Origin of the sequence: Mitsuaria chitosanitabida ATCC BAA-476 = NBRC 102408, from assembly GCF_001598255.1 — a bacterium.
GTDB classification, from domain to species: Bacteria; Pseudomonadota; Gammaproteobacteria; order Burkholderiales; family Burkholderiaceae_C; genus Roseateles; species Roseateles chitosanitabidus.
The window spans coordinates 57168-170428 of the sequence record NZ_BCYP01000026.1 but is presented as its reverse complement, the minus strand read 5'-3'; the positions used below and the strand labels follow the sequence as shown (position 1 = coordinate 170428).

Here is a 113261-nt window from a genome sequence, read left to right as displayed (position 1 = left end):
GAGCTGATCGCCGGCCCGGGCGAGGCGCCGCCCGACTTCGCCTTCGGCACGCTGTACCGCATGACGCGCTGGGTCGACGGCGCGCCGGTGGGCGATCTGCCCGCCGCGCAGTTCCCCGCGGACGTGCCGCTGGACACGGGCAAGTTGATCGGCGGCTGATCGCTCCCGCACCGGTGCGCCGCGGGCCGGCGCTCCGTCCGGTCCGTCCGGCCGTCGGCGGCGGCTTGCCGCTCGGATCCCGATCGGCTCGCGGCCAGAACGCCAGCTCATCCCCGCCCTCGCATTCGGCATACGTGCCACAGCCGCGCCGCGCACGCATCGGCGCGGCGCGGGCCTATGCTTCGCGCTTCCTTCCGAGACACCGTCCCCAGCCATGAGCGACTCCGCCGCCACCGCCCACCCCACCCATCTGCGCATCCACCAGTTCGCCGGCCTGAAGCCGGGTCCGCGCCTGCTGGTGTCGGCGGCCGTGCACGGCAACGAGGTGGCCGGCGTCGGCGCGATCCAGCGCGTGATGGCGATGCTGGACGACGGGTCGCTCACGCTGCTCAAGGGCACGCTGACGATGATCCCCATCGTCAATCCGCTGGCCCACCGCCTGCAGCGCCGCGAGGGCGAGCGCAACCTCAACCGCAACCTGCGCGTGAACCCGATTCCGCAGGACTTCGAGGACCGCATCGCCAACCAGCTCTGCCGCTGGATCGCCCAGAACGACGTGATGCTGGACCTGCACAGCTTCAACAATCCCGGTCCCGCCTTCGCGATGCTGGGACCGCGCGACAACGATGGAGATCTCGAGCCCTTCCGCCACCAGGCCGCCGAGAGCGCCCTGGCCCTGGCCGTGGGCACGGGCCGCATCGTCGAAGGCTGGCTGTCGACCTACGCGCTGGGCCTGAAGCGCCGCGCGGAGAAGGCCGGCGACGGCTCGCGCAAGATGGCGCTGCAGCAGGACCCGCACTACGGCGTCGGCACGACCGAATACATGCGCAGCACCGGCGGCTACTGCATCACCCTGGAATGCGGCCAGCACGCCGACCCGCAAGGCCCGGAGGTCGCCTTCAAGGCGATCCTGCGCACGCTGGTGCTGCTGGGCATGGTCGCGCCGGCCAGCGTCGACCTGGCCGATCCGAAGCGTCCGGTCGAGCTGCTGCAGCTCTACGAGGTCATCGATCGCGAGAGCCCGGACGACCGGTTCGAGCGCGCCTGGGCCAGCTTCGACGCCGTCGCCGAGGGCGAACGCATCGGCACGCGCGCCGACGGCACGCCGGTGCTGGCGCCCTTCGGCGGCCGCATCGTCTTCCCCAACAACAACGCCGAGCCCGGTCACGAGTGGTTCTACCTGGCAAAGCCCAGCGACCGCGTGTTGACTTGAGCGGACGGCTAGAGTCGCGGGCATGAACGACACCACGCCCGCTTCCTCCGCCGCCTCGGCGCCCACCACCGGCAAGCTCGAGCCGCTGCGCATCGATTTCGTGTCCGACGTCGCCTGCCCCTGGTGCGCGGTGGGCCTGAAGTCGCTGGAGACGGCGCTGGCCCGCGTGCCCGAGGTCCAGGCCGAGCTGCACTTCCAGCCCTTCGAGCTGAACCCGCAGATGGCGCCCGAGGGCGAGGACATCGACGAGCACCTGACCCGCAAGTACCGCTCCACGCCGGAGCAGCGCACCCAGATCCGCGGCCACCTGCGCGAGCGCGGGGCGGCGGTGGGCTTCACCTTCACCGAGGGCGCCCGCAGCCGGATCTGGAACACTTTCGACGCGCACCGCCTGTTGCACTGGGCCGGCCTGCAGTCGGCGAAGGCGCAGCACGACCTGAAGCTGGCGCTGCTGACGGCGTATCACACGAACGGAAAGAACCCGGGCGACCGCGAGGTGCTGCTGGAGACCGTCGGCGCGATCGGCCTGGACAAGGCCGAGGCCGCCCGCGTCTTCGACAGCGGCGAGTTCGCCGAGGACGTCCGCGAGGCCGAGTCCTTCTGGCTGGGCCAGGGCATCAGCTCGGTCCCGTCGGTGGTGATCAACGAGCGCTACCTGATCTCGGGCGGCCAGCCGCCGGAGGCCTTCGAGCAGGCGCTGCGGCAGATCGCCGCCGAGCAGCAGCAAGCGCAATCCTGAACGCAACGGGGATGACCCGTTGCCGTGACGGTCGCCAGACCTGAGACAATCCGCCCATCGTTTTGAACGGGGCCCGCGTCGTCCGCGTGGCCCCGTTGTCTTTCTGTCGTCGGAAGTCGTTTCGAGATGTTCAAGAACCTGATCGTTTACCGCCTGGCCAATGATTGGCAGCCCAATGCCGAGAAGCTCGAGGACGCGCTGGAGCAGGAGCGCTTCAAGCCCTGCGGCGCCACCGAGGCGCTGTCGGCCGGCTGGGTCCCGCCGCGCGGCGAGCCCGGCGCCCGTCTGCTCGAGGAGATCGACGGTCACTGGCTGCTGAGCCTGCGCATGGAAAAGCGCGTGCTGCCCGGCTCGGTGGTGCGCGAGCATGTCGAGGAGATGATGGAGAAGATCGAGCTGGAGACGGGTCGCCGTCCCGGCAAGAAGCAGCAGCGCGATCTGAAGGAACAGGCCACGCACGAGCTGCTGCCGCGCGCCTTCACGCTGCAGTCGCATCTGCGGGTGTGGATCTCTCCGAAGCAGGGCTTCCTGATGGTGGACGCGGGCTCGATCGGCAAGGCCGACGAGCTGATCACGCTGCTGGTCAAGGCCGATTCGTCGATCAACCTGCACCTGCTGCAGAGCGCGGAATCTCCCGCGGCGTGCATGGCGGCGTGGCTGATGGATGGCGTCCCGCCGAAGGACTTCGTGATCGACCGCGATTGCGAGCTGAAGGCCGCGGACGAGATGAAGGCGGCGGTGCGCTATGCCCGCCACAACCTGGACACCGACGAGGTGAAGGCCCATCTGACCAGCGGCAAGATGCCGACGCGTCTGGCCATGACCTGGAAGGAGCGGGTGTCGTTCACGCTGACGGACACGATGCAGATCAAGGGCATCAAGTTCCTGGACGTGGTGTTCGACGGCCGCGACAAGCCGGCGAAGGACGAGGCGTTCGACGTCGACGCGGCGCTGGCCACGGGCGAGCTGTCGCAGCTGATCCCCGATCTGATCGAGGGCCTGGGCGGCGAGCTGGACTTCATCGGCCAGTCGGCCAAGATCGCGGCGGAACACGCGCCCGGCGGCGCGAGCGCCCCGAAGGCGGCATCGCCGGCGAAGGATGAGGATCTGGCGACGGAAGCTGCGCCCTGGGATTGAGGCGAGGGGCTGCAAAGACCCTCACCCCCGCCCTCTCCCGCAAGCGGGAGAGGGAGAGAGAAGGCACCGAGTTCATCGGACATCTGAAGCCAGCGAGCACATCGACTCCCTCGCCCGCTCGCGGGAGAGGGAGTGAGTCCGGGCAGCGACCGAGGCTGTCGGCAACGACGCTCGGTGCGGCATGACTCCCTCGCCCGCTTGCGGGAGAGGGCTGGGGTGAGGGTCTTCGGGCGACCCGCAGGCCCCTGACCCCTCAGAACAGATCCTGCTGTTCCCCCGCCTGCTGCCCCGTGGCGCGCGCCTCGATCGCGAGGATCTTCAGCTTCGTCGCCACCCCGCCGGCCGCCGAGAACCCCGTGAGATTCGCCGCCTTCCCGGCGCTCGGCGCACCCATCACGCGATGGCAGGGCACGATCGGCGCGAACGGGTTGTGCCCCTCGGCCCGCCCGACGGCACGCGCGGCGCCCGGCTGGCCGACGCGGGTCGCGACCTCCCCGTAGGTCAGCGTCTGCCCCACCGGAATCCGGCGCGTGAGCGCCAGCACCTCCCGGTCGAACGGCGCGAGCCCGCTGTCATCGAGCTCGATCTCCAGCAGATCCCGTGGCTCGCCCTCCAGCAGCGCCCGCACACCCGTGCAGGCATTGCGCACCGCCCCGGGCAATTCTTCGAACACGGTCACCTCCCGCCCCGCCGGGAACCTCACCCGCATGCGATCCCGCGTCGCGGAGGCGCTCTCCTCCGGCAATTGCGAGCCCACGATGCCGCGCTCGGTCCACGCGATGCCGCAATGGCCGAGCACCGTCGGATAGCAATGGAAGAAGACCTGCGGTGCCATGGCCCGATGCTGATCCGCGCGGCGGTCAGTCCGTGACAGGAGCCTGGAAGGCGGGATGCTGGCTGGCGATGTCGGCGGCCTCGGTGCGCGCCGCGGTGGCGAGCCGGTGGACTTCACGCGGCGACAGGTGCTTGAGCTTGTGGTCCGACCACACCTGACGCCAGCGGCGCGCGCCCGGCAAGCCGTTCCAGAGCCCCAGCGCATGGCGCATCGCCTGCGCCCAGGGGCGGCCCGCGGCGACCACCCGGTCCAGGTAATCGAGCCAAAGATCTTCCAGCGCCTCACGACTGCCCACCGGCGACGCGCTCGCGCCGAAGAAGCGCTGGTCCCAGCGCGCCATCTGCCAAGGCTCGTGATACGCCTGCCGGCCGATCATCACGCCGTCGACGTGCTCCAGCTGCGCGGCGATCTCGTCATCGGTCTTGAGCCCGCCGTTGATCGCGATCGTCAGCGACGGGAACTCCTGCTTGAGCCGATGGACCAGCTCGTAGCGCAGCGGCGGGATGTCGCGGTTCTCCTTCGGAGACAGGCCTTGCAGCCACGCGTTGCGGGCATGGACGATGAAGACCTCGCACCCCGCCTCGGCGACCTGGCCGACGAAGTCGCGCACGAAGTCGTAGCTCTCGATCTTGTCGATGCCGATGCGGTGCTTGACGGTGACCGGGATGGCCACCGCGTCCCGCATGGCCTTGACGCCATCGGCGACGAGCGCGGGCTCGGCCATCAGACAGGCGCCGAAAGCGCCGCGCTGGACGCGCTCGCTGGGGCAGCCGCAATTGAGGTTGACCTCGTCGTAGCCCCACTGCTCGGCCAGCTTGGCGCAGGCCGCGAGGTCCGCCGGCTCCGAACCGCCGAGCTGAAGCGCGACCGGGTGTTCCTCGGCGTTGAAGTCGAGATGGCGCGGCTTGTCGCCATGCAGGATCGCGCCGGTCGTCACCATCTCGGTGTAGAGCAGCGTGTGGCGGGTCAGCAGGCGGTGCAGGTAACGGCAGTCGGCCGTCGTCCAGTCGAGCATGGGCGCGACCGACAGGCGCCAGGGGGAGAACGTCGCAGACATAAGGGCGCGATTATCCCGCGCCCGTCCTCAACCCTGGGGATCCCCTGCCCCGCCTGACGTATCGCCGTCATGAAGCGCTGTCTATAACTGCTGGGTTTGCTTCAGGAGACCCCCATGCGCTTCCGCAAGACCGACCATGGCCTGACCGTCACCGTCGTCGCCGGCACCTACGTGGTGACCCTGGGCATGGACATGGCCCAGGCCGACACCACCGGCCTGCTGGGCTTCGCCATCCGCCGCACCGACCCGGCGGAGGACGAGTCCTACTGGCTCACCGGCATGCGCACCTTCGAGGCCTCCTACCCCAATCCGCCCGACGGCGCCCTGGTCTCCACGCAGGAGCACCCCATCCAGGACTTCCTCTGGAGCGACTTCACCACCAAGCCGGGGCGCGACTACCTCTACGAGATCATCCCCGTCACCGGGAAGCCGAAGAACCTCCGCTACGGCGACGGCGTGCGCATCGAGATCGCGACCGAGCCCGAGGAACTGCCCGCCGGTCACGCCGCCGGCCCGGCGCATGCGATCTACTTCAACCGCGGCGTGATCGGCAGCCAGGCCTATGCCCGCAAGTGGCAGGTCGCGCCCAACCAGCTCAAGGGCGAGGCGCGCGACGACGCGATGGCCTGGCTCTCCCGCGGCCTGGACGAGGCCATCCTGCGCTACATCGGCCAGGCCGACAGCGCGCGCTTCTCGCTGCGCGCCGCGGTCTACGAGTTCGACTACGAGCCCGTCATCGCCGCCTTCCAGAAGGCCCGGCAGTTGGGCGCCGACGTGCGCATCGTCTACGACGCGCGCGTCGCGCTCAGCCGCCAGGGCGTGCCCGACAAGGAGCAGAAGGCCCGCGTGGCCCGGGTCGACGCGCTGCTCGGCGAGTATGGTCTGAGCGACGTGGCCATCCCCCGCCGCAGCGATCCCTCCTACATCGCCCACAACAAGTTCATCGTGCTGCTGGACCAGGGGCACCCTGTGGCCGTCTGGACGGGCTCCACCAACTTCACCGAGTCCGGCATCTACGGCCAGTCCAACGTCGGTCACCTGGTGCGCGACCCGGCCCTCGCGCAGCAGTACCTGGCCTACTGGACCGAGCTGTCCGGCGATCCGGACAACGTGCCGCTGAAGGCCTCGAACGCCGAGGCCACGCCCACGCTGGTCGACGTGCCGCCGCCGGGCGGCGTGACGCCGATCTTCAGCCCGCGCGGCGGCCTGGCCCAGTTGCGCTGGTATGGCTCGGCGCTGGACAGCGCCGAGCTGATGACCTGCTTCACCGGCGCCTTCGGCATCAACCAGGTCTTCCTGGACGTGTTCAAGCAGGACAAGGACTACCTGCGCTACGTCTTCCTCGAGAAATGGGGCGTCAACGCCAAGACCGCCGAGGCCACCGAGCAGGCGCTGGGCCGGGACCACGACATCCAGGTCGCCGTGGGCACCACGCTGCCGGCCGACGCGCTCTACCACTGGCTCGGCGAGCAGGCCAACACCCTCAGCAGGAACGTCAAGTACACCCACACCAAGTTCATGCTGGTCGACCCGTTGGGCCAGGATCCACTGGTCATCACCGGCTCGGCCAACTTCAGTGACGCCTCGACGACCGACAACGACGAGAACATGCTGGTGATCCGTGGCGACCGACGCGTGGCGGACATCTACACCGGCGAGTTCATGCGGCTCTGGCGCCACTACAACTTCCGCTACATCGTCACCACGGTGGACGCCAAGAGCGGCGAGCCGCGCCACAACTATCTGGCGCCCGATGCCAGCTGGGTCGCCGGCTTCTACAAGCCGGACGGGATCAAGACCAAGCGCCGGCTGGCCTTCGGCGCCCAGGTGGCGGTGGACTGACGCCGTACGGCGGGCACGGACCGATCGATTCGGGGAAAACACCGGTGGGGGGAGGCACCCCGAATGCCCCTCACCGGCCATGCGCTCCTCCCTCTTCAGGCCGATTCGCGGCGCGGGGAATGCGCGGACAGTGATCCCATCCCGATCGCCACTCCGTGAGGTGCCCGATGCCCGCGTATCCGCTCCGCGACGACCACGTCCGCCCCGGCACCGCCGCGTCCGGCCGGCATGAGTCCGCCCTGCCCGCCCGGCCTGATCTGCCCGATCCGACCGGTCTGCGGGCGCGGTTCGACGGGCATGGGTCGGCCGACGCCGCCAACGCGCCCGCCGTCACCACCGGATGGCCCGCGATCGGCCCGCTGAAGGACGCGCAGTTCGACTGGATGCGGGTGGCGTTCTCGCCACGCGGCGGGCTGCTGCACAGCGAGGAATGCCAGCGCCGCCTGCGCCAGCAGACGGATCAGCCGGTCTCCCGCCTGGCGCGGGCCATCGTCTCGCGCGCGCTGCTGAGCCTGAGCTGGGACGGCGACACCTGGATCCCCGCCTTCCAGTTCGCCGAGGACGGCCTCAGCGTGCGCCCCTGCTGCGCCCAGGTCTTCGAGGAGCTCGGCCCCCTCTTCGACGACTGGGAACTGGCCTGGTGGTTCGCCGTCCCCAACGCCTGGCTGGGCGGCGCGGCGCCGGTGGACCGGCTCGACGACCCGGCCCTGCTGCTGCACGCCGCGCGCGCCGACCGCTTCATCGCGCGCGGCTGACACGACCTGACCCCAGCCCGCGGTCCCCGCGACGCGTCGGGCGCTCAGATCCGGGCCGCTGCCCCGACCATGCGGGCGCTGTGCGCCGCTTCCGGGCGCAATCCCCGTCATCGATCCGTTCAGCCGCGTGCGACGCGACCGGCTAGACCATTTCCTCATCGCGATCCGGCATATCGATACGCCAAAAGGTTTCTCCGCGGCCGACGCCGCCTTCCCTAGAGTGAAACCCTGATGGCGATCCACCACAGGCCCTCCGGCGCACGCCCCGCGCGCCGCACGGCGATCGCCCGGTCCACCTCCACACGCAAAGAAGAATGCATCCGCGTCTGAAAGCCGTCTCCTTCGCCGTCGCCACGCTGCTGGCCGGCGCCGCCTCCGCCCAATCCGCCACGCACATCGCCGTCACCGACGCGCCGGATGCCCAGAGCGCCACCGCCGACGCGCCCGCCAGCACCGCGCTGTCGCGGGTCACCGTGCAGGGCGCGCGCGTGCGCGAGCTGCCCATCAGCAGCGGCGCGCTGGGCGCCCGCACCGATCTGGAGACGCCCTTCTCCACCCGCCAGGTCACGGCCGAGGACCTGGACGCGCGCCAGGTGAAGTCGCTGGGCAAGATCTTCGCGAACGACGCGTCGGTGATGTCGCTGGGCGACACCTTCTCGTTCAACGCCTACTCGATCAATGTGCGCGGCATCCCGCTCGACGACTACAACGGCTACAAGATCAACGGCCTGCCGTTCTTCATGACCACCGTCGAGCTGCCGGTCGAGAGCTTCGAATCGGTACAGCTGCTCAAGGGCTCCTCCGGCTTCATGTACGGCTTCGGCGCGCCCGGCGGCATCATCAATTTCGTCACCAAGAAGCCGACCGACAAGACGCTGTTCAGCGCCGACCTGGGCTACCGCTCCGACGGTGTCTTCAGCGAGCACATCGATGCCGGCGGCCGCGTCGGCGACGACCGCCGCTTCGGTTACCGCCTCAACCTGACCCATGAGCAGGGCGACACGTACAACGGCGCGAACGTGCAGCGCAACTCGGGCTCGCTCGGCCTCGACGCCAGGCTGACGTCCGCGCTGACCTGGACCGCCGACGCGATCTACCAGTCGCGCCGCGTCAAGGGCGGCGTCCAGGACTTCTTCCTGGACGACTTCAACGGCGACACCTTGCCCAAGGCCCCGAGCGGCCGCAAGAACCTGGGCGCGGCCTACGACAACACCTTCTTCAACTCCAACGTGTTCTTCGTCTCCAGCGGCCTGCGCTGGCAGATCGACCCGAACTGGAGCGCCAAGGTCGACGTCAGCCGCAGCCAGGACCGCCGTCGCTACTCGGGCCAGTGGATGGGCCTGCTGAACGGGGCCGGCGACTACACCGTCTACCTCAACAAGGCCCAGGGCGCCGCGACCTACGAGCAGGCGCAGGCGCTGGTCGAGGGCGAGTTCACCGCCGCCGGCCTGCGTCACCAGGTCACGCTGGGCCTGGCCTGGCAGGGGCTGAACAAGCAGACCGTGCCCAAGTCGCTCTACACGCCGATCGGGCAGGAGAACCTCTACGCGCCCATCACCCCGCTGAGCTGGAACGGCAGCTACGACGACTCGCTGCAGTATCACAACTACCACTCGGCGCAGAAGGCGGTCTTCGCCAGCGACACGGTGCAGTTCAGCGAGCAGTGGTCGGCGCTGCTGGGCCTGCGCTACTCGGACTACGACCAGACCTCGTTCAACACCGCGGGCACGGTCACGAACCAGTACCACAAGACCCCGGTGACGCCGACCGTGGCGCTGATGTTCCGGGCGCGTCCGGACACGCTGCTGTACGCGAGCTACGTCGAGTCGCTGGAGCAAGGCAGCACCGTCGGCCAGACCTACGTGAACAAGGACGAGGTGCTGGCGCCGCTCAAGAGCCGCCAGTACGAGATCGGCGCCAAGCACGAGGGCCGCGACTGGGGCGCCACCGCCGCGCTGTTCGAGATCGATCGCGGCGCGGAGTACGCCAACGCGCAGAACGTCTACGTGTCCAACGGCCAGATCCGGCTGCGGGGCGCGGAGCTCAACGGCTACTGGAACCTGCCGGCCGGCCTGCGCCTGACGGGGAGCGCCGCCTGGACCGCCGGCAAGTACCGCGAGACGGATGCGGAGCTGGTCGGCCATCGCCTGGAAGGCATCCCGAAGTGGCAGGGCTCGATCGGCGCGAGCCAGAAGATCCCGGGCGTGGAAGGTCTGTCGGCCAACGCGGAGCTGCACTACTACGCGCGCTTCGACGCGGACTCGGCCAACAAGTACAAGCTGCCGGGCTACTCGACGGTCAACCTGGGCGTGAGCTACGAGACGCAGATCGCCGCGCATCCGGTGACGCTGCGCGCGGGCGTGGACAACGTGTTCAACCGCAACTACTGGGGCTTCCTGCAGTCGGGCTACACCTTCGTCGGCGCGCCGCGCACGCTGGGCGTGAACGCGAAGATCGAGCTGTGAGGCCCGCGGCGCGGTCGCTCCCCGACCGCGACCGCGCCCCCGGCGGCGATCGCCGCCACGGCCCGTCCTGAACGGGCCCCACGGATGTCGAACGGGCATCGACAGGCGCCGACCCGGTGCCTGTCGAGCAGGGGCCGTCGCCGATCGCGACGGCCTCGCCCCCTTTCGGCTTCAGGCTTCAGGCTTCAGGCTTCAGGCTTCAGGCGCCCGGCGTCAGGTCTCAGGCCTCAGGCGGCCGGCAAGGCCTCGGGCGGCAGACCGGCGACGGCTCGCGCCCACATGCGCCGATAGAGCGCCTCCAGATCACGCGCGAACGCGGGCGAATCCACCCAGGGGCGCACGACCGGCCGGCCCTGCGGCCACGGCCCTTGCGCGAGCTCGACGGCCTTGGCGAGGTAGTCCCGCGGCGTGTCGAGGACCAGTTCGGCCAATCCGGCCGCCTCCAGGAGGCTTTGCGCGACGCGGCCGGCGAAGCCTTCCCCGCGCACCGTCAGCACCGGCACGCCCGCCGCGAGCGCGTCGCTGGTGGTCGTGTGACCGTTGCAGGGCCAGGTGTCGAGCGCCAGGTCCGCGGCGCCCAGCCGTCGCCAGTGGTCGGCCATCGGCACCGGCGGCATGAAGACGAGACGGCCGGGATCGACACCGCGCCGGGCCGCTTCCTGCCGCAGCTGCTCATCCGCCTGATCGCCGCCGCCCAGTTGCCACAGCAACGCGCGCGGGACCTGATGCAGGATGCCCATCCACGCGTCGAAAACGCTGGGCGTGATCTTGTAGACCGGGTTGGCGCCCAGCAGCACGAAGGCGTCCTCGGGCAAGCCGAGCGCCGCGCGGGAGGGCGCCGTGGATCCGTGCATCGCGGTCTCCGGCATCGAGCGGTCTTTCGTCAAGCCCGCGCGCGTCGAATCCCCCGGCTGGTAGCAGCGCGGCAGTTGCGCGATCCGCTCGCTGTAGGCCGGCGCGTCGGCGAGCGGCGTCACGACGCGGTCGCCGACGATGTAGTCGATGAAGTCGGCGCCGCAGGTGCCGGGGAAGCCCAGCCACGAGACCTGCACCGGCGCGGGTCGGCAGGCCAGCGCCGCGAAGCGGGTGCCGGCCGTGTGGCCCTTGAGGTCGACCGCGATGTCCACCCCCTCCGCCCGCATGCGCGCGGCGATGCCGGCGGGGTCGAGCTCGGTCACGTCGATGAAGCGGTCGCAGGCGGCGCGGATGCGCCGTTGCAGCACCGAGCCGTCGTCCGGCCCATGCGAGAACAGCAGCACCTCGAAGCCATCGCGGTCGCGCGCTTCCAGGGTCTCGACCAGCAGCGCGGCCGTCGCATGCGCGTGGAAGTCGCCCGAGAGATAGCCGATGCGCAGCCGCTCGCCCGGCGCCTTCGCTTGCGCGCGCCCCGCGGGCAGCGGCTTCAGACCGCGGCTCAGGAAGCGCGCGCTCATGCGGCCGACCTTCAGCAGATCGGCGGGCGCGTGCGGCAGTCCGACCAGCGTGAAGGGGACGCCGAACTCGTCGGCCGCGTCCTCGGGCTTGGCGCGGATGGCGGCCTCGAGCGCGCGCAGATTGGCGTCGAAATCCTGCCAGCGCGCGCATTGCTGGTCACCGTGCGCCTGATAGGACTGGGCCATCACGCTGTCGGGCTGCAGCGCGGCCACGGTGCGGAAGCACTCGGCGGCCTCGGCCTTCATCTGGAGCGATTCGAGCGCGAAGGCGAGTTGCAGGTAGGCATCGACATCGTCGATCTTCAGCGCGAGCGCCTGCATCAGCGGCGCCACCGCGTCCTGCGGCCGGCCGCTGCGACGCAGCGATTCGCCGTAATGGCGCTGGAGCTCGTTGGACGGGAGGTGGGCGAATGGGGCGAGCAGCTCGACGGCCTGCGCGTAGCGCTGCCGCCCCATCTCCGCCAGCGCGGCCTGCAGCAGGTCCTGCAGCGAGTTCATGCCCGGACCTGCCCGGCGGGCACGGCGCGCATGACCTGCCGTACGCCATGAACGCGAAGAGCTGAACGCGGATGGATCCTCATGACTCGCTTCCCTGAAATGGCGCGCCGCCTCGAGCGGGCGGCGCGGGGGGATTGTCGGCGAACTCCGTCGCCACGAGGTCATCCGCGGCGCCGCCGCGTCCGGGTCGAGGCCGGCGGATGGGCCAGGCCATCGCAGTAGTCGAAGACCTCCTGAGTGAGTCGCATCTGCTCCGTCCCCAACGGTCCCGTCACCGTCGCCGTCATCTCGTAGTCGGAGAGCTCACGCAGCTCGCGCTGACGCAGCAGCAGCTTCGCCAACTCCCTGGACTTCTCGCGCTGCGACTTCGAGCATTGCCCGCTGGGATTCTCCAGTCGATCGATCAGCTGCTGATGCGCCCCGCCCCGGATCCTCGAAGGGGCCCCTGGTGCCGGCAAGGACTGCTCCCATTGCAGACATCGCTGATAGCTTGCGTAGTACGCACGGCTGGTGGTGGTCCGGACCCGCGCCTCCGGATAGGACCTCATCAGACTCCACGCGTCCCGAAACATGTCGTGGCTTCTCACTGGCATGAGCCCTCTCCTTCCTGCTCCGGCACCTCGTACGACGCGTCGCCGTTCGCACCGGTGAACCAGAAGCGCAATCCCCCTCGGGAGATATCCCGTCGCACGAGTCGGCCGATCAGCGCCATGTTGAGGTCATGTGCCGTCTCCGCGTCCGCGTCGATCTGCAACCCATAGGCCACACCCGGGTCCATGCCGTGCACCTCGTCCCGGACGATCGAGAGCTGCGCCGGATTGCCACGCAGGATCCGATGCCCGGATTCCTGCAGCAGTTGGGCCGCGACCTGCAGCATCTCGAGCACGACGGAGCAACGCGAGTACGCCGCCGTCGTGCCCATGTACAGGCCATCGAGCACATCGTCCCAGTCGGGACGGTGCAGGTGTGGATCGATCGCCACCGATTCGTCGCAGGGGTCGCCGAACAGGACACTCGGCTCTCGCAGCAACAGCACCAGATCGCGGAAGTCCACGTTCGCCTTCGGCGCCAAGGGCGGCACCGAGGCCATCAGGGCCTTGGCCTCTTCCAGAAAGACATTCACCGACATCACGACTCCTCTCGACGGCAGGTCCACGACCCGAAGGGCAGCCAGTGTCGAGCGGAACGCGCGCTTGTCGATTCCCCTCGAAGAGCGATCCCGATGGGGGAATTGATTCGTGCAGGTCAGTCCGCCTGCACAAACTCATCGAGGTCAGGGACCCAACGATTGCAGGGCCTCGGCCGCCTCCGGTCGCGCGGGCTGGGCCTCCTTCAGGGCGAGAAGCACCCGCCGCGCGGCGGCGGGATCGCGTGGGGCGAGCGCCAGGGCCATGCGCAGGAGGGGGTCATAGGCGGGACGGAAATCGGCGCTGGTCCGGGCCGCGTCCAGCAAGGGCGCGCCGACCTGGGCCAGCATCTCGCCCGGGTCCGCCACCGGACGCACCTCGCGGCCCGCCTCGAGGAAGCGGTCCCGCGCGCGCCAGTACGCCTGCAAGCGTCGCGCGTCCTCGGGTGACCGGTCGGCGCGAGCGCCGAGCACCTCCTCGGGGCGGGCGCTCACGCGATGGAGCAGCTCGAAGAGCCGATCCTTGGGCGTCGACTCCGGCGCGTAGAGCAGACGCGGCGCCAGGTAGGCGACCACCGGCCGGTCGTCCGTGTTCATGGGCGCCTCGCGGGCGAAGTCCGCCAGCGCGGACGGGCCCGCCACGACGCTGCCGAGGACGGCGAACTCGTCCTCCAGGCCGAAGTCCGCGAGCGAGCGCCCGTCGCGACGCGCGGGGGCGCGCAGCAGGCGGTCGTGCCATTGGGCAAGACCTGTCCCCGTGAGGTGATCGGGATCGCGGTGGCCGACCAGGCCCACCACCGGCGTCTCCAGGCTGTTGCTGGCGAGCACGGCCATCCCGTCCGGATAGGCGGCCAGGAAGGCCCGCACCACGCTGCGCAGGCTGTCCAGGTCCAGCTGGTGCAGCGGCAGCCATTGGCAGAAGAGACCACCCGGCGCCAGGCGTTCCCGCACGGCCTCGAAGTGCTCGCGGGTGTAGAGCGCGCCGGAGCCGCTGCGCGCCGGATGGAAGTTGTCCGAGACGATGACGTCATAGGTCGACGGCGCCGCGCGGACGTAGCGGCGTGCGTCGGCGGCGACCAGACGCGGGGTCGCGCCGTCGAGGCCCAGCGCCGAGGTGAAGCGCGGCGAGGCGGCGATGACCTCGGGCAACAGTTCGACGGCGTCCACGCGGAGCGATGGATCCTGCGCCGCCGTCGACGAGGTCGCGCCCGTTCCCAGTCCCAGGAAGAGCACGCGTCGCGGCGACGGGTGCAGCAGCACCGGCAGCAAGGCCTGGCGGCCGTCGACGAACAGGCTGGCGCTGCTGCCCTCCTGCTGGCGGTTGTTGATGCGGAGTCGGGTCACGCCCTGCCCGTCCTCGACGACGCTCACCGCCGCCGTCGCGCCCTCGGCATAGCTGACGATGCGCGCGCCGGGCGGCACGTCGACGAAGGCGAGCGGCGCGCCGACGAGGCCGAGCAGGCCCAGCGCCGCGGCCGGTGCCCAGACCAGCGGACGGCGCCAGCCCGGTGCCGCCGCGCCGCCGGCCGAGGCCGCGAGCAGCAGGTAGCCGGCGGCGATGACCAGCAAGGCGGCCTTCGGTCCGAGCCAGGGCGCGAGGACGACGCCGAACAGCGGCGCCGCCGCGGCCGCGCCGAGCGTGTTCACCGCGAGGGCGTGGCCGAAGCCGATGCCTCGCGACATGGCGCGCGTGGCCAGGTGACTGAACCATGCGCCCATGACCAGCGTCGGCAGGGCGAAGGCCGCGAGCGCGAGCAGGGTCTCCACGCCGAGCGCCGCGCCGAAGCCCGGGCCGACGAGGGCGAACGCACCGTCCTTCAGCGAGGGCGCGGACCAGAGCGCCAGCAGGCCCAGCAGGCAGGCGATGGCGAGCAGCGCGGGGAGACGGAGGTCGAGCGCGCGGATCGCGCGTGCGTGGGTGGCCGACGGGTTCGCTGGAGGCGGGGAAGCGCGCTCGCCGCCGCGCGACGACAGCCAGCGCTGGTACAGGGCCGCGCCGGTCGAGGTTCCCACGAGATAGACCGCCAGCAGCAGCGCGAAGGTGTAGACCGTGTCCTCGTTGAGCTGGCTCAGCACGCGGACCACCATCACCTCGTAGCCGATGCCGAGCAGGCCGCTGAGGGCGAGCGGGAGGAACAGAAGACCCTCACCCCCGCCCTCTCCCGCAAGCGGGAGAGGGAGCAAGCCGCTCGCCTCGCGCGCCCGCTGCGGAGGAGATCGCCCGTCCCCTTCTCTCCCTCGCAACAGGTGCCGCATCTCGTCTCGCCTCTCCTCGTGCGCTCCCTCCTGCCTCTTCCCGTGCGCCCCTTCTTGCCTCTTCTCCTGCATCTCCTCTTGCCTCTTCTCGTGCGTCCCTTCTTGCCTCTTCTCGTGCGTCCCCTCTTGCCTCTTCTCGGGCGTCCCCTCTTGCCCCCTCTCCCGCGGGGCGGGAGAGGGTCGGGGTGAGGGTGGGAGCCCCCGCCAAGCGCCGACGACGCACAGCGCGTTCAGACCGGCGCAGACCATCGCGGTGCTCGCCAGCCCGATCCCCGGCACCAGCCAGAAGGTCACCAGCAGCACGCCCAGCACCGCGCCCGCCGTGTTCGCCGCGTACAGCCCCGCGATCGACCGGCGCCCGGCCCCGCGCGCCAGGCGCTCGATCGCCGGCAGCGTCGCGCCCATCGCGGCGGTCGCCGGCAGCAGCAGGACAAAGCTGGCGCCGAAACTCACCGCCCATTGCCACAGCGCCGTCGGCTCCGCGCCGATCCAGCGCTGCACGGCGTCGCCCGCCGGCCGCATCAGCACCACCAGCGCCAGCCCCCACAGACCGATCGCCGCTTCGCACGCCAGGTACCAGCGCCGCGGCTCGGCGGAGCGCTCGATGCGTCCGCCCAGCAGCAAGGCCCCCAGCGCCAGGCCGCCGAAGAACGCGGTCACCACGGCCAGCACCGCCGCCGCCTCGAAGCCCAGCCAGAGCGCGCATTGCTGCGTCCACACCATCTGGTAGCCCAGGCCCGCGAACCCCGAGACGGCCATCAGCGCGAGCGCGACCCGCGGCGTCACACGATCAGCGGGCGATGCCGACATCGGGAGGGCCGCTTCGGCGCCATGGTCCGGGCCGTCAGCGGCCTGCGCATGACCCAAGGCCGCCGCGCCGTCACGGGCGGCCGCGCCTTCACCGGCCACCGTGCTCATCCGCTGAACCCGACGGTGTAGCCCCACGAGTTCAACCGCGCCGGGATCGCGTTGAACGCCAGGCTGATGCGGCGCGGGCCCTCGTTCGGCGGGACCGCGTGCATCAGGTAGCTCGGGAAGAGCACCAGGTCGCCGGACGACGGCGCGGGGCTCACCCATTTCTCGGCGTTGAACGGCCCGGTCACCATGTCCGGGTGATCGTTCTTGAAGCTGAAATCGGTCCCGCCCGGCGACTTCATGAACACGGTCCGCGCCGAGTCGTCCGTCTCCGTCAGGTAGACCACGCCCGAGGCGAAGCTGTTGGCGTGGTTGTGCATCGCCTGGTGACCGCCGGTCTCCATCACGTTGACCCACATCTCCTTGACCGCCCAGGCCATGCGCTCGCCGAAGAGCAGCGCGCCGAACTCGGACAGCGGCCCGGCCAGCAGCGCCGCCACGTCGACCAGCAGCGGGCTGTCGCCCGGCTTGAGCATGCGCGTGTGCACCAGCTTCGCGGAGCTGTTGTTGTCCTGCCGCGCCTGCGCGCTGAAGTGCTCGACCAGCCCCCGCGCCAGCGCCGTCGGCAGCGCGCCCGCCAGCCGCATCACGGGAATCGGGAACAGCCCGTGCACCTCGGCCTTGCCCGGCGCCGCCGCGGTCGGCGTCGTCCCCGGGCCGGCCGTTCCCATGACGGCCTGGCCGCCGTTCTTCATCAGCAGGTTCATGCCCGTCCCCTCAGGCCAGGATCGCCGCCACGCGCGCCCACGACCAGTAGGCCGCCGCCGCGCCGATCGCGTACAGCAGCCCCGTGCGCAGCCGCGCCGCCGCCGGCCAGCGCCGCGCGACCCACCACAACCCCCAGCACAGGCCGACCGTGAGCAACTGGCCGATCTCGACGCCGACGTTGAAGCTCAGCAGCGCCACCATCAGGTGCTGCTGCGGCAGGCCGATCTCGCGCAGCGCGCCGGCGAAGCCCAGCCCGTGCACCAGCCCGAACAGGAAGGCCACCAGCGCCGGCCAGCGGCGCGCCAGGGTCTGGCGCTGGTGCAGCGCCTCGCCCGCCACCAGCACGATGGACAGCGCGATCGTGGCCTCCACCGGCGGCGGACGCAGCGCCAGCCAGCCCAGCGCGCTCATGCCCAGGGTCAGGCTGTGCGCCGCCGTGAACGCGGTGATGGTCCACAGCAGCCGCCGCCGGAAGCCGACCAGGAACAGCAGCCCGATCACGAACATCAGGTGGTCCACGCCGGCCAGGATGTGCTCGACCCCCAGCACCGTGTAGGCGCGCGCGATCTCGCCCCAGCCGCGCTGGTCCTCCGCCGAGCCGAACAGCTGCACCGAGGGCTGCCCCGCCGTCAGCGTGTACACGCGCGACTGCCCGTCCAGCCAGAACACCTTCACCAGCGCCGCCGAATACTGCTTGCCCACCCCCTCCATCGCGAAGCTGCCCCGCAACCCCTCCTTGCCGCAATGCAGGTTGAGCCCCTCGGCCTTGCAGCCCTCGGGCCACTGCGGCGTCAGCACCTCGTCGGCGGCCCGCTTCTCGCTGGCGGTCCATTGCCAGATGAACTCGCCCGGCGCGGTCTCGCGGACCTGCATCTCGGCCATGCTCATCTCGTGCGCATGGGCCGCGCGCGGCAGCAGCGCCATCAACGCGGCCATCGCCATCAGGCCGGCCAGCACCAGGCGCAAGGCGCCCTTCAGACCGAAGGAGAAGCCCGTCGCCGGCGGCCGCGAGGCCGGGGCCCGGCGCTCGATCCCGTCATCCCGCGCGGCGCTCATTGCTCACCGTCCTTGCCGGCGGTCCTGGCGCCGCCGGCCGGGGCCGGCGCCCCCTCGGCGTCGAAGCGGATCCTGTACTTGCCGCCCAGCGCGCGCACGGCGGCGCTGCGCTGCTCCGACAGCGTCGCGTCGGTCCAGTCCTGCAGCACCACGCCGCGCAGCACGGCGAAATCACCCGGTCGCGCCGGCGTGGCCGCCGCCAGACGCATCGCGCGCCAGCCGGGATGGCCGCCCTCCATTGTCCTGAAGACGCGCCACTCGCCGATCGGCGATCCCTCCAGCGCCTTGGCGAAGTCGCCGCCGTAGCTCTGGACCAGGTTGGCATGCGGCCGGCCCTTGAAGACGCGCAGGCCGGCGCCCGCGTCGCCGGACGCGCCACCGTTGAGCTTGGCGACGAAGGCGCGCAGCGCGGCCTCGTCCGCGTCGCCGGGCAGCACGGCCTCCTCGAAGTCGAAGCGCGCCGGATCGTCGTACTTGTCGCGATGCGCGTCGAACCAGGTCTTCAGGTGGGCGTCGTCGGCCGGCGGCAGCTTCACGCCCGCGTCGATCACGCTGAGGGACTTGAAGATCACGCGTTCCCGAATCGCCACGTCGCCCTTGTCCAGCTGCAGGGCCAGGCCCTCGCGGTACAGGATCTCGTTGTCCAGCCACACCTGACGCAGGGCCTGCAGTTCCTTGGCGTCCGGCTCGCGGCCGCGCGAGGCGGCGAAGACCTGCCGGGCCTCGGCGTCGACCTCGGGGCCGACGACGATCTGCATCGGGTCGTCCGCGCGGCGGGTCAACAGCTGATCGATGCCGAACAGCAGGCCGCCCAGCACCAGGAAGTGCAGCAGCGGCTCGCGCAGCCAGGCCGGCGCGCCGCGCCGGGCTCGCCCGGGGCCGGACGGGGCGTCGGAGGTCTTGGAGGAAGCGGTCGCGGGCGTGGTGCCGGGCATCGTCATGGACATGGTGTCGTGCGTCGAAGCGAAGAGATCGGGAGCTGCCGAAATGCGAATGCGCCGCGCGTTGCCGCGCGGCGCTGGAGCGTCGATGGACACGGCGCCGGCCGGATCGACTCGCGGCGATCGCGTCCCGTCGCCGGGAGGCGCGACCGCGCGCGAGGTCGGCCACGCCGGGCCGTGTCCATCGGGTCTGCCGGGTCAGGACGTCACTTGACGCCGGCCACCGTGGTGGAGCCGCTGACCTCGATGTAGACCGGGTTGCTGTAGAACCACAGGTCCGACCAGGCCGCCACGTCGTAGGCCACGTACTTCTGGCCGCCGACCACCGGCAGGTGGGCCGGGCAGCCGTCGATGGCGTTGCCGGTGTAGGTCGTGCCGTTGACCGGCACGTTGCTGCCCACCGTCGTGCAGGGGATGCGCAGCTTGGACGTGTCGTTGGCGTTGGTGTACAGGTCGGCGAGCGGATTGCCGCTGGCGTCGGTCTCGTAGGGCACCGAGGCCGGCATGTTGGTGCCGCGCAGGCGCACGTACTGGGAGGCCGTCACCGCGGGGATGCGGTAGCTCATCTTCAGGAAGCCGGTGTTGTCGACGCCCGAGCTGACCTTGACCCACGGGGACGCGCCCGCGCCGTTGAAGGTGCGGATGACCGCGGCCGTCGTGTTCTTGGCCGCGGCCGGCACGTTGGCCAGGCCGGTGGTCGTGCCGTCGGTGCGCAGCCAGTCGGTGTTGCGCGGCCATTCGCCGGCGTAGTCGGCCGCGCCGGGCTGGCGGTAGCCGCTGACCAGGCCGCGGATCAGGTCCACGTGGTCCAGCACCGGCTGGTTGATCGGCTGGTTGATGCCGACCTGCAGCAGCGACGGATTCGGGAACGCGTACGGCGAGTAGTTCGTGCCCGCCGGATCGCGCAGCGCGACCGCGACGACCAGTTCCGCGCCCGGACGCACGACCAGCTTCTCGCCCATCGTGGCGCAGCCGGCGATGTCGGTGTCGGTGTTGCCGGTGGCGGCGTTCAGAGCCAGGGCCTCGACCGAGGCGCTGCTGCGCGCGGCCGGGCCGGGGTAGGACGCGCACACGACCAGCGCCAGGCGGTCGATCAGCTGACCGGTGGTCGACCAGGCGTTGCCCGAGCGCAGGCCGTTGACGATGGTCTGCGGACGCAGCTTGTCGGCGGCGTTGCGGACCATCACGTAGGTGCGCTGGTACTCGCCCGGATAGAAGTCCTGGGTCGAGCGGCGGTCGTCCGGACCGAAGCTGCCCCGGTTGTGCCAGTCGGAGCTCGCGAAGAACCAGAAGTTGCGGCCTTCACCCAGCAGCGAATCCCACACGCCGCCGACGATGCCGGCGTACACGCCGGTGCCGCCGAAGGTCGTGCCGCCGACCGAGTCCACCTTCTGCGTGCCGAAGGTGTTGCGGTTGACCTGGTACTCGCCGCGGTTGCTCGAGGCGCCGTGACCCGGCTGCGACTCGAAGCCGAAGGCGACGCCCGGCGCGGTGTTGTTGAAGTTGCGCAGATGCTCGACGTTGAAGCCCTGGTTGCCGTCGGCGTAGAACGGGCCGGCGCGCTCCAGGTGGGCGGGCACGTAGTAGCTGGTGTCGGGGTGGTACTGGGCCATCCACTTCAGCGCTTCCAGCGTCTTGAGGTGGCCGCGCGTGCCGACGCCGGCGCCGCTGGCCGGCAGCAGCTTCTGGGCCTGCGCGTTCCAGCTGACGTCGGCCGTGCTGTTGCTGCCCGGGACCGCGCAGTTCCAGTTGTTGCCCACGGCCGAGCCGGTCACGTTGCCGCGGCTCTTGTCGGTGTCGCCACGGTCGAAGCAGTAGGACCATTGGGCCAGCGCGTTGGCGTTGCCCAGCGCCGCGTAGCTGCCCGACGCGGGCAGCGTGGCGTTGTCCAGCGCCATCGGCATCTGGCCGGTCACGATGGACATGGAGGTGTGCTCATGGCCGGCCACCACCGATTCCATGCCGATGAACAGCGGCTGGTTGCGCAGCGCGGCCAGGTACTCCAGCACCGGGTACTGGTACTCCTGGATGGACTGCCAGCGCCACATGTTGCCGTTGCCGCCCACGCCACCGTTGTCGCCCTTGATGGCGGCCGCGCCGATGCTGGCCGTCCAGGTCGTGTCCGGGCCCTTGCCGGCGACGTAGGGGTAGGCCGGCGTGGACAGCGAGGCGTCCTCGACCAGCGTGCAGTTGCGGTTGCCGTTGCCGCCGTGGCCGGCTTGCACGAACCAGTCCAGGCCCCAGGGGGTGTCCTGCTTGTCGGTGGCCTTCTTCACCAGCTTCTGCATCGAGATCGAGCCGTCCGAGCAGGTGGTGTGGTTGTGGAAGTCGCCGCTGACGTAGCGGCCGGGGGTCTTGCCGGCGGCCGACACCGAGGCCGGGGCGAGCGTCAGGCTGGTCGAGCCCAGGGCGGCGAGGGCCGCGATGGCGACGTCACGCCGCGCGAAAGGGAAACGCATGATTTCTTCTCCAGGTTATTCCAAGGACCACGTGCGAAAAATCACGCGCAGCGTAGGCAGGGGCCTTGACCGAGCCGTGACAGATCGGTGGCGTTTGCTCTGGAGGAGTCACCTGAAATGAGGGACGCGGGAAACCCTCGGACTGTGCGTTCCGTCACGCAACTGCCTTCATGGAATTCGAGACTGCGACCTCCCGATCACATGGGTCGAGACCTGACCCCAGCTGGAGCCATTCCATGAAGCGTGTTGTCCTTTCCGCGCTCGCGGCCGTTGCCGCGCTGAGCGCCCTCCCCGCCTCGGCCAACGTCGTCACCATCGACTTCGACGGCCCGACGAGCTTCGGCCCGGTCGCCGACTACTACGCGTCCAAGGGCGTGGTGTTCAGCGAGGGCGCGCTGGCCCTGAGCAACGACGGCATGGCCGACACGCCCAGCGGCAACTACTACAGCAACGCCCCGACGATGGGCGGCGTGATGTTCACCTTCGACGTGCCGGCCTACCTGAATTTCGCGCAGGGCTTCGCGGGCGAGGTGTCGCTGTTCTACTCGGCGGCCGCGGCGCTGGCGGGCGGCATCTCCGTCTACAGTGGCCTGAACGGCACGGGCTCGCTGCTGGGCAGCTTCGATTTCTCGGCCAACGCCAACGCGGGTTGCGCCGACTCGACCTTCTGCCACTGGGACCGGATCGCGCTGGCCTTCGCGGGCACGGGTCATTCGATCGCCTTCAGCAACGGCACCTCCGTCGCCTTCGACAACGTGTCGCTGAACGCCGTGCCGGAACCCGAGTCCTACGCGCTGATGCTCGCCGGCCTGGCCGCGCTGGGCGTGGTGGCGCGTCGCCAGCGCAAGCCCTGATCGCCCTGCTCCGCGAGGCGTGAACCACCAGGCCGATGCGCGCGGGCGCATCGGCCTGGTTCAGCTGGCGCAGACGCGGAAGACCTGCCGGACGTCTTCCATTTGTTCCTCAAGCTCCTCAGCCCTGACAGACGATGGAAGTCGGTAATCCGCCTTCACTCGACGTTCCTTCTGCTTTCGCAGAAGGTTCCCGAGCTCCTTGGAACGTGCCTGTTGATTCAATGAGCATGCCCCATCCGGGCTTCCAAGTCGTTCGATCAGGCGTTGGTGGACGCCGAAAGTGCTTTTGCCCGATTTCCCCTTTCGAGGGAGGCGGCGCTCCCACTCCGCGCAAAAATGAAAGGACGCGTAGTAGGCCCGAGAAATGGCGGATCGACGCCACGCCTCTCCGCGTTGCCGGGACTGCGTTTCAGCCAGCGCGTGCAGTTGTTCAGGCTTGACGGCCATGCTCAATCTCCGATATCGAGCCCCAGCGCCCGATGCCGCTCGAGCTCTCGTTCCAGCGAGGCTTCGACCTCCGCCTCGGCGCCCTCACCGACCGTGAAGTAGAAGCTGAAGCCCCGATGCGGAATGTCGAGGAAGAGCGCCATGCTGCAGAGCTCCCGGTTCATCTCGCTGATCGTCTCGCACGGGGCGTCGATGCTCAGATCGACGATGACGGTCATCGTGTCGTCCTCCCACATGAAGTCGATCGAGGGGTCACCGCGGCAGATCCTCGCGCCATGCCGACGCACGATGTTGGCCGCGACTTCGATCAGCAGCATCGCCGCGCCGCACCCCGTATCCCAGTACTCCAGGTAGCGTCTAATCTCATGAGGCACCTGATCCCAATCGATGACCTCGTCGGGTTCGCGAGCCTCGCGCTCCGACGCCTCGCCGAAGACGAATTCGGGATAGCGGAGCATCCGCGTCAGGGCCAGCAACCCGGGCATCCGGTCATGCCACTCCTCGCCCGAGATCCCCTCGTCGAACGGGTACTTGATGAACGGCTCCGCCGTCCCGTTGTCCATCACCATCATCTCGCCACTCCTTCCGCTGCGCGCTCGGCAACGGCGCCGAGGCGTCCAAAGTTTCGGAGCGGTCGGCCTCCGGGCGATATCCACCAAGATGCGGAGCCGATGGGGGAACTGATTCGAGTAGGTCAGTGCCCTCCCGCGAACACGGGAGGGCGGCGCCACTTGCGCCTCAGAAGCTGCGGCGCAGCGTCACGCGGACCGTGCGCGGCTCGGCGGGATGCACGTGGCGATCCGCCACTGGCGCGGCCTCGCCGGGCAGGCGCGATTCGTAGAAGTACTCGATGTCGTTGACCTTGCGGTCGAGGAGATTGAAGACGTCCAGCGTCAGCGCCGTCTTCGCGCCGAAGCGCCGGCTCACCCGCAGGTTGGTCGTCAGCGAGGGCCGCGAGCGGACGCTGTCGTCCTCGATCAGCGCCGCGCTGCCCAGGTAACGCCATTGCAGGCTGGCCGACCACGGCCCCAGCTCCCGCACTGTCACCCCCACCGACGCGACCCGGTCCACCGCATTGGGGATGCGATCCCCCGCCGGATCCGCATCCGAGAAGCGCGCATGGGTCCACGCCAGGTCCGCGTCGATCAGCAGCCAGGGCAGCGGCACGTAGCGGTTGTTCCACTCGATCCCGCGCCGCCGGCTCGGCCGGTTGGCCTCGGTCGCGCCGGCATCGCCGACGTAGACCAGCTCCGAATCGAAGTCCAGCTTCCACAACGCCAGCGAGCTCTGCAGCCCCGGCAGCCATTCCGTCCGCAGGCCGAGCTCCATCCCCCGCGCCTTGACAAGACCTGGCACCGGATCGACGGGATCCCCGCTGCGCGGGTCGACCCGCGCCGTCACGCCGCGCGCGTCGTTGCTGTGGAAGCCCCGACCCGCGTCGACGAAGAACTCGGTCTTCGCCCAGGGGCCGAGCACCAGCGAGAACTTCGGCGACACCAGCGTCGCCCGCGCCGAGCCGGAGTTCTCCAGCTTGCCCAGGCTGTCCACGCGGAAGCGCGCCTGATCCGCGCGCACGCCGATCACCGTGCGCGCCCAGGGCGTCAGCTCCACGCTGGTCTGGCCGTGGATCCCGACCAGCGTCTCCCGCACGCGATCGTCGCGCGTGGTGCCGATCACCGCGCGGGCCTCGGTGTCGAACAGGCCGACCCGTGCGCGGTCCTGTCGCAGCTGCACCCCGAGCTCGCTGCGCGCCGGCAATCCGCCCAGCGTGTGGTCGACCGCGTGGCTGGCGCTGGCACCGTAGACCTTGCGGTCGTCCTGCTGCGCGAACTGGTCGCCGGTGTCCGGCCGCTCCATCGCGTAGGTGAAATTCGAGTACAGCGACAGCTGGTAGCTCATCGCATAGGCGGCGACGCGGGTGCTGGCGCCCTCGGCGTCGCGCGACCATTCGCCCGACAGGCTGCCGCGGCGCGTGCGGCCGCCGTCGGTGGGATCGATGGCGTCGAAGCGCCCGAAGGGTCGGCCCTCGAAGCGGCCCGCGTCGATCAGGCGTTGCGGCACCTGGTCCGTCGAGGTCCAGTCCGCGCGGTAGTCCATCAGCCCCACGCGCCAGCGGTCCTCGCCCGTGCCGCCGGACAGGCTCAGCACCAGGTTGCGCCGGTTCAGGGCCTCGGGGAGCTGCCAGGGGCCGTCGTTGCCCATCGCCTCGACGGCGCCGAGCAGCTGCATCCCCGCGCCCACCTCGGTCGAACCGGCCGCCAGTGCGCGGCGGTAGCGCCCCTCGCCGAGGGTGAGGCTCGCGAACGGCGCGTCCAGGCGTCGCTGGTACTGGATGTCCGCCGAGCCCGCCGCCGCGAAGTCCCCGTTGCGCGCGAAGTACGGCCCCTTGCGGTAGTCGATGCGCTCGACCAGTTCCGGAATCAGGAAGTTCAGGTCCGCGTAACCCTGGCCGTGCGCGTGCGTCGGCATGTTGACCGGCAGCCCCATCACCGTGGTGGCGAAGTCGGTCCCATGGTCCAGGTTGAAGCCGCGCAGGAAGTACTGGTTGGCCTTCCCGTCGCCGCTGTGCTGCGTGACGATCAGGCCGGGGACGAACTCGAGCACCTCGCCCGGCCGCAACGCGGGACGGCTCTTGAGCAGTTCCGCCCGGATGGCGCCCTGCGACGCGGCATCGGCGCTGCCCAGCCCGTTGTCGTAGTGCCGGCCGCTGAGCTCCACCCGCTCCAGCGGCACGGGGCCGGCGCTGGCCAGGGGCGAGGACTCGGTCACGGCCGGCTTGCGCGCGGGCTCCGCCTCGCCCTGCCCGGCCCAGGCCGCGGGGAGCGCGGCGCCGCAACCCAGGACACAGGCCCAGGCCACGCGGCCCAGCGGCGCGCGCGCCGTCTTCTTCTTCATTCGTCCCCCTCCGGATCCAGCCATCGACGAGTGCCGGGACGCCTGCGCGCCATGGCCCGAAAGGCGCACGTTAAGGAGGAGTGATGACGCTTTTCCTAAGGACAGGGCCCGTATTCGCGGGGGGACGGGCACCGGGGCCCCCCCGGCATGCGGAGCGCCCCGATGACGGGGCGCTGGGGGGAGCAATCGACGGGCCGGTCGGCGCGGTCCGCGCCGTCGCCTCAGTTCAGGCCGCGCAGCGGGTGGGCGGCCGCGGTCCAGGGGCTCTGGAAGAAGGCCTCGACCTGGGCGCGGGTCACGTCCTCGACCCGGGCCGGGTTCCAGCGGGGCTGATGATCCTTGTCGACCGCCAGCGCGCGGATGCCCTCGACGGTCTCGCTCGCGGCGCCCGGGCGCAGGTGGAAGCTGCGGTGCACCAGGTCGCGCTCCATGCGCAGGTCGTCGGCCAGCGACAGGCCGCGGGCGCGGCGGATCTGTTCCAGCGTCACCGCCATCATCAGCGGGGAGCGCTTGCGCAGCGTCTCCAGGGTGTGCGCGGCCCAGGGGTCGCTGTCGGCGGCCAGCGACGCGAACAGCGCCGGCACCGAGTCCGCCTGGAAGTGGCGGTTGATCAGCGCGCGGGCTTCCCAGTGCTCGGCCATCGGCGCGAGGTCGGCGCGCTCCATGACGGTGGCGACCACGTGCTCGGCGCTGTCCTGCGCGCCAGACCGGAAGGCCTCGACGATGGCCGGCAGCTCGGCGCTCTTGACGAAGACGTCGCCCAGGCCCAGCTCGATCGCGTCGCCCGCGCCGATGACCTGGCCGGTCAGCGCCAGCCACTCGCCGCTGTGGCCGGGGCAGCGCGACAGGAAGTAGCCGCCGCCCACGTCGGGGAACAGGCCGATGTTGGTCTCGGGCATGGCCAGCTTGGAATGCTCGGTCAGCACGCGCAGCTTGGCGCCCTGGCTGATGCCCATGCCGCCGCCCATCACCACGCCGTCCATCAGCGCGATGTAGGGCTTGGGGAACTGGTGGATCAGGTGATTGAGCGCGTATTCCTCGGTGAAGAAGGCTTCCAGCGCCTCGTCGCCGGCCAGCGCCGCCTGATGGAAGAAGCGGATGTCGCCACCGGCGCAGAAGGCCGCGGGCTTGCCCTCGCGGCCGGCGCCCAGCACCGCCACGGCCTCGATGCGCGGATCCGCGGCCCAGGCGCGCAGCAGCGCCGTCATGTCGCGGATCATGGCCAGCGACAGCGCGTTCAGCGCCTGCGGACGGTTCAGCGTGATCAGGCCCAGGCAGCCATTGACCTCGGCCAGGACCAGCCCCTCGGATTGCAGCGACGGAATCACAGCGACATCTCTCCCCTCTTGCGAGCCCCCGGGCGGCGCTCCGCGCCCGGCTGCTCGTCGTCAATCAAACTCAAATGCGGCCCGCACCATAACACCCCCGGACGACGGGCGCGGGAGCCTGAAGTCATGCCGCGCCCCGGGGGCCGCCACGGCTGTCCGCGACGCGCCCACCGGCACCGGCGGTCCGCCGCCGCTCATTCGTCCTTGTAGATGCCCACCGCCGGCGTGCCGCCCGCCTCGACCCAGCCGCGATACATGCCCTCGGTGTTGAAGCCGAGCCAGACACCGCCCTGGTCGTCGACCGCGATCAGGCCGCCCTCCCCGCCGACGACGGGGAGCTCCTCGAAGACCACGCGCCGGCAGGCCGCCTCCAGGGGCTGTCCGGCCAGGCGCATCAGCGCGCTGATCTCGTGCGCGGCGGCCAGGCGCATGAAGGCCTCGCCGGTGCCGGTGCAGGAGACCGCCACCCGCGCGTCCGCGTAGCAGCCCGCGCCCAGGATGGGCGAGTCGCCGACCCGGCCCGAGCGCTTGTTGGTCATGCCGCCGGTCGAGGTCGCCGCCGCCAGTCGCCCCTGGGCGTCGCGCACCACCGCGCCGACGGTGCCGAACTTGGTGCGCTCGTCCAGCGGCGCCTCGGGCGTCGCGGCCGCGGCGGCCAGGGTCTGGCCGTCGTGGTCCAGCACCTGACCCGACGCGCTCGCCTGAGCCACGCGCAGCTGCGCCAGCCGTTGCGGGGTCCCGAACCAGCCGGGCTCGACCCGCTCGAGCTGCTGCTCGAAGGCGAAGGTGTCGGCCGCCGGGCCGATCAGCATCACGTGACCGCTGTGCTCCATGACCGCCCGCGCCGCGAGCACCGGATTGCGCACCCGCGTCACGCCCGCCACCGCGCCGGCCCGGCGCGTGGGGCCGTCCATCACGCTGGCGTCGAGCTCATGGCGCTCGTCGGCGGTGTAGACCGCGCCCTTGCCGGCGTTGAAAAGCTCGCACTCCTCCAGCCGCCGCACCGCCTCGATCGCCACGTCCAGCGCCGCGTCGCCGCGCGCCAGCTGACGCTCGCCGTCGGCCAGGATCTTCGCCAGCTCGGCGCGGTAGGCCGCCTCCATCACGCCAGACATCCGCGACCGCAGGATCGTGCCCGCGCCGCCATGGATCGCGAGCACCGGCTTGGCCGCCTCGGAGGGCGATCCGGCAGCGCCTCCGGAGGATGCGTGGCGGGACGGGGCGGCGGACGACGGATGGGCGGACATGGGTGGCTTTCGAGCGATGACGGAACGGTCAAGGGGCGCCGCATTCTCGCCGGGCGCCGGCCTCCGGCATGTCCCTGGGCTTGTCCCGGTCGGGACACGGAAAAAGCGAACGCTCGTGCTAAAAACCGTCGCAGTCCAGTCCGGGCCAGTCCCGGGCGATCACGACCAGCCAGACGACAGCAAGACCTGGAGACAAGACATGGACCTGAATTTCACGCCTGAGGAACAGGCCTTCCGGGCCGAGATCCGGCAATGGGTGGCGGACCACCTGCCCAAGGACATCAGCCACAAGGTGCACCACGCGCTGCGCCTGAACAAGGACGATCTGCAGCGCTGGGCGCGCATCCTGGGCAAGCAGGGCTGGCACGGCTGGGCCTGGCCCAGGCAGTTCGGCGGCCCGGGCTGGAACGCCGTGCAGCGCCATCTGTTCGAGGAGGAATGCGCGCTGGCGGGCGCGCCGCGCGTCGTGCCCTTCGGCCCGGTGATGGTGGCGCCGGTGATCATGGCCTTCGGCTCGCGCGAGCAGCAGGAGCGCCACCTCCCCGGGATCATGAGCGGCGACGTCTGGTGGAGCCAGGGCTACAGCGAACCGGGCTCGGGCTCGGACCTGGCCTCGGTCAAGACCCGCGCCGAGAAGCGCGGCGACACCTACATCGTCAACGGCCAGAAGACCTGGACCACGCTGGGCCAGTACGGCGACTGGATCTTCTGCCTGGTGCGCACCGACGCCAGCGTCAAGCCGCAGGCCGGCATCTCCTTCCTGCTGATCGACATGAAGTCGCCCGGCGTGACCGTGCGGCCGATCATCATGCTCGACGGTGAGCACGAGGTGAACGAGGTCTTCTTCGACAACGTCGAGGTGCCGGCCGAGAACCTGGTGGGCGAGGAGAACAAGGGCTGGACCTACGCCAAGTACCTGCTCGCGCACGAGCGCACCAACATCGCCGACGTCAACCGCGGCAAGCGCGAGCTCGAACGGCTCAAGCGCATCGCCAAGGCCGAGGGCGTCTACGAGGACGCGCGCTTCCGCGACCAGATCGCGCTGCTGGAAGTCGACATCGTGGCGCTGGAGATGATGGTGCTGCGCGTGCTGTCGGCCGAGAAGAGCGGCAAGCAGTCGCTGGACGTGGCGGGCCTGCTCAAGATCCGCGGCAGCGAGATCCAGCAGCGCTACACCGAGCTCATGATGCTGGCCGCCGGGCCCTACGCGACGCCCTTCATCCAGGAGGCCATGGAGGCCGGCTGGCAGGGCGACCAGGTCGGCGCGGCCCACTGCGCGCCGCTCGCGAGCCACTACTTCAACTATCGCAAGACGACGATCTACGGCGGCTCCAACGAGGTGCAGCGCAACATCGTCGCCCAGACCGTGCTCGGCTGAGCCCCGCCCGCGGCAGACACGAGGAGACAGACACATGGACTTCGATTTCACCGACGACCAGATCTCGCTGCGCGACGCGGTGCAGCGCTACGTGGAGAAGGATTACGGCTTCGAGCACCGTCGCGGCATCGTCCGGGCGGGCGGGTTCTCGCGCGAGACCTGGAACGGCCTGGCCGGCCTGGGCCTGACCGCGCTGGCCGTGCCCGAGGCGCATGGCGGCCTGGGCTTCGGCCCGGTCGAGGCGATGGTGGTGATGGAGGAACTGGGCCGCGGCCTGGTGATGGAGCCGTATGCGCAAGGCGCGCTGGTGGCGCCGGCCGTGCTGGCCCGCGCGAGCGAGGCCGCACAGGCCGAGTGGCTGCCGCGCATCGCCTCGGGCGACGCGCTGGTGGTGCTGGCGCATCAGGAGCGCCGCGCGCGCTATCGCCTGGACGTCTGCGACACGCTGGCCAGCGCCGATCACCGCCTGAGCGGCCTCAAGAGCGTGGTCCCGGCCGGGGATCAGGCCGACGCCTTCATCGTCCCCGCGCGCGCCGGCGGCGCCGATGCGGGCATCGCGCTCTACCTGGTCGCCAAGGACGCGCCCGGCGTGACGCTGCGGGGCTATGCGCTGCACGACGGCTCGCGCGCCGCGGAGCTGACGCTGAAGGACGCGCCGGCGACGCTGCTGGTCGGCCCGGATCGCGGCCTGGCCACGCTGGCGCTGGCCGTCGACATCGCCATCGCGGCGCAGGCCGCCGAGGCGGTCGGCGTGATGGATCGCTACGTCGCGCTGACGGCGGACTACCTGAACACGCGCAAGCAGTTCGGCGTCGCCATCGCCAGCTTCCAGGCCCTGCGCCACCGCATCGCCGACGTGAAGATGCAGCTGGAGCTGGCGCGCTCGATGAGCTACTTCGCCACGCTGAAGCTGGGCGAGTCCGACGAGGCGCGCCGGCGCGCGGTGTCGCAGGCCAAAGTGCAGCTGGGCCAGTCGATGCGCTTCGTCGGCCAGCAGTGCACGCAGCTGCACGGCGGCATCGGCGTCACCGACGAGTACATCGGCAGCCACTACTTCAAGCGGCTGACCGTGATGGAAATGCAGTACGGCGACTCGATGCATCACCTGGGCGAGGTCAGCAGCCGCATGGCGGACACCGCCGGCGTCTTCGCCTGAGGCGACGCGCCCGGACGCGACTCGTCACGCCTCGTCGGGACGGGTCGCGCCTAAACTCGGTGGCACTCGCCGCGCCCCCCGCGCGGCGCGGGAGTCCACCATGCCTTTCGCCGCCCGCTTCCGGACCGCCGGCCTGCTCTGCGCAGCCGGCGTCCTCTCCGCCCTGCCCGCCCTCGCCCAGGACATCAAGCCCGGGCTGTGGGAGATGAAGCAGCGGCCGCAGTTCGACGGCCAACGCCAGGCGCAGATGGCGCAGATGCAGAAGCAGATGGCGGCGCTCCCGCCGGAGCAGCGCAAGCAGATGGAGACCATGATGGCGCAGCATGGCCTGAGCATGGACTTCGCCGCCGGCGAGGTGACGCTCAAGGCCTGCGTCACCAAGGAGCAGGCGGACCGCGCCCTGCTGCCCAACCGCGCCGACGGGAAGTGCGAACACAGCACCCAGCGCAGCGGCAACACGCTGATGGTGACCTTTCGCTGCGCGAATCCGACGTCCGAGGGGACCAACGAGATCACCCTCGACGGACCGGACCATTACCTGACCAAGTCGGACGTCCGCATGCAGCGCGACGGCAAGACCGAGACCATGCGCGCCACCGGCGAGGCCCGCTGGCTGGGCAGCGACTGCGGATCGATCAAGCCCCAGACCGCGAAGGACGCGGAGGGCACCCGCCCCCCGCGCGTCACGCCGTGAGCGCGGCGCCCGAGGACATCGGCAGCCTCTGCGATGTCGCCGGCCTGAAGGTCGGCCACTACACCCACCCCGGCGTTCCGACCGGCTGCAGCGTCGTGCTGTGCGAGGCCGGCGCGACCGCGGGCATCGACGTGCGCGGCGCGGCGCCCGGCACCCGCGACACCGAGCTGCTGCGCCCCGAGAACACGGTCCAGCAGGTCCATGCGGTGATGCTGACCGGGGGCAGCGCCTTCGGCCTGGCCGCGGCGGACGGCGCGATGCGCTGGCTGGCCGAGCACGGCCACGGCTTCGCGGTCGGCGACGTGCGCGTGCCCATCGTGCCGGCGGCGGTGCTCTTCGACCTGTGGCTGCATGGGGCCGACACCGCGCCCGACGCCGCCGCCGGACGCGCGGCCTGCGAGGCGGCCACGAGCGCGGAGCGCGGGCGAGGCCGCCTCGGCGCCGGCGCCGGCGCGACGGTCGGCAAGCTGATGGGCGTGGACCGCGCGATGAAGGGCGGGCTGGGCATGGCCTCGGTCCGCGTGGGGGACGTGACGCTGGCGGCGATGGTCGCGGTCAACGCGGTGGGCGACGTGGTCGACCCGGCCGGCCGGGTGATCGCCGGCACGCGCGGCGCGGACGGCCAGCCGCGCTCCACCGTCCAGGCCCTGCTGGCGGGCGAGCCGGTCGGCGGCGCCCTGGCCGGCAGCGCCACGACGATCGGCGTCATCGCCACCGACGCGCGGCTGACCAAGGCACAGGCCACCAAGCTGGCGCAGATCGCCCACGATGGGCTGGCCATCGCGATCCGACCGGTGCACACGGTGATGGACGGGGACGTGATGTTCGCGCTGGCCACCGGGGCGGCGCAGGTCGACGGCGACATGACGCGCCTGGGCGCGGTGGCCGCGGAGGTGGTGGCGCGGGCCATCGTGGATGCGGTCCGGGCGGCCGCGCGACAATCGCGCCCATGAGTTCCGTCCCCCCATCCACGAAGTCCGCCAAGGCCGCCAAACCCGTCGCCATCGCCCAGATCCTCTTCAGCCAGGGCTTCGGCACCCGCCGCCATTGCGCCGCGCTGGTCGACCACGGCCTGGTGTCCATCGGCGGCGAGGTCGTCGAGGACCCGCAGCAGGCCTTCCCCACCGAGGGCCTGGTCTTCGAGGTCGAAGGCAAGACCTGGCCCTTCCATGAGAAGGCGCTGATCCTGCTGCACAAGCCCGCGGGCTACGAGTGCTCCCGCAAGCCCAGCCACCATCCGAGCGTGTTCTCGCTGCTGCCGGAGCCGCTGCGCAACCGCGACATCCAGCCCGTCGGCCGCCTGGACGAGGACACCACCGGCCTGCTGCTGCTGACCGACGACGGCCCGCTGCAGCACAAGCTGACCAGCCCGAAGTACCACGTGCCCAAGCTCTACCAGGCCAGCTGCAAGGCCCCGCTGGACGAGGCGCAGCTGCGCCGGCTGGTCGAAGGCGTGCTGCTCGAGGAGCGCAATCCCCGACTGGCCGAGGAGCCGGTCAACGCCGTGTCGGCGCGCGCCCTGCCCGACGGCCGCCTGGAGATGGCGCTGACCGAGGGCCGCTACCACCAGGCCAAGCGCATGGTGGCCGCCGTCGGCAACCGCGTGCTGACGCTGCACCGCCAGCGCATCGGCGCGCTGGACCTGCCGGCCGACCTGCCCGTCGGCGGCTGGCTCTGGATGGACGACGCTCAGCGGGCACTGGCGATGTCGGAGCCCGGCGACGGCGCCTGACCCCGATCGGGCGCGTTTCGCACCGCGCTCGCGCCTTCCCCCTCCGGGAAGGTCCCGAGACAACTCGTCACATTCCCCGGGTAGAAACGCGGCACAAAGCGTCGCCCTGCGGCGGCGCATCACGCCTGGAGGGGCGTATCGGCCGGATTCCTCGACGGCCGTGTCGTATGGGAATGTCTGTGATTCAAAGTAACGGGGACTCCGGCACCGCCAGCATCGCGGTGCAGGTGCGGGCGGAACGCCTGGCCCATCTGCAGGCGCGCGTGCTGATGCCCGCGTGCATCGGCGCCGTCTTCGGGCTGCTGCCGGTGATCCTGCTGTGGCCGCACCTGCCCGCGGTGGAACTGCTGGCCTGGCTGGGCGCCCGCTGGGGCATCTCGCTGTGGCGCAGCCTGGACGCCCATCGCTTCCGCCGCCTGCCCGCCATCGAGCGCGCCTCCCCGCGCCGCGAGCGGCGCTACCTGATCGGCATCGCCCTGGACGGCCTGGCCTGGGGCCTGATCGGCGCGCTCTTCGCCACCCCCAACCTGCCCGAGATCGACGGCGCGGTCATGACCACGCTGGTCGGCCTGGTCGCCTTCACCATGGTCTCGCTGGGCCACTGGGCCCGGGCGCAGGCGCTGTTCTCCTCGCTGGTCTTCGCGCCGCTGGCCGTGCGGCTCGCCCTGCAGGGCGGCACGGTGGGCTGGCTGAGCGTGGGCGGGCTGGTGATGTTCTGGCTGCTGACGATGCTGGAGTCGCGCCGCATCGAGGCCCGCACCCTGGAACTGCTGCGCCTGCGCTTCGAGCAGGCCCGGCTGGCCGAGCAGCGCCAGGTCGCGCTGCACGCCGCCGAGGAGACCAGCTCCAGCAAAAGCCGCTTCGTCGCGGTGATGAGCCACGAGATCCGCACCCCGCTCAACGGCATCCTGGGCATGGCCCAACTGCTGGAGCGCGGCGAGCTCAGCCCGCAGCAACGCGAGCAGGTCGACATCGTGCGGCGCTCGGGCCGCCACCTGCTGACGCTGGTCAACGACATCCTGGACCTGGCCCGCATCGAGTCGGGCAAGCTGGTCGTGGACGCCCACCCCTTCGACGTGCGCGAGGTGGTCGGCGACGTGACCCGGCTGCTGGGCGAGACCGCCCGGTCCAAGGGGCTGGACTTCGAGCTCGCGATCGCGCCGCAGCTCCCCGCGCGGGCGATGGGCGACGCCTCCCGCATCCAGCAGGTGCTGCACAACCTGGTGGGCAACGCGATCAAGTTCACCGACCACGGCGGCGTCAGCGTCGACGTGTCGACGGTGCTGGACATGCGGGCCGGCACGCTGCTGCGCTTCGCGGTGAAGGACAGCGGGGACGGCATCCCGGCCGACCAGCTGGAACGCATCTTCGCGCCCTTCGAGCAGGCCCGGAGCACCGAGCCCGGCCGCACGCGCCGGCGCGACGGCACGGGCCTGGGGCTGACGATCTCGCGCGAACTGGCGCGGGCGATGGGCGGCGACCTGCGCTGCGCGTCCTCGCCGGGGCGTGGCTCGGTGTTCGAGTTCACCCTGCCGCTGCAACCCTGCGCGGCGGCGGACGCGGTCGCGGAGCCGATCCGCCCCGCGCCGCAGCAGCCGCTGCCGCAGCTGCGCGGCCGAGTGCTGCTGGTGGACGACAGCCCCGTGAACCTCCTGGTCGCCACGACCATGCTGCAGCGCTGCGGCCTGCAGGTCACCGCCGCCGAGGACGGCCGCCAGGCCCTGGAGCAGTTGCGCGCGCAGCGCTTCGACCTGGTGCTGATGGACTGCCAGATGCCGGAGCTGGACGGCTTCGAGGCGACCCGGGCCTGGCGTCAGGAAGAGGCGCGCCGGCTGCTGCCGCGCACACCGGTGGTGGCGCTCACCGCCAGCGCGGTCAACGACGACCGCGACCGCTGCGCCGCGGCCGGCATGGACGACTTCCTGGTCAAGCCCTTCGAGATCGACGACCTGATGACGCTCGTCACGCGGCATCTGCCCGCCACGGCGCGGGCCGACGCGGCGGCGGCCTGAGCGGCATCGCCCCGGCGCGCCGGGATTGTCCCGGTCGACTCGCCGGGCCTTCCGGCCGGCAGATAATCCCCGCCCATGCAGGTTTTCCGCGGCTTCCACCATCCGGGCATCGCGGCGCAGTGCGCGCTGACGATCGGCAACTTCGACGGCGTCCATCGCGGCCACCAGGCCATGCTGGCGCTGCTGCTCTCCGAGGCCCGCCATCGCGGCCTCCCGACCTGCGTGCTGACCTTCGAGCCGCATCCGCGCGACTTCTTCGCCAAGAAGATGAACAAGCCGGAGCTCTCCCCCGCCCGCATCGCCACGCTGCGCGACAAGCTGCAGGAGCTGGAGCGCTGCGGCATCGACCAGGTCGTGGTGCTGCGCTTCGACGAGGCGCTGGCCTCGCTGCCCGCCCAGGACTTCATCCAGCAGGTGCTGATCGACGGGCTGGGCACGAAGTACGTGCTGGTCGGCGACGACTTCCGCTTCGGCGCCAAGCGCCAGGGCGACTACGCGACGCTGGACGCGGCCGGGCAGCGCCAGGGCTTCGACGTGGCGCGGATGATGAGCTACGAGGTGCACGGCCTGCGCGTGTCCAGCTCCGCGGTGCGCGAGGCGCTGGCCGCCGGCGACATGGACGGCGCGGCGCGGCTGCTGGGGCGGCCCTACTCGATCTCCGGTCACGTGATCCACGGCCAGAAGCTGGGCCGCCAGCTGGCCGAGACCGCGCCCGGCGCGGCCGACGGCTTCCGCACGCTGAATCTGCGCTTCGACCATGAGAAGCCGGCCGCGCACGGGATCTTCGCGGTGCGGGTGCACGGCATCGACGGCGACTGCGGAACGGTGCTCGATGGGGTGGCCTCGCTGGGGGTGCGACCCACCGTCGAGGACGCCGGCCGCGTGCTGCTGGAGGTCCACGCGCTGGACTGGCCGGCCGCGCTGGCCGCCCGCCTGGGCCCCGGCGAGGCCTACGGTAAACTCGTGCGCGTGGAACTCCTCCAAAAATTGCGCGATGAAGCCCGTTTCGACGGGCTCGATTCGTTGACGGCCGCGATCCGCGAGGACGTCCGTCAGGCGCGCGAGTTCTTCGCGCAACAGGCGGGCCCGCACGCCGCCGTCCGCCGCCAGACCACGCGCGACCGAATTTGACGGGCTGACCGCCCTCTCCCGCGTTCAGCCGGCGCGCGGCGTCCCACCGCCCCCGCGCCCCACCCTTCGTTCCTCGCCGCCCCGACCGCATCCGGGGCCGCCCTCTTCGATTGCCGCTGCCATGACCGACACGTCCAAGCCCGACTACCGCTCGACGCTCAACCTGCCCGACACCGCGTTCCCGATGCGCGGCGACCTGCCCAAGCGCGAGCCGGGCTGGGTCAAGGAATGGGAAGACCAGGGCATCTACCAGCGCCTGCGGGATTCGCGTTGCGGCAAGCCCAAGTTCGTGCTGCACGACGGCCCGCCCTACGCCAACGGTCAGATCCACATGGGTCACGCGGTCAACAAGATCCTCAAGGACATGATCGTCAAGGCGCGTCAGCTCGAGGGCTTCGACGCCGCCTACATCCCGGGTTGGGACTGCCACGGCCTGCCCATCGAGAACCAGATCGAGAAGACCTTCGGCCGCGGCCTGCCGCGCGACGAGGTGCAGGCCAAGAGCCGCAAGTACGCGGGCGAGCAGATCGACCAGCAGCGCACCGACTTCAAGCGTCTGGGCGTTCTCGGCGACTGGGACCGCCCCTACCGCACGATGGACTTCAAGAACGAGGCCGGCGAGATCCGCGTCCTCAAGCGCCTGTTCGAGCGCGGCTTCGTCTATCGCGGTCTGAAGCCCGTGTACTGGTGCTTCGACTGCGGCTCCTCGCTGGCCGAGTTCGAGATCGAGTACGCCGACAAGCACTCGCCCGCCGTCGACGTCGCCTTCCTGAGCGCCGAGCCGCAGAAGCTGGCCGCGGCCTTCGGCCTAGACAAGCTGGACAAGGAGGCGTTCACCGTCATCTGGACCACGACGCCCTGGACCATCCCGGCCAACCAGGCGCTCAACCTGAACCCGGAACTCCCGTACGCGCTGGTCGACACCGAGCGCGGCTACTTCGTCGTGGCCGAGGCGCTGGTCGAGAAGTGCCTGGCCCGCTGGGGCATCGAGGGCCAGCAGGTCGCCGTCACGCCGGGCAAATCGCTCGAGCTGCTCAAGTTCAAGCATCCGCTGGCCCATGTGCACCCGGGCTATGACCGGGAGAGCCCGGTCTACCTGGCCGACTACGCCACCGCCGACGACGGCACCGGCGTGGTCCACTCGGCCCCCGCTTACGGCGTGGACGACTTCAACTCCTGCATGTCGCACGGCCTGGCCTTCAAGGACATCCTGAACCCGGTCCAGGGCAACGGCGTCTATGAGGCCGAGCTCCCCTTTTTCGGCGGCCAGCACATCTGGAAGGCCAACCCGGTCATCGCGCAGGCGCTGCTGGACGCCGGCCGCCTGATGGCGCAGAGCAAGATCAGCCACAGCTATCCGCACTGCTGGCGCCACAAGAGCCCGGTGATCTACCGTGCCGCGGCGCAGTGGTTCGTGCGCATGGACGAGGGCGACGGCGTGTTCACCGTCGACAAGGCCGAGAAGACGCTGCGCCAGCTGGCGCTGGACGCCATCGAGCAGACCAGCTTCTATCCCGAGAACGGCCGCGCGCGCCTGCACGACATGATCGCCGGCCGTCCCGACTGGTGCATCTCGCGCCAGCGCAGCTGGGGCGTGCCGCTCCCGATCTTCCTGCACAAGGACAGCGGCCAGCCGCACCCGAAGACGCTGGAGTTCATCGAGCGCGCCGCGCAACTGGTCGAGGCCGGTGGCGTCGAGGCCTGGTCCAAGCTGGATCCGGCCGAGTGGCTGGGCGCCGAGGCCGAGCAGTACTCCAAGGGCCAGGACATCCTGGACGTGTGGTTCGACTCGGGATCGACCTTCCAGCACGTGCTCAAGGGCTCGCACGCCGGCGCGGCGCACGAGACCGGCCCGGAAGCCGACCTCTACCTGGAAGGCCATGACCAGCATCGCGGCTGGTTCCACTCCTCGCTGCTGATCTCCTGCGCGATCAACGGCCGCGCGCCCTATCGCGGGCTGCTGACCCACGGCTTCACCGTGGACAGCCAGGGCCGCAAGATGAGCAAGTCGCTGGGCAATGGCGTGGACCCGCAGGAGACCAGCAAGTCGCTGGGCGCCGAGATCATCCGGCTGTGGGTGGCGGCGTCCGATTACTCGGGCGACATCGCCGGCGACAAGAAGATCCTGGACCGTGTCGTGGACGGCTACCGCCGCATCCGCAACACGCTGCGCTTCTTGCTGGCCAACACCTCGGACTTCGACGCCGCGACCGACGCGGTCCCGCTGGACCAGCTGCTGGAGGCCGACCGCTATGCGCTGGCCCGCGCCGCGCAGTTCCAGCAGGAGATCCTGGCGCATTACCAGCGCTATGAATTCCACCCGGTGGTGGCCAAGCTGCAGGTGTACTGCTCGGAGGACCTGGGCGCCTTCTACCTGGACGTGCTGAAGGACCGGCTGTACACGACGGCCCCGAAGTCGCTGGCGCGCCGCTCGGCGCAGACGGCGCTGTGGCACATCACGCACGCGATGCTGCGCTGGATGGCCCCGTTCCTGAGCTTCACCGCGGAAGAGGCGTGGAAGGTCTTCGCCGGCAAACAGGTCGGCGAGACCATCTTCACCGAGACCTACTGGTCCTTCGGCGTGGCGCATGACGACGGCCTGATCGCCAAGTGGAACCGCATCCACGAGATCCGCGATGCGGTGAACAAGGCGATCGAGGACGTACGCAAGACCGGCGCGATCGGCTCGTCGCTGCAGGCGGAAGTGGCGCTGGGCGTGAACTCGGAAGACCTGGCGCTGCTGGCCAGCCTGGGCGAGGACCTGAAGTTCGTGCTGATCACCTCGGCGGCCACGGTCGCCGCGGCGCAGGAACTGAGCGTGACGGTCACCCCGTCCGAGCAGCAGAAGTGCGAGCGCTGCTGGCACTACCGCGCCGACGTCGGCGTGAATCCGGCGCATCCGACGATCTGCGGCCGCTGCGAGAGCAACCTGTACGGCGACGGCGAGACTCGCACGGTGGCCTGATCACCCCCGCCGACGCGACAAGGCCGCCGCGCCCTTCGGGCCGGCGGCCTTTTCCATGGGCGCCGCTCGGGCGCCATGGTCACAGTGTGTCGATGTTCAGGCGGACCGCGACGCGCTCCAGCCGAGCGCCGGCGGGGCCGCCGCGGGCCTCCAGGAACACGCGCCCCCGATAGAGCCCCGGCCGCAGTCCAGGGTTGTCACGCGCCTCGTACTGCAGGCTCACGCCGGTGAGCGCGCGCCCCTCGCAATCGGTGCTCGCGTCGAGCGTCGTCGTGGCGCACGAGGTGCCGGCCGCCCCGCGCCGGTAGGCCCGCAGCACCAGGGGACGGTCCGTGTCCCGCAGCACGTCGCGCACTGTCGCGACGACGCGCGTGAAGGGCCCCTCGCTCGCGCTGGCGGTACCGTCCGCGCGGGCATCGGCCTGCGTCGGCAGGGCCACCCGCACGGGGTCGGCCTCGCGCGAGGGCGCTCGCGGCATCAGATCGGGCAGGACCTGCGCGCGATCGGCGGTGACCTCGCCCCGCAGCAGGTGATCGATCCGCACGCGCAGCGGGAAACGCTGGCGGTACTGCCCGTCACGCGTGCCGACGGCCTCGATCTCGACGCCGCCGACCAGGCTGCCGCGCGGCAGGTCCGGGTTGTCCTCGGGGTGGAAGGACACGACCAGGCGGGCGGTCCGTCCGTTCCCGCAAGTGCCGTCGTCCTCCATGCGGACCGGCTGACCGCACGCGGTCTCGCGCTGGCCCCGCAAACGGACCTCGGCGCGATGGTGGGTGAGTTCGTCCTCGACGATGACGTGGATGACGCTGTGACCCGCGGCGCCGGACGACGTGGGCGCGGTCGGGCCGGTGGCGTTCTCCTGCTCGGGCACCAGGTAGGCCACCGACCCGTCGGACACGTCCACCGCGTGATCGCGCGACACGAACGGGCTGCCGATGCCCACGGTCATGCGCTCGCTCAGGGTGCGGGCGTCCGGGAAGATGCCCTTCACCCAGTGGGCCAGCGCGGCCATGCGCGGGCCTTCGAAGCCGCGGAAGCGGGCATCGCGCGCGCTGGCCGTGCCCACGACCCGCCAGTAGCCCCACCGCTGCTGCCAGAAGGCGCCGCCGCTGTCTCCCGACGTGGCCACGAACCAGCGGCGGGTCTCGCCGCGCGGGTCGTAGCCGAAGCTGAGCAGGTGCCGCGTGCCGCGGACCTCGCCACCGGGCACGCTGCCCCAGAGACGCCCGGTCCGGCCGACCTCCTTGGTCCCGACGCGCCAGAGCCCGTAGCCGACGAACTCGATGTCCGCCTGGCCCGGGCCGTCGTGCGCGTCGTCCCCGAGGTCGTCCAGCAGCGGGCGTCCGGCATCGGTCAGCGGGCGCAGCTGCCGCTTCGGCAAGCGGATGACCGCGACGTCGCTCTCGCTGGGCTCGTCCGACGCCACGCCGCTGCCGGGCAAGCGCCGCGGCGGCGGGATGAAGGCCAGACCGCGACCGTGGAACACCACGGCGTCGTTGCGCATCGTGACGCGCTCCACGTATCGGAAGCCCGGTGTCTTGCGGAAGTCGGCCGCGACGCAGTGCGCGGCGGTCAGCACGTAGGTGTGCCGGGCGTCCTCGCCGAGCCAGGTGCCGGTGCAGGTGCGATCGCTGCCGTGGAACGAGAGCTCCCCGACGCTTCGGAAACGCGGGTTCTGGCTTTCGACCGCCAGCTTCGACTCGACGACCGACATCGAGTTGAACGGCTCGTCGAGCCGCCCGCCGAGCGCTTCGAAGCGCTGTTCATTGAGACCGATGGCCTGGGCGGCGGCGCTCGCCGCGGCCAGGGAGAGGGCCATCACCACGCGTGAAATCCGGGAGTTCATCGTCGCTGCCTGTGCTCTTGGAGACAAGCAGCGATCGTGTTTGGCGGGCCGCCAAACCGGGATCGCTCATGATGCTGGCGCGGAGGCCGTGACCCACCTCATGGTGAGGGTCAGCTAGTCAAGCTTTGCTATTCCAGCGCCGCAGCCAACCGAGTCCGTGAGAAGTGCCCTGGGCGACCGCGCCGCGCCGTGGCCGGTACTCGCAGCCCACCCAGCCCGCCCAACCCGTGGTCGCCGCGATCGTGTCGATCGCCGTCAGCGCACCGCGCCAATCCAGCCCGCCCTCGTCCGGCTCATGCCGGTCCGGCACGCCCGCGATCTGGAAATGCCCGACGCGGCCCGTGGGCAAGTAGCGCCTCACCAGCGACACGACGCCGTCCCCGTCACCCTCGGCGCCCTCCACGCGAGCGCAGTGGTACAGGTCCATCTGCACCTTCAGATGCGACACGCCGATGCGCTCGACGATCGCGTGCGCCTCGTCCTGGCGTTGCAGCAGGTAGCCGGGGATGTCGTGCGGGTTGATGGGCTCGATCGTGAGCTCGACCTTCGCCGCGGCGGCCTGCTCGGCGGCCCAGCGCAGGCGTTCCTCGTAGCGCGCGAGCGCGGCAGCGCGATCCGCCCCTTCGGGCAGGAGACCGGCGAGGACATGCACCCGCGGCGAGCCCACACCCGTCGCATACGCGAGCGCCCGCTCGATCGAATCCCGGAAGTCGGCGCCCCGCCCCGGCAACGACGCCAGCCCCCGCTCTCCCGCCGCCCAGTCTCCCGGCGGCGCGTTGATCAGCGCGACCCGCAAGCCCTCCCCCTCGACCCGCGCGCGGAACGCCGCCATCGGCACGTCGTAGGGGAACAGGCACTCCACACCCTCGAACCCATCCGCGCCCGCGGCGTCGATGCGATCCAGGAAGGGCAACTCCGGGTACAGGAAACTCAGGTTGGCGGCGAATCTCGGCATCCGGCGAGTGTCACACCGCCGTGTCCGTCTCCCAACGACAACGGCCCCGAAGGGCCGTTGGATTCATCGGCGCGCGGCGGTCAGCAGCAGCGCCCGGTGCGGGAGCTGTAGCGCGCCTCCTGGCGCTCTCGGAAGAAGGCCTCGTAGCTCAAGGGCTCCTGGTCCGGATGGGTGCGGGCCATATGCGCGAGGTAGGCGCCATAGTCCGCGCCGATCAGCTGCTGGCGCACGCCGCGGGCCATGTAGCGGCCCGCCTGCAGGACTTCGGACGCGGTGGACAAGGCGGCTTGCGCCGCCTGGGCCGCGGCCTCGGCGGCCTGCTTAAGCATGGCCGCCCACCGTCGCGCCTTCGGGCATGCGCTCGAAGGGCGTCTCGGTGACCGTCGGCTTGCGCTCGGCGCGGGCCTTCAGCACGGCCTTCACGCTGTAGACCAGCACGCTCACCACGACGAACATGAACAGGCCGCACAGGGCCGCGTCCAGACGGTCGTTGAAGATCACGCGCTCCATCGCCTCCAGGCTCTTGGCCGGGGCCAGGACTTTGCCCGCCGCCAGCGAGTCGGCGTACTTCGCGGCGTGCGCCAGGAAGCCCACCTTCGGATCGGCGCTGAAGATCTTCTGCCAGCCCGCCGTCATCGTGCAGATCAGCAGCCAGGCCGCCGGCAGGATGGTCGTCCAGGCGTAGCGGTCCTTCTTCATCTTGAACAGCACGACCGTGCCCAGCAGCAGCGCGACGGCGGCCAGCATCTGGTTGGCGATGCCGAACAGCGGCCACAGCGTGTTGATGCCGCCCAGCGGATCCACCACGCCCTGGTACAGGAAGTAGCCCCACGCGGCCACGCACAGGCCGGTGGCGATCAGGTTGGCGGGCAGCGACTCGGTGCGCTTGAGGGCCGGCACGAAGGTGCCCAGCAGGTCCTGCAGCATGAAGCGGCCGGCGCGGGTGCCCGCGTCGACGGCGGTCAGGATGAACAGCGCCTCGAACAGGATCGCGAAGTGGTACCAGAAGGCCATCATGGCCTTGCCACCCACCACCTGGTGCAGGATGTGGGCCATGCCCACCGCCAGCGTCGGCGCGCCACCGGCGCGCGCCAGGATGGTGTTCTCACCGACATCCTTGGCGGTCTGCACCAGCATCTCGGGGGTGATCACGAAGCCCCAGGTCGACAGCGTCGCCGCCACCGTCTCCGGGGTCGACCCCACCAGCGCGGCCGGGCTGTTCATCGCGAAGTAGACGCCCGGCTCGATGCACGAGGCCGCCACCAGCGCCATCACCGCGACGAAGGATTCGGCCAGCATGCCGCCGTAGCCAATGAAGCGGGCGTTGACCTCGTTGTCCAGCATCTTGGGCGTGGTGCCCGAGCTGATCAGCGCGTGGAAGCCCGACACCGCGCCGCAGGCGATGGTGATGAACAGGAAGGGGAACAGGTTGCCCGACCACACCGGGCCGTTGCCGGCCGCGAACTGGGTGAACGAGGGCATCTGCAGCGGCGGGGCCACGATCACGATGCCGATGGCCAGCGCGATGATGGTGCCGATCTTCAGGAAGGTGGACAGGTAGTCGCGCGGCGCCAGCAGCAGCCACACCGGGATCGAGGCGGCGACGAAGCCGTAGCCGATCAGCATCCAGGTCAGGGCCTTGCCGTCGTAGGTGAACAGCGGCGCCCAGGCGGGGCTCTCATGCACCCACTGCCCGCCGACGATGGCCAGCATCAGCAGCACGAAGCCGATGACGGAGATCTCGCCGATGCGGCCCGGACGGATGAAGCGCAGGTACACGCCCATGAACAGCGCGACCGGGATCGTCGCCGCCACGGTGAAGGTGCCCCAGGGCGAGCCCGCCAGCGCCTTCACCACGATCAGCGCCAGCACCGCCAGGATGATGATCATGATCATGAAGGCGCCGAACAGCGCGATCACGCCGGGCACGGTGCCCATCTCCTGCTTGACCAGGTCGCCCAGCGAGCGGCCATCACGGCGCGTGGAGATGAACAGCACGATGAAGTCCTGCACCGCGCCGGCGAAGATCACGCCGGCCAGGATCCACAGCAGACCCGGCAGGTAGCCCATCTGCGCGGCCAGCACCGGGCCGACCAGCGGGCCCGCGCCCGCGATCGCGGCGAAGTGGTGGCCGTAGAGCACGTACTTGTGCGTGGGGACGAAGTCCAGGCCGTCGTTGTACTTCCAGGCCGGGGTCTTGCGCGTCGGGTCCAGGCCCAGCACCTGGGTGGCCAGGAAGAGGCTGTAGTAGCGGTAGCCGATCAGGTAGACGCAGATCGAGGCCACGACGACCCACAGCGCGCTCACCGCTTCGCCGCGCGCCAGCGCGACGGTGGCCAGGGCGAACGCCCCGAGGATGGCCACGCCCGCCCAGGCGAGGTGGCGACTCATGTTCGACATCGATGTCTCCTTATGGGCGCGCACCGATGCAAGCGAGAGGACCTGGCGCGCGGATGTTGTCTTGCGACCGGCAGTGTCCGCTCCTGTGCGGAAAGCCACATCCGTCAGACGGACTAGCCCCCGAGCGTGGGAGCACGTAGGGGTCAACCCGGATGGCGGGCTACGGCTCGTCGCGATGCAGGCCGCGCGCGTGCTCGACGGCGTACCGGATCAGCTCGGCCTGCCCTTCCAGTTCCAGCTTGCGCTTGATGTTCTGGCGATGCGTCTCGACCGTGCGTACCGACAGGTCCAGCGCCTTGGCGATCTGCTTGCTCGATTCGCCGCGGCCGAGCGCGGAGAGGATCTCGCTCTCGCGGGGGGAGAGGATGGGCCGCGGCTGCTGGCTGCGGAACATGCGCTTGGACACGCCCGGGCTGAGGAAGGTGCCGCCCGCGGCCACCGCGTCGATGGCCGCGACGATCTCGCCCGCCGGCGCGTCCTTGAGCACGTAGCCCCGGGCGCCCGCCTGCAGCGCGCGCTGCACGTACTCCGGGTTGTCGTACATGCTGTACATCAGCACGCGCAGGTCGGGCACGCGCTCCAGCATGGTCTGCGCGAGCTGGATGCCGTTGTGGCCCTTCAGCCCCACGTCCAGCAGCACCACCTCGGGCTGCGTGGACACCAGCATCACCATCGCCTCCTCGGCGCCGCCGGCCTCGCCCACGACCAGGTAGCGCGCCTCGCCCTGCAGGCGCGAGCGCAGCCCCTCGCGCACCAGCGGATGGTCGTCGACCAGCAGGATGCGCACGGGCCGCGCCTCGGTCGGCGCGGAAGGTTCGGGACGGTCGGGGCTCATGGCGCCGGATTGTCGCGCGCCAGGCGCCGGATGGCGGCGGCCGACACCGTCGCCTCGATCTGCGTCCCGTGGCCCGGGCTCGACTGCAGGTCCAGCGCGCCGCCCACCGAGGCCATGCGCTCGCGCATGTTGCGCAGGCCGATGCCCTGGTGCGGGTCCGCGCCCTCGGCGTCATCCGCGTCGAAGCCCTCCCCGTCGTCCAGCACCCGCAGCAGCACCCCGCCGGGTTCGCCGCGCGCGTCGCCGGGCTCGAACGAGAGCGTCATCTCCACCCGCGCCGCGCCCGCATGCTTGGCGACATTGGTCAGCGCCTCCTGGGCGACGCGGAACAGCACCGTGTTGAGCAGCTCCGGCAGCTCGCGCGGCGCGCCGACCATGCGCATCGCGACCGGCACCGCGCCCGCCTCGTCGAACTCGCGCGCCAGGTGTTCCAGCGCGGCGGGCAGGCCCAGCGTGTCCAGCAGCGCGGGACGCAGCCGGTGCGACAGCCGCCGCACCTCGGTCAGGCTGTCGTTGAGCCGCTCCAGGGCGCGCGGCAGCAAGGTCGTCGTCCCGGCCTGCTGCGCCGATTCCATCAGCAGCTTGGTCGACACCAGGGTCTGGCTGACGCCGTCGTGCAGGTCGCGGGACAGATGCGCCCGCTCCTCCTCCTGCGAGCGCACCACCTGGTGCGCCAGCGCGCGCAGCTTGACCTCGGCCTGCCGGTGCTCCGACAGGTTGAGCGCCACCGCGCACAGGCTGATCAGCGCCACGCCGAAGACCGCGATCGCGGCGATCCACCACATGGTGCGCGCGATGTTGGCCTGCGCCTCGTGGTCCAGCTGCTCCAGCGTCGCGCGGATGCCGTCCAGATACAGGCCCGTGCCCAGCATCCAGTCCCACCGGTCCATGGCCACGACGTAGCCCAGCTTGGGCGCGATCTCGCCGCTGGAGGGCTTGCGCCAGAGGTAGTCGACATAGCCGCCGCCGGCCTTGGCCTGGCCGATCAGCTGCTGGATCGTGGGCCGGCCCTGCGGGTCGCGCAGGTTCCACAGGTCGCGGCCCAGCAGTTCCGGCTGGCGCGAGTGCATCAGCACCTTGCCCTGCAGGTCGTAGACGAAGAAGTAGCCGTCCTCGCCGTAATCCAGCGACGACAGCAGGCGCAGCGCCTCGCGCTTGTCGCGCTCCACCTCGGCGGCCGGGCCGCCGTTGGAGCGCTCGTACAGCGGCTGCAGCGTGCTGACGGCCAGCTCGACGTAATGACGCAGCTCGTCGCGGCGCGCGTCCATGTAGGCGCGCTGGACGGCCTCGTGCTCGCGCTCGAGCAGGGCGCGCTCCTGCTGCCGCACCGCCACCGCGATCAGCAGCAGCGACGCGACCAGCGGCAGGATCGCCAGCAACAGGATCTTCAGGCGCAGTCTCATAGCGGCCGCACTGTAGCCGCACCGCCCAGCGCCCCGCTCTCCCCGCCGGCGGCGCTACAGTTGCGGGTTTCGCGCCGTCACGGCGCCCGCAGCATCGCAGCACACCCCATGGCCTCCAAGTCCTCCGCCTCGTCCAACAACCGCCTGATCCTGTGGCTGGCCATCGCGCTGCTGGTCGTGGTGCTGGACCAGTTCACCAAGGTGCTGGTCCTGCACGAGTTCCAGTACGGGGACAGCCGCTACGTCTTCCCCTTCTTCAACCTGGTCCGGGTGCACAACACCGGGGCGGCCTTCAGCTTCCTGGCGGGTGCCTCGGGCTGGCAGCGCTGGTTCTTCGTGGCGCTGGGCGTCGTGGCCACCGGCTTCATCCTGTGGTTGCTGCGCCGCCACGGCCACCAGACGCAGTTCGCGACCGCGCTCAGCCTGATCCTGGGCGGCGCGGTGGGCAACGTGGTCGACCGCCTGCTGCATGGCTACGTGGTGGACTTCATCCAGCTGCACTGGGCCGGCTGGTACTACCCGTCCTTCAACATCGCGGACAGCGCCATCACCGTCGGCGCCATCCTGCTGATCGTCGACGAGCTCCGCCGCGTCAAGCGCGGCTGAGGTCCCGCCCGCACCGCCCCACCCTCGCCTCGCGCCGCAGCGCGAGGCGGCGCGGTCCCGCTCCCGCCGGACCGGCGTGGCACTCGCCGGCCTGGCCCCCTCTCCCGCTGGCGGGAGAGGGTTGGGGTGAGGGTCTTCACGCCCGGTCAAGCCCGGGTTCCTCCGGAGAAACGAGGCTGGTGCGCCCACGCCGCGCTGCGTAGCCTTGAAGGCCCGATCGTGCCCTTCGCACGGTGCCCGCGACGAAGCTCGACGCGTCGCCGACGGGCGTGACGGAATAGGCATCGATCACCATGGACATGACACGCCCGGCGGCGACAATCCGCTGCGACTGAATGTAACCACGCGGCCCGGCCCCACCCATGCTCGATTTCTCCTGCCTGACCCACTATGACTGGCTCGATGTGCCCATGTGGGTCTACGACCAGGAGCGTCAGCGCAACCTCTGGGCCAATGCCGCGGCCCTGAGCTTCTGGCGCGCCGACAGCGCCGAGGAGTTTCTCTCCCGCGACCTCAGCGACATGAGTCCCTCGGTGGCCGAGCGCCTCGCGGTGACCGCCGCCGACCACGCGCATGGGAAGCTCGTGCGCGAGCAATGGACCCTCTACCCGCGCGGCCAGCCGACGACGGTGATGCTGGTCTCCCGCGGCATCCGCACCCCCGACAAGCGCCAGGTGATGCTGTTCGCGGCGGACTCGCTGGTCAGTGGCGTCGACAAGAGCCTGCTGCGCGGTGTCGAGGCGCTGCAGCACACCTCGGTGCGCATCGGCGTGTTCTCGCTGCGCGACGGCAGCGTGCTGATGCGCAACCCGGCCGCGGCGATGTGCTTCAACAACCTGCGCAAGACCATCGGCGCGACCGACTTCAGCGCCATCTTCCCCGACCCCGACCTGGCGCGCCGCATCGTCGCGCAGGTGCGCGGCGGTCACACCTTCGGCGCGGAGCTGGAGATCAACACCGCCAACGGCCGGCGTTGGCACGCGATCGACGCGCGCCCGATGCGTGATCCGGTGAGCGGCGAGGTCGTGCTGCAGCTCAACGCCCGCGACATCAGCGACTTCAAGGCCACGCAGGCGCAGCTGGAAGCGGCGCGCGAGGCGGCCGAGGCGGCCAGCCAGGCCAAGAGTTCCTTCCTGGCCAACATGAGCCACGAGATCCGCACCCCGATGAACGGCGTGCTGGGCCTGACCGAGCTGGTCCTGCAAACCGAGCTCAATGAGCGCCAGCGCAAGTTCATCGAGCTGGCGCACAGCTCGGCCAAGGGCCTGATGGTCATCATCAACGACCTGCTGGACATCGCGAAGATCGAAGCGGGCCGCGTGATCATCGACCAGGCCCCGTTCAACCTGCACGACTGCCTGCGCGAGGCGCTGCATCCGCTGCTGCTGCAGGCGCACGAGAAGGGCCTGCAGCTGCATGCGCGCGTGCAGCCCGGCGTTCCGCAGCACCTGCTGGGCGACGCGCTGCGGCTGCGCCAGGTGCTGGTGAACCTGGTGGGCAATGCGCTCAAGTTCACCGAGAAGGGCGAGGTCCGCGTCGACCTGCAGCGCATCGACGAGGACCCGCTGGTCCCGCCCGCCGCGCAGGGCGGTCCGCTGCGCCTGCGCATCGCGGTGCACGACACCGGCATCGGCATGACGCGCGAGCAGATCGCGCAGATCTTCAGCCCCTTCACGCAGGCCGACGGCAGCATCACGCGCCGCTACGGCGGCACCGGCCTGGGTCTGACCATCGTCAAGCGCCTGGTCGAGCTGATGGGCGGCGAGGTGCAGGTCGAGAGCCAGCACGGCGCCGGCTCCTGCTTCAGCTTCGAGATCAAGCTGTCCCAGCCCGTGGTGCTGGACCAGGTGGTGCGCACCGAGACGGTGGACGTGGAAGTCGAGGAGACCACCGCCGGCGCGCTCGACAGCGCCTACGACGACGCGCCCGACACCATCCCCGCCGGCCTGGACGACCTGCCCGAGCCCCGGCGCCAGGTCGCCGACCTCACGCCGGCCGCCTCGCACGAGGCGCTGGCCGACAGCGCCAATGATCCGCTGCTCGACGCCGAGACCGTCGCCGCGGAACTGGACACGGCCCCGCTGGCCGCGTCCTCGGGATCAAACCAGCAGCACGCTTGAGCCGGTGGTCGTGCGGGCTTCCATCTCGCGATGGGCCCGCTGGACCTCGTCGAACGGGTAGCGGTTCTCGACCTCGATGCGGACCGCGCCGCTCTCCACCACCTTGAACAGCTCGCCGGCGATCTCCTGCGTCACCTCCCGAGAGCTCAGGTGGGTGAACAGCGACGGCCGCGTCAGGTAGAGCCCCTTGGCCGCGAGCGCGCTCAGCGGCACTGGCGGCACCACGCCCGAGGCGTTGCCGAAGCTGACCATCAGCCCGAACGGCCGCAGGCTGGCCAGCGAGCCCTCCCAGGTCGACGCGCCGACCGAGTCGTAGGCCACCTTCACACCCTGCCCGCCGGTGATCTCCTTGACGCGCTCGGCGACGTTCTCGGTCGCGTAGTTGATCGCGAAGGCCGCGCCGTGATCCAGCGCCAGCCGGCACTTGGCGTCGCTGCCCGCGGTCCCGATCAGTTGCAGCCCCAATGCCTTGGCCCATTGGCAGGCGATCAGGCCCACGCCCCCGGCCGCCGCGTGGAAGAGCACGTGATCGCCCGCCTGCAGTCCCGCCGGCGGCAGGGTCCGACGCAGCAGGTACTGCACCGTCATGCCCTTGAGCATCATCGCGGCGCCCTGCTCGAAGCTCAGGAAGTCCGGCAGCCTGACCACGCAGCGCGCCGGCATCACGCGGGCGCTCGCATAGGCGCCGATCGGGTTGCTGGCGTAGGCCGCGCGGTCGCCCGGTTTCAGATGGGTGACGCCCTCGCCCACCGCCTCGACGATGCCGGCGCCTTCCATGCCCAGGCCCGAGGGCATGGACAGCGGGTAGACGCCGCTGCGGTGATAGATGTCGATGTAGTTGAGGCCGCAGGCGTGATGACGAATACGGATCTCGCCGGGACCGGGGTCGCCGACCTGGACGGTCTCGATGCGCAGGACCTCCGGTCCGCCGGGTTGCTCGATGCGCACGGCGCTGTCGCTCATCAGGGTTCTCCTCGAGTGGGGATGTCGCTCTCGCGTCGCGGGTGACGCGGCGAAGCGGGCTATCGTGCCAGTCTCCCGTCCCGCTTGCATCCCCGCGATGAGCTTGACCCCACGACTGGCCCTGATGCTGACGCTGCCACCCCTGCTGTGGGCCGGCAACGCGGTGGTGGGTCGCGCGGTCGGCGCGCAGGTGCCGCCGCTGCTGCTCAACGCGATGCGCTGGACGCTGGCCTTCGCGCTGCTGGTGCTGGTCGCGCCCCGGGCCCGGGCGCTGCTGCAAGACCTGACCCCGCTGTGGCGCCGCTGGGGCTACTTCGCGCTGTCGGGCCTGCTGGGCATGGGCTGCTACAACGCGCTGCAGTACCAGGCGCTGCACAGCTCGACGGCGCTCAACGTCACCTTGATCGCGGCCAGCCTGCCGGTGTGGATGCTGGCGGTGGGCGCGCTGATCTACCGCGTCTGGCCGACGCGACGTCAACTCGCCGGGGCGGCGCTGTCGCTGGCGGGCGTGGCGCTGGTGATCTCGCGGGGCCGGTTGGAGCGCCTGGCCGAGGTGCAGTTCGTGCGCGGCGATCTGCTGATGCTGCTGGCGGTGATCAGTTGGGCTTTCTACAGCTGGCTGCTGGCGCGCCCCCCGGCCCACATGCGGGGCGACGAGCGTCCCGACTGGGACTGGTCGCAGCTGCTGATGGCGCAGCTGGTGTTCGGCCTGGCCTTCGGCGTGGCCTCGGCGGGCGTCGAGCAGGCCATCGGCGCGGCCCCGGTACGTTGGGGCTGGCCGCTCGCGGCGGCACTGGCCTATGTCGCGATCGGACCTTCGCTGATCGCCTACCGGTGCTGGGGATTGGGTGTCGCCCAGGCGGGGCCGACGCTGGCCGCCTTCTTCGGCAACCTGACGCCGGTCTTCGCGGCGCTGATGTCGGCCGCGCTGCTGGGCGAATGGCCGGCCTGGTTCCATGGCGCGGCCTTCGCGCTGATCGCGGCGGGCATCGCGGTGTCGGCGCCTCGCCGGGGCTGAGGCGCCCCACCGGCGTCCTCTCGAGAGCGCCCGAGGAGCGGGGACTCAGCGCGCCAGCGGCACCCACACGCCGTTGAGCACCAGCCCGTGACGCGGCGCCGGGTCGGTCGTCTCGCGCCAGGGCACGTCGATGACCTCCGCCTCGACCACCGGCCGCGCCTCCCGCGGCCGGGACGGGCCCGCGGTGCGCGAGCCGGCCCGGACGATACGAATCACCCGCTCGGAACGTTCGACGCGCTCGATGCATTCGATGCGCTCGACGCCGTCGGCGCGGGCCCGCACATCGAAGGCATCCTGAGGGTCGGCGCCGGCATTGCCGGCGCCGGGGTCGAAGCTGATCCGGGCGGGATCCATGGTCGCTGTCCTTCGCGCGAGGCGTGGTGGGAACAGCAACGATTCTTCGCGGTCGACCCGATGAGTTCGATCCGCATTCGAGTGGATTGAGCGGCTGCGACCAGCTCATTCGAGTGGGGCAACTAGCAAGCATTTGCTAGTTGCGCCCCTCAGCGGGCTCGATGAGCCCGCCCTCGGTCTCCGTCCTCAGAACGTGCCCGGATACGCCCCGCCGTCCAGCAGGATGTTCTGCCCGGTCAGGTAGCCGGCGTGGGCCGAGCACATCAGCGCGCAGATCGCGCCGAACTCCTCGGCGCTGCCGAAGCGTTGCGCCGGGATGCCGGCCATGCGCTTGACGCGGACCTCGTCCAGCGCCTGGCCCGACTTCTGCGCGCCGGCCACCAGGGTCTTCTGCAGGCGCTCGGTGTCGAAAGCGCCAGGCAGCAGGTTGTTGATGGTGACGTTGCGGCCCGCGATGCGCGATTGCCGCGACAGACCGGCGACGAAGCCGGTCAGGCCCGAGCGCGCGCCGTTGGACAGGCCCAGGACGTCGATGGGCGCCTTCACCGCGCCCGAGGTGATGTTGACGATGCGCCCGAAGCCGCGCGCGGCCATCGCGTCCACCGTCGCCTTGATCAGCGCGATCGGGGTCAGCATGTTGGCGTCGAGGGCGGCGATCCATTGGTCGCGCTCCCAGTCGCGGAAATCGCCCGGGGGCGGACCGCCGGCGTTGTTCACCAGGATGTCGATCTGCGGCGCGGCGGCCAGCGCGGCGGCGCGTCCGGCCTCCGTGGTGATGTCGCCGGCCACGGCGATCACCTGCACGCCGGGATTGGCCGCGCGCAGCTTGGCGGCCTGCGCCTGCAGCGCCTCCTCGCCGCGGGCGGTGATCACCACGTTGACGCCCTCGCCCGCCAGCGCCTCGGCGCAGCCCGCGCCCAGGCCCTTGGAGGCCGCGCACACCAGGGCCCAGCGGCCCGTCAGTCCCAGATCCATCGTGCTCTCCGTGTCCTCGCGGACGTGTTTGCCGGTCGCGCCGCGGGCGCCACCGTGGAAGTCCTCCGCTACCCACGGTCGCCGCGCGATGCCGCGACCCCGGGCTCAGCGTCGTTGCCGCGCCAGCAGCCACACGCCGCCCAGCACCAGCACCGTCCCCGCCACGACCCAGCCGGTGAGCGGCTCGTCGAGGATCAGGGCGCCCATGAGTATCGTGGACATCGGTCCGATCATGCCGGTCTGCGCGGCGACACCCGCCCCCATGCGCTCGATGGCCATCATGACCATCAGCACCGGCGCGAAAGTGCAGGCCAGCGCGTTGAGCACCGACAGCCACCACACCGCCGGGGCCAGGTCGGCCAGGCCCGAGATCGGCCGGGTCAGCACGAACTGCGCGATGCAGAAGCCGCAGGCCACCGAGGTCGCCAGCCCGGTGAGTCGCATCGCGCCCAGGCGCTTGACCCACTCGCCGCTGTAGACCAGGTAGAGCGCATAGGCGACGGCGCTGCCCAGCACCAGGGCGCCGCCCAGCCACACGTTGGATCCCGCCACGGTCAGCTCGTGCCCGAAGACCAGCAGCACGCCCGCGTAGCTGACCGCCAGCGCGCCCGCCTGCCGGAGGCCCACGCGGCGGCCATACAGCGCCCAGGACAGCAGCAGAACGATGGTGGGGTTGAGGTACAGGATCAGCCGCTCGAAGCTGGCGGTGACATAGGCCAGACCGGCGAAGTCCAGGAAGCTGGCGAGGTAGTAGCCGCTGAAGCCCAGGCCGACCACGGCCAGCTTCTCGCGCCCGGTCAGCGCCGGCTTGCCGCGTCCGGCCCACCAGGCGAGCAGCAGGAACAGCGGCAGCGACAGCAGCATGCGCAGCATCAGCAGGGTGATGGCGTCGACACCGTGGCGATAGGCCAGCTTGACGATGATCGCCTTGCCGGAGAACCCGATCGCGCCGCCGATGGCCAGCAGCAGGCCGCTCAAGGGCGGGGACGTGGCGGCGGGCGTGGCGGGGGCGGAACTGCTCATGGCGGTCGATTCTAGGAAGCGGCTCCCCGCGCGGATTCGCGAAGGGGCAATGCTGGATTGCCGATCGCCCGGGGCTTCGCGGACGATCGCCGCCCGCGTCGGGGAACCCTGGAAGCCCCCGCCGTGCGCTGTCCGGGACGTGTCCCCTGCGCTGTCCCTTCCCGCGTGAATAGTTGTCGGGACCCTCGCCGACTTGCATGACGACGCGCAAAACCTGGCCCTCGCCCCTCAAGCCCTGACCCCGGACGGCCGATCACAGGTCGCTCGCCGGCGCAGGCGGGCAAGGGATAGGAAACGACAAGGGATCGCGCGCCGACGGACGCGACGATCCCGGACCTGCGAGGGACCCTGCCGATGAGGTACACCGAGAGCATCTCCGCCAGCGCGCAAGCGCTGCGGACCGCCCTGCCGCTGATGTCGAGGCAACGCGCCGCGCTTCACCCGGTCACCTATGCCGTCTGGTACGAGCATGTGACCGCGATGAACGGGGCGCTCAGCCGCGAGCTGATGTCGCTGACCCAGGACGGCGGCACGCTGGACGAGCCGCAGACCTGGGCGCTCTACCGCAAGCACATCGCCGAGCTGGACGAGGACATGGCCGTGACGCTGGCGCAGGACGTCGGCGACGTGCTGCGCGGCGTGTCCGACTGCACCGACCAGGCCGGCGGCCAGATCCAGCACTACGCGCGGGCGCTGCAGGGCTGGGAGCGCGCCTTGCGCGCGGCCGCGCCCGGGCAGCACGTCCAGGTGCTGGCCGAGGCGCTGCAGGGCACGCGCGACATGGGCCACGCCGTTTCCGGCCTGCTGGCGCGGCTGGAAGCCAGCCGGCAGGAGGTCGCCGCCTTGCGCCAGGAAGTGCACCGCGCCCGCAGCGAGGCGCTGCTGGACCCCCTCACCGGGCTGAGCAACCGCCGCGGCTTCGACCGCGCGCTGGCCGACTGCCTGCGCAGTCCCGACGCCGGCACGCCGGTCGCGCCCTGCCTGCTGCTGGGCGACATCGACGACTTCGAGGCCTTGCGCCGCCAGCTCAGCGAGTCGCGCCTGAACGACGCGCTGCAGCAGGTCGCCAACACGGTCCGCAGCATCGCCCAGAGCCACCATGTGGCCGCGCGGCTGGAGGACGAGGAATTCGCGCTGCTGATACCCGGTGCCGGCCTGCACGAGGCCCACGCGCTGGCCGAGCAGCTGCGCCACGGCGTCGCCCAGCTGCAGCCCGGCGGGGAGCGCCGGCTGAGCCTGTCGCTGGGCGTGACCCAGCTCGGCCAGGGCGAGAACGGCCGCGATTTCCTGGCCCGGGCCGACCAGGCGCTGCAGGCCTCCCGGGCACAGGGGCGGAACCGCGTCACGGTCCTGGCGGCCGATGAGCGTTTCGCCGCATGAGCACTGTCACGACAGGCGCTCATAATCGCCCGCACCGAGGGGTGTGGGGAGGGACGGGTACCGTGGCCCTGATGAAGACTTCGTTGCGCAGCGCCGTGATCCTGGCGCTGCTGGTGGGCTTGGCCTTGCCGACCGCCGGCGTGCTGCTGTACGAGCAGCAGCTCAGCCGCAAGACGGTGATGGAGGACCTGCGCCGCGACCTGTCCCGGGTCGCCGAGGTGCTGGCGCTCTCGCTGGCGGAGCCGATCTGGCAGGTCTCGCCCGACCTGGCGGAGCCCATGGTCAAGGCGCAGGTGGACGACCCGCGCTTCGTCTCCATCGTGGTGACCGAGAACTCGGCCCAGCAGGCCTTCGTCGAATTCCATCGCGGCACGCCCGACGACGCGATGACGCTGACCGAGACCCGGCCGGTGATGCGCGACGGGCGCGAGATCGCCAAGCTCACCATCGTCATGAGCGCGGAGCCGCTGATGGCCCGCAAGCGCGACGACCTCTGGAACGCCCTGTGGCGCAGCATGCTGACGCTGACGGTGTCGCTGGCGCTGATCCTGGTGGTGATGCAGCGGCGGGTGCTGCGGCCGATGGAACGCCTGTCCCGCGCGGCCGACGAGCTGGCCTCCGGTCAACTGGACCGGCCGCTGAAGCTGGGCGGCGAGGACGAGATCGCCCGCGTCGGCAAGGCGATGGAACGGATGCGGCAGGCGTTGCTCAAGGCCTTCGACGATCTGCGCGGCCATGCCTCCACGCTGGAGGACCAGGTGGCGCAGCGCACCGCGCAACTGACCGAGGCGAACGCCGAGCTGACGCAGGCGCTGGCCAACCTCAGGACGGCGCAGCGGGAGCTGGTCGAATCCGAGAAGCTCGCGTCGCTGGGCCGGCTGGTGGCAGGCGTCGCGCACGAGCTCAACACGCCGCTGGGCAACGCGCTGACGGTGGTGTCGGCGCTGGAGGACCGCTGGGGCAAGCTGGACCGGATGCTGGCCGACAACACGCCGATGCGGCGCAGCCAGCTCGAGGAACTCGTCAAGGACACGCGGCGCGGGCAGGACATCCTGCATCGCAACGTGCAGAAGGCCGCCGACCTGGTGAAAGACTTCAAGCAGGTCGCCATCGATCAGACCAGCGACACGCGGCGCGACTTCGAGCTCGCGCAGGTCGTGGAGGACGTGCTGGTGATGGTCGAGCCCAGCTTCAAGCACACGCCCTTCCGCATCGTCACCGACCTGCATCCGGACCTGCGCATGAGCAGCTATCCCGGCGCGCTCGGCCAGGTGCTGACCAACCTGCTGATGAACGCGCTGGTCCACGCCTTCGAGGGGCGGGAGGCCGGGCAGGTCCAGGTGGCCTGCCATCGCCTCGACGCGTCGCAGGTCGAGCTGTCCGTCGTCGACGACGGGCGCGGCATGGACGCCTCGGTCGTGCGCAAGATCTTCGACCCCTTCTTCACGACCAAGCTCGGCAAGGGCGGCTCCGGTCTCGGGATGCACATCGTCCACAACATCGTGACCAACGTGCTCGGCGGGCAGATCGAGGTGATCTCCCAGCCCGGCGAGGGCACCCGCATGCTCATGCGGCTTCCCGTCGAGGCGCCCCTGCGAGGCACCGGCGAGGGACGCGTCGGCTGACACCGAGGCGGTGGCGCCAACCGGCGCCCGGTCCTGGGCAGGCCCCTCGCGTCGCCCTTGCCTCGCCCTCGCGGCCCCTTACTGCGAAGCCGCCGACGCCGGCGCGACCGGCAAGGCCGCGGACGCCGCCGCCAGCGCCGCCGAGGCCTCGCTCGCCGCACGCTCCGCACCCTCGGTGTGACCGCCCGTCACGTCATGCTTCTCGCCCGTCAGGTCGATGTTCCCGCCACTCTTCATGAGCACGAACAACGCGATCGCGGCGAACACGATGAATCCAACTACAAGCTTCCACATGGGGTCAGGTCTCCAGAGTTAATCCTTTTGGACACGACCATTCTTGGCGGCGATGCTGACGTCAGGCTGAGCAAGATCCTCCCCCCGCGTTCGCTCCGACGAGCGCGCGCAGCAGACATGCCCGATGCCGCCGGCGCAGCCCTCGCTCGGGCGCCCAACTCGCCCCGCTCGCCTTCGGCTCTCTCGGCTCAAACAGTGGCGCCCAGTCAGTCTTGAAGGCGCGCTCCGCGCGCCGCGCGGGCTGCGCCGGCGGCATCGGGCATGTCCGCTACGCCAACCACCATGGAGGACTTCGGGAACGGGAACGGGAACGGGAACGGGAACGGGAACAGGGTCAGAAACGAAAAAGGCGGCCGAAGCCGCCTTTGGGATCGAACTCGATCGTCGTTCAGTCGCGGGCGTAGATGTCCACGTCCTTGGTCTCGCGAACGAACAGCAGGCCGATCACCAAGGTGATCCCGGCGATGCCGATCGGGTACCAGAGGCCGTGATAGATGTTGCCGTTCTGCGCCACCATCGCGAAGCTGATGGACGGCAGCAGACCGCCGAACCAGCCGTTGCCGATGTGGTACGGCAGGCTCATCGAGGTGTAGCGGATGCGCGTGGGGAAGAGCTCCACCAGCATCGCGGCGATCGGGCCGTAGACCATGGTCACGTACAGCACCAGCACGGTCAGGATCGCGACCACCAGCGGGGTGTTGACCTTGGCGGGATCGGCCTTGGCCGGGTAGCCCGCGGCCTTCATGGCCTCGCTCAGCTCCTTCTTGAAGGCGGCGATCTTCTTGGCGCTATCCTCGTCGAACTTGTGACCACCGGCCGTCAGCGTCGCGCTCGGCACGTTGATGACCTTGTCGCCCACCTTCACGACACCCGTGCCGGCGCCGCCGGTCGTGGTCTCGTAGCTGGCGGAGGCTTGCGCCAGGGCACGCTTGGCGATGTCGCACGGCGTCGTGAAGTCGACGTCACGCGCCACCGGGCTGCCCTGGAACGAGCACTGCGCGGGGTCCGTCTCCAGCGTGATCTGCGCGCTGGCCTGGGCGCGGGCCAGGTCCGGGTTGGCCGCGGCGGTCAGCGCCTTGAACAGCGGGAAGTAGGTCAGGCAGGCCAGCAGCAGGCCGGCCATGATGATCGGCTTGCGGCCGATCTTGTCCGACAGCGTCCCGAAGATCACGAAGAACGGCGTGGCGATCAGCAGCGCGACGGCCACCATGATGTTGGCCGCGGCCGGATCCACCTTCAGCACGCTCTGCAGGAAGAACAGCGAGTAGAACTGACCCGAGTACCAGACCACGCCCTGGCCGGCCACCAGACCGAACAGCGCCAGCAGCACGATCTTCAGGTTCTTCCACTGGCCGAAGGACTCGGACAGCGGCGCCTTGGAGGTCTTGCCCTCGGACTTCATCTTCTGGAAGGCGGGGGATTCGTTCATCGACAGACGGATCCATACGCTGATGCCCAGCAGCAGGATCGACACGACGAACGGAATGCGCCAGCCCCAGGCGGCGAAGGTCGTCTCGCCGAGCGCCGTGCGGGTGCCCAGGATCACGATCAGCGACAGGAACAGGCCCAGCGTCGCCGTGGTCTGGATCCACGAGGTGTACGCGCCGCGCTTGCCGTGCGGGGCATGCTCGGCGACGTAGGTCGCGGCGCCACCGTACTCGCCGCCCAGCGCCAGACCTTGCAGCAGGCGCAGGCCGACCAGGATCACCGCGGCGGCGGGGCCGATCTGCTCGTAGGTCGGCAGCACGCCGACGATGAAGGTCGACAGACCCATGATCAGGATCGTCACCAGGAAGGTGTACTTCCGGCCGATCATGTCGCCCAGGCGGCCGAAGACCAGCGCGCCGAAGGGGCGCACGATGAAGCCCGCGGCGAACGCCATCAGCGAGGCGATGAACTGCGCCGTCGGATCCAGGCCGGCGAAGAACTGCTTGCCGATGATCGCGGCCAGCGAGCCGTACAGATAGAAGTCGTACCACTCGAACACCGTGCCCAGCGACGAGGCGAAGATGACCTTCTTCTCCTCGGCGGTCATCGGTGTCTTGGTGGTCACTGCGCTTGCAGTTGCCATGGGTTTTGTCTCCTCGGGTTCACCCAGAATCATCGACCGATGACTCTTGCATGGAACTATCCGAGTCGCCTCTGACCCATTTCTGACGAGTTGCTTGCCTCAGGCTGACAAATTCAGGCCGAACCCTTGCTTCGAATTTCTCGATGCGGAATTTCGACCGATGTGCGCCGCAGCAGAGGGTATGTCCCTACCGAGCCGAGGCGCCCCCCCAGTGGTCCTGCCCCGCGGCACGGGAGCGTCGGCGCGCCGCCGCCATCTTCCCCTCTCCCGCTGCGCGGGAGAGGGGTTGGGGTGAGGGCCGTGGCACACCAGAGCCCCCATCGCCCGAGCCATGCCCGCGCCTGGAAGCCGCAGGCTCACCCCCTCCTGACGCCCGCCGGCAACGCGGCGGCCGCGGCCCATCCCGGCCCGTCGAACCACGCATCGCCATCCAGATAGCCCGTCAGCATGTCGATCGCGTCCAGCCCCCAGAACAGCTTGTCGTCGACGCCCATCGTCGGCACGCCGAAGACGCCCCGGGCGATGGCCGCGTCGGTGGCTTCACGCACCGCCGCCTTGACCTCGTCGGAGGCCGGATCCCGACGCGACGCCAGGTCCGCCGTCAGCGCCGCGAGGCGCGCCGGATCGGCCGCGTCCTCGCCGCCGCGCCAGACATGCCGCAGCACGCGCTCGACGGCGTATCGCCCCGGCGTCCGACCGGCGTCCGCCGTGGCCCAGAGCAGGCGCAGCAGCCCCAGCGGATTGAAGGGATGCGCCGCCGGCAGGTCCAGCGGGATCCCCATCCGATGCCCTTGCCACAGCACCTGGCGATAGGTCCAGTCGCGCTTGCCGGGGATCTCGGCCGGCCCCTTGTGCTCGAGCGACTTCAGCATCGCGCCGAAGAGGATCGGCACGTAGCGCACCGCGACGCTGCGTCCCGCGAGCGCCTCGGGCAGCCGCTCGAACGCCAAGGCGGCGTAAGGCGAGATCGGGTCGAAGTAGAAATCGATCGTGCGCATCGGAGGTCCTCGCGGCGCCGTCGTCGGCGCCCTTCTCGGTGGTGGGACTCCCTCTCCCGCAGGGCGGGAGAGGGCGGGGTGAGGGAGGGAGCGTGGCCGGCCGCCGCCGTCAATCGCGCACCGTCAATCGCGCGCCGGCATGACGCCCAGCACGCCATGCGCCTTCAGCAGCTCCCGCCGCTCCGGCAGCAGATTCAGCAACCGGATCCGCGACTCGTCATCCGACTTGCTCCAGCCCGCGATCTCCGGAATCGTCCGCGCGCAGCCGCGGCACAGCGCCGTCTCCTCATGCATCTTGCAGACGTTGATGCACGGCGAGGCCACGCGACCTTCCGACGTGCGTCCGACGTTCTCGGCGGTGACGATGTCCACGGCGATCACGATTGGGCGACCTCGATGACCGGCGCGCCGGTGAGCGCGACCAGCTCATCGGGCGACATCGGGAACACGCCGTTCGGATGTCCGGCCGCGGCCCAGATCACGTCGAAGCGGAACAGCTCGCGATCGATGTAGAGCACCGGCGGCTCGCCGCCGCCGTCGACGCCATGGCTGGGCGCGAAGCCCAGCGGCGACACGCCGCCGATCGAGAACCCGGTGCGCGCCTTCACGTAATCGGCGTCGGCGCGACCGAGCTTGCCCGTGTGCGCCTCCAGCTTGCGCTCGTCGACGCGCTTGTCGCCCGACGCGATGACCAGCACCGCCGCGTCATCCGCCTTGCGCCGGAACACCACGCTCTTGGCGATCTGCCCCAAGGCGACGCCCAGCGCGTCGGCCGCTTCCTGTGAGCTGCGGGCGGAGGTGTCCAGCCAGCGCGGCTCATGCGCATGGGCCAGCGCGCGCAACGCGGCGCTGACGCGAAGAAAGCCGTCGGGACGGGCCGCGCCGTCGATGGAGGGGGTGGAGGTCTCGCTCATGGCGCGCATTGTGCCGAAGCGTCCCGCCCTCGACGACAACGCGGCATCGCCGCGTTGCGGCGTTGCGGCGTTGCGCTACGGTGCAGCCGGTGGCGGTCGTGCCGCGGCGCTGCGGCACGGCCGCGATGCGTCGCTGTCGCCATGGCGTCACCTCGCCTCAGGGCGAGCGCTAGGCCGCCCGCCCTGCCCCTTGCGCTATGGTCGCCCGCATGACCGACAAGCATTCCACGTCGACGCCCCCGACCTCCTCCGCCGATACCGCCGCCTCCGAGGCACGCACGGCCCACGCAGCACCAGCGCCGATTGCCCAGCCCGCGGCCATCGCCTACGACGACCGCACCGTGCACAGCGTCTTCGAGGCCGAGTTCACCACCAAGCTCTGCGAGATCTTCGAGCAGATGATCAGCTTCAATCAGCTGCTCGGCGTGAAGGTCGACGCGCTGGGCCACGAGTCCGTGCGCGCGCACCTGCGCATGCGGCCGGAGCTGATCGGCCACTTCGCCCACAACCGCATGCATGGCGGCGTGATCAGTGCGACGCTGGACTCGATGGGCGGTCTGGCGGTGATGGCCGCCACGGGCGCCCGTCACATGGACGAGCCGCCGATGCAACGCCTGCAGCGCTTCGGCAAGCTGGGCACGATCGACCTGCGCGTGGACTACCTGCGCCCCGCCATCGGCGCCCTCTTCTTCTGCGAGGCCGAGGTGATGCGCCTGGGCAGCCGCGTGGCCAACACGCGCATGTCCTTCACCGACGAGCAGGGCCGGCTGCTGGCCACCGGCGCGGCGGCTTACATCGTGTCCTGAGCGCGCGGGCGTGATCGCCCGATGGCTCGCCCCGATCGATCGCACCAGATGCCCGCTCGGCCTGCCCGGCCCGATCGGCTCGATCGGCCGTCATGGGCGCGCCGGCCGGACCGGGTCCTTCAGTTCGATCAGGCCGCGTCCGCTTCCACCGCGCTGACACGATAGGCGCAGCGCCGGGCGCCGGCGAGCAGGTGTTCGGTGCGTTCGACGGCAAGACCTGGCCCCAGGCAGCGTTGGAACAGCGCCAGCTCCGAGCGGCAGAAGCCCTGGCAGCTCTGCGCGGCGGCGCAGATCGGGCAATGATCCTCGATCAGCACCCAGTCGCGGCCGACGCGCTCGGCGCGGGCCATGTAGCCCTCCTCGGCGCGGAGCCGGGCGAGCTCCTTCACCGCGTCGCCGGTCGTGCGGCAACGCGCCAGCGCGGCGCGATAGCGCTGCTCGCTGTCGCGCTCCCGCGCGGCGATCAGCTGATCCAGGCCCGCCTCGCCGAAGACCGCCCGCGCCTGCTGGATCAGCTGCACGGTCAGATCCCCATGCCGATCGGGGAAGCGGCCATGTCCCGCCGACGTCAAGGACCACAGCTTGCGCGGCCGCCCGACGCGGGTCTCCTGCCCGTCCTCCTCGCGCGCCTCGACGAGCCCCTGCTCCTCGAGCCGCGCCAGCAGCTTGTGCGCGCCCATCGGCGTGATGGCCAAGGCCGCGGCCAGCGCGGCGACCGGCTGCGGCCCGCGGCTCTTGATCTCGTACAGCAGCCGGTCCTCGTTCCCCTGACTCATGAATGGCGCCTCGCGAAGCGGATGAAGCCGATGGCGGCGAGCAGGCACATCGTGCCGCCCAGCAGCATGATCCATCGCGCCGACAACATGCCCAGCGCGCCGCCGATCAGGGCGATCAGCGTGTTGGACAGGCAGAAGGTCGTCGTCAGCAGGCCCATCACGCGGCCCTGTCCGTGCCCGGCGAAGCGCTCCGACATCCACGCCGGCATCAGCGCGTTGTAGAAGGACAGCGGAATGCCCAGCAAGGGAATCAGCAACAGCCCGGCCCAGGAGGGCGCGAGGCTCAGCGCCAGCAGGCCGACCGAGGCCACGACCGCGAACCTCGCCGCCCGATGCAGCGGCGCCGGGCCGGAGCCGATGCGCGCCGCGATCACGCTGGCGGCCGTCATCGCGGCGCATTGGAAGGCGGTCACCAGCGCGATGCCGCGGCTGTCCAGTCCGGCCTGCTGGAACATCCACAACGGCGCGAACTCGTACAGCGCGTTCACGCCCAGCGTGTAGGCCAGCTGCAGCAGCGCCAGATGCCGCAGCACCGGGTCCTGCACCACCAGCCCCAGCGACTGCTGGCGCCGCATCGCGGCGAGCATGCCGCCCTCGGGCGCCTGCGCGGGCCGGTCGTCGGGCAGGCCCAGGCCGAGCAGCAGCAGGCACGGCACCAGCACCGCCGCCGCGACCATGAAGGGCACGCCCTCGCCCCAGGGCAAGGTCAGGCCGCCGAGCAGCGGCCCCACCAGCCAGCCGATGTACAGGCTGGCGTTGAGCCAAGCGAAGCTGCGCGTGCGCTCCAGCTGCGGATGCCAGTCGGCCAGCAGCGCCCGCACGACCGCCACGTTGCCCTCGGTCAGGCCGGTGGCGAAGCGCGACAGCACGAACAGCGGATAGTCCCGCGAGGCCAGCGCGAAGGCGCTCAAGCCGTAGCCGACCAGGGTCGCGGTGATGGTGACGCCGAGCACGCGGCGCCGCCCGTAGCGGTCGGACATGGGCCCGACCACCAGGCTGCCGGCCAGGATGCCGGCCGGGTTCACCGCCAGGGCCAGGCCCATCAGCAGCTCGGGCCGCAGGCCGGCGAAATGGGTGAAGCCGTCCACCGGACCGCCGACGAAGATCGGCGCGAGGATGGGATACGGCAGCGCGACGCCGGCGGTGCTCATCAGCGCCAGCGCGCAGACCGCCCAGAGCAGCAGGTGCGGATGGCGCAGCGGCGCGGAGGGCGCCGCGATCGGGGGAGTGGAGGAGGACAGCACGGCGCTCATTCTGCGGCCCCGCCGCGCCGCAGGCACAAGGCATACCCCGGCCAGCCGCGATGGCGCCACTCCTCGCGCGCCGCGTCGGCGAGCTTGATGCGGTGATCGTTCAGCGAGGCGTGCAGCGAGGGCATCGCACGGATCCAGTCGTCCTCGAAGGCGCTGCCCACGTGCACCAGGGCCCAGGCCGGCGCGGGCTTGCGCATCGAGATGTAGGCGCCCAGCCAGGCCCGCCAGGCGGTGCGCAAGACCTGGCCCTCGTCCACCGGCAAGCCGCGCGCGGCCGCGGTCTCCAGCATCACGCGCAGGGCGTGCGTGCCCGTCACCAGATGCAGCGCGGTGAAGTCCAGCGTCGACAGGTAGACCGCCAGCGAGGCCTCGGCCAGGCCGTCCAGCGTCAGCGTCGGGCGCTGGACGTAGACGTTGAAGCCGGGCCGCGCGGCCGCGTTCTGCATGCGCGTGGTGATCAGCGTGCCGGCCATGCCCGGCATCGCCAGGATGGGATCCACGCGCACCGCGTCGATCACGTCGCGCAGGCGCTCGCCGCCCGCCCCGGCCGGGACGGGCGGGCCGATCGGGCTCTCGAGTCCGATCGTGGTCCGCAGCGCGGCGTCGAGCTCCTTCCGATGCCCGCCCTGCAGCGCGTACCCGAGCCGGATCGCCACGTGGAAGGCCTGCGCCTCCGGTGCGTCCAGCACGCGGCGAAGCGCCTCGTCGATGGAAGGCGGCGCGACATCGGCATCCAGGGCGGGACGCGACAGCGGCGCCCAGTGATCGATGTGGCGCTGCATCGCCTCCAGCGGCGCGCCCAGCCGGGCCAGCGCGCCCAGCGCCATGGGCAGATGGTTGAACAGCGGCATCGCCTCGGTGCCGTACATCGGCCCGAAGCGCACCGATTGGTCGAGCGCCTCGTCGAGCGCACGCCGCTGCACGCGGGCCTCGGCTTCCTGAATGTCGATCATCGCGAGCTCCTTCTTCTTTGCTGGCGTGGTCAGGATCATCTCTCGGTTGCCCCGTTTAATAAACATTTTGTTTATTAACAATGCACCGCGAAGGGAGACCCGACAATCGCTCCCATGGCCTTCCGATCCCTCGCCCTCCCCGACACCGTCCCCGGCCAGCTGTGGTTGCAGTCGATGCCCGGCCGCCGCGAGCCCTGGGGCTTCTTCCTCGACGAGGCGCGCCTGCGCCAGCTCAACCTGGTGGTCTGCCTGAACCCGTTGGAGGAAGTGGCCGAGCTCTCCCCCGCCTATCACCGCGCGATCGCCGAGGGCCGCCTGCCTTTCCGCTGGATGCACGTGCCGATGCGGGACTACGGCCTGGCCTCGGACGCGACCGCCTTCCGCAACGGCGTCGAGCAGATCGCCAACGGCCTGCGCCTGGGCGACCGCACCCTGCTGCACTGCGCCGCCGGCATGGGCCGCACCGGCACCATGGCGGCGTGCGTGCTCAAGGCGCTGGGCACGACCACGATCCAGGCCGTCGAGGCCGTGCGGGCCGCCGGCTCCAATCCGCAATCCGCGCTGCAGTCGGGCTGGATCGACCAGTTCTGACGCGCCCGCGGCCCGGCACCGCGACAATGCGGGCCATGTCCGAGGCGCCGTCCGCATCCCCCCCTCCCCCTGGCGAATCCATCGCCGGGCGCGTCGCCGACCACGGCGCCGCCGACCTCGCGACGCCCGCCGCCGCCGACCCCACCGCCAACGCCTTCGCCGAGCTGCCGCTCGAGCTGCGCCATGTGGATGCCACGCGCGTGGTCGTCGACAAGCCGCCAGGACTGCTGTCCGTGCCCGGCCGGGGCCCCGACAAGCAGGACTGCGCCTGGGCCCGCGTGCACGCGCGCTTCCCCGAGGCGCTGATCGTCCATCGCCTCGATCAAGGCACCTCCGGCCTGATCGTCTACGCGCGCGGCGAGGCCATGCAGCGCGCGCTGAGCGAGGCCTTCGCGGCCCGCCTCGTCGACAAGCGCTACGAGGCCGTGGTGCACGGCCTGATCGAGCGCGACGCCTTCGAGATCGACCTGCCGCTGATCGTCGACTGGCCCAATCGGCCGCGGCAGATGATCGACCACGCGCGCGGCAAGCCCAGCCTCACCCGCGTGCGCGTGCTGGCGCGCGACCTCGACGCCGGCACCACGCGCGTGGAACTGGAGCCCGTCACCGGTCGCTCGCACCAGCTGCGCGTGCACCTGCTGGCCATCGGCCACCCCATCCTCGGCGACGCGCTGTACGCGCCGCCGGAGGTCCTGGCGCGGGCGCCGCGCCTGCTGCTGCACGCGCGCGACCTGCGCCTGCCGGCGCTGCTCGACGCGCCGGCGCTGTCCCTGCATTCGCCGGCCGCGTTCTGAGCGCGCGACCGCACGCCGCCCCGTCACCTTCACCCTGACCGCCATCCGCCTTCCGCGATCCAAGGAGCCCCGATGTCCCCGTCCCAACCGCATTCCCTGACCCTCATCACCGGCAGCTCGCGCGGGCTCGGCGAGGCGCTGGCACGCCAGTCGCTGGAGGCCGGCCACCTGGTCGTCGGCATCGCCCGCGGCCGCAGCGAGGCGCTGGAGCACTTCGCCCACGAGCGCGGCCTGCCGCTGCAGCAGTGGCAGGCGGACCTGTCGAATCCGCTGCAGATCGCGCAGCACCTGGCCGACTGGCTGCGCACGCAGCCGCGCGAGTGGACCGCCGCCACGCTGATCAACAACGCCGGCGTCGTCACGACGCCCGGCCCGATCGACGGCGAATCGCTGCCCGTGCTGTCCGCCGCGCTGCGCGTGGGACTGGAGGCGACGTTGCTGCTCAGCGCGGCCTTCCTCGACGCCACGCGCGACTGGTCCGCCGATCGCAAGGTGCTGAACATCTCCTCGGGCCTGGGCCGCCGAGCGATGGCCGGCAGCGCCGTCTATTGCGCCGCCAAGGCCGGCATGGACAACCTCAGCCGCGCCATGGCCCTGGACGAGGAACACAAGGCCGCCAAGGGCGAGCGCGCGGCCCGCGTGGTCTCGCTGGCCCCCGGCATCATCGACACCGACATGCAGGTCCAGTTGCGCAGCGGCGACCTGTCCAAGTTCCCGGATCGCGATCGCTTCGCCGCCTTCAAGAGCGAAGGTCAGCTCGCGACCGCCGACGACACCGCCGCCCGGGTGCTCAAGTTCCTCGCCAGAAACGACTTCGGCCAGCAGGTGCTGGCCGATGTGCGAGACGCCTGAGGCGGGCGCTCAGGCTCGGGTGGGGCGGGGAATCAGCCGACGAGGTTGGCCAGCGTCAGCAGGGCCAGCAGCATCATCCAGAGCACGACGGAGCGCCACACCAGGCCCACCACGCTCTGGAGGTGGCCCAGTTGCGGGGGCGCGCCGCTGGTCGACCCCTCGGCCCGCGTCGCGTCCATGTCGCCGCCGGACTCGAAGGTCTTGCTGCGGTCCGGTGTCACGCCCGGGGCGGCGCTGCCCCCCAGCTGCACGCCGACGGCACCCGCCGCGGCGGCGAGGATCACGCCCTCGTTGCTGTGCGCCCACAGCGCCGCGTCACGGCGCCAGGCGTTCACCGCCTCCTCGAAGTTGCCGACGATGGCGAAGCCGGTGGCGGTCAGGCGGGCGGGGATGTGGTCGATCAGGCCGAACAGCTTGCGCGACAGCACCATCAGGCGCTCGTTGGTCGGCGCGTCCAGCGTGCGGCTCTTGAAGGCCCAGTAACGGCCGGCGAACTCGGCCATGCGGTACAGCACCGCGCCGGCCGGGCCCAGGCCCAGCGTCGACAGCAGCACGAACCAGAAGAACACGCCGAAGACGTGGCGATGCGCGGCGAGCAGCGAGTGCTCCAGCACATGCCGCAGCAGCTCGGTGCGCGGCAGCTCGCTGGCGTCCAGATGGCGCCATTCGGCCAGCAGGCGACGGGCCTCGAGCTCGTCACCGCGTTCCAGCGCGTCGCGGATGTCGGTGAAGTAGTGGCTGAACTGGCGGAAGCCCAGCGTCAGGTAGAGCACCAGCACGTCGAGCGCCAGCGACAGCAGCAGGCTGTACGGACGCACCAGCGCATAGATCGCGCCGACCAGCAGCGCCGGACCCACGACGGTGATCGTCCACACGACGGCCGCGTGATGCGACCGTCCCGCGTCGAAATTGCGCCCGGTCCAGCGCACCCAGGCGATCATGCCTTGATGGACCGGATTCCCGTGCGGCAGAGGCTTGAGCTGCTCGCACACCAGCGCCAGCAAGACCGCGAAGAAGTTCATGGCCCGGGATGATAGCGGCCCGCAACACCCTCCGAAGCGGGAGATCGCTCCCCCGTTCGCCGGACCGTGGCGCTCAAGCCTGCAGGAAGCGGTAGAGGTTGCGCAGCATGGCCGCCGTCGCGCCCCAGATGAAGAACTCCTTGGGCGTCGACGCGCTCAATCCCACGTCCGGATCGGCGTTCGACATCGCAAGACCTGGCCCCGTCCACGGCATGGACAGGAACTGGCGCCGGCCCTTGAGCGGGCCCTCGTCGCCGGGCACCTCGTACTCGAACTCGTGGCGCTGGTGATGCGCCGGATTCATCAGGAAGGCCAGCGGCACCTCGAAGGCCTCGGCCACCTCGAAGGCGTCCAGGCGCAGCGAGAAGTCCGGGCGCACCAGACCCACGACGGGCGTGACCTCGTAGGCGGTGATGGTGCGGTAGATCGGGAGCTGGCCGATCAGCTCGACCAGCGATTCGTCCAGGCCGATCTCCTCCTCCGACTCGCGCAGCGCGGTGCGCTCGGGCGAGCCGTCCTCGGGCTCGGCGCGACCGCCAGGGAAGCTCACCTGGCCGGCGTGGTCGCGCAGGTGGCTGGCGCGCTGGGTCAGCAGCACGTTCAGGCCTTCGGGTCGCTGCACCAAGGGCACCAGCACCGCGGCGGGCGTCGGCGCGCGGCCGGCGAACTGGCCGCCGTCGCCGGGGATCTCGGGCGCCAGCGCCGCATCGGGCGCGTGCAGGAAGCGCTGACGCAGCCAGTCGGCCGTCAGGTGCTCGCGCGCGATGGCGGGCAGGTGGGCATCGGTGCCGGCCACGGGCACGGCGCGAGGATCCTTGATCGGAGGACGGCGAGGGGGAGGCGTCGACATGCGCGGGGGCGTCCGGTGAGCCGGACTTGTTCGAGGGCGCCTGCGGGCGCGAAGTCCCGATTGGACGCCAGAAACGACAAAGCCGCTCCGGGCAGGGCCTTGGAGCGGCTTTGAGGGCGACTTGCGTCGAGGATCAGGCGGCGACCGTCTTGGTGGCCAGCTTTTCCTTGATACGTGCCGACTTGCCCGAACGCTGACGCAGGTAGTACAGCTTGGCGCGACGGACGTCGCCGCGGCGCTTGACTTCGATCGAGGCGATCAGCGGGCTGTACAGCTGGAACGTGCGCTCCACGCCTTCGCCGCTCGAGATCTTGCGGACGATGAAGTTGGAGTTCAGACCGCGGTTGCGGCGGGCGATGACCACGCCTTCGTAGGCCTGCACGCGCTTGCGGGTGCCTTCGACGACGTTCACGTTGACGATCACGGTGTCGCCAGGGGCGAACACGGGGATGGTCTTGTTCAGGCGAGCAATTTCTTCTTGCTCGAGGGTCTGGATCAGATTCACGAGGATCTCCTGGTGATCATGCCGGCGCGAATCAGGATGATTCCAGTGCGAATGCCATGAAGAACTTCAGCGGCACCGCCCGCGTGGGGATTCAACCAACAGCACCTTGGACCACAGTCCTGCGCCGCCCTTGCCCCATCAGCCCGGTAGAGGATCGGAAAAACCCGCGATTATAGACGTGGATGACCGATCGTCAAACTTTGGGCGTCTGACGACCCGTCGCGCGGGCCTGCGCGGCCAGCTCGGACAGGAACTTCTCGTCCTTCTTGCTGAGCTTGCCCTCGCGACGCGCGGCCTCGATGAGCTCGGGCCGGCGGCCCTGCGTCAGCGCCAGCGAGCGCTCCCGGCGCCAGCGCGCGATCTCGGCGTGATGGCCGGAGAGCAACACCGGCGGCACCGGCAGCGGACCCTCGGGCGTCTCCAGCACCTCGGGGCGGCTGAAGTGCGGGCAGTCGAGCAGCCCGTCGGAGAAGCTGTCCTGCTCATGCGAGGCGGCATCGTTCAGCACGCCTTCCTGCAGACGGGTCAGCGCGTCCAGCATCGCGATCGCGGGCAGTTCACCGCCCGAGAGCACGAAGTCGCCGAGGCTGATCTCCATCGTCACGTGACGATCCAGCACGCGCTGGTCGATGCCTTCGTAGCGGCCGCACAGCAGCACGGCCCCCTCGCCTTGCGCCAGTTCGCGCACCAGCGCCTGGTCGAGCTTGCGACCGGTCGGGCTGAAGTGGATGACGGCCGGAGCGCCGGGATGCGTCGTCGCGCGATCGGCCCTGACCGCGGCGATGGCGCGCTCCAGGGGGGCCGCCAGCATCACCATGCCGGGACCGCCACCGAAGGGACGGTCGTCGACGCGGCGGTAGTTGTCCTCGGCGTAGTCGCGCAACTGCCACAGCCGCACGTCGACCTGCTTGCTCTCGTACGCGCGACGCGTCACACCGACCCGCAGGAAGGGGTCGAAGAGTTCAGGGAATAGCGTGAGGACGTCGAAGCGCATGGGGCGAGTCTCGAAGGAGACCGCGGATGCGGATCAGTAGTCGAGGTCCCAATCGACCGCGATCGTCTTCGCGGCCTTGTCGACCTGGCCGACGAAGGCGTTGACGAACGGGATCAGGATCTCTTCATCCGGCTTCACCGGAGCGACCTTGCCGGCCGGCGTGATGCGCAGCACGCAGTGCGGACCGGTGTCGATCAGGTCGACGACCTCGCCCAGCGTCTGACCATCCTTGTTGATGACGGCCATGCCGATCAGGTCGATCCAGTAGTACTCGTCGTCGTCCGTCTCGGGGAAGACGCTGCGCGAGACGAAGATGCGCGCGCCCTTCAGGGCCTCGGCGCCATTGCGGTCGGACAGGCCCTCGGCCTGGGCGACGATGCCGTCCGCGTGATCGCGGACAGCCAGAATCTTGAGCACGGGCGGCACGATGTGCGGTTTGCCCGGCAGCGCTTTCTCGCTCGGTTTCAGGAACCAGCGGCGGGAAGCGAAGAGCGCCTGGGCATCGGCCGAATGAGACAGGATCTTCATCCAGCCCTTGATGCCCCAGGCGTCAAGCACGCGCCCGACTTCGATGGCGTCCTCCGGAAAAGCTCCAGAGGTCTCGATCACGTCGGGCGCTGCCTTCATCTACGGTGTCCCGGAGATCAGGCGGCGGCGGCCGGAGCGGCGGCAGCCTTCTTGGCGACGTCGACCAGACGGGCGACGGCCGGCGACAGCTGGGCGCCGACGCCCACCCAGTAGGCGATGCGGTCTTGCGAGACGCGCAGGCTTTCGGCGTTGCCGGAAGCGACCGGGTTGTAGAAGCCGACGCGCTCGATGAAGCGGCCGTCACGGCGGTTGCGGCTGTCGCTCACGACCAGGTTGTAGAACGGACGCTTCTTGGAGCCACCGCGGGAGAGTCGAATCACGACCATGATCTATCCTTCAGGTTTTCAGCGTTCCACCGCACCAGGGAGACACACAGGGGCAAGCAGACAATATGACGACCGACCGGACGAGGGACGCGTGTGTCGCGCAACTGTTCCCCATCCGTGATCGCATGCAGGCACCGTAGATACGCCCCCGGTTCACTCATCACCCCGAGCGGCTCCTGTCAAGGAGTCCCGAGGCCTGGTGACCACACCCAAGGGCCAGCGCCAAAACCGGCCATTATAAACTCGCTCCTGACGCTTTGTCTTCCTCCCGCAATGACGACAACTTCCAGCAGTTCCGCGCCCCTCGTGATCCGCCCCAGCCTGGAGGGTGACATCGCCACCATCCAGCAGATCTACGAGCACGCGGTGCTCCACGGGACCGGCACCTTCGAGACCGACGTCCCCGACCGCGCCGAGATGGCGCGCCGCCGCACCGAGGTCCTGAGCCGCAGCCTCCCCTACCTGGTCGCCGAGCGCGACGGGCAGGTCCTGGGCTTCGCCTACGCCAACTATTTCCGCCCCCGCCTGGCCTACCGCTACTTCGTCGAGGACTCGGTCTACCTGGCCCCGACGGCCCAGGGCCAGGGCGTCGGCCGCCTGCTGCTGGCCGAGCTGATCGCCCGCTGCGAGGCCGCCGGCGCGCGCCAGATGGTCGCGGTGATCGGGGACTCCCAGAACCTGGGCTCCATCGGCGTCCACCGCACGCTGGGCTTCGAGCAGACCGGCCTGATGAAGTCGGCCGGCTGGAAGTTCGGGAAGTGGCTGGACGTGGTGCTGATGCAGCGCCAGCTGGGCCAAGGCGACAGCAGCTCGCCCACCGGCGCGGCCACCGCGACGAGCGCACCGGCCGTCGCCACCAGCACGACTCCCGCCGCATGAGCACCGCCACCCCCAGCGCCGCGATGCGCGCCGAGATCAAGTCGAAGACCGTCGCCACCTGGCTGAGCTTCGCGCTCGGCAGCCTGGGGGTGCATCGCTTCTATCTGTACGGCCTGGGCGACCGCCTCGGGTGGCTTCACCCCGTGCCGACCCTGCTGGGCCTGTACGGCGTGCACCGCATGGACACGCTGGGGCAGGACGACGTCACCGCCTGGTGGTTGATCCCGCTCCTGGGACTGATGCTGGCGCAGAGCATGCTCGCCGGCATCGTCACCGGCCTGACCTCCGACGAGCGCTGGGCCGAGCGCCACAACCACGGCGAGCTGCGCAAGTCCGGCTGGGGCCCCATCCTCGGCGCCATCGCCTGCCTGATGGTGGGCGGCGCCTGCCTGATGGCGACGATCGCGTTCTCGGCGCAGCGCTACTTCGAATCGCAGGTCGAGGCCGCCCGCGAGATCAGCCAGTAGGCGCATCCAGAACGCCTCCCTGGCGAACCTTCACCCGCCAAGAAGAAAGCCCGGCAATGCCGGGCTTTCGTCCATCTGCCGTCGGGGCCCGAGCCCCGCGACCCCGGCTCAGAACAGCGTGAAGCTGATCCAGTAGAACAGGCCACCGATGAAGGCCGAGGCGGGGATCGTGAAGATCCAGGCCCAGACGATGTTGCCGGCCACGCCCCAGCGCACCGAGGAGGCGCGCTGCGTCGAGCCCACGCCGACGATGGCGCCGGTGATGGTGTGGGTCGTCGAGACGGGGACGCCCAGCGCGGTGGCCAGGAACAGCGTGATCGCGCCGCCGGTTTCCGCGCAGAAGCCGCCGACGGGCTTGAGCTTGGTGATCTTCTGACCCATCGTGCGGACGATGCGCCAGCCGCCGAACATCGTGCCCAGGCCGATCGCGAGGTAGCACAGGCCGATCACCCAGGCGGGCGGCGAATGCGAGTCCGCCGAGGCATAGCCCGAGGCGATCAGCAGCATCCAGATCAGACCGATGGTCTTCTGCGCGTCATTGCCCCCGTGGCCCAGGCTGTACAGGCCGGCCGAGACCAGTTGCAGGCGTCGGAACCAGTTGTCCACGCGCAGCGGCGAGCTGCGACGGAACAACCAGGCCACCGCGACCATCAGCAGCGAGCCCAGCAGGAAGCCCAGCAGCGGCGAGACGAAGATGAACAGCACGGTCTTGCCGATGCCGCTCATGATCAGGCCCTTGGTGCCCGCCTTGGCGATCGCCGCGCCCACCAGCCCGCCGATCAGCGCGTGCGAGGAGCTCGACGGGATGCCGTAGAACCAGGTGATCACGTTCCAGGCGATCGCGCCGATCAGCGCGCCGAAGATCACGTGGTGATCGACGATGCCTGGATCGATGGATCCCTTGCCGATCGTGGCCGCCACCTTCAGCTCGAAGAACAGCACCGCGATCACGTTGAAGAAGGCCGCGAACAGCACCGCCTGCTGCGGCTTGAGCACGCCGGTCGAGACGACCGTCGCGATCGAGTTGGCCGCGTCGTGGAAGCCGTTCATGAAGTCGAACAGCACGGCCAGCACCACGAGCATGGCCACGACCCAGAAGGCCACCTGCATCGTTCCCATGGGAGAAGCTCCTATCGTCCGATCGCGGGGATCAGGAGTTCTCGAGGACGATGCCCTCGATCAGGTTGGCGACGTCCTCGCAGCGGTCGGAGATGGACTCCAGTTGCTCGTAGATGGCCTTGAGCTTGATCAGCTCGCGCACGTCCTCCTGCTCGCGGAACAGCTTGGACATGGCGGCGCGCATCACGCGGTCGGCGTCGGACTCGAGCTTGTCGATCTCCTCGCAGGCCTTGATCGCCGCCTCGGCGGTCTGGGCCTCGCTCAGCTTGGGCAGCAGCGACACGGCGTGCTTCACGCGCTCGCAGCACTTGGCCGACAGGTCGCCCAGTCGCAGGACCTCTTCCGGGATCGAGCGCACGTCGTACAGCTGCATGGTCTCGGACGAGTCCTGCAGCAGGTCCAGGATGTCGTCCATCGCGTTGATCAGGCCGTGGATCTGCTCACGGTCGATCGGCGTGATGAAGGTGCGGTGCAGCAGCCGGTTCACCTCGGCGGTGATGCGATCGGCGTGATGCTCGGCGCGGTCGACCTCGGCGGCGTACTTCTCGCGCAGCGTCAGGTCGTTGTAGTTCTGGATCATGAGCATGAAGGCGCGCGCGCCCTCGACGATCTGCGCGCCGTGCTCGTTGAACAGTTCAAAAAAATTGCCCTCGCGGGGCAGTAGCTTGCCGAAAAACATGAATGGCTCCACGGGCCGTGCGATCCTCGGCGGATCGTCACAAATAGTTCATTTCCGCGTCACGGAAAACCCGGGAGTGTACCGGCCCGCATGAAGCCCAGGGAGCCGGACGTGCGCACAGCCGCGGGAGCGGCCGTCGCGCCGAAGCCACGTCGATCCGGGAATCAACCCCGGAAGATGAAGTACACCGCGCCCAGCAGGCACAGCCCCGCCCAGATGAAGTCGGTGCGGAAAGGCTGGTTCATGAACAGCATCGAGAACGGCACGAACACCGCCAGCGTGATCACCTCCTGCGTGATCTTGAGCTGCGCCAGCGTGAAGCCACCCTGGTAGCCGATGCGATTGGCCGGCACCTGCAGCAGGTACTCGAACAGCGCAATGCCCCAGCTGATCATCGCGGCGACGTACCAGGGGCGCGCGCTCAGCTCCTTCAGGTGGCCGTACCACGCGAAGGTCATGAACACGTTGGACAGCGTCAGCAATCCGACCGTCTGCCAACCGGCGGCGGTTCCGAACATGGGCATCTCCGTTGAGTGAAGCGGTCGGGCGCCAGCAAGCAGCGTTCCCGGATCAGGCGTCCGGATGTGGCAGGCGCAGCGGCTGCGCGTCGCGCTGCAGCACCTGGTCGGCCGTGGCGGGAAGGAAATCGGCCAGCGCGCCCAGGTCTGGCGCGTCCAGCGCGGGGTTCAGCTCCAGCAGGGGCCGCAGCACGAAGGCGCGCAGGTGCAGGCGCGGATGCGGCACCACCAGCCGGTCCAGATCCACGGTCTGGTCACCGTAGAGCAGCAGATCCAGGTCGAGCGTGCGAGGCGCGTTCCGATAGGGGCGTTCGCGGCCGTGGCGCGCCTCGATGGCCTGCAGGGCCGCGAGCAGCGTCAGCGGCGGCAGGTCCGTGCGCACGCGGGCGACCGCGTTCAGGTAGTCGGGGCCGTCGCTGTCGACCGGCGCGCTGCGCCAGGCCGAGGACACCCCATCGATCTGGACACCCCTCACGTCGGCGAGATCGGCCAGGGCCGTCTCCAGCGTGCGCCGCAGGTCGCCGAGGTTGGCGCCCAGGCCGACGTAGGCCGTGATCATGCGTCGCCGCCGGCGCCTTCCGCGGGCGCTCCGGCGCCGCCCGCCGCCTTGGGCTTGCGACGGCGACGGCGCTTCTTGGCGGGGCTGGGCGCGCCCTCCCCGTCCGCGTCGCCGGCCTCGCCCGAGTCGGACTCGAACGGGATCGCGGCGGCCGACTCCCCGGCCACCTGCGTGCTGACGGCGCCACGCGGCACCGAGTGCACGCGGCCGCCACCGGCCTTGGGCTTGCTGCGCGGGCCGCCCTGACGCTGCGTCTCGCGCGCCTGGTCGAGCAGCGCGCGGCGGTCGTCCTCGCTGCCCAGCGCGAAGTCCTCCCACCAGTCGGCCAGCGCCGGATCGATCTCGCCCGCCTCGGCGCGCAGCGCCAGGAAGTCGAAGCCGGCGCGATAGCGCGGCTGCTCGATCAGGCGGTGCGGGCCGCTGCCGGTGCGGCGCTCGAAGCGCGGCTGCATCATCCAGATCTCGCGCATGTCGGCGGCCAGCTTGCCGCGGCCCGAGATGTCGCCCACGCGGGCGTCGAAGACCAGGTCGATGGCCTGCTGCAGCGCGGGCACCGGCCCCTCGCCGCCGTCCATCAGGCGCTTCCAGCGTTGCTGGACCTCGCCCCACAGCATGCTGGCCAGCATGAAACTGGGCGCCACCGAGCGGCCTTCGGCCACGCGGCGGTCGGTGTCCTCCAGCGCCAGTCGGACGAACTTGCCATGCACGTTCTCCGGGAGCTTGCCTTCCTTGTCCAGGACCGCGTCCAGGATGGGGAAGACGCCGCGCGCCAGGCCCTGCTTGCGCAGCTCGTCGATGCTCGCCAGCGAGTGACCGGTCTGCAGCAGCTTGATCATCTCGTCGAACATGCGCGACAGCGGCACGTTGGCCAGCAGCGGCGCCATCGCGGCGATCGGGGCGCGGGTCTTGGGCTCGATGGTGAAGCCCAGCTTGGCGGCGAAACGCACCGCGCGCAGGATGCGGACCGGATCCTCGCGGTAGCGGGTCTCCGGGTCGCCGATCATGCGCAGCACCTTCTTGCGCGCGTCGGCCAGACCGCCGTGGTAGTCCACGACCATCTGCTTCTGCGGGTCGTAGTACATCGCGTTGACGGTGAAGTCGCGGCGCGCCGCGTCCTCGATCTGCGGACCCCAGACGTTGTCGCGCAGCACGCGGCCCGAGGCGTCGACCACGTGGGACTTGCCTTCCAGCGCCCCCTTGGACGTCTTCTCGTTGCCCTGCACCTGCTCGGCGTCGTCCTCCTTGAGCAGCGCCCGGAAGGTCGAGACCTCGATGACTTCATGCTCCCGGCCGCGGCCGTAGACCACGTGCACGATGCGGAAGCGTCGGCCGATGATGAAGGCACGCCGGAACTGGTTCTTGACCTGCTCGGGCGTGGCGTCGGTGGCCACGTCGAAGTCCTTGGGGCGACGGCTCAGCAGCAGGTCGCGCACGGCGCCGCCCACGATGTAGGCCTCGAAGCCGGCATCGGTCAGCCCCTTGACGACCTTGACGCCACGTTCGTCGAGCAACTCCGGATCGATCCGGTGCTCCTCGACGGAGACCTCGACGCGCTTGCCCAGCGGCGTGGCGATGGCCCCGTCCGGCTTGCCCAACAGCTTGTTGATCAGTTTCTTAATCATTCGAAGAGCTTCAAAATCGGCCAGCCGCGATCGCGCGCCAGCGTTTCCAGCGCCGCCGTCGGATTGGTCGCGACGGGGTGGCTGACCTGCTCCAGCAGCGGCAGGTCGTTCATCGAGTCGCTGTAGAAATGCACGCGCTCGAAATCCTCCCAGCGCCGGCCCTGCCCGGCCAGCCAGTCCCGCACCCGCACGATCTTGCCGGCCTGGAACGAAGGGACGCCGCGCACGCGGCCGGTGTAGCGGCCCGCGTCGTCCTTCTCCAGTTGCACGGCGATCAGGTGATCGATACCGAAGGCCTTGGCGATGGGTTCGGTGACGAATTCGTTGGTCGCCGTCACCACCGCCACCAGGTCGCCCGCCTCCACATGGCGGCGCACCAGCGCGCGCGCATTGTCGCGCAACATGGGTCCGACGATGCGCTCCATGAAGGTGGCCCGGGCCGCCTCGGCCTCGGCCGGGGGCTTAGCGCGCCACACCGAGGTGGCGAACTCGACATATTCGTCCAGGTTGAGGTCGCCACGCTGGTACTGGGCGTAGAACTCGTCGTTGCGGGCGGACCAGACGCCGGCATCCGCCCAGCCGATCTCGACCATGTAGGCGCCGAAGGCGTGGTCGGAGTCCTGCGGGATCAGCGTGCCGTCGAGGTCGAACAGGGTCAGGTCCACGTCGCGAGTCCTTGAAGAGTCTGGAAGAAGGAAGGGGGCTTGGGCGACGTCACGGCGCGCGAAGCGCGAGGGGGTCGGGACGTCGAGGGCATGGTCGGGCGGCGCGGTTCAGGCGGTGACCTGGTCGGCCAGCATCTGCCGCAGCAGCGGCACGGTGACGGCGCGCTTGCTGGCCAGGGCGAACTCGTCCAGGCCATCCAGCAGCTTCATCAGGTGTTTGAGGTCGCGCTCGTAGCGGGTGAGCAGATAGTCCATCACGTCGTCGCTCAGGGCGATGCCGCGGCGGTCGGCCTCGCGGCGCAGCACGGCGCGGACCTCGAACTCGGAGAGCGGCTGCAGCGCGAAGGTCGGTCCCCAGCCGAGCCGGGTGCGCAGGTCCTCGCGCAGGGCCAGGTCGACGGGCGGCGCGGTGCCGGTGGAGACCACCGCCAGGCCCAGCGTGGCGGCCTCGACGAACAGCGCGAAGGCGGCGTGCTGCTGGCCGGCGTCGAAGCGCTGGCAGTCGTCCAGCAGCAGCAGGCTGGGGTGGGTGGGCAACTCCCAGGGGAGCGGGGTGTCGGCGTCGTACCAGCCGACCTGCGCGCCGGCGGCCTGCCAGTGCTGGGCGAGCGCCCGCAGCACATGCGTCTTGCCAGTGCCGGGCGCGCCCCACAGGAACACCGGCGGCGAGCCCGCGCCCAGCCCGATGATGTGCGTCAGGGCCGCGACGTTGGCGCCGGTGAGGAGCGTGTCAAAGGTGAAGTCGGGCTCGGGCCCGAGCGACAGGGGAATTTGCTTCAAACGACCAAGCCTTGGATGGGGAACGAGGCCCCTCGGAGACGCGAGATTCTAGTCGCCCCGAAATCGGTCAATGAAGCGTCGCGGGACCTTCTCCGTCTCTGATCTGCTGGAGCCACTGGTCCAGCTCCACCCGCTCGACCCGGTCGTCGGGCAGCAGGGCCACCAGCTTGCGTTGCACGGCCAGCAGCCGCGGCAGGTCCTGGGCTTCGAGATGGATCTGCTTGAGGTTGCGCAACATGCGCGCCAGGATCTGCCGCGAGGAGGCCGTCCCCAGGAAGGTGTCCAGCGGCATGGGCTCGTCCGGCGCCAGGCCCGCCCGGTCGCGCCAGGGGCTGAGGAACTCGTCCAGCTCCCCGCGCCCCAGCGAGCGCCCGCTGAAGGGATCCAGCACGACTTCGCCCTGCGGCAAGCGCAGCTTCATCAGAAAGTGACCCGGGAAGCTCACGCCCTTGACCCGCAGGCCGACGTGCGAGGCCAGCTCCATGTAGATGATGGCCAGCGTGATCGGGATGCCGCGGCGCGTGGCCAGCACCTGGTGCAGGTAGCTGTTGCCGACGGCGTAGTAGTCGTTGACGTTGCCGGCGAAGCCGAGTTCGCCGTGGAAGTACTGGTTGAGCATGCGCAGCCGATGGCTGGGCGGGGCGTCGGCGGGAAGCCGCTGGCGCAGGCGCTCGCCCATCCGGTCCAGTTCCGCCATCACCTGCTGCACGTCCAGGCGGGGCACGTCGTCCAACGCGAGCGCGGTGGCGGCCTCGGCCAGGTTCAGCGTGTCGTCGTCGGCGACCAACGTCGAGAAATAGTCCAGTGCCGTCGGCACCGACCACTGCAGGGGCGAAGTCATGCGCCCGAGTCTACGCCCGCGATGCCCACCCCCGATGCGACCGCCCTCACCCGCGTCGGGCGAACTGGCGCAGCTTCACCCCCAGCAGCAGCAGCACCGCGAAATAGAGCAGCGCCGAGCCGCCGAGACTCAGCGCCATCCAGCCCGCGCGCTCGAGTTCGAAGTGAAAGCCCTTGCCGGCCGTCCAGGGGAAGTAGCCCGCCAGCCACCACTGCAGCGCGCCCATGGCGGCGCTGGCGATCACGATGCGCAGCAGGAACAGCGACCAGCCGGCCTCGGGCGTGTAGCTGCCCAGCTTGCGCAGACCGCGCAGCAGCAGGAAGGCGTTGACCATCGCGCCCAGGCCGATCGACAGCGAGAGCCCGGCCACGCCGACCTTCAGACCGAAGACGAAGAAGGCATTGAAGAGCTGCGTCAGGATCAGCACGCCCACCGCGATGCGCACCGGGGTGCGCATGTCCTGGCGCGCGTAGAAGCCGGGCGCCAGCACCTTGATCGACACCAGCCCCATCAGGCCCAGGCCGTAGCCCATGACCGCGTGGGCGGTGTGGGCCACGTCCTCGGGCTTGAAGGCGCCCCGCTGATAGAGCACCGCCACCAGCGGATCGGCGAAGACCAGCAGCGCCACGGCGCAGGGCAACGCCAGCAGCAGGGTCAGGCGCAAGCCCCAGTCGAGCAGGCCCGAGTACTTCGCGGCGTCGCCATGAGCCGTGCTGGCCGCCAGCTGCGGGGTCAGGACCACGCCCAACGCCACGCCCAGCAGCGCGATCGGGAACTCCATCAACCGGTCCGCATAGGTCAGCCAGGAGGCGGCACCCTCGCCCACCGAGATCGCGATCTGCGTGTTGATCAGCAGCGACAGCTGAGCCACGCCCACGCCCAGCAGCGCCGGACCCATCTTGCGCAGCACCTGCCGCACCCCCTCGTCCGCGCAGGCGCGGCGCAGGCCGGAGAAACTCATCGAGAAGCGCGGCATCAGGCCGATCTTCAGCAGCGCCGGCACCTGCACGGCCAGTTGCAGGATGCCGCCGATCATGACGCCGATGGCCAGCGAGTAGATGGGCTCGTAACCCAGACGCGCCAGCACCGGCACCAGGCCGTAGCCGGCGGCGATCGAGGCGACGTTCAGGAGCACCGGGGTCACCGCGGGCACGATGAAGCGCTTCCAGGTATTGAGGATGCCGGCCGACAGCGCCACCAGCGACATGAAGCCGATGTACGGGAACATCCAGCGGGTCATCACCACGGCGGCGCCATGGGTGTCGGCCGCCAGCCCGGCGCCCAGCATCCACACCAGCACCGGCGCGCCGATCACGCCAAGCACGCAGGTCGCCAGCAGCGCCCACAGCAGCACGGTCGCCACGGCGTCGATCAGGTGGCGGGTGGCCTCGTCGCCGTCGCGGGCCCGGGCGGCCGCCAGCGAGGGCACGAAGGCCTGGGAGAACGCGCCCTCCGCGAACAGCCGCCGCAACATGTTGGGAATGCGGAACGCCACGTTGTAGGCGTCGGTCATCCCGCTGGCGCCGAACAGGCCGGCGATCATCTGCTCCCGGACCAGCCCCGTGATGCGGGACAACAGCGTGAACACCGAAACGACGGAGGCGGTACGCAGCAGATTCATGCGGGGAAATTCTTGTGGGCGGGCCGGGGGCGGTCGCGCATTATGGAGCCCCGAAATCGCTCAACTTGGATATTCGCCGCGCGCCTGCTATACTCGCCGTCTTTGCACCAACTGGATTCAGAACACAATGGCAAGCTCTTCCAAAGCCAAGAAGAAAACCGTGCGTCTGGCCTCGGGCCGCAAGCGCGCACGTCAAGACGTCAAGCTGAACGCCGCCAACTCGGCACTGCGTTCGAAGTTCCGCACGGTCATCAAGAACGTGCAAAAGGCGATCGTCACGGGTGACAAGGCCAAGGCCGCCGACCTGTTCAAGACCGCCCAGCCAGTCATCGACTCCGTCGCCGACAAGGGCATCTTCCACAAGAACAAGGCTGCTCGTCACAAGAGCCGCCTGTCCGCCAAGATCAAGGCGCTGGCCGCCTGACAACCAAACCAGCTCTGGTGCAAGAAAAGGCCCGCCTCAGGCGGGCTTTTTCATTTCAGCCCTTCGCTCTCAGAGCGGCATCGGAGCGGTGACCTGGCCGACGACTTCGCGCACGTGGAGCCAGTCGGCGACATTGCGCGCGACCCACTCCCCGTCGTCCAACGGCAGATCATGCCCGGCCCGGGCATGCAGCCGCAGCGGCGCCCCCCAGGCGCGGCTGATGGCCTGCGAGCAGCGCCAATCCACCAACGCATCTCCCTGGCTGCACAGCAGCAGCATCGGCGGCTCCGGCTTGGCGACGCTGGCCCGGTAGCGGGCGGCCGCCAGCAGCTGACGCAGCGCATTGCGCTTGCGCACCGGATGCCGGCGCTGGATGGAGACCCAATCCTCGATCACCCGATCCGGCTGCTGCTGCAGCCGAGTCGTCATCGACAGCACCTTGGCCTCGCGCTGGCGCAGGCTCAGGCGCGTCAGGCTGAGCATCAGCAGCGACCAGTAATTCGATGGCCGCAGGCGGCGGAAGAACGCGCTGAACGGCCGCAGGCTGGTATTGATCAGCACGATGGCGGTCAATTCCTCCGGATACTGGGCCGCCCACTCGCTCGCGACCATCGCGCCCAGCGACATCGCCAGCAACTGGTACGGCGGCGGCACGCCGCGGCGCCGGAGCTCGGCGCGGCAATCCTCCATCATGTCCTCGACATGCGTCGGACTGCTCTGGCGATGCTTGTCGCCGTTGCCCGGCAGGTCCAGCAGCTCGAGCTGCGCCTGCGGCTGCTGAATGCGCAGCGCCCGCAGCAGCCGCGCGGGGAAGTCGCCCCAATGGGCACTCTCGCGCGTCAGTCCGCGCAGCAACACCCAGGTCTGACTACCCTGCCCCTCCATCAATCCCTCCTGCGGTACCACCTGATGAGCGCCTGCTCGCCATGATCCAGCCGCGACTCCGGCCCCGGCATCCATCGGGACGCGCCCTGCGCGGCGCGCGTCATGAAGTCCAGCCAGGCCATGTGACGACGCAACACGCGCCGCTGGCGATGTTCGATCAACGGGTTGAACATCCCGTGCCGGGAGAGTAGCTGGCGCGGATTTTTCTTCACCCACAGCCATGACCCCATTTCGAGCGTCATCGGCAGGAAGACCCCACGATCGAGGGTGATGGACTCGTCGTACAGGTGGTCCCACAGGTCCCCATGGGTCAGGTAATGCCGGCTCTGCGGCTCCATGATGTAGGGATGCGGCGACAAGCCCTGGTCGAGGACCTCGCACAGCGCATGGACCTCGGCCAGGTGCCGCATCGGCCGGCGGCTGCGGGCATAGGGGAACCAGATGCGATCGTGCAGACCGAAGCCGGAATGGCAGTCGATCGTCATCGCGACCGGACGCCCGAGCAGCTCCTCGCGCACCAGACGGCAGAGCGCATCGCTTTCCGGCTGCATCGGCGCGCCGATCGCGCCGCGATACCACGGCAGGCGGCGCGATAGGCGCTGGCCGCCGACAAGAAAGGGCACCGGATGCTCCGCGTCCTGCGGCGCGTTGCGCATCAGGTCAACGCCCTGCGGATTCGCGCGCGATCCTGTCAGCACGCCGCCCGGATTCACCACCGGCAGGAAGACGAGCCGCAGCGACTCGAGCTGCTGATGCAGGCTCAGATCCCAACGCAGGCGCCGCACCAGGCTGCCGAGGTAGGCCAGCACCACCTGCGCGCCGATACGTTCCAGGCCATGCACACCGCCGATGAAGCCCAGGCCCGGCACGGCGGGATCGGGGTTGCCCATCGTCACCGCGACCACCGGCAGCTCGCCGCCCGCCACGCTCACACGGGCCAGTTCGCGCGCGCGGACCATCGCGCCGCCCTGATCGATCAGGCGCCAGAGTTCCTGCAGTTCCGGCAGGGCGGGCGCGACGACGGGTGCCGCGTCAGCGGTGAAGACGGCCATGTCCTTGGCCTTGCCAGGATGACGGAGCGAACCCGCAAGGCTAGACGTGGACGTGCGCGACGGCGATGGCCCGTTCGGGCCAGACCCTCACCCCGACCCTCTCCCGCAAGCGGGCGAGGGGGCGTCGATGGGTGGGCAGCGCGGATGGCGCGGATGGCGCGGATGGCGCGGATGGCGCGGATGGCGCGGGGAGCGCGGATGGCGCGGGGAGCGCGGATGGCGCGGGGAGCGCCGAGTCAGTCGAGCGCCGGGGCGCTCAGACGGCCGGACCGGGCTTGGGGCCGGTGCCGCCCTCGGGCAGCAGGCAGGCGTCGACGACGGTGAGCTTGTTGTCCCGGGCGAAGTTCATGACGAAGTCCCAGGCCATGGGTTCGACGGACTTCAGCGCCTCGTTGACGATGACGCACTTGACGCCGTTGACCACACGCGGGACGCAGTAGGGGCTGTAGCCCAGGTAGGCGTCGCGGCCGCTGCGGGTGCCGCCGGGGCGGAAACAGGACATGGCCCCTGCCAGACGTTCGGCCCAGTCGCTCGGGCGGAAGGTGCGGCCATCCGTGGTGATCCCCTGGATGAACACTTCTCGCGGCTTGGGCTGCTCAGTCATTGGCAAATCGGCGATCTCACGCGTCCCGGCAAAACCGCTATTGTGCCTCGGATGTGTTGCGCCGCAGCACACGCGGGCTTCTCCTCGCCCGCTGGTAAGCGTGGCTGGCGACCCTGTCCAGGAGGAATCTCCTCACGTTCCGGGGTCGACCCGTAGAATCGTCCGCTCATGTCGACCAGGCGCCCACCCCAGTGAGGCACGCCGTTCGCCGACTGGAGTTTTCCGACGCGGCCCGCGCCGCATTTCCCCCACCCCCTCCTCGACTCTGGAGACTTGATGAACGCCCCGGACTCCTCGTTCGCCGCCCCGACCGATCCCCATGTGATGCAGACCTATGGTCGCCTCCCCTTCGCGCTGTCGCACGGCGAAGGCCTCACGGTGTGGGACACGGCCGGCCGACGATACCTGGACGCGCTGTCGGGGATCGCCGTCAACACGCTGGGGCACAACCACCCCCGGCTGGTCGCGGCGCTGCGGGACCAGGTGGGCAAGCTGATCCACACCAGCAACTACTACCACGTCCCGCTGCAGGAGACGCTGGCGGCCAAGCTCTGCGAGCTCTCCGGCCTGACCAACGCCTTCTTCTGCAACTCCGGCCTGGAAGCGAACGAGGCGGCGCTCAAGATCGCGCGCAAGTTCGGTCATGACCGCGGCAACGACAACCCCGCCGTGATCGTGTTCGAGAAGGCCTTCCACGGACGTTCGATCGCCACGCTGTCGGCCACCGGCAATCCCAAGGTGCAGGCCGGCTTCGGTCCGCTGGTGCCGGGCTTCGTCCGCGTTCCGCTGAACGACGTGGCCGCGATCGAGCAGGCCATCGCGCAGAACCCCAACATCACCGCGATCTTCCTGGAGACCATCCAGGGCGAAGGCGGCATCAACCCGGCGCACATGGACTTCCTGAAGTCACTGCGCCGCCTGTGCGACCAGCACGACCTGCTGCTGATGCTGGACGAGGTCCAGTGCGGCATCGGCCGGACCGGCAAGTGGTTCGCGCATCAGTGGGCCGGCATCGTCCCCGACGTGATGCCGCTGGCCAAGGGCCTGGGCTCGGGCGTGCCCATCGGCGCCGTGGTCTGCGGTCCGCGCGCGGCCAAGGTGCTGGGCGCCGGCAACCACGGCACGACCTTCGGCGGCAATCCGCTGGCCATGCGCGCCGGCGTCGAGACGCTGTCGGTCATGGAGGACGACGGCCTGCTGGCCAACGCCACGAAGGTCGGCGCGGAGCTGAAGGCGGCGCTGGAGCAAGGCCTGGCCGGCGTGCCCGGTTTCGTCGAGGTGCGCGGCTACGGCCTGATGATCGGCATCCAGCTGGACCGCCCCTGCGGCGTGCTGCTGGGCCAGGCGGCGGAAGCCGGCCTGCTGATCAGCGTGACGGCGGACTCCGTGGTGCGCCTGCTGCCCGCGCTGATCGTCAGCAGCGCCGAGGCCGCGGAGATCGCCGCGCGCCTGCTGCCGCTGATCAAGGCCTTCCTGGCCGCGCCCGCGCCATGAAGCCGGGAGACAGCCTGATGCGCCACTATCTGCAGTTCAAGGACCTGCGCGCCGAGGAGTACGCCCATCTCTTCGAACGCGCCTCGACCATCAAGCGTCGCTTCAAGAACTACGAGAAGTACCAGCCGCTGCAGGACCGCACGCTGGCGATGATCTTCGAGAAGGCCTCCACGCGCACGCGAGTGAGCTTCGAGGCGGGCATGTACCAGATGGGCGGCTCGGTGGTGCACCTGACCACCGGCGACAGCCAGCTGGGCCGCGCCGAGCCCATCGAGGACAGCGCCCGCGTGATCAGCCGCATGGTCGACATCGTGATGATCCGCACCTACGAGCAGACCAAGCTGGAGCGCTTCGCGGCGCACTCGCGGGTCCCGGTGATCAACGGCCTGACCAACGAGTACCACCCGTGCCAGATCCTGGCGGACCTGTTCACCTTCATCGAGCAGCGCGGCATGGACCGACGCGGCGCGATCGACATGGACTGCCTGAAGGGTCGCGTGGTGGCCTGGGTCGGTGACGGCAACAACATGGCCAACACCTGGCTGCAGGCGGCGGAGATCCTGGGCTTCACGGTGCACGTGAGCACGCCCAGCGGCTACGAGATCGACCCGGCCGTGGCGGGCATCAAGAACACCGCCTGCTACAAGGTCTTCGCCGATCCGAAGGAAGCCTGCCGCGACGCGGACCTGGTGACGACGGACGTGTGGACCAGCATGGGCTACGAGGCCGAGAACGAGGCGCGCCGCGCCGCGTTCGCGGACTGGTGCGTCGATGCGGACATGATGGCCGTGGCCAAGCCGGATGCGCTGTTCATGCACTGCCTGCCGGCGCACCGCGGCGAGGAAGTCGCGGCCGAGGTCATCGACGGCCCGCAGTCGGTGGTCTGGGACGAGGCCGAGAACCGCATGCACGTGCAGAAGGCGCTGATGGAGTACCTGCTGCTGGGCCGCATCGGCTGACCGCCCCGCCCTCGCGGGGCCGTGCCCCGCGACCAGCTCCAGGCCCGCCTCGCGCGGGCCTTCTTCATGGGCCCGCGGATCTTCGGAACGCGCACCACCGGGACCGCGCCGGCCTCGCTACTTCAGCGTGACCAGCGGCTTCATGCCCTCTTCGTAGGTCCCGGCCGGGTAGTGCTTCTGCACCGTCTTCCACACGGCGCCCGAGCGCACGTTGCGCTCCAGCGCGTCGGTGAGGACCTCCCGGTCCTTCGGAGACAGGTGGCGTGACAGGTAGACGCCGCTGTCGCTCCAGCCCAGCTCCGCCATCGATTCGAAGCGCAGGCGTTCCAGCAGGCCCTTGGCCTTGGAGTCCTGCTGCAGCGTCCCCGTGAAGATGGACGGCGCCATCACCGTCACGTCGGCGAGGCTGCGCTCCAGCGCGCGCGCCACCGACAGCGTGTCCGCCTCCAGCACCAACCGCTTCTGATCGCGCAGCGTCTGCAGCAGGCGCTGGTAGGACTCGCCGTAGTCGAAGCCCCGGACCACCGCGACGCGCAGCTCGCGGCGCTCGGCCAGGTCCGCCAGGCTCTCCAGCGGCGCCCGGTCCGACGCCAGCGAGATCAGCATCGGACGCACCCGCACCATGGGAATGAAGTCGCCCCGCGCGTCGCGGGCCGAGGTGCGTGTCGCCGGCACCAGCAGGTCGGCGCCGCCGCTGTTGAACATCGCCTCCAGCCGCGCCCGCGGCACGACCACGAATTCGAAGCGGCAGCCCGTCTCCGCGCTGACCTTGTTCAGCACGTCGGGGTACACGCCCGCGACCTCGCCGCCCGAGGAGATCACGCTCAGCCCGATGGGCGCCACCGGCACCCGCATCGCCCGCGTGCAATCCGCCCAGGCGGGGGACCCCATCAGGGCCAGCACGAGCCCCAGAAAGAGCGGCCGCCGCCCACCCCGCGACCTCCCGCCGCGTCCCCCAGGCGCCTCGTGTCGTCCCGATCCCGATCGATGCATCTTGTTGTCTCCCGTGCCGGGCGCCGTCGGCGTCCCACGTCAGACGGCCAGATTAGCAAACACCCGGGGTGCCGTTCCTCATGATTCCCCTCTCCCCGCCCATCTGGAGGTCACTCCCCGCCCATGCGGGGGAGGATCGAGGGTTCCCCCGCAGCGCGGATCAGCGACGCGTCAGCCGCCCGTGGCATGCTTGCCGGCACATGAAAACCGCATTGATCTCCGACCTGCATGCCAACCGTCAGGCGTTCGAGGCCGTCCTCGAGCACGCCCGGCAGCAGGGCGCCCGGCACTACGCGCTGCTGGGCGACTACGTCGGCTACGGCAGCGACCCGGGCTGGGTGGTCGACCGCGTCCGCGAGCTCCGCGCGGAGGGCGCCATCGTCGTCGCCGGCAATCACGACCTGGGCGTCGCGAACGGCCCTCGCCCCGGCATGAACGAGGACGCGCGGGCCGCCATCGAGTGGACGCGCGCGCGGCTGGACGCGGAGCAGCTGCGCTTCCTCGCGACGCTGCCGATGTCCGATGAACAGGACGATTGCCTCTACGTGCACGCCAACGCCTTCGACCCCTCGGGCTTCGCCTACGTGCAGGGCCGGCTGGAGGCGATGCGCAGCCTGCATGCGACCGAGTGCCGCTACACCTTCTGCGGCCACATGCACGAGCCCATGCTCTATCACCTGTCGGGCACCGGCAAGGCGGGCGACTTCAAGCCCCAGCCCGGCATGCCCATCCCGCTGCTGCCCAATCGCCAGTGGCTGGTCATCCCCGGCGCCTGCGGCCAGCCGCGCGACGGCAACCCGGCCGCCGCCTATGCGCTGTTCGACCACGACAGCGAGGAACTGACCTTCCAGCGCGTTCCCTACGATGTCGACGCCGCCGCGGCCGGCCTGCGCGCCGCGCCGGGCCTCCCGACGGATCTGGCCGAGCGCCTCGCGCAGCGGCTGCTCGCCGGCCGCTGAAGCGATGAACGACACGTCCCCGCCGCCTTCTCCATCGTCCGCGCCCCCAACGGCGTCCCCGACTCCCGTCACCACGCCGCTGCAGCCCGGCCAGGTGCTGGACGGCTTCGTGCTGGAGGCGCGGCTGCACCAGGGCGGCATGGCCAACCTCTGGCAGGTGCGCCGCGAGCAGCCCCTGCCCGGCGAGGATTTCCCGCTGATCATGAAGGTCCCCCGCATCAAGGGCGGCGAGGACCCGGCCAGCATCGTCGGCTTCGAGGTCGAGCAGATGATCATGCCGGCGCTCAAGGGGCCGCATGTGCCGCGCTTCGTCGCGCGCGGCGACTGGCGGCGCCAGGCCTACATCGTGATGGAGCGCATCGAGGGCGACACCCTGCGCCCGCGTCTGGACCAGGCCCCGCTGCCGCTGGTCGAGGTCGTGGAGCTGGGCATCCAGATCGCGCATGCGCTGACCGACCTGCACCGCCAGCACCTGGTGCACCTGGACATCAAGCCCAGCAACATCCTGCTGCGCCCCGGCGGCGGCGTGGTGCTCGTGGACTTCGGGCTCTCCCGCCACGACTTCCTGCCCGACCTGCTGGAGGAGGAGTTCTCGCTGCCCATGGGCACCGGCCCCTACATGTCGCCGGAGCAGGTGCAGTTCATCCGCAACGACCCGCGCAGCGACCTCTTCGCGCTGGGCGTGATGCTCTACCACCTGTCCACCGGGGAACGCCCCTTCGGCCAGCCCGCCTCGGTACGGCAGCTGCGGCGCCGGCTCTACGTCGACCCGATCCCGCCCCGCGCCATCCGGCCCGAGCTGCCGCCCTGGTTCCAGGAGATCGTGCTGCACTGCCTGGAGGTGCATGCGGAGCGCCGCTACCAGAGCGCCGCGCAGCTCGCGCTGGACCTGCAGCGACCCGACGCCGTGCCGCTGACCGCGCGCGCCCACAAGCTGCAGCGCAGCGGCCTGGTGCGGCGCTTCAAGCGCTGGTTCCTGGCCATGGGCGAGGAACCGCGGCCGCCCGCCTCGGTCGGCGCGCAGGTGGCGCGCAGCCCGGTGATCATGGCCGCCGTCGACGTGCAGGGCGCGACGCCCGCGCTGCTCGAGGAACTGCGCGAGGTCGTGCGCCGCCTGATGCAGACCGAGCCCGGCGCGCGCCTGGCCTGCGTCGGTGTGATGAAGACCAACCGCATCGGCATGGACGAGCTGACCGACGCGCAGGGCCGCAGCCACCATGTGCAGCAGCTGATCGCGCTGAAGAACTGGGCGCATCCGATGACGCGCGAGCTCGCGCTGGAGGACGGCCGGCTGACCTTCCATGTCCTGGAGGCGCCGGACGCCGCGGACGCGCTGATCGAGTTCGCCGCCAAGACCGGCGTGGACCACGTCGTCATGGGCGCGCGGGCGAGCTCGGCGCTGCGGCGCTACCTGGGCAGCGTGTCGGCCCAGGTCGTGACGCAGTGCGCCTGCACCGTGACCGTGGTGCGCGAACCCGCCCTGCCCGACGCGCCGGGCGGCGATGATGCGCTGATCAGCCCCTCGGCCTCCAACTGATGACTGCCGCCCAAGACAATCCCTGCACCCGCTGCGGCGCCTGCTGCGCCAGCTTCCGCGTCGACTTCGCCCGCCAGGAGCTGCTCAGCGAGGGCGGCAGCGTGCCCGACGGCCTGACGGTGGAGGTGACGGACTCGACCTGCCGGATGCGCGGCACCGACCATGCGCGGCCGCGCTGCGCGGCGCTGCAGGGACAGATCGGCGAGCGCGCCGGCTGCGGCATCTACGAGTGGCGCCCCTCCCCGTGTCGCGAGTTCGGCATGCGCGCCCCGCTGGGCCTGGGCGACGAGGCCTGCAACCGCGCCCGCGCTCGCCACGGGCTGGCGCCGCTCTGACGGCCGATCCTTCGACGATCGGCGCACTTCCTCGCAAGACCTCGATCACCGATCACAGGCCGGCGATCGCCAGATCGCCGCCACCGCTCCACACACACGGCTCCGGCCCGCTGCCCGTGTCGTCAGGCACGCGAGGAACGCCAGACGCGTTCAGCGCTCAGGGCGAGTAGCTCTTGCTGCCCCGCAGCGGCATCTTGGCCTTCAACGAGTCGAGCTTGGCGGTGTAGAGCTGCCGCTGCTTGTTGGTGGTGCTGTACTCCTGCGCCATCGCGAGCTCCTTGCGCACGGCGTCCCAGTCGCCCAGGCCGACGTTGGCCATCGCCATCCAGAAATGGAACTCGTGGTAGTAGGCCGAACGCGAGATCTCCTTGGCGAAGAAGTCGCGCGCGGCGGCGTAGTGACCGGCCTTCATCTCGGCCACGCCCAGGTCGAAGAACTTGAACGGCGGATAGGGCTGGAGCTGCGCCAGCTTGTCCTCGACCTGCTTGGCATCGGCGAGCTGCCCGGTCGAGCGCAGCAGCGAGGCGAGGTTGGACATCGCCTGCGTGTTGGCGGGCTCGCGCTGCAGCACGCCGCGGAAGGCGGTCTCGGCCAGCGCCGGATGGCCGTGCCGCCGGTAGATCACGCCCAGCGTGTTCAGCGAGGTCAGCAGCCGCGGGTCGTGCAGCCAGGCCGCCCGCGCCCACCAGTAGGCGCGGTCCAGCTGCGACTGCGACATCAGCTCGGCGGCGCGGTTGTTCAGGTACATCGCGACGATGGTGCGCTCGTCCAGCGTGATGGCCCGCTGCGCGCGGATCTTGGCGCCGGGCAGGAAGTCCACCACCAGCGAGGGCTCCTCGTCGGTGACGACGCGGAAGGCGTTGGGCCGCCGGCCCAGCGCGATGTTGACGTGGCCCGAGACCACCTGCAGGTCGCCGACGCGGCTCCACTGCTCCTCCTCGTAGATCTGCCGGAAGAGCACCGGCACGCCGATCTCGCGCGCGAAGACCGCGGTCATCATCGCCAGCGACAGGCAGTTGCCCGATCGCGCGTCGAAGGCCTCGGCGGCGGTGCGGGTCTCCTCGGCGTCGTACTCCAGCTGCAGGTCGCCCTTGGTGTAGAGCGCCTCCAGCAGCAGGTTGCGGGCGTCGCGCAGCTCGAAGGCGCCGAGGCCGGAGAGGCGCGGCACCTTGGTGTGGATGAACTCGCGCATCTGGGGCGTGATCGCCATCACCTCCTCGGGATCGATGCGGTCGGTGGTCGGCGCGAAGAGCTCGTCATGGACCAGCACGACCTGGTCGGTGCGCGCGGTCGGCGGGGTCGAGCAGGCGCTCAGCGCCATCACGGCGACCGCCGCCACCCCCAGCGCCGCGACGCGACCTCCCGACAGGACCTGCGCCAGCCGTCGCCTCAGGCTGCGGGGATCTCGTCCCCGAAGGGACCGCGGGGTGAGCGTCCTGGCCGACGCGACGAGGGGGGAAGCATCCATGACCATCTCCGATGCGGCCTCTGACAGGGCCGCTGGGAAAGGATGCTAGCCCTCCCGCGCGCTGTGCGCACGCCCGTGCGACGGACACGGCTTTCGCGGGCGCGAACCCGGTCACGCCCCGGTCGCCGCCCCACCCGATCGCGGGGCCTCGGCACCGGCGCCGAGCGCGCCTCCCGGGCTCAGCGCGCCACGACGAACACGGTCACGCTGCGCGCCGGCACCTGGACGCGGCCGCTCGCGCGGTCAAGCGTCGACGACTGCCGGACCCGCTGGTCGGCGGCTCCCGCCGCGCGCTGGACCGGATGCAGGCGCCAGGCGAAGCCGGCCTCCTCGGGCAGCGTCAGCGTTGCCGGCGCGGCGCCGGCATTGATCACGTAGAGCAGCCGGTCGAAGACCGCATCGGCGCGGCCCCGTCCGTCCAGTCGGCCGACGATCACCCCGGCCTGCTGCCCCGGTCCGGTGTTGTGGAAGACCAGACGACGCCGGATCTCCGCCGGGTCGGCCAGCCGCAACAGCGGCGTGCTGGCGCGCACGCGCAGCAGGTCCATGAAGGCGCGGCTGGTCCAGGCGATGGTGGCCGGGTCAGGCTTGGCCGGCAGCGCGAGGTAAGGCAGGAGCGGCGGCGCCTCCCCCTGGGGGCCGGACCGCTGTGCCGTCGGCGGCAGCCCGATGCCGAACCCGTTGTCCGTCATCGACCAGTCCAGCCGGTTGAACCCGTCGCCCGAGTCGTAGCTGTTCCCGTCCAGCGACTTGGAGCGCAGCAGCTCGCCGCCGGCATGGAAGTAGGCGATGCCCTGGCTCAGGGCATTCAGGCCCAGGGCGACGATCTGCGTGCGGGCGCGGTCCTCGACGCGGGTCGTGGCCGGCAGCTTCAGCACCAGCGCGTCGAACAGCGTCATGTTGTCGTGGTTCTCGACGTAGTTGACGACCTCCGCCGGCACCGAGGCGTAGCCGCCCGGCTGGCCGCCGTAGGGCAGCTGTTCGCCGGTGACGCGTCGGCCGTCGGCCGTCTCCAGCGGGTAGTCGCGCAAGGTGCCGGCCATCGCCAGCTTGAGCAGGTCCGACTGGCGCAGCAGCTCCTCGCGGCGCGCCGCGTCGGCGGGATCGGCCGGCACGATGAAACCCGGATGGCGGACCGCCTCCGCCGGGCCGTCGCCGGCCGCGCCGCCGCGCACCGCGTCGCGGCCGCGGTCGCTGAAGGTGCCGATGCCGGTGCCGTTCAGCGACAGCTGCGAGGCCTGCACGAAGCGCCGGCCGTCGGCGACCTCGCCGAAGTTCCAGCCCTCGCCGATCAACTGCACCTCGCGGCCCAGCTCGCGCTTGAGCCGCGCCTGCAGCTGCTCCATCACCGCGCGTGGCTGATGGCCCATCAGGTCGAAGCGGAAGGAGGCGATCTTGTACGCGCGCGCCCAGGTCACCACCGAGTCGACGAGCAGCTTGCCCATCATGCGGTGCTCGGTGGCCGTGTTGTCGCAGCAGGTGGAGGTCTCGACCTGGCCCGTCGCGCCCAGCCGCTGGTAGTAGCCGGGGACGATGCGGTCCAGCACCGACTGGGCCGCCTGGCCCGAGGTGCTGGTGTGGTTGTAGACCACGTCCATGCCCACGCGCAGCCCCGCCGCGTGCAGGCCCATCACCATCGATCGCAGCTCGCGCACGCGGACGGCGCCGTCGTTGGCGTCGCTCGCGTAGCTGCCCTCGGGCGCGGTGTAGTGGAAGGGGTCGTAGCCCCAGTTGAAGCAGTCCCGGGCCGCGCCCTCGCGCGCCGCCCGCGCGACCGCCTCGGGGCCGGCGCTCCGGGGCGGCATCGGCGGCGCCTGGCAAGCGCGCTCGGGGACCGAGGCGATGTCGAAGATCGGCAGCAGGTGCACGTCGGTCAGCCCGGCGCGCGACAGCTCGCGCAGATGGCGCATGCCTTGCGAGCGCTGCTGCGTGAAGGCCAGGTACTTGCCGCGCATCGCCGCGGGGACGCTCGTGTCGTCGCGGGAGAAGTCGCGCACGTGCAGCTCGTAGACCACCATGTCGGTGGGGGTCCTCACGCGGTCGGGGATGCGGCTCGCGTCCCAGCCGGCGGGCTTGAGGCGCGGCTCGTCCAGATCAGCGACGTAGCTGCGCGCAGAGTCGGCCGACAGGCTCACCGCATAGGGATCGGTGACCAGGTTGCGCACGCGGCCCAGGCCGGGGACGAAGACCTCGACCAGGTAGCGGTAGGAGTCGCCCGGGCGCACGCCGGGCGCGGTCGCGGACCAGATCCCGGTGCGGTCGTCGCGGGCCAGCGGGAGGCGCGCGCTCGCCGGCGCGTCGGGGCCGGGATAGGCGCAGAGCTCGACGCGATCGGCCGTCGGCGCCCAGAGCTTGAAGCTCGCGCGCTCGCCGCTGAGCGACACGCCCAGCGCGGGCTCGCTCTCGGCGGCGGCATAGAGCGCGTCGAGCGCGCGCGCGGACTGCGCGGCACTCCAGCGCCGCACGCGGCCCTGCGCGTCCTCGACGGCAAGCACGACCTGACCCCGATGCAGCGCCTGGGCATCGGCCATGTCGGGCGTGGACGCCGTGCCGGCGGAACCCGCCGCGGCGGGCGGCGGCGCGTCGGGCAGCGCGAACTGGACGTCGGTCTGGAGGTAGCGCGTCTGGTCGGCGATCTCGGTGGAGAGCGGCTCGGTCGATGGCGAGAGCGTGAGGCTGCGGTCCGCACCCGTGATGCGGCCGTCGGTCAGCGTCAGCACGCCGGCGGCGGAGCGATGCAGGCGCACGACCTCGCCCGGATGGAGCGTCAGGCCTGGCCAGAGAAGGCGGCGGGCATCGATCCACACCGGCTGAGGGAGACCGTCGGGCTTGGCGAAGGCGGGCGAGATCGGCGTGATCACCGTCGCCAGCGGGCCGGCGCAGGCGGCAGCCTCGTCCGGCGTACTGAGCGCGCTCCCACCCTCACCCCCGCCCTCTCCCGCCCCGCGGGAGAGGGAGTTCGTCGACGCGACCTGCCCCGCATTCGCGCCTCGCGAGACCTGACCAATTTGCGGAGCCTGACCGGCCTGAGCAGCCTGACCAATTTGCGGAGCCTGACCGGCTTGAGCCGCCTGACCAATTTGCGGAGCCTGACCGGCTTGAGCAGCCTGGCCGACTTGCGGAGCCTGGCTGCCTTGAGCGGCCTGACCGACTTGCGGGCCGAAGAGGCTCATCGCCGCGAGCAGCGGCAACAGGCGGTACGGGTGCGATCGCGATCCCATCGGGTCTCCATGTTCTTGTGTGCCGCTCACGGGTCTGGAACGGTCGACAAAGATGGTAGCAAAACTACATATCAGGGGTATCAGGACTTCCCTTCAAACACCAATCCTTCTATGCTGCCCAGCGCTTGAAGCCCTGGGTGCCGCCATCGATTGGCGCTTTCCGGCGGCGACAAGATTCGTACTTTTGCTACACACAACAAGACTCCGGAGACCTGCCGCATGAAGCGCGCCCCGCTCGCCGCCTCGATCGCCGTCCTGATGTCCGCCGCCGGCCTGGCGGCAGGCATGAACGCCGCGATCGCCGCCGGACACCCCGCCCCACCGGTCGACCTGTCCGCGGTCCCGGAACGCCTGGGGCGCAGCACTCTGCCCGAGGGCTGGCAGCACGGCGCCTTCATCGAGATCTTCGTGCGCGGCTACCAGGACAGCGATGGTGACGGCGTCGGCGACCTGCGCGGGCTGATCGGCCGGCTCGACTACCTCAAGGACCTCGGCATCAAGGGCATCTGGCTGATGCCCATCACCGCCAGCGCCGATCACGACCACGGCTACGCGATCGCCGACGACCGCGCGATCGAGCCGCAGTACGGCACGCTGGCCGACTTCGACGAGCTGCTGCGCGAGGCCCACAAGCGCGGCATCGGCGTGGTCATGGACTACATCCTGAACCACGCGGCCCGCGAGCATCCGCTGTTCCAGGCCGCCGCGGCCGATCCGAAGAGCCCCTGGCGCGACTGGTTCGTGTGGTCGGACGCGCCGCTGTCCACGCTCAAGGACTGGGACATCTGGGGCCACACGCCCTGGTATCTGCCGGGCGAGGAAGTCCCGCAGGTCGCCGAGGGCGCCAGCGCCCCGCCCAAGCCGGACGCGCCGGCCGGCACGCCGCGCTACTTCGCGGTGTTCGGGCCGCACATGCCCGACTTCAACATGCGCAATCCGGCGGTGGTGCGGTACCACGCCGACAGCCTGCGCTTCTGGCTCAACCGCGGGCTGGACGGCTTCCGGCTGGACGCCGTCCCGCATCTGATCGAGAACAGCGCCAAGGACTGGAACGACCAGCCCGAGAGTCGCCAGCTGACCGGCTGGTACACGCAGCAGATCAAGCGCTATCCGCGCCGCTACGTCGTCTGCGAGGCGACCGCCGAGCCGCGCGTCTACACCCGCGACGAGGTCTGCGGCAGCGCCTTCGCCTTCGGACTGGAGCGCGCCGTCATCGACGCGGCCAAGGGCGGCCAGGCGTCGGCCGAGGCGGTCGCCCAGGTGGCCGACTTCTTCAAGACCGCGCCGCTGAGCATGGCGACCATGCTGAGCAATCACGACATCTTCGCGGGCAAGCGGGCCTGGGACCAGTTCGGCGGCGACGAGTCGCGCTACAAGCTGGCCGCCGCGACCTACCTGCTGCTGCCGGGCACACCCTTCATCTATTACGGCGAGGAGATCGGCCAGGCCGGCGTCGACGGCCTGCCGGGCGACGAGCCGCTGCGCGCGCCGATGAGCTGGAATGCCGATGGCCAGGGCTTCAGCGCCGGCAAGCCCTTCCGGCCGGTGTCGCCGAACGCGGCCTCCCACAACGCGCAGGCACAGGCGGCCGACCCGGGCTCGCTGCTGAACTTCTACAAGGCCATGCTGGCGCTGCGCAACAGCCAGCCCGCGATCGCGCGCGGCAGCTACGAGGCTCCCCTCGCGCAAGGCCAGGTGCTGAGCTTCCAGCGCGCCTGGCGCGGTCAGCGCGTGCTGGTCGTCGTCAACTATGGCGACGAGGCCGCCACGGCCACGCCGACGCTGCCCGCCAAGGCGCGCCTGGCGTCGCTGTATCCGGCGGCGGGCGCCGCGGGTTCGGCCGCCACGCAGGCCGCGAGCAAGGTCGGCGCGGCGGATGCCGCTGACGCCACGAATGCAGCCGGCGCAGCGGGGATGAGCGCCGCCGACCTCCGTGCCGACGCCCGAGGCGCGGTGTCAATTCCGATGCCGGCGCGCTCGGTGCGCGTTTTCCGTCTACGCTGAGGGCCCGCGCGATGCGTTCGTCGTCCGATCCGTCACCGCGTCCACCGCTCGCCCCGTCGCCCGACACGTCCGACACCGCCGCCATGCCCTCGTCATCGTCGCCGCTCACGCTCTCGCGACGATCCGCCCTCTTTCTTCCTCTCGTCCTGAGCCTCACCGCCATGACCCAGCCCTCGGTCGCCGTCGCCGCGACGGCCGCTCCTTCCTCCGGCACCGCGCCGGCCGGCACGTCCCCGCGCCTCGCCCACGTCGAGCCGCCGCACTGGTGGGTGGGCATGGCCCGCCCCGAGCTCCAGGTGATGCTGCACGGCAGCGGCATCGGCGCGCTCGAGGTCGACATCGCCCCGATGCCCGGCGTGACCTTGGTCGGCACGCGGCGTGGCGACAGCCCCAACTACCTCTTCGTCGACCTGCGCGTCGATCCCTCGACCGCGCCCGGCACGCTGACGCTGCGCCTGCGGCGCGGGGGTCAGGTCGTGCTCGAACACCCCTATGCGCTGCTCGCGCGTGCCGCCGGCTCCGCGCAGCGCGAGAGCTTCGGCCCGAAGGACGCGATCTACCTGGTCGTCCCCGACCGCTTCGCCGACGGCGATCCCCGCAACGACGAGGTCGCCGGCATGGCCGAGGGCGCCAACCGCGCCGACCCGGGCGGTCGCCACGGCGGCGACCTGGCCGGCCTGATCGCGCATCTGGATTACATCGCCGGCATGGGCTTCACCATGCTGTGGCCCACGCCGCTTTCGGAGAACGACAGCCCCAAGTGGAGCTATCACGGCTACGCCGCGACCGATTTCTACAAGATCGATCCGCGCTTCGGCGGCAATGAGGACTACGTGCGCCTGAGCGTCGAAGCCAGGCGCCGCGGCGTCGGCCTGATCCAGGACATCGTGCTGAACCACATCGGCGGCCATCACTGGTGGATGGCGGACCTGCCGACGGCGGACTGGGTCAACACCTGGCCCCAGTACACCGAGACGCATCACGCGCGCATGACGCTGCAGGACCCGTACGCGGCGCCCAGCGACCGCAAGCGTTTCAGCGACGGCTGGTTCAGCCCCGGCATGCCCGACCTGAACCAGCGCCAGCCGCTGCTGGCGACCTACCTGACGCAGATGAGCCTGTGGTGGATCGAGCACGCCGGCCTGGCGGGCGTGCGCACCGACACCTACAGCTACTCCGACAAGGACTTCCTGGCCGCCTGGTCCCGGCGCCTGAAGGAGGAGTACCCGAAGCTGAACATCGTCGGCGAGGAGTGGAGTTCCCACCCGGCGGTCGTGTCCTACTGGCAGGCGGGCAAGCGCAACCATGACGGCTACGTCTCGTCGCTGCCCAGCCTGATGGACTTCCCGCTGCAGGAGGCGCTGCTGGCCGGCCTGAACGTGAAGGACGCGCACGACGGCGGCTTCACGCGCGTGTACGAGGCGCTCGCGCACGACTTCGTCTATCCAGACCCCGGCAACCTGGTGCTCTTCGAGGGCAACCACGACACGCCGCGCGTGTACAGCGTGCTGCACGAGGACCTGGCGCTGACGAAGATGGCGTGGTCCTACATCAGCGTGGTCAAGCGCATCCCGCAGTTCTTCTACGGGACCGAGATCCTGATGGAGAGCCCGCGCCACCGCGACGACGGCGTGGTGCGCTCGGACTTCCCGGGCGGCTGGGCGGGCGACAAGATCGACGCCTTCACCGGCGCCGGCCTGACCGACCGCCAGCGCGAGGCGCAGACCTTCCTGCGACGGCTGCTCACCTGGCGCAAGTCCGAGCGCCTGGTGCATGACGGCGCGCTGATGCAGTACGCGCCGCTGGGCGGCAGCTACGTGCTGTTCCGCTACGACGCGGCGCAGGGCCTGAAGGGCCGTCGGGTGATGCTGGTGCTGAACAAGACCGACGGTCCGCACGAGCTGGACCTGACGCGCTTCGCCGAGATGATCCAGGCCGGCGACACCGCCACCGACGTGATCACCGGCGAGCGCCACACGCTGGGCCGCACGCTCACCGTGCCGGCGCGGTCGGTGACGGTGCTGAGCATCGAGTGATTGCCGGGTCGGCGGCCCAACGATCGGGAGATCACCGGGCCGCCGATCGCGAATGCCGCTGTCGGAACGGGCGCCTGGCCCGTGCTGTCGAGCTGGCGATGCGTTCCAACTGGATCGGCCAATTCCAGAGCGCGACAGTTGGGCATTGCCTCGCGCTTGTTTGATCAAGTTCGGCTTGAGTCGATGGGGTCGACTTGAACTGACCATCCCGCGCGACTGTCTCCAGCAGTCGCGGTAGCGGACCGACTTGAATCCTCTAGGCAGTCTCCCGAGCAGGACATTCCCTGAATGGGCGTGCCGAAGACGGTGCTGGACACTCGTTCCGCGGCCGCCAATCAACCCGATTCAAACTCGGATCGGATCGTCACATCGAACTGGAGAAGTCAATGATCCAAGAACTGACCCAAGGAGAGATCTCGATGGGTCAGAACCCGTATCTGCCATGAAGATGCTCCCCATCCTCATTCTTGCGATCCCTCTACTCTCCATCGCTGATGAAAGGCAGATTGCCCATACCGACGGCCGCACGATATGGATCGAGAACGGGCCGATCGGGCTCCAGGACATCGAGTTCATCGAGGCGATGTTCAACAAGCACTGGAACATCGAGGAGATCCGGTTGCGCGACATCCCGGGCGGCGACTCGATCGCGGACAAGTTCCTCTTCGCGAAATTCGCCAACAAGCGGATCGTCGTATCCGGGAAATGCCTGTCGGTTTGCACGCTCCTTGCATTGGCAGGCGACCCCATCGTTCTTGAGACCGACGCGGTGCTTGCCCTTCACGGCACCTATTCGAGCGTCGATGGTCGCCTCAATGAGGACCTGTCCCTGTCCAACCTGGACTGGTTGGCGGGACGCCTCCCGGCGATCCCGAAGGCGGCCCTGCGGACGGCGCTCACCTACCCTCGACGGGACGAGCAAGGCATGGTGATCGCCCCCGCGCAAGACGGCTCACGACACATCGTGGTCATGCTGTGCGAGCGCTTGCCTGATGGCTGCACGCAGGTGACCACCTTGGCCGAAGGCGAATCCCGGCTGACGATCGCCCCGGCCGCCAAGCCCTGAGACCGCGCGTTTCCCGCTCAGGGCTTCATCCGCAAGGGCATCCGCGTCTCCAAGTCCTTGGGCTGATACGCCGGCTCGAACCGGCAGGTCGAGCCCAGCGTCGCCTTGGCCTTCTCGCAGCCCGCCGCGATGCCCTCCGGCGTCGGCTTGCGGCCCTGCTCCACCCAGCTGGTCAACGCCTCCATCAGCGCGGCATAGGTGGGATCGCTCAGGTAGCTGTGGTCCTTGTCGCCGGTGTAGGTCTGCACCAGCGCATCCCCGCGACCGGCCGCGGCCATGGTCTTGCCGAAGACCTCCTGCAACTCCACCATCGCCGTCGGATCGTGGATCGCGTGCACCGTCAGCACCGGCACCGGGATCCGGCCGCCCAGGTCGGCGTCGGCCGACAGCGTCGCGATCGCCTGGGGATCGGCCTTGAAACGCGGCACGCCGGCATTCAGCGCGGCGTCGTCCGAGGAGCCCGCGTACACCACGCCCTCGTTGCCGAAGGGACTCGCCCCCCCGGTGCGCTTGAAGGTCACGTCCTGGAAGTGCCAGGTCGCCCAGTTCAGATGCGCCTGGATGCTGCGCTCCTGGATGTGCACCACGTCCACGATGGTCTTGACCTTGCGCGCCTGCTCCGGCGTGCGCTCGGCCGCCGGCTTGTTCAGGCCCAGGCAGTCGTCCACCCGCTTCGCCAGCTCGTGCTGCTTCAGGGTCGAGTCCAGCGGCAGCCCGATGTTCAGCGGGTACTGCGGCTCGCTGGGCAGCGGGTGGTTGTGGCACAGGTACTGGTAGACCGCCCGCAGGTCCATGCGGAAGTCGTAGCTCCGGGTCGCGCCGCCCAGCACGCCCGAGGTCAGCAGCACACCGTCGTAGGGCTTGCCCTGCGCGAAGTTCTCAGCCTCCTTGGCCGCCACGCTCGCGCCCCAGGACTGCCCGTGCAGCCACACATGCCGGGGCTTGGCGACCTTGGCGATGAAGAGCTTGCGCAGCCGCTCCGTGTCCTCGCCCGCGGCGGTGACGGCGACGCCGCCCTGCCGATAGCTCGACGCCGCCCAGGCGTAGCCCAGCCTCGGCATGATCGACCAGCGCTCCAGGTCCTCCGCCACCCGCTTGGCCGTCGGCGCGCCGAGGAAAGGCCCGCCATGCGCGTGCAGCACGAGGTCGCCGTTCCACTGCCGGGGCATCGCGATCAGGTAGAACGCGCCCGCCCGGTCCTTCCCGGACAGGCAGGTCGTGCCCTCGCCCACGCCCGCGGGGCAGGCCGTGGGCACGGGCGCGGCCTCGCCGGTCACCTCGGTCGCCGCTGAGCCCTGGAGCACGAAAGGCGGCGCGTCCTTCGCCGCGTCTTTCGCGACAGCGGCGGACATGCCCAAGCTCAGCGTCAGCGCGATCCATGCGCCCGAACGCGCGATCCGCATCGTTCGCATGCGGCGCGTCCCGCGGTCCGTGCGCGTCGTCCGCCTCGTGAGCGCCGTCCGCGCGTTTGCCTGCATCGTCATCCTGATCTCCGATCCCGTCTCGGGTTCAAGCCGCCATCGCGGCCATCGCTGGCGCCATCGCGCCGGGAGCCGCGCCGCGACGGCGACGCAGCCACATCAAGCCCACGCCCAGTCCGACCAGCGCCAGCGTCGCCGGCTCCGGCACCGCGGCGAGGCCGAGCTGCGCGCTGGCGACCCGCTGCAGCAGGCCGGCGTCCTTCGCGCTGATGCCCAGGTCGCGCGCCGCGATCTCGTTCAGGCCCAGCGTCGCCGGATCCAGCCCGGTGATCGTGCCGAACAGCGTCAGCGCGCTCAAGTAGGAGCCGTACTTGCTCGCATGGGTGCCGTCGTCGAACCACAGGTCGATCAAGCCATCCGACATCGCCGACGGCGCATACATGTCCGGCGTCGCGACGCCGTCGGCGATCGCCCGCATGAAGGCGTCGCCCACCGGGGCGATGCCGGCGATGCCGCCCGAGCCGTCCGCGCCCGCCGCCAGCGCCGCGCCGAGATAGGCGCCGCGCAGGTCATCCGTCATCGCCTGCAGGCTCGTGTAGAAGGAGGTCGCCGGCACGCCGGTCGGGATGACGGCGCCGGTCACCGGATCGGTGGTCGTCTGGCTTGGCGCGTCGACCAGGTTGGGCCGGGCCCAGGTCTGGTACAGGTAGACCTGCGCGTTCGGGTTGGCGTTCGCGTTGGCCGGGATGTTGCGCAGGGTGCCGCAGGTGCCGGCGGACGCGCCGGTGATGTCGGCGCACTTCGCGTTCGTGCCGCCGATCAGGTCGCGCTCGCGGTAGCTCAGCGCGTTGCCCTGGTGGATCCAGTTCTCGATCAGATCGGCGTAGGTGCTGAAGTAGGCGGGGTTCGAGGCCAGGCCCGGCTGCCGGGTCAGCGGCTCGTCGCTCTGCTCCTGCAGCACGACCTTGTCCCAGGCCTGCGAGCCGATGTTGCCGCGCAGGTCCCAGCCCGCGCCGTTGCTGTTGAGGAACTGCCCGCGCAGCGAGGCCGCGTTGCGCGCCGAGAGGGACACGTCGTAGTCCAGCCCGACCTCGACGGTGAACTGCTTGAAGATGCCCGCGACGCCGCCCCAGGGATGGGGCTCGAAGCTGTTGGCCCCGCTCGGGTTCGTCGCGTACATCGCGGCGGTGAGGTCGTGGACGTTGGCGGCGTTGTAGCTCATCACCGGATCGACGCGGCCGAAGGTGTAGCTGTTGCCGACGAACAGGATCCTGGTGGCTTCGGCATGGGCGCCGAAGGACGCCAGCGACGCGGCCACGAGCGCGGCCGCGCCGGCCAGGCGCTGGGGAGAGGTCATGAAGGACATGCTGAGGCTCCTGCGTTGCTGGGGCTTGTCGCCGGCTTGAAGCGGCCATGAAGCCGCGACCGGACCGGCGACGCGCCCGAGGGACATGGGTCAGAAGTTGTGGCGCACGCCGGCCTCGACGCCGCCGCTGTCGCCGCCGGCCAGCGTCGACGCGACACCGACGTTGAAGCGCATCGCGGGGCCCTTGTTGTCGATGCGGGCGATGTTCCCGTAGAGCGCCGTGCGCTTGGACAGGTCGAGGACGTAGCCCATCGCGATATGCGTCGCGTCGCTGGCCACGCCCTTGGCGCTCAGCCAGGTGTAGGCGAAACGCAGCTCGCCGGGTCCGAGCCGCCATTGCGTGCCCAGCATGCGCGCCACCGTCTTGGTGACGCCGACCTTGTTCTCGCCCCACAGCGCCATCAGCTTGGCGGGCCCGACCTGCCAGGTCGCGCCGACGTTGCTCTGCGTGTAGTCGCCGGTGGCGTAGCGCGTGCGGGACATCGCGCCGGAGACGTTGATGTCCTCGTTGCGCCAGCCCAGGCGCGCGCCCTGCAGGTCGCCGTCGCGATGTGTGGGCCCGGCGCCCTGCTCGCCCAGCGCGACCATCACGTGCGCGTAGAAACCGTTGATGCCCGAGGGCGTGAAGTAGCCGATCGAGTTGGACGCCCGCACGTTGGTGCGCGCCGTCGTGCCGCCGGCCGCGACCGGATAGAACATCAGCCCCGAGCTGCCCACGCCGTTGGTGCCGAAGGGATGCATGGAGGTCGTGAGGTTGCCGAACGAGGGCACGTAGTCGCGGCCCAGGCGCAGCTCGCCCCAGGGGCCGGAGACCTGCACCGTCGCACGGCGGCCCCAGGTGAGACCGCCGCTGACCGAATCCTTGTTGTTGGTGCTGGTGGCGCCGCTCGTGCCGTCGTCGACGGAGACGGCGGACTCCAGCCAGAAGCCCACCTTCAGGCCGCCGCCCAGGTCCTCGGTGCCGCGCACGCCGAAGCGGCTGGAGGTGTTGCCGTCGCTGTTGACGAAGTAGCGGGTGTCGGCGCCGCTGGCCTTGATCGCCTGCACGCCGATGTCCAGCAGCCCGAACACCTGCACGCCGCTCTCCTGCGCCCACGCCGCCGGCGCGAAGGCCGCGGTCGCCGTGGCCGCCGCCATCCACGCGGCCCGGGCCGGCGCGCGCCCCGACCTTCTCGCCCGCCGCGCGGCGTCGGCCGCGCGCGTCGTCGCGCCGGCCGTGGACCTCGTCGTCATCCTCGATGCGTTCTTCACTGTCTTGTCTCCGTCTGGTTGTCGTCGTGTCCTCGTCGGGACCGTGATCGGAAGGTCGGCGCGGGTCCGGCGATGCCGCCGGGCCCGTTCGCGCTATCCGGGGCGGACCTTAGTGACCGCGCTCCATAGCGTCAAATACACTGAATCGCAGAGTCCGAGACGTTTTCGATATGGAGCGGACGCCGCCGCCATCGCGCCCTCGCGCCGATCGGCCGCCGCGCGTCACGCCCGAAGGACCTGGAGACCCCTGGCGATGGACCTGAGACACCTGCGCTATTTCGTGACGGTCGCGGAGACCGGCCACATGACGCGCGCCGCGGCGCTGCTGGGCATGCAGCAGCCGCCGCTGAGCCAGCAGATCAAGACGCTGGAGCAGGAGCTCGGCCTGTCCCTGCTGCACCGGCATCCCAAGGGCGTGAGCCTGACCGACGCGGGCCGGCACTTCCTCGACGAAGCCAGGCGCCTGCTGCGCGACTTCGGCGACATGCGCGAGCGCATGGACCGCCTCGCGGGCGGGCAGCACGGGCTGCTGTCGGTGGGCTTCACCAGCTCGGCGGCGGCGCATGCGTTCACGCCGGCGGTGCTGCGCGCGTGCCGCGGGGAGCACCCGGGCATCGCGCTCTCGATGACCGAGAACAACGCCGCCGAGCTGATCGACGCGATCGCCAAGTCGCGCCTGCACTGCGGCTTCCTGCGCGTGCCGGTGGCGCGGCCCGAGGGCCTGAGCTTCGAGCCCCTGCTGAGCGAACCCGCGCTGCTGGCGCTGCCGCTGGACCATCGCCTGGCCGAGGCGCCGCGCGCGGCGACGACGCCGGTGCCGCTGGGCGAGCTCGAGGGCGAGGACCTGATCCTCGTGCGCCGTCCCGGCGCGCCCGGCCTCTACGCCAACCTGCTGGCGCTGTGCGAGCGCGAGGGCGTGCGCCCGCGCAGCTTCGTCGAGGTCGACCGGATGATGATGAACCTCAACCTGGTCGCGGCGGGCGCCGGCATCTCGGTGGTGCCGGCGTCGATGCGTGGCGTGCATGCCCACTCCATCGTGTTCCGGCCGCTGCCACGCCACGCGCGGCTGGAGGCGCCGCTCACGCTGGCCTGGCGGACGCACGACCAGGAAGGGCCGACGGCCACCTTCCTCGCCCTCGCCCGCCGCATCGCGAAGGCGCACGGCGATGCGTAGGCGCGAGGCGATCCAGCGGGCCGCGGCCGCGATCGGCGCCCTCGCGGGCGCTCCCCCGGGCGGCCTCGTGGATGGCGTCGCGACCGGCATCGCGGGGGGCGTCGTGGGCGGCCTCGCGGCGGGCCTCGCCGCGATGGCCCCGGGAAGCGCCGCGGCGGCCACGAGCACGTCGGCGTCCTCCAGCGCGCCGGCCTGGCCGACGCGCCCGCTGCACCTGCTGGTGGCCTATCCGCCCGGCGGCGTCAGCGACGACACGGCCCGCGCGCTGGCGCAGTTCATCGGCGCCCGGCTGAAGGTGCCTGTGATCGTCGAGAACCGCGCCGGCGCCGGCGGCCTGACCGCGCTGGAATCGCTGGCCCGCGCCGCGCCCGACGGTCAGACCCTCGCCTACTGCGCGATCAGCCCGCTGGTCTTCGCGCCGCCGGGCGCCACGCCCGGCGCGGCGCCCGCGCCCCGGCCCGCCTTCGACGGCCCGCGCGACATCACGCCGGTGGTCAGCGTCATGGACACGCCGGTGCTGGTGCTGGCCCATCCGTCCTTCAGGGCGGACAGCTTCGCGGCCATGCTCGCGGCGGCCCGCGCCGCGCCCGGCCAACTGCGCTGGGCCACCTCGGGCCATGCGACGGTCGGCCACATGGTGCTGGCGCAGATCCGCGCCGCGGCGGGCGTCGACATCATCCACGTGCCCTACAAGGGCGGCGGCCAGCAGCTCACCGACGCGATCGGCGGGCAGTTCGAGCTGCTGTCGTCCAACGTCGCCTCGACGCAGCTGCAGTTCGTGCGGCAGGGCCGGCTGAGGGCGCTGGCGATCGGCTCCCCGGTGCGGCTGCCGGTGCTGCCGGAGGTGCCGACGCTGGCCGAGCTCGGCTACCCCGAGGCCAACCTGGTCTCGACCTTCGGGCTGTTCGCCCCACGCGGCGTCCCGCCGGAACGGCTGCGGCTGATCAACGCCCTGGTCAACGAGGCGCTGCGCCAGCCCGAGATCCGCGCCCGCATCCTGGAGGTCAGCAACCTGCCGACCGGCGGGACCTCGGCGGCCTTCGCGGCGCGCATCGCCAAGGAACGCGAACGCGCCCTGCGCGTCCCGGCGGACTGAACGGTCCCGTCGTCAGGACAGCGATCGGCGGGCGTACCGACGGCCGGCCGGGGACCACCGCCGCCAGCCCCTTGAAGGGCCTCTCGGCGCGTCCCTGTCCCTCGGTGTCCGCCCTGCTGACAGGCCATGGCAGCTTGCCCCTTCGCGGGACACGCGACGGATTGAATACTGTATGTTCGTACAGTATTCTCCTTCCTCCCCCAGCCACAACGACAGGCGGCGCTCGAGGCAGCGACGCCAAGGAAGGAACCGTCATGCGACGCTACGAAGTCATTCTTGAACGGGTCATGGTCCCGTATCACCAGCACGATCTGGCGCGGACGATCGCGACCCAGGTGCTGGACGCCCGGCTGGGCGGGCCGCAAGGCGTGGTCGAGTCCTTCCAGGCCTGCCTGGCGGTGACCGGGGGCGACCCGCGCTGGCCGGTGCCCGACACCGCGTCGCGGTCCGAGGTGGCGGCCGTCAAGCGCTGGCGCCGCGCGACCGAGGCGGCGCTGGACGCGATCGAGCGCGGCTTCGCGCACGTGTTCGTCGGCATGGCGGAGGAGGACATCGAGCTCGCCCGCGCGGACGAGTACCTGACCATCCTCCCTCACGTCCACGAGGAGCCCATCCCCGCGCGGCTGCTGGCGGAAGCTCGCGTCGGCCTGCCCTGGACCGCGACGGCGGCGATGGTCGTCAGCGCGGCGACCCAGGCCGCCATGCTGACACCGGCCTCGGCGATGTCCTCGGGCACGCTGCTGGCGCAGGCCCACGCCGCGGCGCACGCGCAGGCGACCGTCCGGCTGCGCTGAAGCGACCCGGCGGACCGCTCGATCGACCGGTTCGCGCGACTCGGTCGGGCGGTCGATTCCGGCGGCCGGATCAGACCACCGGCTCGGAGATCTCGATCAGGTTGAGGTCGGGATCGCGCAGGTAGACCGAGCGGATCTTGCCCGTCGCGCCGGTGCGCATCACCGGGCCCTCGACGATGGGCACCTGCAGCGCGCCCAGCCGGCGGATGACCTCGTCCAGCGGCACCGAGGCGATGAAGCATAGGTCCAGCGCGCCCGGGACGGGCGTGTGGGCCTTGGGCTCGAACTCGCGCCCCTTCACATGCAGGTTGATCTTCTGCGCGCCGAACTTGAAGGCCTGGCGCGCGACCGGCGGCGTGCCGCCGACGAAGCGCTCCAGCGTCATGCCGAGGACCTCGGTGTAGAAGCGGATGCAGTCCGCCTCATGGGCGGTGGTGAGGACCAGGTGGTCGAGGTGATCGATCAAGGCGGGCTCCCGGAAGGAAGCGCCGATTCTGCCCCCGTCAGCTCGCGCTGCCCGCCGCCGCGAAGGCCGTGGTGATCGGTTCATCCGTCTCCAGGGCGATCACCGACTCCTCGCAGGGCCGCGCCTCGCCCCTGACGCCGTAGGACACGTAGACCTGCCGCCCCAGCTTGAAGACCTGGTAGCGCCCGCCGTCGAGCTGCGCGTAGCGCACCGTGCGCAGCAGATACCCGTTCTTTCGCGTCTGGTCGTGGCCGGCGAAACGCCGGAAGTCCTCGCGGTCGACCGGCAGCACCCGCGCGCTGGCCAACCGCTCGAGCGCGGCACGACGGTCCGCGTGGGGCACCTCGACGAAGCCGCTCAGGCGCGGCGCCTGCTGGAACTCGTCGCTGCGCTCGGGGGGATAGGAGAAGTCGCAGAACGGCGGCGGGGGCAGTGTGACGGCGCCCGCCGCGAACAGGAAGTTCTGCATCCCGTCCTCACCGCGCAGATCGGCCCGGGCCACCTCCCAGTCGCCCGACGCCCCGCGACGCAGCCACACCTCCACGACGTAATCGCCCTTGGCCGCGTCCACGTCGAACGCGAAGGAGGCGGACGCGCCCTCCCCGTCGACGGCGCGCACGCGCGTGGCCGACGGCGCCAGCCCGCGCCAGAAGCGGAAGCCCGCCTCATGCACCTCCCCCAGCACCGAGGCGATCCGCCGATCCTGCCGGACGAAGCGCTCGGCCAGTCGGTACTCGTCGCTGCGCGTCCGGACCAGGTAGGTGCCGATCAGCAGGGCCAGCGCCACGGCCAGCAACAGCAAGGCCGCGCCCCACCCGCGCGCCCGATTCGATTGCATGTGATTCCCCTCGTCGTCCCGCGCCGCTTCACGTCGCTTTGTTTCTCTTTGTTAAGAGAACGGACTATCCATCAGGGGACACGGGCTCGCCAGCCGGAGCGCGTTTCGAATCGGGCGACAGGCGCCCGAAACCCGCATTCGCGGGGGCGAGAAAACCCGAGATCGAAGGGTCGCGGGCCCTCAGCTTGCCCGGAACACCAGCTCCCGGATCCTCGCCAGCCGCGGCGCCACGACGGGCACCGTGAGCATGGTCGATCCGACGGCCATCAGCAGCAACGCGGTGAAGGTCTCGCTGGTGATGATCTGTTTGTCCAGCAGCACGTTGGCGAAGATGATCATGATCAGCGCCTTGGTCTGCAGCAGCCAGCCGATGATGCCGGCCTCGCCCGGGCCCCAGCGCAGCAGGCGGCCGGCCAGATGGGTGCCGAGCAGCTTGCCCCCGATCGAGGCCGCCAGCAGCAGGCCCGCCGCGGCGAAGACCACGCCGCCCTGCAGGCCCCATTGGGTGCGCAGACCGGTGCTCAGGAAGAAGACCGGCATCACCACCAGCAGCACGTGATGCCGCAGGGCGTCCAGCTGCTGCTGCTCAAACCACTCCGCGTCCATCACCACCCCGGCGAGGAAGGCGCCCACCATGTAGTGCAGGCCCGACCAGTCCGCGCCGAAGGCGCAGACCGCCAGCCAGATCAGACCCAGGTACCAGCGGTCGCGCGCCGGCACCGCCCGCATCAGGCGGCGCAGCAGCATCGTCGCCAACGCGAAGGCCGCCAGGAACAGCACCTGCTTGCCCACCCGCGACCAGTCCATCAGGATCACCGCCAGCACGCCCCAGATCGCGATGTCGTCCAGGCTGGCGTAGCGCAGGATGCGCTGGCCGATGGGCTGGCGCAGGATCTCCAGCTTTTCCATCAGCAGGATGAGGATGGGCAGCGCGGTCACCGCGCAGGACATGCCGACGCCGACGATGAACTGCCAGGTCTGTGCCTGGGCGCCCATCCACTGCGGTCCCAGGCCCAGCAGCACGACCGCCGCCGCCGAGCCCAGCGCCATCGGCACGCCCAGCGCGAGGCCCGCGGTGATGCCGCTCTCGACGCGATGCACCCAGGCCTTCTTCAGATCGAGCTCGATGCCGGCGATCCAGACGAACAGCATCACCGCCCACCAGGCCACGCCGTTGAGCGACTGCACCACCGCCGGGTTGAAGACGAAGCCGTAGTACTCGGGGAAGGCGCGGCCCAGCACGCCCGGGCCCAGCAGGATGCCGGTGATGATCTGCACGACCACCAGCGGCGCGAAGTAATCGGTGCCGCCCAGCCGCCACACCAGGTAGGGGACGGTGAAGACGATCGCCATCGCGATCAGGAAGATCTCGGTCGTGCTCATCGGCGGCTCCTTCGGGCGTCGTCATCCGCCCCGGCGCGCTCGCGCTCGAGCCCGTCGATGACAACGTTGTCTCCCAGGGTTCGGATTGTGGGGAGAAGCCCCCACGATCGCCGCTCTCGCTTACCCTATGAAAGCGGTTTCATAGCATTTCACTCCGGCAGCTTCGCCAGGGCAATAGGGGCTCTCCCGCTGGTGGCGGCGATCAGGCCCAGCACGCGGCCCGGCTCGGCGCCGACCTGGTCCCAGGTGAAGCGCCAGCCCCAGTTGCCACCCAGCACGCCCGGCACGTTCATGCGGTGGGCGCTGCCCAGGCCCAGCACGTCCTGCATCGGATAGACCGACAGGTTGGCCACCGAGTTGGCGCAGGCGCGGATCATGGCCCAGTGGATGTCGTGGTCGCCGCAGGCCAGATAGCTGCCGACATAGGCGCGCTCGTGGGCGCTGGCGTGGTCCCACCAGCCGCGCACCGTGTCGTTGTCGTGCGTGCCGGTGTAGGCCACCGCGGCGCGCGGCCAGTTGTGGGGCAGGAACTCGTGGCCGCCGTCGCCGCCGAAGCCGAACTGCAGGATCTTCATGCCGGGGTAGTCCAGCGCGTCGCGCAGCTCGTGCACGTCGGGCGTGATGAAGCCCAGGTCCTCGGCCACGATGGGCAACTCGCCCAGGGACTTGGCGATGGCGTCGAACAAGGCCTTGCCCGGGCCGGTCTTCCACTGGCCGCGCGTCGCGTCGGGGCTGTCGCCGGGGATCTCGTAATAGGCCGCGAAACCGCGGAAATGGTCGATGCGGAACACGTCGGCCGAGCTCAGCATGCGCTTGACGCGCGCCGTCCACCAGGCGAAGTGCTCGTGGGCCATCTTGTCCCAGCGGTACAGCGGATTGCCCCAGCGCTGGCCGGTCGCCGACAGCGCGTCCGGCGGCACGCCCGCGACCACCGTGGTGCGGAACTGCTCGTCGAGCTCGTACAGGTCCGGGCGGGCCCAGCAGTCGGCGCTGTCGTGGGCGACGAAGATGGGCAGGTCGCCCATGATGTGGACGCCGCGCTCGTTGGCGTAGGCCTTCAGCGCACCGACCTGCACGTCGAAGCACCACTGCACGAACTGCCAGAACGCGACCTCGTCGGCGTACTGCGCACGCGCGGTCGCCAGGGCCTGCGGCTCGCGGGCGGCCAGGTCGCGCGGCCATTCCCACCAGGGCTGGCCGTTGCGCGGCGAGCGGATCGCCATGAACAGCGCGTAGTCGGGCAACCAGTCCTTCTGGGACTCGCACCACAGCTCGTAGGCGGCGCGTTCCTGCGCGGGGGCCTGGGCGAAGAAGCCGGCCGCGGCGGCGCGCAGTTGCTGCTCGCGCCAGGGCAGGACCTGGGCGAAGTCCACGTCGGCCGCGTCGAAGCCACCGGCCGGCGTCACCGGCTGCGCGAGCCAGCCCTTGGCCACCAGCGGCTCCAGCGCCACCATCCACTGGCTGCCCGCGAAGGCCGACACGCCCTGATAGGGGCTCTCGCCCGGGCCGATCGGGGTGCTGGGCAGCCACTGCCAGATGGCCTGGCCCGAGGACTGCAGCCAGTCGACGAAGTGATAGGCCTCGGGGCCGAAATCGCCCATGCCGTGCGGGCCGGGCAGCGAGGTGATGTGCAGCAGCACACCGGATTGGCGCTTGTTGAGATCGATCGTCATGGGGGTCGCTCGAAGTGATCGGTGAGGTCGGTGGAATCGGTGATCGTGGGGATCTGGGATCGTGGATGGGGGGCGGGATCGGTCGACGGGCGTTGCCGGATTCTCAGCCGCCCGCGCGGCAAAGGACCAGCCCGCGCGCCGGCACGAGCAGCGTGTCGCCGACCCGCGCGCCGGGCGAGGACTCGCCCGTGCTGTCCAGCAACAGCGTCCACGACGCGGTCGCGGTGCCGGGGATCGGTGCCGGCAGTCCGAAACTCCGCGGCTGCCCGCCCGGATTGGCCATGAGCAGCAGCGATTCGCTCCGGGTGGCAGCGCCTTCGCCGCCAGCCTCGCTCAGCAGCGCGCTCAGCGCGTGCCCGTCCGCGTCGTTCCAGTCCTCGGCGCGCATCTCGTGGCCCTCGGGGTGGAACCAGCGCAGCGACACGCGATCGCCGCCGTTGCCGGCGTCGTCGCCCGCCGCGAACCAGCTCGCCCGGCGCAGCAGGCCGTGGGCCTTGCGCAGACGCGCCAGCTCGGCGGTGAAGGCGATCAGCGACGCGTCGGCGCTGGGCCAGTCGAGCCAGCCGATCTCGTTGTCCTGGCAGTAGGCGTTGTTGTTGCCGCCCTGCCCGTTCCCGAACTCGTCGCCCGAGTACAGCATCGGCGTGCCCTGCGACAGCAGCAGCGTCGCGAGCATGGCGCGTCGCGCGCGCTCGCGGGCCTGGCGGATGACGGGATCGTCGGTCGGTCCCTCGACGCCGAAGTTGCCGCAGAGCTCACCATCGCGACCGTCGCGGTTGTCCTCGCCGTTGGCCTCGTTGTGCTTGCCGGCGTAGCTGACCAGGTCGCTCAGCGTGTAGCCGTCGTGCACCGCCAGGAAGTTGATCGACGCCAGCGGCGAACGCCGGCCGCCGCCGTTCGTCGGCGTCGCGGGATCGAAGACGTCGCTGGAGGCGCTGAAGCGGCGCGCGAACTCGCCACGGCCGATGGTCGTCCCCTCGGGGCCGTGGCCCAGCCAGAAGCCGCGCGCGGCGTCGCGGAACTTGTCGTTCCACTCCATGAAGCGGCCCGGGAAGCGGCCCAGCTGATAGCCGCCGGGCGCGGCGTCCCAAGGCTCGGCGATCAGATGGACCTGCGCCAGCAGCGGGTCCTGGCGCAGCGCGGTGTAGAACGGCGACGCGGGATCGTGACCCGCCGAGGTGCGGCCCAGCACCGGCGCCAAGTCGAAGCGGAAGCCGTCCACGCCCATCTCGCCCACCCAGAAGCGCAGCGAGTCCAGCACCAGCTGCGTCACGCGCGGATGCTCGACGTTGACGGTGTTGCCGCAGGCGGTGACGTTCTGCAGCCGGGACGGATCCTCGGGATCGAGGCGGTAGTAGCTCTTCTGGTCCAGCCCGCGCAGCGACAGCGTCGGGCCCCACTCGTTGCCCTCGGGCGTGTGGTTGTAGACGACGTCGAGCACCACCTCAAGCCCCGCCTCGTGCAGCGCGTGGACCATGGCGCGGAACTC

101 protein-coding genes (2 of these 101 cut by a window edge) are annotated in these 113261 nt (G+C 70.5%); 39 read left to right on the top strand and 62 right to left on the bottom strand.

Going from position 1 to position 113261, the window contains the following annotated elements; genetic code table 11:
• From MCHT01_RS17440 to MCHT01_RS17425, 4 genes are all read left to right on the top strand, one after another.
• Window positions 1–159: the 3' portion of a PIG-L deacetylase family protein gene (locus MCHT01_RS17440; RefSeq protein ID WP_169806152.1), read on the top strand. The gene continues 714 nt to the left of window position 1, outside the view; only the last 159 of its 873 coding nucleotides appear in the window; the start codon falls outside the window, past its left edge; it ends in the stop codon at window positions 157–159.
• A 214-nt stretch (window positions 160–373) separates the two neighbouring features.
• Complete coding sequence (locus MCHT01_RS17435; protein WP_067066812.1) at window positions 374–1372, top strand: succinylglutamate desuccinylase/aspartoacylase family protein; 999 nt, start codon at window positions 374–376, stop codon at window positions 1370–1372.
• Between the two features lie 22 nt (window positions 1373–1394).
• Window positions 1395–2111 carry a DsbA family oxidoreductase gene (locus MCHT01_RS17430; protein ID WP_067066810.1) on the top strand — a complete coding sequence of 239 codons (717 nt, stop codon included), beginning with the start codon at window positions 1395–1397 and terminating at the stop codon, window positions 2109–2111.
• Between the two features lie 126 nt (window positions 2112–2237).
• Window positions 2238–3248, top strand: a complete 1011-nt coding sequence (locus MCHT01_RS17425; RefSeq protein ID WP_067066808.1) for a recombination-associated protein RdgC — start codon at window positions 2238–2240, stop codon at window positions 3246–3248.
• Between the two features lie 253 nt (window positions 3249–3501).
• Here MCHT01_RS17425 and MCHT01_RS17420 read toward each other — a convergent pair whose 3' ends face one another.
• Window positions 3502–4083, bottom strand: coding sequence for a methylated-DNA--[protein]-cysteine S-methyltransferase (locus tag MCHT01_RS17420; RefSeq protein WP_067066806.1), 582 nt, complete (start codon window positions 4081–4083; stop codon window positions 3502–3504).
• A 25-nt stretch (window positions 4084–4108) separates the two neighbouring features.
• Window positions 4109–5140 (bottom strand): tRNA dihydrouridine(20/20a) synthase DusA, encoded by a 1032-nt coding sequence (gene dusA / locus MCHT01_RS17415; RefSeq protein WP_067066804.1) that lies wholly within the window; start codon window positions 5138–5140, stop codon window positions 4109–4111.
• A gap of 114 nt (window positions 5141–5254) precedes the next feature.
• Here dusA and MCHT01_RS17410 point away from each other — a divergent pair, with 114 nt between their 5' ends.
• From MCHT01_RS17410 to MCHT01_RS17400, 3 genes are all read left to right on the top strand, one after another.
• On the top strand, window positions 5255–6982 hold the full coding sequence (locus MCHT01_RS17410; RefSeq protein ID WP_067066802.1) for a phospholipase D-like domain-containing protein: 1728 nt from the start codon (window positions 5255–5257) through the stop codon (window positions 6980–6982).
• A gap of 167 nt (window positions 6983–7149) precedes the next feature.
• Window positions 7150–7737 (top strand): hypothetical protein, encoded by a 588-nt coding sequence (locus MCHT01_RS17405; RefSeq protein WP_067066801.1) that lies wholly within the window; start codon window positions 7150–7152, stop codon window positions 7735–7737.
• Window positions 7738–8051: 314 nt separating this feature from the next.
• Window positions 8052–10202, top strand: a complete 2151-nt coding sequence (locus tag MCHT01_RS17400) for a TonB-dependent siderophore receptor (protein ID WP_067066799.1) — start codon at window positions 8052–8054, stop codon at window positions 10200–10202.
• A gap of 227 nt (window positions 10203–10429) precedes the next feature.
• Here the strand turns inward: MCHT01_RS17400 and MCHT01_RS17395 are convergent, their stop codons facing one another.
• The 8 genes from MCHT01_RS17395 to MCHT01_RS17360 all read right to left on the bottom strand — a co-directional run bounded on the left by MCHT01_RS17395 (window position 10430) and on the right by MCHT01_RS17360 (window position 21594).
• A complete protein-coding gene (locus MCHT01_RS17395) occupies window positions 10430–12133 on the bottom strand; it encodes an O-linked N-acetylglucosamine transferase, SPINDLY family protein (protein ID WP_067066797.1) in 1704 nt (567 codons plus the stop codon).
• Window positions 12134–12294: 161 nt separating this feature from the next.
• Window positions 12295–12681, bottom strand: a complete 387-nt coding sequence (locus MCHT01_RS17390; protein ID WP_148661583.1) for a hypothetical protein — start codon at window positions 12679–12681, stop codon at window positions 12295–12297.
• Between the two features lie 35 nt (window positions 12682–12716).
• Window positions 12717–13262: a hypothetical protein gene (locus MCHT01_RS17385; RefSeq protein WP_067066793.1), complete on the bottom strand. Its 546-nt coding sequence runs from the start codon at window positions 13260–13262 to the stop codon at window positions 12717–12719.
• Window positions 13263–13406: 144 nt separating this feature from the next.
• Complete coding sequence (locus MCHT01_RS17380; RefSeq protein ID WP_067066791.1) at window positions 13407–16433, bottom strand: fused MFS/spermidine synthase; 3027 nt, start codon at window positions 16431–16433, stop codon at window positions 13407–13409.
• Window positions 16430–17137 carry a TIGR02466 family protein gene (locus MCHT01_RS17375; RefSeq protein WP_218017910.1) on the bottom strand — a complete coding sequence of 236 codons (708 nt, stop codon included), beginning with the start codon at window positions 17135–17137 and terminating at the stop codon, window positions 16430–16432. The genes MCHT01_RS17380 and MCHT01_RS17375 overlap by 4 nt, the downstream gene beginning before the upstream one ends.
• A gap of 10 nt (window positions 17138–17147) precedes the next feature.
• The gene (locus MCHT01_RS17370) at window positions 17148–18194 is read right to left on the bottom strand and encodes a HupE/UreJ family protein (protein WP_245643377.1); all 1047 of its coding nucleotides are present in this window, start codon (window positions 18192–18194) and stop codon (window positions 17148–17150) included.
• A complete protein-coding gene (locus tag MCHT01_RS17365; protein ID WP_174549064.1) occupies window positions 18191–19141 on the bottom strand; it encodes a peptidylprolyl isomerase in 951 nt (316 codons plus the stop codon). Before MCHT01_RS17365 ends, MCHT01_RS17370 begins: the two co-directional genes overlap by 4 nt.
• Before the next feature lie 200 nt (window positions 19142–19341).
• Window positions 19342–21594, bottom strand: a complete 2253-nt coding sequence (locus tag MCHT01_RS17360; RefSeq protein WP_067066790.1) for a hypothetical protein — start codon at window positions 21592–21594, stop codon at window positions 19342–19344.
• 236 nt (window positions 21595–21830) lie between these two features.
• Here MCHT01_RS17360 and MCHT01_RS17355 point away from each other — a divergent pair, with 236 nt between their 5' ends.
• Window positions 21831–22448: a PEP-CTERM sorting domain-containing protein gene (locus MCHT01_RS17355; protein ID WP_067066788.1), complete on the top strand. Its 618-nt coding sequence runs from the start codon at window positions 21831–21833 to the stop codon at window positions 22446–22448.
• Between the two features lie 60 nt (window positions 22449–22508).
• Here the strand turns inward: MCHT01_RS17355 and MCHT01_RS26320 are convergent, their stop codons facing one another.
• The 5 genes from MCHT01_RS26320 to MCHT01_RS17335 all read right to left on the bottom strand — a co-directional run bounded on the left by MCHT01_RS26320 (window position 22509) and on the right by MCHT01_RS17335 (window position 28365).
• Window positions 22509–22895: a hypothetical protein gene (locus tag MCHT01_RS26320; RefSeq protein WP_148661582.1), complete on the bottom strand. Its 387-nt coding sequence runs from the start codon at window positions 22893–22895 to the stop codon at window positions 22509–22511.
• Window positions 22896–22897: 2 nt separating this feature from the next.
• Window positions 22898–23467, bottom strand: a complete 570-nt coding sequence (locus MCHT01_RS17350; RefSeq protein WP_067066786.1) for a hypothetical protein — start codon at window positions 23465–23467, stop codon at window positions 22898–22900.
• A gap of 166 nt (window positions 23468–23633) precedes the next feature.
• Window positions 23634–25790, bottom strand: a complete 2157-nt coding sequence (locus MCHT01_RS17345; RefSeq protein WP_084452852.1) for a TonB-dependent receptor — start codon at window positions 25788–25790, stop codon at window positions 23634–23636.
• 221 nt (window positions 25791–26011) lie between these two features.
• Entirely contained in the window at window positions 26012–27118 is a 1107-nt protein-coding gene (locus MCHT01_RS17340; protein WP_148661581.1) for an enoyl-CoA hydratase/isomerase family protein, read from the bottom strand.
• 194 nt (window positions 27119–27312) lie between these two features.
• Window positions 27313–28365, bottom strand: coding sequence for an isoaspartyl peptidase/L-asparaginase family protein (locus MCHT01_RS17335; RefSeq protein WP_084452850.1), 1053 nt, complete (start codon window positions 28363–28365; stop codon window positions 27313–27315).
• A gap of 199 nt (window positions 28366–28564) precedes the next feature.
• On the opposite strand from MCHT01_RS17335, the gene MCHT01_RS17330 reads away from it, so the two are divergent.
• The 8 genes from MCHT01_RS17330 (at window position 28565) to ileS (ending at window position 39433) form a co-directional block, all read left to right on the top strand.
• Window positions 28565–29743 carry an acyl-CoA dehydrogenase family protein gene (locus MCHT01_RS17330; RefSeq protein ID WP_067066784.1) on the top strand — a complete coding sequence of 393 codons (1179 nt, stop codon included), beginning with the start codon at window positions 28565–28567 and terminating at the stop codon, window positions 29741–29743.
• Window positions 29744–29777: 34 nt separating this feature from the next.
• A complete protein-coding gene (locus MCHT01_RS17325) occupies window positions 29778–30899 on the top strand; it encodes an acyl-CoA dehydrogenase family protein (RefSeq protein ID WP_067066782.1) in 1122 nt (373 codons plus the stop codon).
• Between the two features lie 100 nt (window positions 30900–30999).
• Window positions 31000–31593, top strand: a complete 594-nt coding sequence (locus MCHT01_RS17320; protein WP_067066781.1) for a DUF3617 domain-containing protein — start codon at window positions 31000–31002, stop codon at window positions 31591–31593.
• The gene (locus MCHT01_RS17315; RefSeq protein WP_067066779.1) at window positions 31590–32546 is read left to right on the top strand and encodes a P1 family peptidase; all 957 of its coding nucleotides are present in this window, start codon (window positions 31590–31592) and stop codon (window positions 32544–32546) included. The genes MCHT01_RS17320 and MCHT01_RS17315 overlap by 4 nt, the downstream gene beginning before the upstream one ends.
• Window positions 32543–33325 carry a pseudouridine synthase gene (locus tag MCHT01_RS17310; protein WP_067066777.1) on the top strand — a complete coding sequence of 261 codons (783 nt, stop codon included), beginning with the start codon at window positions 32543–32545 and terminating at the stop codon, window positions 33323–33325. Before MCHT01_RS17315 ends, MCHT01_RS17310 begins: the two co-directional genes overlap by 4 nt.
• A gap of 179 nt (window positions 33326–33504) precedes the next feature.
• Window positions 33505–35337 carry an ATP-binding protein gene (locus MCHT01_RS17305; RefSeq protein WP_169806151.1) on the top strand — a complete coding sequence of 611 codons (1833 nt, stop codon included), beginning with the start codon at window positions 33505–33507 and terminating at the stop codon, window positions 35335–35337.
• A gap of 75 nt (window positions 35338–35412) precedes the next feature.
• Window positions 35413–36468, top strand: a complete 1056-nt coding sequence (locus MCHT01_RS17300) for a bifunctional riboflavin kinase/FAD synthetase (protein WP_067066774.1) — start codon at window positions 35413–35415, stop codon at window positions 36466–36468.
• A gap of 121 nt (window positions 36469–36589) precedes the next feature.
• Window positions 36590–39433 carry an isoleucine--tRNA ligase gene (gene ileS, locus MCHT01_RS17295; RefSeq protein ID WP_067066772.1) on the top strand — a complete coding sequence of 948 codons (2844 nt, stop codon included), beginning with the start codon at window positions 36590–36592 and terminating at the stop codon, window positions 39431–39433.
• 79 nt (window positions 39434–39512) lie between these two features.
• Here ileS and MCHT01_RS17290 read toward each other — a convergent pair whose 3' ends face one another.
• The 6 genes from MCHT01_RS17290 to MCHT01_RS17265 all read right to left on the bottom strand — a co-directional run bounded on the left by MCHT01_RS17290 (window position 39513) and on the right by MCHT01_RS17265 (window position 46872).
• Window positions 39513–41279, bottom strand: coding sequence for a trypsin-like serine peptidase (locus MCHT01_RS17290; protein WP_148661579.1), 1767 nt, complete (start codon window positions 41277–41279; stop codon window positions 39513–39515).
• A 118-nt stretch (window positions 41280–41397) separates the two neighbouring features.
• Window positions 41398–42234, bottom strand: coding sequence for a hydroxypyruvate isomerase family protein (locus MCHT01_RS17285; protein WP_067066769.1), 837 nt, complete (start codon window positions 42232–42234; stop codon window positions 41398–41400).
• 80 nt (window positions 42235–42314) lie between these two features.
• On the bottom strand, window positions 42315–42563 hold the full coding sequence (locus MCHT01_RS17280) for a YbdD/YjiX family protein (RefSeq protein WP_067066767.1): 249 nt from the start codon (window positions 42561–42563) through the stop codon (window positions 42315–42317).
• Window positions 42556–44634, bottom strand: a complete 2079-nt coding sequence (locus tag MCHT01_RS17275; protein WP_067066765.1) for a carbon starvation CstA family protein — start codon at window positions 44632–44634, stop codon at window positions 42556–42558. The genes MCHT01_RS17280 and MCHT01_RS17275 overlap by 8 nt, the downstream gene beginning before the upstream one ends.
• Before the next feature lie 160 nt (window positions 44635–44794).
• Window positions 44795–45469 (bottom strand): response regulator transcription factor, encoded by a 675-nt coding sequence (locus MCHT01_RS17270; RefSeq protein ID WP_067066763.1) that lies wholly within the window; start codon window positions 45467–45469, stop codon window positions 44795–44797.
• Complete coding sequence (locus MCHT01_RS17265) at window positions 45466–46872, bottom strand: cache domain-containing protein (protein WP_067066760.1); 1407 nt, start codon at window positions 46870–46872, stop codon at window positions 45466–45468. Before MCHT01_RS17265 ends, MCHT01_RS17270 begins: the two co-directional genes overlap by 4 nt.
• A gap of 108 nt (window positions 46873–46980) precedes the next feature.
• Between MCHT01_RS17265 and lspA the strand changes: the two genes are divergently transcribed.
• Together lspA and MCHT01_RS17250 are read left to right on the top strand one after the other, a co-directional pair.
• On the top strand, window positions 46981–47478 hold the full coding sequence (gene lspA / locus MCHT01_RS17260) for a signal peptidase II (protein WP_067066759.1): 498 nt from the start codon (window positions 46981–46983) through the stop codon (window positions 47476–47478).
• Window positions 47479–47840: 362 nt separating this feature from the next.
• Complete coding sequence (locus MCHT01_RS17250; RefSeq protein ID WP_067066756.1) at window positions 47841–49598, top strand: hybrid sensor histidine kinase/response regulator; 1758 nt, start codon at window positions 47841–47843, stop codon at window positions 49596–49598.
• Here the strand turns inward: MCHT01_RS17250 and MCHT01_RS17245 are convergent.
• The gene (locus MCHT01_RS17245; RefSeq protein ID WP_067066753.1) at window positions 49578–50561 is read right to left on the bottom strand and encodes a quinone oxidoreductase family protein; all 984 of its coding nucleotides are present in this window, start codon (window positions 50559–50561) and stop codon (window positions 49578–49580) included. The genes MCHT01_RS17250 and MCHT01_RS17245 overlap by 21 nt on opposite strands.
• 97 nt (window positions 50562–50658) lie before the next feature.
• Here MCHT01_RS17245 and MCHT01_RS17240 point away from each other — a divergent pair, with 97 nt between their 5' ends.
• A complete protein-coding gene (locus MCHT01_RS17240; RefSeq protein WP_067066751.1) occupies window positions 50659–51579 on the top strand; it encodes a DMT family transporter in 921 nt (306 codons plus the stop codon).
• 45 nt (window positions 51580–51624) lie between these two features.
• On the opposite strand, the gene MCHT01_RS17235 is transcribed toward MCHT01_RS17240, so the two are convergent.
• The 3 genes from MCHT01_RS17235 to MCHT01_RS17225 form a co-directional block, all read right to left on the bottom strand.
• Window positions 51625–51933, bottom strand: a complete 309-nt coding sequence (locus tag MCHT01_RS17235; RefSeq protein ID WP_067066749.1) for a hypothetical protein — start codon at window positions 51931–51933, stop codon at window positions 51625–51627.
• Window positions 51934–52119: 186 nt separating this feature from the next.
• Complete coding sequence (locus tag MCHT01_RS17230; RefSeq protein ID WP_067066748.1) at window positions 52120–52908, bottom strand: SDR family NAD(P)-dependent oxidoreductase; 789 nt, start codon at window positions 52906–52908, stop codon at window positions 52120–52122.
• Between the two features lie 105 nt (window positions 52909–53013).
• Window positions 53014–53931 (bottom strand): DMT family transporter, encoded by a 918-nt coding sequence (locus MCHT01_RS17225; RefSeq protein WP_067066746.1) that lies wholly within the window; start codon window positions 53929–53931, stop codon window positions 53014–53016.
• A 354-nt stretch (window positions 53932–54285) separates the two neighbouring features.
• On the opposite strand from MCHT01_RS17225, the gene MCHT01_RS17220 reads away from it, so the two are divergent.
• Together MCHT01_RS17220 and MCHT01_RS17215 are read left to right on the top strand one after the other, a co-directional pair.
• Entirely contained in the window at window positions 54286–55311 is a 1026-nt protein-coding gene (locus tag MCHT01_RS17220) for a GGDEF domain-containing protein (protein ID WP_067066745.1), read from the top strand.
• Between the two features lie 71 nt (window positions 55312–55382).
• Window positions 55383–56936 carry a sensor histidine kinase gene (locus MCHT01_RS17215; protein WP_169806150.1) on the top strand — a complete coding sequence of 518 codons (1554 nt, stop codon included), beginning with the start codon at window positions 55383–55385 and terminating at the stop codon, window positions 56934–56936.
• Window positions 56937–57014: 78 nt separating this feature from the next.
• On the opposite strand, the gene MCHT01_RS17210 is transcribed toward MCHT01_RS17215, so the two are convergent.
• The 5 genes from MCHT01_RS17210 to MCHT01_RS17190 all read right to left on the bottom strand — a co-directional run bounded on the left by MCHT01_RS17210 (window position 57015) and on the right by MCHT01_RS17190 (window position 61213).
• Window positions 57015–57203, bottom strand: coding sequence for a hypothetical protein (locus MCHT01_RS17210; protein WP_369688628.1), 189 nt, complete (start codon window positions 57201–57203; stop codon window positions 57015–57017).
• A gap of 415 nt (window positions 57204–57618) precedes the next feature.
• Window positions 57619–59301: an MFS transporter gene (locus tag MCHT01_RS17205; RefSeq protein WP_067066740.1), complete on the bottom strand. Its 1683-nt coding sequence runs from the start codon at window positions 59299–59301 to the stop codon at window positions 57619–57621.
• Window positions 59302–59657: 356 nt separating this feature from the next.
• Entirely contained in the window at window positions 59658–60299 is a 642-nt protein-coding gene (locus tag MCHT01_RS17200; protein WP_067066738.1) for a 2-hydroxychromene-2-carboxylate isomerase, read from the bottom strand.
• Window positions 60300–60422: 123 nt separating this feature from the next.
• Window positions 60423–60671 carry a DUF1289 domain-containing protein gene (locus MCHT01_RS17195; protein WP_245643375.1) on the bottom strand — a complete coding sequence of 83 codons (249 nt, stop codon included), beginning with the start codon at window positions 60669–60671 and terminating at the stop codon, window positions 60423–60425.
• Window positions 60672–60676: 5 nt separating this feature from the next.
• Window positions 60677–61213 (bottom strand): YbaK/EbsC family protein, encoded by a 537-nt coding sequence (locus MCHT01_RS17190; RefSeq protein WP_148661577.1) that lies wholly within the window; start codon window positions 61211–61213, stop codon window positions 60677–60679.
• Window positions 61214–61422: 209 nt separating this feature from the next.
• Here MCHT01_RS17190 and MCHT01_RS17185 point away from each other — a divergent pair, with 209 nt between their 5' ends.
• Entirely contained in the window at window positions 61423–62019 is a 597-nt protein-coding gene (locus tag MCHT01_RS17185; protein WP_084452865.1) for a thioesterase family protein, read from the top strand.
• Window positions 62020–62147: 128 nt separating this feature from the next.
• Here MCHT01_RS17185 and MCHT01_RS17180 read toward each other — a convergent pair whose 3' ends face one another.
• Genes MCHT01_RS17180 through MCHT01_RS17170 form a run of 3 tightly spaced genes read right to left on the bottom strand, consistent with a single transcriptional unit; the run spans window position 62148 to window position 65001 of the window.
• Complete coding sequence (locus tag MCHT01_RS17180; RefSeq protein ID WP_067066737.1) at window positions 62148–62795, bottom strand: helix-turn-helix transcriptional regulator; 648 nt, start codon at window positions 62793–62795, stop codon at window positions 62148–62150.
• The gene (locus MCHT01_RS17175) at window positions 62792–64039 is read right to left on the bottom strand and encodes an MFS transporter (RefSeq protein ID WP_067066735.1); all 1248 of its coding nucleotides are present in this window, start codon (window positions 64037–64039) and stop codon (window positions 62792–62794) included. The genes MCHT01_RS17180 and MCHT01_RS17175 overlap by 4 nt, the downstream gene beginning before the upstream one ends.
• A 5-nt stretch (window positions 64040–64044) precedes the next feature.
• Window positions 64045–65001, bottom strand: a complete 957-nt coding sequence (locus tag MCHT01_RS17170; protein WP_148661576.1) for a questin oxidase family protein — start codon at window positions 64999–65001, stop codon at window positions 64045–64047.
• 114 nt (window positions 65002–65115) lie between these two features.
• On the opposite strand from MCHT01_RS17170, the gene MCHT01_RS17165 reads away from it, so the two are divergent.
• The 3 genes from MCHT01_RS17165 to MCHT01_RS17155 all read left to right on the top strand — a co-directional run bounded on the left by MCHT01_RS17165 (window position 65116) and on the right by MCHT01_RS17155 (window position 67238).
• Entirely contained in the window at window positions 65116–65592 is a 477-nt protein-coding gene (locus MCHT01_RS17165) for a protein-tyrosine phosphatase family protein (protein WP_067066732.1), read from the top strand.
• A 35-nt stretch (window positions 65593–65627) separates the two neighbouring features.
• Window positions 65628–66386, top strand: a complete 759-nt coding sequence (locus MCHT01_RS17160) for an RluA family pseudouridine synthase (RefSeq protein ID WP_084452844.1) — start codon at window positions 65628–65630, stop codon at window positions 66384–66386.
• A gap of 72 nt (window positions 66387–66458) precedes the next feature.
• Window positions 66459–67238: an SDR family NAD(P)-dependent oxidoreductase gene (locus MCHT01_RS17155; RefSeq protein ID WP_067066730.1), complete on the top strand. Its 780-nt coding sequence runs from the start codon at window positions 66459–66461 to the stop codon at window positions 67236–67238.
• Between the two features lie 32 nt (window positions 67239–67270).
• Here the strand turns inward: MCHT01_RS17155 and MCHT01_RS17150 are convergent, their stop codons facing one another.
• The 6 genes from MCHT01_RS17150 to rpsP form a co-directional block, all read right to left on the bottom strand.
• Window positions 67271–68260, bottom strand: a complete 990-nt coding sequence (locus MCHT01_RS17150) for a CobD/CbiB family protein (RefSeq protein ID WP_067066728.1) — start codon at window positions 68258–68260, stop codon at window positions 67271–67273.
• 73 nt (window positions 68261–68333) lie between these two features.
• Window positions 68334–69110, bottom strand: a complete 777-nt coding sequence (locus MCHT01_RS17145) for an NUDIX hydrolase (protein ID WP_067066727.1) — start codon at window positions 69108–69110, stop codon at window positions 68334–68336.
• 133 nt (window positions 69111–69243) lie between these two features.
• Complete coding sequence (gene rplS / locus MCHT01_RS17140) at window positions 69244–69615, bottom strand: 50S ribosomal protein L19 (RefSeq protein ID WP_067066725.1); 372 nt, start codon at window positions 69613–69615, stop codon at window positions 69244–69246.
• Window positions 69616–69808: 193 nt separating this feature from the next.
• On the bottom strand, window positions 69809–70609 hold the full coding sequence (trmD, locus tag MCHT01_RS17135) for a tRNA (guanosine(37)-N1)-methyltransferase TrmD (RefSeq protein WP_067066724.1): 801 nt from the start codon (window positions 70607–70609) through the stop codon (window positions 69809–69811).
• Between the two features lie 33 nt (window positions 70610–70642).
• Window positions 70643–71236, bottom strand: coding sequence for a ribosome maturation factor RimM (rimM, locus tag MCHT01_RS17130; RefSeq protein ID WP_067066722.1), 594 nt, complete (start codon window positions 71234–71236; stop codon window positions 70643–70645).
• 17 nt (window positions 71237–71253) lie between these two features.
• Window positions 71254–71523: a 30S ribosomal protein S16 gene (gene rpsP / locus MCHT01_RS17125; RefSeq protein WP_067066721.1), complete on the bottom strand. Its 270-nt coding sequence runs from the start codon at window positions 71521–71523 to the stop codon at window positions 71254–71256.
• Window positions 71524–71796: 273 nt separating this feature from the next.
• On the opposite strand from rpsP, the gene MCHT01_RS17120 reads away from it, so the two are divergent.
• The gene (locus tag MCHT01_RS17120) at window positions 71797–72402 is read left to right on the top strand and encodes a GNAT family N-acetyltransferase (RefSeq protein ID WP_067066719.1); all 606 of its coding nucleotides are present in this window, start codon (window positions 71797–71799) and stop codon (window positions 72400–72402) included.
• Window positions 72399–72869 (top strand): TM2 domain-containing protein, encoded by a 471-nt coding sequence (locus tag MCHT01_RS17115; protein ID WP_067066718.1) that lies wholly within the window; start codon window positions 72399–72401, stop codon window positions 72867–72869. The genes MCHT01_RS17120 and MCHT01_RS17115 overlap by 4 nt, the downstream gene beginning before the upstream one ends.
• A gap of 108 nt (window positions 72870–72977) precedes the next feature.
• On the opposite strand, the gene MCHT01_RS17110 is transcribed toward MCHT01_RS17115, so the two are convergent.
• The 9 genes from MCHT01_RS17110 to murJ form a co-directional block, all read right to left on the bottom strand.
• Window positions 72978–73988, bottom strand: a complete 1011-nt coding sequence (locus tag MCHT01_RS17110) for an inorganic phosphate transporter (RefSeq protein ID WP_067066716.1) — start codon at window positions 73986–73988, stop codon at window positions 72978–72980.
• A 31-nt stretch (window positions 73989–74019) separates the two neighbouring features.
• A complete protein-coding gene (locus tag MCHT01_RS17105) occupies window positions 74020–74667 on the bottom strand; it encodes a DUF47 domain-containing protein (protein ID WP_067066714.1) in 648 nt (215 codons plus the stop codon).
• Window positions 74668–74831: 164 nt separating this feature from the next.
• Complete coding sequence (locus MCHT01_RS17100; protein WP_148661575.1) at window positions 74832–75185, bottom strand: DMT family protein; 354 nt, start codon at window positions 75183–75185, stop codon at window positions 74832–74834.
• Window positions 75186–75237: 52 nt separating this feature from the next.
• The gene (folK, locus tag MCHT01_RS17095) at window positions 75238–75744 is read right to left on the bottom strand and encodes a 2-amino-4-hydroxy-6-hydroxymethyldihydropteridine diphosphokinase (protein ID WP_067066711.1); all 507 of its coding nucleotides are present in this window, start codon (window positions 75742–75744) and stop codon (window positions 75238–75240) included.
• Window positions 75741–77366: a polynucleotide adenylyltransferase PcnB gene (gene pcnB / locus MCHT01_RS17090; protein WP_067066709.1), complete on the bottom strand. Its 1626-nt coding sequence runs from the start codon at window positions 77364–77366 to the stop codon at window positions 75741–75743. The genes folK and pcnB overlap by 4 nt, the downstream gene beginning before the upstream one ends.
• On the bottom strand, window positions 77363–78031 hold the full coding sequence (locus MCHT01_RS17085; protein WP_067066708.1) for a histidinol-phosphatase: 669 nt from the start codon (window positions 78029–78031) through the stop codon (window positions 77363–77365). The genes pcnB and MCHT01_RS17085 overlap by 4 nt, the downstream gene beginning before the upstream one ends.
• Before the next feature lie 108 nt (window positions 78032–78139).
• Entirely contained in the window at window positions 78140–78811 is a 672-nt protein-coding gene (locus tag MCHT01_RS17080; protein WP_067066706.1) for an HdaA/DnaA family protein, read from the bottom strand.
• 67 nt (window positions 78812–78878) lie between these two features.
• The gene (locus MCHT01_RS17075) at window positions 78879–79652 is read right to left on the bottom strand and encodes a SirB1 family protein (protein ID WP_067066705.1); all 774 of its coding nucleotides are present in this window, start codon (window positions 79650–79652) and stop codon (window positions 78879–78881) included.
• Window positions 79653–79698: 46 nt separating this feature from the next.
• Window positions 79699–81273 carry a murein biosynthesis integral membrane protein MurJ gene (murJ, locus tag MCHT01_RS17070; protein ID WP_067066703.1) on the bottom strand — a complete coding sequence of 525 codons (1575 nt, stop codon included), beginning with the start codon at window positions 81271–81273 and terminating at the stop codon, window positions 79699–79701.
• 127 nt (window positions 81274–81400) lie between these two features.
• Between murJ and rpsT the strand changes: the two genes are divergently transcribed.
• Entirely contained in the window at window positions 81401–81697 is a 297-nt protein-coding gene (gene rpsT, locus MCHT01_RS17065; RefSeq protein ID WP_067066702.1) for a 30S ribosomal protein S20, read from the top strand.
• A 69-nt stretch (window positions 81698–81766) separates the two neighbouring features.
• On the opposite strand, the gene MCHT01_RS17060 is transcribed toward rpsT, so the two are convergent.
• The 3 genes from MCHT01_RS17060 to MCHT01_RS17050 all read right to left on the bottom strand — a co-directional run bounded on the left by MCHT01_RS17060 (window position 81767) and on the right by MCHT01_RS17050 (window position 84238).
• Window positions 81767–82582: an alpha/beta fold hydrolase gene (locus MCHT01_RS17060; protein WP_067066700.1), complete on the bottom strand. Its 816-nt coding sequence runs from the start codon at window positions 82580–82582 to the stop codon at window positions 81767–81769.
• A complete protein-coding gene (locus tag MCHT01_RS17055) occupies window positions 82582–83634 on the bottom strand; it encodes a M14 family zinc carboxypeptidase (protein WP_067066698.1) in 1053 nt (350 codons plus the stop codon). Before MCHT01_RS17055 ends, MCHT01_RS17060 begins: the two co-directional genes overlap by 1 nt.
• A 256-nt stretch (window positions 83635–83890) precedes the next feature.
• Window positions 83891–84238 (bottom strand): DUF3579 domain-containing protein, encoded by a 348-nt coding sequence (locus MCHT01_RS17050; RefSeq protein ID WP_067066697.1) that lies wholly within the window; start codon window positions 84236–84238, stop codon window positions 83891–83893.
• 276 nt (window positions 84239–84514) lie between these two features.
• On the opposite strand from MCHT01_RS17050, the gene MCHT01_RS17045 reads away from it, so the two are divergent.
• Both MCHT01_RS17045 and argF read left to right on the top strand, forming a co-directional pair.
• Entirely contained in the window at window positions 84515–85732 is a 1218-nt protein-coding gene (locus MCHT01_RS17045) for an aspartate aminotransferase family protein (RefSeq protein ID WP_067066695.1), read from the top strand.
• Window positions 85729–86691, top strand: coding sequence for an ornithine carbamoyltransferase (gene argF / locus MCHT01_RS17040; protein WP_067066693.1), 963 nt, complete (start codon window positions 85729–85731; stop codon window positions 86689–86691). The genes MCHT01_RS17045 and argF overlap by 4 nt, the downstream gene beginning before the upstream one ends.
• Before the next feature lie 117 nt (window positions 86692–86808).
• Here argF and MCHT01_RS17035 read toward each other — a convergent pair whose 3' ends face one another.
• Entirely contained in the window at window positions 86809–87582 is a 774-nt protein-coding gene (locus MCHT01_RS17035) for a substrate-binding periplasmic protein (RefSeq protein WP_169806149.1), read from the bottom strand.
• A 302-nt stretch (window positions 87583–87884) separates the two neighbouring features.
• Here MCHT01_RS17035 and MCHT01_RS17030 point away from each other — a divergent pair, with 302 nt between their 5' ends.
• Genes MCHT01_RS17030 through MCHT01_RS17020 form a run of 3 tightly spaced genes read left to right on the top strand, consistent with a single transcriptional unit; the run spans window position 87885 to window position 90515 of the window.
• Window positions 87885–88643 carry a metallophosphoesterase family protein gene (locus tag MCHT01_RS17030; protein ID WP_067066690.1) on the top strand — a complete coding sequence of 253 codons (759 nt, stop codon included), beginning with the start codon at window positions 87885–87887 and terminating at the stop codon, window positions 88641–88643.
• Between the two features lie 4 nt (window positions 88644–88647).
• On the top strand, window positions 88648–90180 hold the full coding sequence (locus MCHT01_RS17025) for a serine/threonine protein kinase (protein ID WP_084452862.1): 1533 nt from the start codon (window positions 88648–88650) through the stop codon (window positions 90178–90180).
• Window positions 90180–90515: a YkgJ family cysteine cluster protein gene (locus MCHT01_RS17020; RefSeq protein ID WP_067066689.1), complete on the top strand. Its 336-nt coding sequence runs from the start codon at window positions 90180–90182 to the stop codon at window positions 90513–90515. The genes MCHT01_RS17025 and MCHT01_RS17020 overlap by 1 nt, the downstream gene beginning before the upstream one ends.
• Before the next feature lie 157 nt (window positions 90516–90672).
• Here MCHT01_RS17020 and MCHT01_RS17015 read toward each other — a convergent pair whose 3' ends face one another.
• Both MCHT01_RS17015 and MCHT01_RS17010 read right to left on the bottom strand, forming a co-directional pair.
• Entirely contained in the window at window positions 90673–91983 is a 1311-nt protein-coding gene (locus MCHT01_RS17015) for a tetratricopeptide repeat protein (RefSeq protein ID WP_148661574.1), read from the bottom strand.
• Between the two features lie 179 nt (window positions 91984–92162).
• A complete protein-coding gene (locus MCHT01_RS17010; RefSeq protein ID WP_148661573.1) occupies window positions 92163–94844 on the bottom strand; it encodes an alpha-1,6-glucosidase domain-containing protein in 2682 nt (893 codons plus the stop codon).
• A 579-nt stretch (window positions 94845–95423) separates the two neighbouring features.
• Between MCHT01_RS17010 and MCHT01_RS17005 the strand changes: the two genes are divergently transcribed.
• From MCHT01_RS17005 to MCHT01_RS16995, 3 genes are all read left to right on the top strand, one after another.
• A complete protein-coding gene (locus MCHT01_RS17005; protein WP_084452840.1) occupies window positions 95424–97208 on the top strand; it encodes an alpha-amylase family glycosyl hydrolase in 1785 nt (594 codons plus the stop codon).
• Window positions 97209–97369: 161 nt separating this feature from the next.
• Window positions 97370–99244 (top strand): glycoside hydrolase family 13 protein, encoded by a 1875-nt coding sequence (locus MCHT01_RS17000; RefSeq protein ID WP_067066686.1) that lies wholly within the window; start codon window positions 97370–97372, stop codon window positions 99242–99244.
• A 442-nt stretch (window positions 99245–99686) separates the two neighbouring features.
• A complete protein-coding gene (locus tag MCHT01_RS16995) occupies window positions 99687–100310 on the top strand; it encodes a hypothetical protein (RefSeq protein ID WP_067066684.1) in 624 nt (207 codons plus the stop codon).
• A gap of 17 nt (window positions 100311–100327) precedes the next feature.
• Here MCHT01_RS16995 and MCHT01_RS16990 read toward each other — a convergent pair whose 3' ends face one another.
• The 3 genes from MCHT01_RS16990 to MCHT01_RS16980 all read right to left on the bottom strand — a co-directional run bounded on the left by MCHT01_RS16990 (window position 100328) and on the right by MCHT01_RS16980 (window position 104330).
• On the bottom strand, window positions 100328–101662 hold the full coding sequence (locus MCHT01_RS16990) for an alpha/beta fold hydrolase (protein WP_067066860.1): 1335 nt from the start codon (window positions 101660–101662) through the stop codon (window positions 100328–100330).
• Window positions 101663–101819: 157 nt separating this feature from the next.
• The gene (locus MCHT01_RS16985) at window positions 101820–103097 is read right to left on the bottom strand and encodes a PEP-CTERM sorting domain-containing protein (RefSeq protein ID WP_067066683.1); all 1278 of its coding nucleotides are present in this window, start codon (window positions 103095–103097) and stop codon (window positions 101820–101822) included.
• A gap of 90 nt (window positions 103098–103187) precedes the next feature.
• The gene (locus tag MCHT01_RS16980) at window positions 103188–104330 is read right to left on the bottom strand and encodes a porin (RefSeq protein WP_084452836.1); all 1143 of its coding nucleotides are present in this window, start codon (window positions 104328–104330) and stop codon (window positions 103188–103190) included.
• Window positions 104331–104601: 271 nt separating this feature from the next.
• Here MCHT01_RS16980 and MCHT01_RS16975 point away from each other — a divergent pair, with 271 nt between their 5' ends.
• The 3 genes from MCHT01_RS16975 to MCHT01_RS16965 all read left to right on the top strand — a co-directional run bounded on the left by MCHT01_RS16975 (window position 104602) and on the right by MCHT01_RS16965 (window position 107412).
• Window positions 104602–105522, top strand: coding sequence for a LysR family transcriptional regulator (locus MCHT01_RS16975; protein ID WP_067066680.1), 921 nt, complete (start codon window positions 104602–104604; stop codon window positions 105520–105522).
• The gene (locus MCHT01_RS16970; RefSeq protein ID WP_245643371.1) at window positions 105515–106618 is read left to right on the top strand and encodes a Bug family tripartite tricarboxylate transporter substrate binding protein; all 1104 of its coding nucleotides are present in this window, start codon (window positions 105515–105517) and stop codon (window positions 106616–106618) included. Before MCHT01_RS16975 ends, MCHT01_RS16970 begins: the two co-directional genes overlap by 8 nt.
• A gap of 254 nt (window positions 106619–106872) precedes the next feature.
• Window positions 106873–107412, top strand: coding sequence for a hypothetical protein (locus MCHT01_RS16965; protein WP_148661572.1), 540 nt, complete (start codon window positions 106873–106875; stop codon window positions 107410–107412).
• 70 nt (window positions 107413–107482) lie between these two features.
• Here MCHT01_RS16965 and MCHT01_RS16960 read toward each other — a convergent pair whose 3' ends face one another.
• The 5 genes from MCHT01_RS16960 to glgX form a co-directional block, all read right to left on the bottom strand.
• Window positions 107483–107878 (bottom strand): VOC family protein, encoded by a 396-nt coding sequence (locus MCHT01_RS16960; protein ID WP_067066676.1) that lies wholly within the window; start codon window positions 107876–107878, stop codon window positions 107483–107485.
• A gap of 37 nt (window positions 107879–107915) precedes the next feature.
• Window positions 107916–108716 carry a hypothetical protein gene (locus MCHT01_RS16955; RefSeq protein WP_067066673.1) on the bottom strand — a complete coding sequence of 267 codons (801 nt, stop codon included), beginning with the start codon at window positions 108714–108716 and terminating at the stop codon, window positions 107916–107918.
• Between the two features lie 180 nt (window positions 108717–108896).
• On the bottom strand, window positions 108897–110099 hold the full coding sequence (locus tag MCHT01_RS16950) for a cation:proton antiporter (protein ID WP_067066671.1): 1203 nt from the start codon (window positions 110097–110099) through the stop codon (window positions 108897–108899).
• Window positions 110100–110248: 149 nt separating this feature from the next.
• Window positions 110249–111772 carry a 4-alpha-glucanotransferase gene (gene malQ, locus MCHT01_RS16945; RefSeq protein WP_067066670.1) on the bottom strand — a complete coding sequence of 508 codons (1524 nt, stop codon included), beginning with the start codon at window positions 111770–111772 and terminating at the stop codon, window positions 110249–110251.
• 103 nt (window positions 111773–111875) lie between these two features.
• Window positions 111876–113261, bottom strand: partial view of a glycogen debranching protein GlgX gene (gene glgX, locus MCHT01_RS16940; protein WP_067066668.1) — the 3' portion only. Its footprint extends 783 nt past the window's final position; only the last 1386 of its 2169 coding nucleotides appear in the window; the start codon falls outside the window, past its right edge — the gene reads right to left on this strand; its stop codon occupies window positions 111876–111878.

Coding starts and splice junctions, on each gene's coding strand:
- MCHT01_RS17100 (WP_148661575.1), bottom strand. CDS start 75,185: ATGTTCGGAACCGCCGCCGGTTGGCAGACGGTCGGATTGCTGACGCTG.
- MCHT01_RS17245 (WP_067066753.1), bottom strand. CDS start 50,561: ATGAGCGACAGCGCCGTGCGCATCGAGCAACCCGGCGGACCGGAGGTC.
- MCHT01_RS17375 (WP_218017910.1), bottom strand. CDS start 17,137: ATGAACCTGCTGATGAAGAACGGCGGCCAGGCCGTCATGGGAACGGCC.
- MCHT01_RS17005 (WP_084452840.1), top strand. CDS start 95,424: ATGAAGCGCGCCCCGCTCGCCGCCTCGATCGCCGTCCTGATGTCCGCC.
- MCHT01_RS17030 (WP_067066690.1), top strand. CDS start 87,885: ATGAAAACCGCATTGATCTCCGACCTGCATGCCAACCGTCAGGCGTTC.
- MCHT01_RS17000 (WP_067066686.1), top strand. CDS start 97,370: ATGACCCAGCCCTCGGTCGCCGTCGCCGCGACGGCCGCTCCTTCCTCC.
- MCHT01_RS17055 (WP_067066698.1), bottom strand. CDS start 83,634: ATGGCCGTCTTCACCGCTGACGCGGCACCCGTCGTCGCGCCCGCCCTG.
- MCHT01_RS17250 (WP_067066756.1), top strand. CDS start 47,841: ATGCTCGATTTCTCCTGCCTGACCCACTATGACTGGCTCGATGTGCCC.
- MCHT01_RS17165 (WP_067066732.1), top strand. CDS start 65,116: ATGGCCTTCCGATCCCTCGCCCTCCCCGACACCGTCCCCGGCCAGCTG.
- MCHT01_RS17325 (WP_067066782.1), top strand. CDS start 29,778: ATGGACTTCGATTTCACCGACGACCAGATCTCGCTGCGCGACGCGGTG.
- MCHT01_RS17395 (WP_067066797.1), bottom strand. CDS start 12,133: ATGAACTCGCTGCAGGACCTGCTGCAGGCCGCGCTGGCGGAGATGGGG.
- MCHT01_RS17385 (WP_067066793.1), bottom strand. CDS start 13,262: ATGTCGGTGAATGTCTTTCTGGAAGAGGCCAAGGCCCTGATGGCCTCG.
- MCHT01_RS17220 (WP_067066745.1), top strand. CDS start 54,286: ATGAGGTACACCGAGAGCATCTCCGCCAGCGCGCAAGCGCTGCGGACC.
- MCHT01_RS17205 (WP_067066740.1), bottom strand. CDS start 59,301: ATGGCAACTGCAAGCGCAGTGACCACCAAGACACCGATGACCGCCGAG.
- MCHT01_RS16985 (WP_067066683.1), bottom strand. CDS start 103,097: ATGTCCTTCATGACCTCTCCCCAGCGCCTGGCCGGCGCGGCCGCGCTC.
- MCHT01_RS16995 (WP_067066684.1), top strand. CDS start 99,687: ATGAAGATGCTCCCCATCCTCATTCTTGCGATCCCTCTACTCTCCATC.
- MCHT01_RS17035 (WP_169806149.1), bottom strand. CDS start 87,582: ATGGGGTCCCCCGCCTGGGCGGATTGCACGCGGGCGATGCGGGTGCCG.
- MCHT01_RS16965 (WP_148661572.1), top strand. CDS start 106,873: ATGCGACGCTACGAAGTCATTCTTGAACGGGTCATGGTCCCGTATCAC.
- MCHT01_RS17170 (WP_148661576.1), bottom strand. CDS start 65,001: ATGATCGACATTCAGGAAGCCGAGGCCCGCGTGCAGCGGCGTGCGCTC.
- MCHT01_RS17115 (WP_067066718.1), top strand. CDS start 72,399: ATGAGCACCGCCACCCCCAGCGCCGCGATGCGCGCCGAGATCAAGTCG.
- rpsT (WP_067066702.1), top strand. CDS start 81,401: ATGGCAAGCTCTTCCAAAGCCAAGAAGAAAACCGTGCGTCTGGCCTCG.
- MCHT01_RS17410 (WP_067066802.1), top strand. CDS start 5,255: ATGCGCTTCCGCAAGACCGACCATGGCCTGACCGTCACCGTCGTCGCC.
- MCHT01_RS17435 (WP_067066812.1), top strand. CDS start 374: ATGAGCGACTCCGCCGCCACCGCCCACCCCACCCATCTGCGCATCCAC.
- MCHT01_RS17425 (WP_067066808.1), top strand. CDS start 2,238: ATGTTCAAGAACCTGATCGTTTACCGCCTGGCCAATGATTGGCAGCCC.
- MCHT01_RS17270 (WP_067066763.1), bottom strand. CDS start 45,469: ATGAGCCCCGACCGTCCCGAACCTTCCGCGCCGACCGAGGCGCGGCCC.
- MCHT01_RS17190 (WP_148661577.1), bottom strand. CDS start 61,213: ATGAGCGAGACCTCCACCCCCTCCATCGACGGCGCGGCCCGTCCCGAC.
- MCHT01_RS17075 (WP_067066705.1), bottom strand. CDS start 79,652: ATGACTTCGCCCCTGCAGTGGTCGGTGCCGACGGCACTGGACTATTTC.
- MCHT01_RS17225 (WP_067066746.1), bottom strand. CDS start 53,931: ATGAGCAGTTCCGCCCCCGCCACGCCCGCCGCCACGTCCCCGCCCTTG.
- MCHT01_RS17050 (WP_067066697.1), bottom strand. CDS start 84,238: ATGACTGAGCAGCCCAAGCCGCGAGAAGTGTTCATCCAGGGGATCACC.
- MCHT01_RS17265 (WP_067066760.1), bottom strand. CDS start 46,872: ATGAGACTGCGCCTGAAGATCCTGTTGCTGGCGATCCTGCCGCTGGTC.
- MCHT01_RS17285 (WP_067066769.1), bottom strand. CDS start 42,234: ATGCCGAGATTCGCCGCCAACCTGAGTTTCCTGTACCCGGAGTTGCCC.
- MCHT01_RS17045 (WP_067066695.1), top strand. CDS start 84,515: ATGAACGCCCCGGACTCCTCGTTCGCCGCCCCGACCGATCCCCATGTG.
- MCHT01_RS17290 (WP_148661579.1), bottom strand. CDS start 41,279: ATGAACTCCCGGATTTCACGCGTGGTGATGGCCCTCTCCCTGGCCGCG.
- MCHT01_RS16980 (WP_084452836.1), bottom strand. CDS start 104,330: ATGACGACGAGGTCCACGGCCGGCGCGACGACGCGCGCGGCCGACGCC.
- MCHT01_RS17380 (WP_067066791.1), bottom strand. CDS start 16,433: ATGAGCACGGTGGCCGGTGAAGGCGCGGCCGCCCGTGACGGCGCGGCG.
- MCHT01_RS17105 (WP_067066714.1), bottom strand. CDS start 74,667: ATGTTTTTCGGCAAGCTACTGCCCCGCGAGGGCAATTTTTTTGAACTG.
- MCHT01_RS17405 (WP_067066801.1), top strand. CDS start 7,150: ATGCCCGCGTATCCGCTCCGCGACGACCACGTCCGCCCCGGCACCGCC.
- MCHT01_RS17240 (WP_067066751.1), top strand. CDS start 50,659: ATGAGCTTGACCCCACGACTGGCCCTGATGCTGACGCTGCCACCCCTG.
- MCHT01_RS17180 (WP_067066737.1), bottom strand. CDS start 62,795: ATGAGTCAGGGGAACGAGGACCGGCTGCTGTACGAGATCAAGAGCCGC.
- MCHT01_RS17110 (WP_067066716.1), bottom strand. CDS start 73,988: ATGGGAACGATGCAGGTGGCCTTCTGGGTCGTGGCCATGCTCGTGGTG.
- MCHT01_RS17150 (WP_067066728.1), bottom strand. CDS start 68,260: ATGAACTTCTTCGCGGTCTTGCTGGCGCTGGTGTGCGAGCAGCTCAAG.
- MCHT01_RS17155 (WP_067066730.1), top strand. CDS start 66,459: ATGTCCCCGTCCCAACCGCATTCCCTGACCCTCATCACCGGCAGCTCG.
- MCHT01_RS17420 (WP_067066806.1), bottom strand. CDS start 4,083: ATGGCACCGCAGGTCTTCTTCCATTGCTATCCGACGGTGCTCGGCCAT.
- MCHT01_RS17160 (WP_084452844.1), top strand. CDS start 65,628: ATGTCCGAGGCGCCGTCCGCATCCCCCCCTCCCCCTGGCGAATCCATC.
- murJ (WP_067066703.1), bottom strand. CDS start 81,273: ATGAATCTGCTGCGTACCGCCTCCGTCGTTTCGGTGTTCACGCTGTTG.
- MCHT01_RS17025 (WP_084452862.1), top strand. CDS start 88,648: ATGAACGACACGTCCCCGCCGCCTTCTCCATCGTCCGCGCCCCCAACG.
- MCHT01_RS17215 (WP_169806150.1), top strand. CDS start 55,383: ATGAAGACTTCGTTGCGCAGCGCCGTGATCCTGGCGCTGCTGGTGGGC.
- MCHT01_RS17280 (WP_067066767.1), bottom strand. CDS start 42,563: ATGCTTAAGCAGGCCGCCGAGGCCGCGGCCCAGGCGGCGCAAGCCGCC.
- MCHT01_RS17230 (WP_067066748.1), bottom strand. CDS start 52,908: ATGGATCTGGGACTGACGGGCCGCTGGGCCCTGGTGTGCGCGGCCTCC.
- MCHT01_RS17200 (WP_067066738.1), bottom strand. CDS start 60,299: ATGCGCACGATCGATTTCTACTTCGACCCGATCTCGCCTTACGCCGCC.
- MCHT01_RS17330 (WP_067066784.1), top strand. CDS start 28,565: ATGGACCTGAATTTCACGCCTGAGGAACAGGCCTTCCGGGCCGAGATC.
- lspA (WP_067066759.1), top strand. CDS start 46,981: ATGGCCTCCAAGTCCTCCGCCTCGTCCAACAACCGCCTGATCCTGTGG.
- MCHT01_RS16990 (WP_067066860.1), bottom strand. CDS start 101,662: ATGTCCGCCGCTGTCGCGAAAGACGCGGCGAAGGACGCGCCGCCTTTC.
- MCHT01_RS17390 (WP_148661583.1), bottom strand. CDS start 12,681: ATGAGGTCCTATCCGGAGGCGCGGGTCCGGACCACCACCAGCCGTGCG.
- MCHT01_RS17235 (WP_067066749.1), bottom strand. CDS start 51,933: ATGGATCCCGCCCGGATCAGCTTCGACCCCGGCGCCGGCAATGCCGGC.
- MCHT01_RS17360 (WP_067066790.1), bottom strand. CDS start 21,594: ATGCGTTTCCCTTTCGCGCGGCGTGACGTCGCCATCGCGGCCCTCGCC.
- MCHT01_RS17275 (WP_067066765.1), bottom strand. CDS start 44,634: ATGTCGAACATGAGTCGCCACCTCGCCTGGGCGGGCGTGGCCATCCTC.
- pcnB (WP_067066709.1), bottom strand. CDS start 77,366: ATGATTAAGAAACTGATCAACAAGCTGTTGGGCAAGCCGGACGGGGCC.
- MCHT01_RS17310 (WP_067066777.1), top strand. CDS start 32,543: ATGAGTTCCGTCCCCCCATCCACGAAGTCCGCCAAGGCCGCCAAACCC.
- rimM (WP_067066722.1), bottom strand. CDS start 71,236: ATGAAGGCAGCGCCCGACGTGATCGAGACCTCTGGAGCTTTTCCGGAG.
- argF (WP_067066693.1), top strand. CDS start 85,729: ATGAAGCCGGGAGACAGCCTGATGCGCCACTATCTGCAGTTCAAGGAC.
- ileS (WP_067066772.1), top strand. CDS start 36,590: ATGACCGACACGTCCAAGCCCGACTACCGCTCGACGCTCAACCTGCCC.
- MCHT01_RS17120 (WP_067066719.1), top strand. CDS start 71,797: ATGACGACAACTTCCAGCAGTTCCGCGCCCCTCGTGATCCGCCCCAGC.
- MCHT01_RS16970 (WP_245643371.1), top strand. CDS start 105,515: ATGCGTAGGCGCGAGGCGATCCAGCGGGCCGCGGCCGCGATCGGCGCC.
- MCHT01_RS16975 (WP_067066680.1), top strand. CDS start 104,602: ATGGACCTGAGACACCTGCGCTATTTCGTGACGGTCGCGGAGACCGGC.
- MCHT01_RS17015 (WP_148661574.1), bottom strand. CDS start 91,983: ATGGATGCTTCCCCCCTCGTCGCGTCGGCCAGGACGCTCACCCCGCGG.
- MCHT01_RS17020 (WP_067066689.1), top strand. CDS start 90,180: ATGACTGCCGCCCAAGACAATCCCTGCACCCGCTGCGGCGCCTGCTGC.
- MCHT01_RS16955 (WP_067066673.1), bottom strand. CDS start 108,716: ATGCAATCGAATCGGGCGCGCGGGTGGGGCGCGGCCTTGCTGTTGCTG.
- MCHT01_RS16950 (WP_067066671.1), bottom strand. CDS start 110,099: ATGAGCACGACCGAGATCTTCCTGATCGCGATGGCGATCGTCTTCACC.
- MCHT01_RS26320 (WP_148661582.1), bottom strand. CDS start 22,895: ATGGCCGTCAAGCCTGAACAACTGCACGCGCTGGCTGAAACGCAGTCC.
- MCHT01_RS17335 (WP_084452850.1), bottom strand. CDS start 28,365: ATGTCCGCCCATCCGTCGTCCGCCGCCCCGTCCCGCCACGCATCCTCC.
- MCHT01_RS17365 (WP_174549064.1), bottom strand. CDS start 19,141: ATGTCCATGACGATGCCCGGCACCACGCCCGCGACCGCTTCCTCCAAG.
- MCHT01_RS17400 (WP_067066799.1), top strand. CDS start 8,052: ATGCATCCGCGTCTGAAAGCCGTCTCCTTCGCCGTCGCCACGCTGCTG.
- MCHT01_RS17300 (WP_067066774.1), top strand. CDS start 35,413: ATGCAGGTTTTCCGCGGCTTCCACCATCCGGGCATCGCGGCGCAGTGC.
- MCHT01_RS17320 (WP_067066781.1), top strand. CDS start 31,000: ATGCCTTTCGCCGCCCGCTTCCGGACCGCCGGCCTGCTCTGCGCAGCC.
- MCHT01_RS17185 (WP_084452865.1), top strand. CDS start 61,423: ATGACCGACAAGCATTCCACGTCGACGCCCCCGACCTCCTCCGCCGAT.
- dusA (WP_067066804.1), bottom strand. CDS start 5,140: ATGTCTGCGACGTTCTCCCCCTGGCGCCTGTCGGTCGCGCCCATGCTC.
- MCHT01_RS17430 (WP_067066810.1), top strand. CDS start 1,395: ATGAACGACACCACGCCCGCTTCCTCCGCCGCCTCGGCGCCCACCACC.
- trmD (WP_067066724.1), bottom strand. CDS start 70,609: ATGCGCTTCGACGTCCTCACGCTATTCCCTGAACTCTTCGACCCCTTC.
- MCHT01_RS17345 (WP_084452852.1), bottom strand. CDS start 25,790: ATGAAGAAGAAGACGGCGCGCGCGCCGCTGGGCCGCGTGGCCTGGGCC.
- MCHT01_RS17355 (WP_067066788.1), top strand. CDS start 21,831: ATGAAGCGTGTTGTCCTTTCCGCGCTCGCGGCCGTTGCCGCGCTGAGC.
- MCHT01_RS17060 (WP_067066700.1), bottom strand. CDS start 82,582: ATGGAGGGGCAGGGTAGTCAGACCTGGGTGTTGCTGCGCGGACTGACG.
- MCHT01_RS17145 (WP_067066727.1), bottom strand. CDS start 69,110: ATGTCGACGCCTCCCCCTCGCCGTCCTCCGATCAAGGATCCTCGCGCC.
- folK (WP_067066711.1), bottom strand. CDS start 75,744: ATGATCACGGCCTACGTCGGCCTGGGCGCCAACCTCGGCGACCTGCGG.
- rpsP (WP_067066721.1), bottom strand. CDS start 71,523: ATGGTCGTGATTCGACTCTCCCGCGGTGGCTCCAAGAAGCGTCCGTTC.
- malQ (WP_067066670.1), bottom strand. CDS start 111,772: ATGACGATCGATCTCAACAAGCGCCAATCCGGTGTGCTGCTGCACATC.
- MCHT01_RS17370 (WP_245643377.1), bottom strand. CDS start 18,194: ATGAGCGCCGCGCGGGATGACGGGATCGAGCGCCGGGCCCCGGCCTCG.
- MCHT01_RS17350 (WP_067066786.1), bottom strand. CDS start 23,467: ATGATGGTGATGGACAACGGGACGGCGGAGCCGTTCATCAAGTACCCG.